Here is a 115,343-nt window from a genome sequence, read left to right on the forward strand (position 1 = left end):
CTCGCGTTTTCACTTGCCAGCGACTCGGCACATGCCCTGAATATCGAGACGAAAAGATATTCGCTGATGAGCTTCTGCAACGTCGTGATACTGTCTCCTATAACCTCTGGAAGGTTTCCCGATGGCCAGGGGCGTTCGGCAAGGTTGTCCCGCCACTTTTCGTCCAAAGGGAGCAACCGCTGGCTGACCTGTGTATACAAGGATCCAGAGGCAGGCCGGTTATAAAAGAGGTACAGTTCCGCGCCTTCATCGAGACTGTGGCGCTCCCCTGCCTCCATGAGAATTTTCCCGACGAACGGTGTTATGGCTTCAACGGTATTTGGTACGGCGAATTGTCCCACCAGTTGCATCCCACTGTCTGCCAGATAGTCATGGACGCGCTCACCAACCGTCCATATCTCCGGTTTGACGGACAGTGCTGAGAATGTCCGCACAGCAAACGTGGCCACCACATCATTAAACTGGCCCACGAGTCCCTGGTCCGAGCCAAACACGACTGCACTGATCGCATGTGCATCTTTTGCTTTTGCCGGTGTCCCTTCAGCACGCAGCGAAAGATTTCCTTTCTCCCGGAAGCATGCCCCCAGCCCGAGCTCCACAGTGCGATGGTAGTCGCTTAACGCACGCACAGATTTTTCATATTGACCTATGCTTGAAGCAGCTACAGCTTTCATGGTCCGGACAACAGATTGCAGGTCCCCTGCTCCGCTGATCTGCCGTCCGAGACTCGCTATGGTATCACTCATCACACATCCGAAGGTTTCGTCCCTGTCTTTTGGGGCAGGCGCGGCTTTTTTCTCGTGTCACTATCATAAGGGAACCTCTGTTATGGGAATATCAAACAGCAACAAAAACCGATGACATCCGTTGTGATATGAGACTATTTCAAGGTACCCTTGTAAAAGACGGCACCGCGAAAATATTTTTTTGGCGATTACGAATGGATAAACAGGATGTAAAATTGATCTCGTTGTAGAAACATCCGTTATGCTGAAGACGCCCAAATTGGTCGTCTCTACAAAGACCTTTTGCTTTTTTTCCTGCCTCCTTCCTCCTGCCTCCCTTTTTTCCCCATAAATACAACACCATGTTGTCACCACGGGGATAACAGCGGGATTGCATTCGGATCTGCACAACCAATACCCGTAAAATAAATTTCCAACATTGTTTGGCTTTATTGTCTTTTTCTGTCTCCCGTCTCCCGTCTCCCGTCTCCCCTTTTTACCCAACAGACTGAAAACGTGCGCAAGACTCGCGGGCGACACGAATAATTGATTCACGATCCTCTTTACTCATCTTATTCCCGGCCTCCAGACGATCAAGTATATCCTGGGGAATATCCACCGCTGCTTCCTGAACGGCCTGTTCCGCTTCCAGCATCCTGTCAAGTGGAACGCTGTCGAATATTTTCGCGGTCAACGCCAGCAGGACTGTAATCTGCGTTGGCATGGATAATGGTTCAGATTCCGGCTGCCTGAGACAGGCGCGAATCCGCTTTCCGTGTTCAATTCTGATACGGGTAGCCTCATCAAGACGGGCGCCGAACCGGGAAAAGGTCTCAAGTTCTTCAAACTGTGCATAGGCGAGCTTGAGGTCGCCCGCCACTGACCGATAGGCTGCGCGCTGCGCCTTGCCGCCAACCCGCGAAACAGATTTGCCGACATCAACCGCTGGCAGTACACCGAGTTCGAACAAGGCAGGTGAGAGGTAAATCTGTCCATCGGTGATGGAAATCAGATTGGTTGGGATGTAGGCCGAAATGTTTTGTGCTTCAGTCTCGATAATGGGCAGAGCGGTAAGCGAACCGCCTCCGAGTTCCTGGCGCAGATGCGTTGCCCGCTCCAGCAGCCGGGAATGGATGTAAAAAATATCGCCAGGAAAGGCTTCACGGCCGGGAGGACGACGCAGCAACAGCGACAGTTCACGATAGGCGCGTGCGTGATGGGTGAGATCATCGTAAACGATCAGCACATCTCGACCTGCCTCCATAAAAAACTCGGCAATACTGGTCGCAGCATACGGCGCAATATATGAAAGACCAGGCGGATCATTTCCCTCTGTAACAACCAGAACTGTGTACTCCATGGCGCCTTTCTGCCGCAGGGTTGCCAGGACTTTGGCAATGGTCGCTCCCCGCTGGCCAATGGAGCAGTAGACGCAGAGCACATCCTTGCCGCGCTGATTTAAGATGGTGTCGATGGCAATGGTGGTCTTGCCCGTCTGGCGGTCTCCGAGAATCAACTCTCGCTGCCCCCTGCCAACAGGAATGAGCGCATCAATGACCTTGAGACCAGTCTGCAGCGGTTCCGTGACGGGTGCGCGATCCATGATGGCCGCAGCACGACGTTCTATGGGCAGACGATGACTCACGGCAACCGAACCGTTATCATCAAGAGGCCGACCAAGCGGGTCAATCACCCGTCCCAGCAGTCCTTCACCGACGCCAACGTCCATCACCCGGCCGGTACGCTGTACTTCATCGCCAGCATGCAGATGCGAGTATTCGCCAAAGAGAACAACGCCAATTTCGCTGGCGTCCACGTTGAAAGCAACACCGAGAACATCCCCTGGAAATATCACCAGTTCATCGGAACCCACTCCGGGCAGGCCTGACACTTTGGCGATGCCGGTGGCGACGCTGATAATCGTCCCTGTCTCCCGCAGCCGCAGTTGCGGAGAAAAAATTTCCCGCGCCTCGTGCATCCCGGTAAAGGTGGTGTCGAAAAGATTCTCAAGATTGTCAGTTGCCATCGTCATGGACTCGTTCTTTCCTGTATGGGTTGCTCATCATTCGTTTTGGGTTGCTTCTTTTCCTGCAGGAGTTCATCCACAGCCTCTTCCAGGGACATCAGGTAATCCTCAATGGACCACGCAATCTTCCGGCCATCGCTGGCAAGTTCTATGCCGCTGATGATGTCGGGTGAGGTCTCGAAACGGATGCGGATTTCAGCTGAAAAGGTCTCGTTGAGGGCCTTTTGCAGTATTGCCTGCTGTTCGGGAGGTAACTCAAAACGGCTGCGTACGACTGCCGGATCAGACGATTTTGCAAGAGATGCGGCCAGTTCTGTTTTTACCTGCTCATCCATCTCCTTTAAGCGACGAGTAAACACCTCGACCATCTGTTCTTCGAGGCTGGTCGTAGCAAGATCTGCCAGGGTTTTACGCGTGATGGCAAAAACCTCATGCCGGGTTCGGCGGCTGACAGCCTCCTGCAAAGAAGAGGCTTCGTTTTGTAATGCCTTCTGTCGTTTTACCCGCAATTCCTCAGCATCGTGCCGCGCCTCGTCGAAGAGTCGCTGACGCTCGGTATGCGCCTCCTCTGCCGCCTCACTGAGCAGTGTTGCCCGTTGCCGGTCGAAGTCTTCATTCTTCGTCTGGAAGTCGTCACGTTCCTTCTGCGCTTCAGCCGCTTTCGCATCGGCGCTCGCAAGTTCCCTGGCTATCCGCTTCTCCCTGGCATCAATGGCATTGATCACAGGTTTATAGAGAAAGCGTTTCAGCAACCACACCAGAATGAAGAAATTGACGATCTGTGCTCCAACGGTGAACCAGTCGATTAACATGGTTTTATTGGCCCGCAGTTTGAGATATTGCGTGGTTCCAGAATGGATTGGCGAAGATAAGGATCATCGAGACCACGAAACAGTAGATGGCTGTGGATTCGATCATCGCCAGGCCGACAAATAAGGTTCGGGTAATGGTCGCGGAGGCATCCGGCTGCTGGGCCAGTGAACTGAGCGCTGTGGCGACCGCTCTGCCTTCCGCAAAGGCAGGCCCCATGGTGCCAAATCCAGTGGTGATACCAGCGATGACGATTGATGCCACCGCGATAATAGTCATGTTGTCATACATAGAGCCTCCTTATTGTGATGTTTATTCCTGCAGTGTGGCTGGTTTTGTTACACGCACCTGCGTAGCCGCCGCAATGTATACAGCGGCGAGGATACTGAAGATATATGCCTGTACCATGCCGGTAAGCAAGCCGAGCACTGTCATCAGAATCGGAAAGAAGAAAGGCGTAATCGTCAGCAGGATAGCGATAATCATAGTGCCGCTCATCATGTTGCCGAACAGGCGGATGGCAAGAGCAAGGGTACGTGAAATCTCACTGATAATATTAAACGGCAGCATGATCGGTGTGGGCGCCATATAGGAGTGCAGATACTCAGACAGCCCCTGCCCTGCAATGCCGTAAAATGGTACCGCCACAAAGACACAGAGGGAGAGTGCCACAGTCGTCGAGAGCGAGCCGGTGGGAGGTTCGTAGCCTGGAAAGATGGTGCAGAGACTGGCCGCAGCGACGAACAAAAAAATCGTGCCAAGAAAACCGAGGTAGGTGCGTGGCTGGCTCAGGCCCACCTCACCGAGCTGTTTTTCAATGCCGGTAACAATAATCTCCAGCATATTCTGCCAGCGTGTCCGTGTCAGGTCGGTAGAAAGATGCCGGGTGATCAGTTTTGCGCCGACGGCAAGCAGGAATATCAATCCCCAGGTGAACACGATGGTTGCGTTGAGTTTCACAAAACCGTATTGCCAGAAAATGATTTCATCAGGACTCAGTCGCATGGTCGGTCTCCCTGGCTGGCAGGATATGCTGTTTTTTCTGCAGGCCGGTATAGCGGGTGATGATGATTCGTGCAATGATGAATCCAGTCAGACAGAAGAGTAACTTTTTCAAGTCATCACGGGCAATAATATACAAACCAGCGAGGACAACAGTCGTCCGCAGCACCAGGCTGCCAAGAAGCCACAGGGTCGGCCGATTCGATGAAAGAACCTTCTGCACAGTCCACCACAGGCCGCCGAAAAACAGTATCCCGAGAACAAAACCCGCCAAAGTTACAAGAAACAGTGTCAAAACCTCATTCATCCGTGTCCTCCTGGTCTTTCTGTATTTCACTGTCTTCTTTTGCCACCCAGTGCCAGGCATTCAGACAGCCAATTCCCAGACCGGCAACCAGCAGCATCAACGTCCATGAATAGCTTCCCGTGTGCCTCGCATCCAGCCAGATGCCAAGCGCCGTACCGAGCAGGGTCGGAACCACCACCGACCAGCCAACGAGCCCCATCATCCCCAGACCAAACCAGACGTTCCGGGTGGTCTTTCGCTGCGCCCGAAGCTTGTTCCTGGCCTTCCTGCCAATCTCCTCGCAGAGCGGCGTCTCCGGCGTCACGGGATGTTTTTCGGTTTGATCATCCATGTTGAAACTCTACAAAGCGACGGATGAAACCACTTTCTATTTTCGCCAGCTCAGAACGAATGCTCTGCTCCCGTTCGTGCAAAGCGAGAAACTCTTTCTCAACTGCTGCACGCAGTTGCCCGAGATCTGTTCCGCCGATGGCATTGCGTACTGAAACAGATACTTGTGGTCCCACTTTCGCCAGGACACCTTCATCGACAGCCACGTACACTTCGCCCTCTTCTTCGTTTTCGTAGATCAATATTCCGGGTACCAGAGACGCGATGCAGTCGAGTCTCTGGGGCAGAAACCCATACGAGCCAGCCTGGGTTTCGGCCACGATGCGCGTAATACCGGTTTTCTCAGTGAAGACCTGAAATGGCAGGAGAATTTTAAGCGTCATGAGTGACGGCCGCATTTTCGACCTCCTTTTCCGGGTCCGGGCTTTTTTCCCTGACCTCATCAATAGTTCCAATCATGTAAAACGCACTTTCAGGGTAGTCGTTCAATGTATCATTTAAGATTTGCTCACAACCGTCTAAAGCATCTTCGAGGGAAACGAGCTTCCCTGTCAGGCCGGTGAACTGCTCGGTCGTGAAAAATGGCTGGGTGAGAAAACGCTCCAGCCGACGGGCACGGGCGACAACTTTGCGATCCTCAGATGAGAGTTGCTCAAGGCCAAGCATGGCGATGATGTCTTTGAGTTGCGCGTATTGGGCAAGGGTTTTCCTGATTTCCCGTGCCAGGCGATAATGTCGACCTCCGATAATGCCGGGGGTGGCCATCTTGGAACTGGATTGCAGCGGATCGATGGCAGGATACAGCCCTTCGGCTGCCCGCTTGCGTGAAAGCACGATGGATGACGAGAGGTGTGAAAAGGTGTGAACTGCCGCCGGATCGGTCAGATCATCTGCCGGCACATAGACCGCCTGGATGGATGTAATGGCCCCTGCGTCGGTATTGGCGATACGCTCCTCAAGATGAGAAAGCTCCGTACCCATGGTCGGCTGATATCCCAGACGAGAGGGCATTTGTCCCATGAGACCTGAGACTTCCATACCGGCCTGAATAAACCGAAAGATGTTATCGATGAGCAGGAGCACGTCACGCTGCTCATCGTCTCTGAAATATTCAGCCATGGTCAGGGCCGCGTGGCCTACCCGAAAGCGGCTGCCCGGTGGTTCGTTCATTTGCCCGAAGATCATCACCATATTTGGCAAAACGCCTGCATCCCGCATCTCGCGGTACAGCTCCTCACCTTCGCGGCATCGTTCGCCGATTCCGCAAAAGATGCTGACCCCTTCCTCGTGTCCGATCATGTTATGAATCATTTCAGTCAGCAAAACAGTCTTGCCAACACCCGCTCCACCGAAAAGACCGGCCTTGCCGCCACGTTCCAGTGGCACCAGAACATCAATGACCTTTATTCCTGTTGCAAAAATCTCGGATTTGGAAGAGCGCTGTGCCAGTGTCGGGGGATTGCGATGAACTGTGCGCCACACGATATCGGTTGGTGCCGGCTGCCGGTCTATAGGATTTCCAAAGACATCGAACATCCGCGAAAGAATTCCCTTGCCGACCGGAGCTTTCAAAGGCCCGCCCGTATCCTCAACCGCATCTCCGCGGGCAAGTCCCTGAGTGGGGGTCAGCGCAATCCCACGGACGCGATGTACATCAAGTTGAGCAAGGACCTCTATAATAATCGCCCCGCCATTGGCGTGCAGCAGTGAATAAATGGGAGGCAAATGTGCATCGAAATGGATATCGACTACACTTCCTCGAACCAGAAGAACCTTCCCTCTATTGGCAATACCTGCTGTATTTTTCATAGTGCCGCCACGATTTTCACCGCATACCTTCATAAAAAGATTGCTGACAGCAGTCGTCACATCCCTGAACTGGTATAATAAACGCAGAATCTCTGCAGGCAGCTGAAGAGAAAGACCTCTTTGAAAAAAATCAAGAATCAGGTGTATTCTGAAAAAAGTTACCAGTTTGTTTTCAAAGAATATAAATAGTAACTGCCAGCAATTGAACCTTATAGAAATACACTATATCAAAATACGTCAGAAAAAAGAAGGATATCATAATTATAGAGGAAAAGATTTCGGTTACTCTTCAGCCTGCTGTTTCTCGTGAAATACTCCGTAACACCACGCTGATAAGCTCTCAATATAAAAAGCTTAAAAGCCATGTCAGAAAATCGAAATTCGTCAATCTTACGAATAAGATCAAGGAGTTGCACTGTGTATGCCTGCGAAATGAATGGAACTTGGAACAGAGCGCTGATCATTTACATGATGATGGGCAGTATCACTTTATCATAACGGCACAACATCCCGAAAACGTTAGAGAAAACGTTATGGATCAGCTCACGGTCATAGTGGTATCCCCAGTCGTGCAGATATTGATCACCTGCCAGCTGAAGTCAGCGGCCGAGAATGTATTGGCAACGGAGAAGCAGGCGCACTCCCAGGCAAAAAGGGTAAAAGTGCTCTTCAATGCATCTTGCAGCACCCTTACCAGGGAAAAAGGGAAAATATGTTAAAGAGGAGATTGCTGGCATCACCATGAAACAAGTTGTTGAAACGATAGACAAAATTAACAGCAGATCAGAAAAATATCTGAATTTTTAAATACTTATGAAACATTTAAAAAACGAACAGAAGTGTCTGTCAGAAAAGTAATGGGTTCCTCACTTATCGCTTGAATTCAGGTTTGGGCCAAGGTACTGTGAATAGAAGATAAACTTTGGATTTTTATTAAATTTATTCAATAAACAAACCCGCATGCTCTGTGATTCATCGTTGCCCCGGACAATCGAACCGGACAGCCGAACCGGACAGGAAAGATTTCTGTTCGGTATCCCCTGGAAGTATCTCTTTTTTCATCCGATTCATTACTCCACCAGCCTTTGCAACCAGAGTATTTATGCAGTTTACTCTCATAATGCTGGCTCAACAGAGAATCATCCGGGTATCTTGAAACAGCCTGTATATGTTCATATTCAAGGTACCCTGTAATGAAAAATATGGGCGATTATTCAGAGTCCTCATCAGTTGACTGCAGAGGCAATGCGCTTATTATACAAATTCATGGGTGGAGTATTTAACGAACTCCACATTGGTCATAGTTTTAATCGCTATGGACCTGACATAGGTTGCTTCTTAAAGTGACAGCTCTGAGGCGCAATTATAACTTGAATTGGGGGGATGAAAATGAACCAGATAAAAAACTTTGCTGAAATACATTTAAAAGACATAGCTCTGGTTGGTGGTAAAAATGCTTCGCTTGGTGAAATGTTTTCAGAACTCTCATCCAAAGGAATTAAAGTACCTGATGGTTTTGCCGTTACAAGTGATGGTTACTGGTCTTTTCTCAATGAAAATAATCTTATCCCGAAGCTCACCGATATCCTCTCCAGACTCGACATTAAAAAATTTTCCAACCTTAACGAAATTGGTTCAAAAGTCAGGCATCTTTTACTTGATTCTTCTTTTCCAAAAGAACTGGAAGATGAAATAAAATTGGCCTGCAAACAATTAGAAAAACGTTCTGGAAATCCTCTTTCTCTCGCAGTTCGCAGCAGCGCAACAGCTGAAGACCTGCCTAATGCAAGTTTTGCAGGGCAACAGGAATCGTATCTGAATGTGCAGGGAGAGGAAAATTTAATTGTCGCCTGTCACCGCTGCTATGCCTCCCTTTTTACAGATAGAGCCATAAAATACAGAGTTGATAATGGCTTTGATCATATCAAAGTGGCTTTGTCCATCGGAGTTCAAATAATGGTTCGCTCCGATAAAGCATCTGCAGGGGTAACCTTTACACTGGACCCTGACACGGGATTTGATAAAGTGGTTCTTGTTTCCGGTGCCTGGGGACTGGGTGAAAATGTAGTCCAGGGAAGTGTAAATACAGACGAATTTCTGGTCTACAAATCATTTGTCGGAAAGGTCAAGCAACCAATCATTTCGAGAAAGTTGGGCAGCAAAGAAAAAACAATGGTGTATGCCGAAAAAAACATGTCTGAGATTTTGCAACCTGAAGATGCCATTATTAACTTGGATACATCTCCGGAACGCATGCAGCAGTTCATTCTTAATGATGAAGAAGTTGTGCAATTGACAACGTGGGCCATGATCATCCAGGAACACTATAAAAGACACATGGATATTGAATGGGCAAAAGATGGTAACACCAATCAAATATATATTGTACAGGCACGCCCCGAAACAGTGCACAGCCAAAATAAACATAAGAATGTATTCAAGGAATACGAAATAAAAGACAAGGGGAAATTAATTTGCAAAGGAATTGGCCTGGGAAACAGTATAACGTCAGGTATTGCACGAATACTCGCGTCTCCCAAAGATATTGATAAACTGAATGATGGAGAAATCTTGGTTACAGGAAGAACGGACCCCGACTGGGATCCTATTCTCAAAAAAGCAGCGGGCATTGTTACCAATCAGGGTGGAAGGACGTCACATGCAGCTATTGTAGCCCGGGAAGTAGGCGCAGTAGGTATTGTTGGAACAGGGAATGCGACTACAGCCATTAAGGATGGGCAACTTATTACCATTTCTACTGCTGAAGGCGACACCGGCTATGTTTATGAGGGCAGGGGGACATGGGATGAGCATGAGATTGACACAGCAAAAATTAAAATGCCAAAAGCTCAAATCATGCTCATTCTTGCCCGCCCAGATCAGGCTTTCCGATATTCCATGTTTCCGAATAATGGTGTCGGGCTCATGCGGATGGAATTTATTATTAACAACGTCATAAAAATCCATCCTATGGCGCTGCATCATTTCGATAAATTAACAGATCCATCTGTTAAGAGTGAAATTGAAAAACTGACGCATCATTATCCCGACAAGAAAGACTATTTTATTCATAAACTGGCAGAGGCAACTGCAACCATCGCTGCAGCTTTCTATCCTAAAGATGTAATTGTCAGAATGAGTGATTTTAAATCAAATGAATATGCGAATCTTCTTGGAGGAAAAATATTTGAACCCGTTGAACAAAATCCAATGATTGGATTCAGGGGGGCATCACGTTACTACCATGCTTTATACAAAGATGCTTTCGTGATGGAATGCAAGGCAATGAAAAGAGTGCGTGAAGAAATGGGTTTCACCAATGTAAAACTGATGCTTCCATTCGTGAGAACAGTTAAAGAAGCTACCAGTGTCATTCATATTATGGAAGAAAATGGCCTGGTACGAGGAGAAAACAAGCTTCAATTATATATGATGGTTGAAATCCCAAGTAATGCCCTGCTTGCCGAAGAATTTGCCAAACATTTTGATGGCTTTTCAATTGGCAGTAATGACCTTACTCAGTTAACCCTCGGTGCCGACAGGGATTCAGAATTACTCAGTGAGATTTTCTCTCCGTTTGATCCTGCGGTTATGCAGCTTATCAGTATGGCTATTAAAAAAGCAAACGTTGCTGGTGTGAAGATTGGGTTGTGCGGCCAGGCTCCAAGCGATTATCCGGAATATTCACGATTTCTTGTTGAATGTGGAATTAACTCTATTTCCTTCAACCCGGATGCCTTGATAAAAGGTATTGAAAACATGAATCAGGCGGAAAAGGCATTAGAGAGCTAACCAGAAAAGCCCCCCGGGTAAAATCTTACAGGAACAATAAGAGTAGCTAACACGGCGGATTCAAGCAGTCACAAATTCGTGGACGCTGTTATTCGCCAACAGAAAGGAGGTACTGCAAATGCCAAATAAAGATAAAACTGGACCAAAAGGTCAGGGACCAAAAGACGGTCATGGTAAAGGTATGGGGCAAGGGCCGGGTAAAGGTAAAGGCAAGGGCGATGGCTCTGGTCAAGGTTCGAGGACTGGCGGGAATAAAGGGGGTAAAAATAAGACTTGAGAGATTGCGAATAATCGCATGAACATAAGGTCAGAACTGAACAGGAGAAAGGAAAAGACGAAAGACAGAACAGTCTCATCCCACAACGGATGTCATCGTGTTTTGTTGCCCTGTTTTTTCCTGCCTCCTTTCTCCTTTTTATCTTTGTCTTTTTCCATAACTTTTTGAGAAATTACGGAAAAGAGAGGTGAAAACATGAAAGAAGCTCTATTTTATAAAACTGGAAAAGAAAACAAGGTTATCTGTGAACTGTGCAGCCATCGTTGTCACATAGGTGATGGAAAACGAGGTATATGTGGGGTGCGGGAAAACAGGGGCGGTGTTTTATACAGCCTTGTTTATGGCCGACTGATCGTGGAAAACCTCGATCCCATCGAAAAAAAGCCACTGTTCAACTTTCTCCCTGGCAGCAAAGCGTTCTCTATTTCCACCACAGGTTGTAATTTCCGCTGCCTTCACTGTCAAAACTCCAATATCTCACAATATCCACTTCTTCACAATGGTGAGATCATAGGCGCTGAGTGTACAGCTGAAACCGTCGTTAAAGAAGCCATCCAAACTGGAAGCAAAAGTATCTGTTATACCTATGTAGAGCCAACAATTTTCTATGAATTTGCCTGGGATTGTTCGGTGCTTGCCCATCAGCGACAGCTGAAAAATGTCTTTGTCAGCAACGGCTATATGACCCCGGAAGTTACCCGTCACCTGGCACCGGTCCTCGACGGTATCAATATTGATATTAAGGGGTTTACTGATGATTTTTACAAGACGGTCTGCAATGCCAGGCTGCAACCTGTTCTTGACAACGTGCAACTGATGCATGAACTCGGAGTATGGGTTGAAGTCACTACACTTATCATCCCTGGTCTCAATGATTCAGCGGAAGAATTACGCGATATTGCCAGGTTCATTACATCCGTTTCTCCAACGATTCCCTGGCATGTGACAGCCTTTTATCCTACCTATAAGATGTTGGATCGCCCGCCTACGCCGATTGCCACCCTGCGTAAAGCAAGAGAAATTGGTCTTGAGCAGGGGCTGCACTATGTCTATGAGGGCAATATTCGCGGCGAGGGTGGAGAAAACACTTTCTGCCCGAATTGTGGTGCCGAACTGATCAATCGTTTTGGTTTCAGTATCCGGGAAAACACTTTGACTGATGGGTGTTGCAGCAAGTGCGGTCAGCACATTTCTGGAGTTTGGGCATAACACCTTTTACATTTTATATTGGCGGATTCAAAGGCAGGGAACGGGAGAAAGCGGAAAGACAATTTTTTCACCGCGAAGAACACGAAGGAACGCGAAGAAAGACAAAAGGATTTGAGAATAAAGATTCTGTAATGTACAATCGGGAATGCAGAAAAAAAAATGGTGAAGGGAGATAAAGATGATAGATTCAATTTTATTGCGCATTGCGAAAACTGCTATTTTATCCCGGTTTGACAGGAATATAGAGATAGACAGAAATAAACTCCTGACAGATTATCCTTTTTTACAATTAGAGGCTGCTTCATTTGTAACACTCAATTACAATCACCAGCTCAGAGGATGTATTGGGTCAATTATTGCGCAGAGAAAATTACTTGATGATATTATTCAAAATGCTGAATCAGCGGCATTTAATGATTACAGATTTAAACCTCTCAGCAAAGATGAGTTGCAAAATTTGCATATTGAGGTTTCAATTTTAACTCCGCCTGAAGAACTCAGCTATACTGATTTCGACAACTTGCGTGATAAAATAAGACCTGATATTGATGGATTAATTTTAAAGTATGGTCAGAACCAGGGGACTTTTTTACCACAAGTTTGGGAAACGTTGAAAACACCAAAAGAATTTTTAGATCATCTCAGTTATAAAGCAGGTCTAAGCCCCTCTGTCTATGAGAAACACCCAACAATTTATCGCTATGAAGTTAAAGCGATAGAAAATTATTTTGACGCAATAGCACCACTATAAAAAAACCAGAGGAGTGTCATCATGATCAGAAAAGAGATCGCATCCGGCACATTTTATCCTGATAATATTGACGAATTAGGTAAATATTTTGATCATTTTAATACAATTTTCAACGAACAATTTTCAGCGAATGATATTCAAAGTAGAGCTGTAATCGTTCCTCATGCCGGTTATATCTATTCAGGGATTACCGCTAATGCGGCCTATAGGATATTACAAAACAGCAATGCAAAAAATTTTGTTGTTATTGGTCCTTCACATAAAATTGCATTTAATGGAATAAGTCTTTGTGAATTTGAATCTTACAGAACGCCATTAGGAAATATTGACAGCGCTGCTGTTCTTATAAAAAAACTTAAAACTAAATTCGAAATAAACTGTGTTCTCCAGGCTCATGCTGAGCATAGTACAGAGGTACAATTCCCATTTATAAAACATTATTTAAAAGATGTAAATATCGCAGAGATTGTCTATGGAAAAGAAGATCCACGACATCTTTCTCAAATCATAGATTATATTTTGGAAGATAAAGAGAATGGAGTTATTATCAGCACTGATTTAAGCCATTTTCATAATCTTCGTGACGCTGAGAAATTAGATAATATTTGCCTCAAAGCTATTGAATTACTTGATATAGACACGTTGCATAGCGGATGCGAAGCATGTGGAATGATTGGCGTTGAGGCAATTTTGTTAAGTGCAAAGAAAGGAAATTTAAAAGCACATCTGTTGGATTATAGAACCAGCGCAGAGGCAAGTGGTGATGAATCAAGAGTCGTTGGCTATGTGAGTGCATATTTGAGTTAGAATTCTAATATCGAAATTAAAACGGAGAGGACGGGAGACGGGGAAACAGGAGATGGGAGACAGGGAAAAGCAAAAGACGGAACAGCGAAAAACTTTAAGAAGTTACGCTTTTATAAAAAATGCCCTTTTTCACATGATTAGACCATTTCTATTAAGTTATGCTCGTTTTACATCCTGTTTATCCATTCGTAATAGCCAAAAAAGATTTCCACGCAGTTGCGTTATCTGGTTAATACAAAATGTAAATGGTATTACAGTTGAGGAAATTCCATGTAAAACTGATAAATGATTGTAATTACGTCAAAAGGGAGGTGATCACAATATAAACACGAAAAAATTGCCTGTACGACAGGATTCCTCAGGAATCTCAACTGAAAAAGACAATTCAATGTTTAAAAGGAGAAGATGATGAAAAAAAACATTTTTATGATCACGAGTTGTATCATGATGCTCTCAATATCTTCTGTTGCCTACAGTGCGCCAGGTCCGTATATGAGTGTAAATGTTGGTGTCGCGATCCTAAATGATTCTGATGTAACTGATTCTACAGAACCAGGTCTGACAATGGATATGGAATCAGACTCCGGTTTGGCACTTGGTGTAGCTGTTGGTTATGCTGTTGCTGGCAACATGAGATTTGAGGGGGAATTTGCATATCAGGAAAACGATCTGGATAATGTCAGTTTTTATGGTATAGGTACTGATTTAACCGGTGATACAGCGAGCTATGCTTTTCTTTTAAATGGCTACTATGATTTCAAAAATACAAGTGCCTTTACTCCATTTATAAGTGGTGGTGTTGGCATGGTACAGGTCGAAATAAATAATATGAATTTCCCAGGATCAGATGATCCCGATGTAAGTGATGATGACACTGTATTTGCCTATCAGTTTGGAGCGGGTGTGGCTTATGCTGTAAATGAACAAATCAGTATTGATGTCAAATATCGCTATTTTGGAACTTCTGATCCGGAATTTGAGACCACAGAAGTAGAATATTCCAGCAATAATATTTATGCCGGTGTAAGGATTGCTTTTTAACCAGATATTTCAGCAGGTGAATGATTTCAGGAGCAAAACCTTTCTCGCCCATGAAATTGCGGAAATCAGCACGACAGTGGTTCCAGCAATGCTTTTGTAGAGACAAGGCATGCCTTGTCTAATGACATTGCGACGGGATTTATGAAATTAACGATTACTGCGAATGCAACGGCGGGATTGCATTATTATTTGCGGAAATCAGCACAACGCGATGAGTCCAGCCATGATGTAGACAAGGTGACGGCTATCGTAATGAAAATGGTAACTGTCACGGAATACGAAAAATAAGAATGAACTAAAAAATCGGCACTCCTCAAAAGGAATGCCGATTTTTTTTAAGTTTTTTTGCCTTTATTCGAATGTTTAGAGCTTTTATACCATTTCCATTTTGTATTGATTCATCACCATTGATGGAAAATCGGCACGGCGGTGGTTTCCCGCGATGTTGTTCTGTAGACAAGGCATGCCTTGTCTCTACGGTGGCGGCCATCAGCGAAATGGCAAGCATTACCGATAACCCGCTGCCATATCATTACCATGGGGTGATAACGGTGACACTACACATCCTTGGTGAAAAATCGCTACAACAGTGATTCCAGCAATGGTGTTGTAGAGACAAGGCATGCCTTGTCTACACTGTGACGGGAAACGTAACGATAACAGTGGAATTACACAACCATTGGTGGGCTAAACTGGTAGTAATTCCCGGAATTATTAAGAGCAGATACAACCGCGATTGAGCCCCCAAATAAGGTCATAACTTAATAGGAATGGTATTACCCCATTCACCCCTCTATATCCCGACTCCAGGAGAGGGCCATCATCGTCTTTGGAAATCCAATGGTAGAGATCAGCAGAAGCAGGGCATGATCAATCTCTTTTCGATTCGCACCTGCTTCAAAAGCCCGGCGGGTGTGAGAATGAACACTTCCCTCAGAGGCAATGGCGGCGGCGGCGGCAAGCTGGATAAGCTGGCTTTCTTTTGCTCCCAGTGGACCAGCTTCCCGTACAGTCTTCCCAAGGTTTTTCACCACACGCTGAATCTCGGGATACTCTCTGCCCAGATCGTTATAAATTCCTTTTGTCGTCATTTTTTTTCCTTGATATTATTTTGAGATTAACCGCAGCAGCTGCAGGGCAAAAAAAAGAGAAAAGACGCCTTCCGTCTCCTCCCCTTTTTCTGATTATACTTTCCTCAACCCTTCTACATCAACAGTTCCAGTCCGGAAAAGAAATAACCAATTTCAAAGGCAGCCGTCTCCGGTGCATCAGAACCATGGGTAGCATTTTCTCCAAGGTTTGCACCGAAATCCCTGCGCAGCGTTCCTTCTGCCGCATCGGCCGGGTTGGTGGCCCCCATCAGATCACGCCATTTTTTGATGGCACCTTCTGCCTCAAGGACCATGACAATGCAGGGTCCACTGGACATAAAGTCAGTCAGCTCGCCGAAAAAGGGTCTTTCTTTATGGACAGCATAAAATCCCTCAGCCTCAACCTTGCTCATGTAAAGCTTCTTGATGCCGACAACGGTAAATCCCTCGGCATAAATGCGGGCAAGAATCTTACCGGCGTTGTGGTCTATGAAGGCGTTTGGCTTAATGATTGCAAAAGTACGTTCTTGAGTCATGAGAGTTCCCTGTTAAGAATAATTGGTTGAGTTAAGCGTAGAAAAACAGTGAAAGCAGGGTACAGCTGAGCACTGTCCCCAGTAGAAAAACAAACATACTGTACAGCACCAGACTATTGGCCCGCAAAATATCTTTAGCCTCAATTTCACGGGTGGGATCTCCAAGAGTCGGCTTATAGACCGATTTCCCGAAATAGACAGCCTCTCCCCCGAGTTGAATCCCCAGGGCACCGGCCATTGCTGCTTCCGGATGACCGGCGTTGGGGCTGGCATGTTCTCGGCGGTCACGCAGGAAAATACGCCAGCAGTGTCCAGTATCCAGCCCTGCCAGAGGACAGGCTGCAACAATACAGAGTCCGCTCAGTCTCGCTGGCAGATAATTCAGGACATCGTCGAGTCGGGCGGCAAAAAAACCGAAATACAGATATTTCTTGTTTTTATAGCCAAACATGGAGTCCATGGTGTTGGTTGCCTTATAGAGCATGGCACCAATTGCGGCGGCGGCCACCGGTGAAAGGGAATCGGGTGAGATGGGGAGAAGCCCCTGCAGTAATACGGCGAATGCACTGAAGAACAGCGGAGCGATGATACCGTCGGATGCACTCTCCGCCACGGACTCCACTGACGCGCGAATTACTCCCCCCCGGTTAAGGGTGTTTGTGTCCCGCCCTACAATCAATCCAACCCGCCGCCGCGCTTCTTCCAGATCACAGGAAGGAATCAGAGCAAGATAAACGTTTTTTGAATGCCGCAACAAATCCCGCGTCGCAATAGAGGTGTAGAGCAGAAAAACGGCAAAGAGCACTTCCACCGCTGGATGGATGGTTCGAGCAAGACTCAGCAGCCCCCACAGGATGATAAAGACACCGCCCAGGACAGACAGCACCGTGACTGTTCCGGCCAGGGTCTCCCGCTGCGGCAGCCAGCGGCGCCAGCGATTTTCACAAAAGGTACACAGCCAGCCGATGAGCCGCACTGGATGGGTGTACCACCTCGGATCACCCAGCAACAGGTCAAGCAGCACGGCCGCGACGAGACAGATGATATATTCTCCCATCACAGCTCCAGCAGACGATAGATTGCGTTCATATCAAGATTCTCACGCATGCTTGTGGCAAGGCGATCAAAAGCCGCCTCAAGATTCCACGGTGCGAGAATCCGCCCAGCCGGTTCCAGTCCCTTCTTCTCCCGCAGGTGATCTATGAACCAGCGGCGAAACTCGTCACTGTCAAAGATTCCATGGAGGTAACTTCCCCACACACCGTTGCCAGGGGCCGCCTGTCCACAGTGTGAGCCGTCCTCAAATTCAAGGAGTGATGCAGAAGTGCCGGAGGAAACACCGTGATGAATTTCATAGCCGAAGACCGGCTTGCCGGAAGGCAGATGCCGACCGCTTTTCCTTTTAAGATTCTTCTCTTTCTCAATCACCGTAACCATGTCAAGAAAGGCAAAGCCCTTCACCTCACCGAGGGTCGATTCCAGCTTCAGCGGATCACAGATAGCCCGACCGAGAAACTGGTAGCCGCCGCAGATCCCAATAATTTCACACCCACCCTCCCGCAGGCGGTTCACCGCTCCGGCGAAACCGCTCTCCTGAAGATAGTGCAGATCATGAAGCACATTTTTTGTTCCCGCGAGGATAACAGCATCCGGACTGCCCAGCTCGTCAGGGGTATCCACAATTCGCAGATTAACGTCCGGTTCCTCAAGGAACGGCTCTACATCTGTAAAGTTGGAGATATGGGGCAGATTGATCACCGCAATCTCCACGGTGTCTCCGCTTTTCTCCTCCTGCATCTCGTTAAAGGAGCCCTTTTTAAAGCTGACCGAATCCTCCTCGGGCAGGCCGAGGTGATTAAGCCAGGGGACGACACCGAGCACCGGTCGTCCGGTATACTCAGCAACGTAGTCATGGGCCGAGCCGAGCAGAGAGGCATCCCCGCGAAATTTATTGACCACAAAACCAGCCATCAGCCGTCGTTCCCACTCGGCAAGGGTTTCCATAATGCCAATAAAGGAGGCGTACACCCCGCCGCGGTCAATATCTCCGACCAGCAACACCGGGGCAGCAGCATACTGTGCCATGCGCATGTTGACGATATCGTCATGCTTGAGGTTGATTTCCCCCGGCGAACCGGCACCTTCGAGGACGATAACATCATGCTCACCAGCAAGGGAATCATAGATTGACTGCACCCGTGGCCACAGCTGAGCCTTGTAGCGGCTGTATTCCTTCACGGCCATATTACCCACGGGTTTCCCGGCAACAATCACCTGACTGCCGGTATCACTGTTGGGTTTGAGCAGCACTGGATTCATGCGGCAGTCGGGATCGAGACGCGCGGCCTGCGCCTGCACCACCTGAGCCCGTCCCATCTCATCCCCCTGCAGGGTGACAAAACTGTTCAGTGACATGTTTTGTGCCTTGAAAGGTGCCACCGAGATACCGTCGTTAAAGAGAATCCGGCAGAGCCCGGCGGTGAGGATCGACTTGCCGGCATCAGAACAGGTTCCCTGGAACATAATTGACGTTGCGCGCTTTCTGCCTTGAGATTTGGACGCACTCTTTCCTTTACTGCCGAAATAGCTGTGAAAAAGTTCGACAAGTCGAGCGTTCTCCCGTGCCGTACGTACGGCAATGCGAAAGCAGCTTTCGGCGTGATCAAGCAGACGATAGTTGTCACAACGGCGGATGAGAAGGCCCTTTTCTGCACAGAAATCAGCCAGTTCGGCGACGGTTCCGTGTTCCAGGCGGCAGAAGAGATAGTTGGCAGTAGAGGGAAAAACCTTTAACGGCAGTGGCGACAGCTCTGCACAGAGCGCTTCACGTAATTCTCGGCAGACTGTGCGGGACCGTTGCTGATACTCCCCGTCGCCAAGAGCGTGAATGGCAAAGGCGACAGCCAGAGAGTTCACACTCCATGGCGGCACATTACGGCGAATTTCTTCCGCAATGTCCTGCGGAAAAAGACCATAGCCGATACGCAGCCCGGGGACACCGTAAAACTTGGTCATTGAGTTGAGGCTGCAGATATTCTCCGCTGAGGCACCGAGGGTATGATGTTCTTCCTGAAAATCGAGGAAAGCCTCATCAAGGAGGAAAAGAGATTCCGGGTGACGTGCGGCAAGCTCCCTGACTGCCCCGAGATCAGGCATGCATCCCGTGGGATTGTTGGGGGTACCGAGAAGGAGCAGGTCACCTGGCTGAAGAAGTTCTTCCAGCACCGAAAAATCGGGCATAAAATTCTTCTCTTCGGCAAGGCCCACGAGATGAATATCCAGCCCGGCCTGCTCAGCGGTGCGGTAGTAATCCACATAGGAAGGAACCGGCAATACAAGACGACGGCACCTCCCGCGAATGGACTGCATGAAGAAGTGCAACAGCTCGGAGGTCCCGTTGCCGACCACCGCACACTCCCTCGAAACACCGGTGTATGTGGAGAGAGCAGTACACAGTTCCGTGTACTCCGGGTCAGGATAGTGAAACACTCCTTCCAGCTCACGGCTCATCAGTGGCCGCAGCCACTCAGGCGAACCGAGCGGATTGATATTTGCGCTGAAGTCAATTACCTCGGCACCGTTTACCCGTTTTGCCCGATGGATATTTCCGCCGTGTTCAAAATCTCTCATTATACAACGCCTCAGTAGAGAAAGGAGACGGTCAGAGCCGTCATTAGTTCGGCCAGCTCACACTGCGCTCCGAGAATATCACCGGTGGCCCCGCCGAGAATCAGGATACTTTTCCGGCGCAGAAAGGCGAAACCGAGCAGTATTCCGGCAAGCACAAGAAGTCCATGACTGCCATAGACCATACAGAGCAGCACGGTAAGCAAAACCAGCGCGATAACAGCGTGCCGCTGCATGTCATCACCGTAAAAAAGTGCCCCCATACCGCCTTCCTTCCGAGCGTAGTGCATAGTCCCCATGGAAAAAAGCAACGCACAGCGTCCGGCAAAGGGCATGAAAAAAAGAGCTGCGGGCAGGCCTTCGGCTGGAAGAGAAAGAAGTGCAGCGAATTTACCAAGCAGGAGAAAAATGAGCGCCGCCACGCCCATGGCCCCGACCCGACTGTCCTTCATAATTTCCAGGCTGCGCTCACGGCTGCGTGCCGAGAGAAGACCATCGGCACTGTCGGCAACGCCGTCAAGATGCAGGGCGCTGGAGACAAAGGCGAGATAACACAGCAGAATCACTGCCGTTACTGCAGGAGACGCAAAAGAGGCAACGCCCCACGCAAGCAGGGCCCCGATACCGCCAAGCAGAATACCGAGGAAAGTAAACCAGCCGACACTGCGTCGAAAACGACTGCTGTCCTCCTCCTGCCGCCACGGAAGTGGAAAGATGGTAAGAAAACGCAGCGCCGCACAGAAGTTGGCGGCCGCCTCCTTCACTGAAAAGGACATTACTTGTCAGCTCCACTTACGGCCGCTTCCTCAAAGGTCGCCATCTGGTTGAGAATGGCGAGGCCACCTTCAACGAGATTCATCGCCATCGCCGCGCCGGATCCCTCACCGAGGCGTAATTTGAGATCAAGCAGCGGTTTGTTGCAGCCGAGAAACTTCAGCATCTCGGCGTGCCCTGGCTCCACTGACCCATGGGAGAAGATCATGTAGTCTTTGGTAAAAGGTTCGATAACGGCGGCAATCATTGCCCCCGCAGTAGAGATGAAACCATCTACCACTACTGGTTTATGCTGGGATGCCGCACCAATAATCAGTCCGGCGATACCACCGATCTCAAAACCGCCAACCTTGCTGAGCACATCAAGAGCATCTTTCTTTCTCGGGCTATTTATGGCAATGGCCCGCTCCACTATGCGGATTTTATGTGCAAGCTGCTCATCGTCCAGCCCGGAGCCCCTGCCGCAGAATTTCGCAGCGGGTCTGCCGGTAAGCACTGTGGCAATGGCCGAAGAGGCTGTGGTGTTGCCAATACCCAGTTCTCCAGTGCCGAAAATATCGTAGTCACTGTTTTCTTCTGCCACCGCGATGCCATTTTCCACTGATTTCTGAGCCATGGTTCGGCTCATGGCCGGTCCGGCAACCATATTATCCGTTCCGTTGCCAACCTTTTTGTTTATAAGTTTTCCACTCTTTTCCACTTCGGTCATATCGCCTGCAATACCAAAATCATATACTTTAACATCGGTGCGGGACTGTGAAGCAAGGGCATTCACCCCGGCACCACCGTTGATCACATTCAATGCCATCTGTACCGTAACTTCAGCGGGATACTTGCTCACGCCTTCGGCAGCTACTCCGTGGTCAGCGGCCATGCAGGCGATCAACTTTTTATTGATCTGCGCTCTGGGATTATCCATCATGCCAGCGATGTCAACGGCAAGATCAAGCAGGTCTCCGAGAGCCCAGTGTGGCATGGTGAGCTGCTCAATATGGGCAATGGCAGCTTTGCGGGCGGCATTGCTCTGCGGGTAAATCTTTATCAACGTTTTTTCAAGAACACTCATTACATTTTTCTCCACATTTAAAGTATTTGATACGGCAAAGATATATTGAAAACACTGTTTTATTCATATTCAAGGCACAGGAGAAAATTTACCCGCTTCTCTAATTGATATCGGAGCCTGGCGTTTATCTGTAATACCAATCACATTTTTTACTGACCAGCCTCCCTTCCCCCCTCTTTTAATACAAGAGGGATGCCGCAACTGACCAGCACCACTTCATCGGCGGCCCTGCCAAGCGTCTGGTTGGCAGTCCCGACAAGGTCGCGGTAGAGACGGGCCAGCCTGTTATCCGGCACAATTCCCAGTCCCACCTCATTGGTAACCACAAAAAAACGGTGTGGAGAAGAAAGCATCTCCGCAATAAACGCCTCTGCAGCCACGCGAATTATGCTGTCGGTTGTTTCAAGGTGAGCGGCTTCGGCGGTAAAGAGGATGTTATTTACCCACAGCGTAATGCAGTCAAGCAAAACGACGCCCGGCTCGACGGGAAGACGTTCGCGCACAACCTGAGAAATGTCATGTTCCTCCTCAAAGGTCTGCCACCCCCGCCCTGCCCGTTCTTCCTTGTGACGTGTCACCCGGCAATTCATCTCTTCATCAAGAGAGGGGCAGGTGGCAATAAAGAAGCGCTTTTTACTTACGGCTTCGGCACGCTCCAGCGCGTAACTGCTTTTCCCACTCCGCGCACCACCGGTTATAAGGGTAATTTTTCCCATGACTGCCTGCATATATTTAAGAATTCAGGGCAATTCGCAGTTGAAGCGAGTCAACACTCCGCCCTGCGAATGAAGTCGGATCTCACAAAAACGCCCAGGTTGAACATCGAAAAGCAGATAATTTTCCACGGACAGATTCAGCAGCAGACAGAGCAGGATGCGAATGACTCCGCCATGGGCAATGACAAAGATATCGTCATCTGAAACCTGCAGAATTTCTTTGCAGTGTGCTACCCGGCGGTGAAAGTCGAGCAACCGTTCTCCGCCCGGAAAGGTGAAACTGCTCCAATTCTCCAGCCAGCGATGAACAATTTCCGGTTCTTCAGCGGAGATTTCGGAAAAGCTGCGTTTTTCCCATCGGCCAAAATCAATTTCCCGCAGATCATCAAGCAGTTCTCCTTCCCTGTCAAGATCAAGCAGAGAGAGTGTCTGGCGGCAGCGACGCATGGGGCTGAGAAGGATTCGACTGAAACCGTCCACATCAACTCTCCCGGCAAGCGCCGCAATCTGCGCAGCGCCTTCCGCACTCAATTCAACATCACTTGAGCCGACCCAGCGCCCGGTGAGTCCGGTATCACCGTGGCGCATAAAGAGGATCTTCCGTCCTGCATCCTTCATGACAGGGATTCGAGAATATCGCGGGCAAAATCCAGCGAGGGATCAAGAGTCAAGGCGAGAGTAAGATATTCCTTTGCATCATCAATGCGCCCGAGCCGCTGGCTGTTGACGCCTATATTGGCGTAGTCCATGGCTGAGGAAGGATCGAGCTCCACGGCACGTTTGAACTGTGCAATCGCCTGCTCAAATTCACCGAGTTTAAAGCAGCAGACACCCATGGTGTTATAGATATCCGGTCTCTGTTCGTCATATTTCAATCCCTTCTCCAGCACTGCCAGCGCCTCAGTGTAGTGTTCGAGATCACGCAGACAGAGTCCGAGATAGGAGTATATATAGGGAAGATCTTCCTCTTCGGGATGCATTTTCAGGGCGTTCTCGAAAAAGGGCAACGCCATCTGCCCCAGTCCCATGTTGTACAGGTTGCGGCCGCGATAAAATTCCACATAGTAGGCGTCCGGCAGCATCTCTTTCAGCTCAAGGAGTCGTTCATCCAGTATTTCAGGATCCTGAATAAGATCTACGGCAAGGCGGGCAGCAAAGAGTCCGGCATTTTGCAGACGCGATCGTTCGCGGAAGTGAGCACCGGGAGCAAGGGTGTAGGTCGCCGGCAACTGCAGTCCTTCATGGGTAATATCAAGCATAAAGATATCCATGCCAATTTTTTTCAGCACTGCGACGGTGCGGTCAACCTCGATTTTGATGTCGTGATCAGCCAGATTTGCCATGTCGTCAACGCTGATGCTCAAGGGCGAATCGGTGAGCCAGGCAACCTCGTCCATACTGGTCGGCTTGGGCAGACCTGAAGCGATATAGTTGGCAGAGGTCTCAAAGTCTCCGCCAAGCTGTGCCACTTCGGTGAGGGTACGGATCATCGCTTTCTGCGGGTCTGGAGCGGTACCGGCGGTATAAACGATCTCGCTGCTTTCGGGGAATGTTGTCCGGTCAATGGCAAGAGCCGCCACTGTAGGAATACCTGTATCGAGAGTGAAATCAAGGAGATGAATCTCAATGCCGTTCTCAGCAAATTTGTGGAGAAGATCCAGCGCCACCGGATCAGTAATGCTCTTCATGTCAATCTTCGGTACGGGAAGCTTTTCATACGTTACCCGTGAACAGACGTGGCGCTCGATAATTTCACACAGCCCCTGCTGTGCGGACTCCTCGAGAGTGTTCCCTGCTGCAGAGCCGTTATACTCGTTGATGGTGTAAAACCATGAGAAGGGAACAAGAACATTTTCGTTGCGGGTGAGGCTGGTCGCCTGACACCAGAGCATCGGCAGACCGGCAAGCAGTTTATGAAGCTGCCCGGGGCTGGTCTTTTCATCATGCACCGACTGCAAAAGATATGTGATCGGCAACACCGGGTACCCCTGCTCCTCCATGGCGGCGTAATCACCGATGAGGAAGTTTTCAGGATTGGCCTTGAAGGAGAAGAAAGAGAAGCGTTCGGTGAGTTCCATACAGGCTGAGGTCTCCGCCTGTACGGGACCTGCTCCCTTGCCCATGGTCTTCTTCGCGCCGATAATCTCCTGCGCGTCGTCCCCGCAGACACCGAAATAAACTGGAATCCCGAGACGTCCGGTATCAATACGTTTTACTTCGCTGAGAATTTTCAGATCGAGCGCCTGGACGCGACTGTAAAAGGTTTCGAGGGTTTCAGCGGGAGTTCTGGCCTTGTCGAGATCAGCGGTGAACGTTTTCGGGCAACTCTGCAACTCAATTTTTTTGAGGATCATATCACTGTTTGTAGTGGAAGTAAGGAGAAGTTTTGAGGGAAATTCTTCCCTGTCGGAGAAGAATTCTCATCACCTGAAAGAGGAGAGATCAGCACTGCCTGCGCCCTCTCTCAAGATGGACGTGCATTGAAGAAAAAAACATATCGCCCTCACACCCGCAAGCGAAAAGACTGCCTGGTTCCCTCCGCTGTGTCCGTATTGAAGTCTGATTGCTCCGGGACAGAACGTCAAGGCATCGAAAAATCCGTCATTTTTGCAGGTTGGTCACCAGGGAGTGTTTCAGCTGCGGGGAAAATTATATCTGCCCTGCAGGGTACCTTGAAACAGCTTGTGTTTCGCTGGCCATCCAGTCTTTGGCGTTCCTTCGTGTTCCTTCGCGGTAAAAAAATTGTCTTGCCGCCTCAAAGTCTCCACAGATGGTTCACCGGGCCACTCCCCTTTCCCAGATTAAGTCCCGCCGCCAGAGCGCCTGACAGATATTCCTTTGCTTTTTCTATGCTTTCTCCAAGGGACATCCCGTCCGCGAGATTACAGGCAATTGCCGAGGAGAGTGTGCAACCCGTCCCGTGGGTGTTCTCTGTAAGGATGCGCTCAGCTTTAAACCAGTATGTGTCACCCTTTTCAAACAGGAGATCGTTGGCGTCACTGACAGAATGCCCCCCTTTAAGGAGCACCGCCCCACCGATTTCCTGGGAAATACGCCGAGCGGCGGTCACCATATCCTCTTCATTGTGAATCTTCATCTGACTGAGTACTTCAGCTTCCGGGATATTTGGCGTAATAACATTTCCAAGCGGTAACAGTGTAGAGATGAGACTCTGCCTGGCATCATCGGAAAGCAGCGCGGAGCCGCTGGTGGAAACCATTACCGGATCAATCACAACATTCTCGGCATCGTATTCAACGAGTTTTTCGGCAATGGCTTCAATAATTCGCCCATTTGAGACCATGCCAATCTTCACTGCATCGGGCCGAATGTCATTGAATATACAGTCAAGCTGCTGTTCAACAAATTCAGGCGTTGCTTCCATGATGGCAAAAACGCCAGTGGTGTTTTGCGCGGTGAGAGCCGTGACGGCGCTCATAGCATACATCCTGTGGGCAGTTATTGTTTTTATATCTGCCTGAATCCCGGCACCACCACTGCAGTCGGAACCCGCTATGGTCAATATTTTTTTCATCATTTTCCCTCCGGCTTTCCTGAACACATCCTTTCAGAGGAGGCGCGAAGCTCCCGGCATTCCTTCTCGATATCATCACTGGCAAAAATTGCGCTGACCAGTGCAACACCAGCGACGCCCGTACCGGCAAGTTCCATGATATTGTGTTTATAAATTCCGCCAATAGCGACAACAGGAATGGCAACAGCTGCGCAGATTGCTTTCAACGTCGCGTGATCCAGCAGGTCCGCATCGGGCTTTGTTGATGTGGCAAACACCGCACCGACACCGAGATAATCGGCCCCGCTTTTTTCGGCCTCAACTGCCTGTTCAAGGGTTTGAGTGGAGACACCGAGCATCATGGACTCACCGATTTTGCTGCGGACATTTGAGGCTACCATATCCTCCTGGCCTACATGAATCCCATCGGCCCCGCACTGAATTGCAATATCAACATTATCGTTAATAAAAAAGGGAACACTGTATTTTTTGCAGATCTCTTTAATCTCCAGAGCCTCGGCAAGAAAAGCCTTTTCATCCATCGTTTTTTCACGAAGCTGCACACAGGTAACACCCCCCTTCAGGGATTCTTCAACCTGCATGGCCAATGTCTGCTCTTTCACCCAGGCGCGGTCGGTTACTGCATACAGACGCATATACTGCTCAACAGATTTCATATTGTGCACCACTTTCAAGAGTCTTGCCACCAAGAGTATAAATGGCATCAATCAGATAAATTTTAAAGGTCGCGTTGCCGTCTCTACCACTCATCCGCGCGTATGCCTTCTCGCCACACAGCCCCATGGCACAGACCGAAGCGAGCGTGGCTTCCAGGACATTGTTGGGATTGGCGGCGACATACGCTGCCGTCATTGCACTGAGCATGCAGCCTGTACCGGTGATTTTTGACAGCATCGAATGACCGTTATGAACGGCATACGTGGTGGTACCGTCTGTAACAATGTCGACAGCGCCGGTTATCACGATGATCGCTCCGGTCTCTCTGGCAAAGGCTTTCGCAGAATCCACGGCGGCGACACGCGTCGCATCGGTGATCAGATCGGCGAGATCTGCATCAACCCCCTTTGTGGCACCGCTCCCGGAAGCGAGAGTCTTTATCTCAGAGATATTTCCTTTTATAACCGTGAATTGCACCTCATTCATCAGCATGAGGGCCGTCTCCGTACGCAGGGTCGATGCTCCCGCTCCAACGGGGTCGAGGATAACGGGAAGGCCAAGCACATTTGCCTTCTTACCCGCAGCCGACATGGAGGAAATCGTGCTGTGATTCAGCGTACCGATATTGATATTAAGCCCGCTGCTGATGGCGACTATCTCTTCGACCTCACGAATATCATCCGCCATAACGGGAGAACTGCCGCAGGCAAGAAGGACGTTGGCACAATCATTTACCGTCACGTAATTTGTAATATTGTGAATAAGCGGTGTTCTCGCCCGCACATTGTCCAGACATTCTTTCAGCATGATTCCTCTCTTATTATACGAATTTTCATTTCTTTCCTGGCTACTTTCGTTCCAGCAATCAATCCGACCGAGGGGATGAGTACAATACGTGCAACACCGTGAGATGAAAAAAAGTGCGCTGCCGGTACAGTTACGTCACCACAAACTGACCGGAAGTTGCCATGCACAGGTCCCCGCACCAGCTGCCAGGAAAGAAAGGTACCAGATCATGGCCTTTCTTCAAACAGGAAGATCTCTGACGGAGATTGCTGGTACACTGAATCCTGATTATACTCCCGATCAGACGAACGCTGTTCTCCAATATCACCCCCCCTTTTCGCTCTTGAGAGTGATCGACGTCAAGAGGGCACCTTGAAACGGCCTGCATTCGTTGGTATTCGAGGTACCCATAAGATCAGTTTTACATCCTGTTTATCCATTCGTAATCGCCAAAGAAGGATTTCTCTTATGATCTACACAGCATACACATTACATCCTGAATTTATTGAAGAGTTATCGAAACGAATCCATCTGTTGATTGAATCAACGGTGCCAACGACAATTGTTGGCAGCATCTTCCAGAATATTCCCTTAATTCCCTCCCAGCTCCTTATTTCGCAGATCATCGATACCGCTATATGGTCAAGCTTTGCCACCGACGAAGGGAATACTGTAACCATATCGATCATCCTCAGCCCGGCAGAAGACTCCTTCAATACGTTTATCTTCGACAAGCCAATCAGCTTCGATGTCAATAACCTCGTAAAATTAGGTGCGGCGCTTGAAAATCCACGGGCTGATATTTCTGTCTGGCCCAACGAAGAAAATAAATTGGTTGTCTGGGGGTTTAGAACACGTTCTGTCGGCACCCTTCTCCCCAGCCTGTGTGTAGAAGTCATGGTGCCGGGGGGGGTGCTGATAACTTTTGGCGGAAAAAGCCTTGCAGTACTGTTTGGCAATAAGGCGTATTTTATTGATCACTCTTTTTTGATAAAAACAATCCTTCCCAAGCTCTCAGCACTCAAAGATCAACAGAGCGACAGGATACTGTGTTTGATGCGTTATATGTCACTCTTAAACACAGCCAGACAGATGCGGGCACATGGCAGAGGGGGAACTCTGCTTGTGGTACCTGAGAACAGCGAATGGCAACGTTCCATTGATACCCCTGTCCCCTATACCGGCGGGGCAGACTTTCTTGAAAGTGATTACGATGTGACCAAAAAACCTTCATTAACCAGCATTGTTAAAAATTTCTTCGGCACATCATCCCAGAGTAAAACAATTACTGAAAGGGAGAATCTTGAACGTCTGGGCCGCCAGTTGGATCAGCAGTGTAAACATATTGCCAGACTGACTGCTGTAGATGGAGCACTGGTCATGTCTTTTGACCGGTTTGTTTATTGCTTTGGTGCAAAGATAATCCCCGCCCCAAACCAGACTCCCCCGGCAAACATACGCGTATATAAACCTGTAGAAGAAGACAATGGCACAACGGTAAACTTCATGGATCTGGGAGGGACCAGACACCAGTCAGCGGCCCATTTTGCCAATGATCAACCAGGGGCCGTTGCCGTTGTTGTATCCCAGGATGGTCATGTCTCCTTTATATCCTCTGATCCAGAAACCAGCGATCTCATTGTTATTCAACATGCAGAACTGGCTGTTATTCCTGAAGGACTGGGAGCCGCTCTCTGGAGTTATGCCCTCTTTGCAGAGATGAATCTGCTGTAATACCATTTTTTAGGGAACCTTGAATAATCAGTCTTTCGCCTATCTTCTTCGTTATTGGTGAATTCAAAGACAGGGGGTCGGGAAAAGGGAGACAGGAGACGGGAGACGGGAGACGGGAGACGGGAAAAACCAGAAGAGAATGCCCTGTGGTTGAATTCGATCTGTTCTAATGCTCCTCGTAAACCACGGAAGACACGGAAAGCACGGAATATTAGAGCGTAAAAAGCTCAACCCCGACTTTCGAATGACTCCCAAAGTTGATGAATAATTCTGGTGCATTGTACGGCTTAATGCGTTGTCCCTGTTTGTGAAAATTCGTGTCCATTCGTGGTTACAAACTACAAAAGAAAACGGGTGAATATGGGACATTTTGTCTCCACAATTCACCCGTTTTTCCATACCACTCAGGAAAAATTTACTTTTCCTCTTTCATCCGAATCTGAAAGAAATCTTACTTGATGAGAAAGTCATCCATCGATTTTCCCATGTCAAGCTGCTCTATGAAAACATTGGGCTTCCGTCCCTGACCAGTCCAGGTAATATGTTTACCGGCGTCAGTATAGATTTCATATTTAGGCGGACGCGGGGCACGTTTCCCCTTCCGCCCGTTCCCGGATACTCCACCCGAGATTTCATCAACGGAAATCTCGGCGCGAGCCATTATTTCTTTTATTGCCTCAATATCGGCGAGTTTTTCTTCATTTTCTCTTTTTTGTTCCTCTATTTCCTCATATCGATCTGCAATAATGAGTTCGAGTTTCTCTTTAATTTCCTCAAGTTGTTCAATATCGAGAGATTTAACAGCACTTTTCAAACGGCGGGCATGGGTAATGATTTTCACAAATTCCTGCATTGAGTTCTCCTCTTTCTGAATGTTAAGCGGGTTAAGTCAAGCAAATTATATTTTGATTGACTCTGCCAATAATATAAACAGATCAGAAAATTTCAAGGTTATTTTTTACAAAAGAGAAGTATTGCTGAATTAAAAGAATAAGTGCAATACGTTTTCCCGTGAATTTTTCCATTGGTGTCAGCCCTTTTACGATCTTTCCCGGTGTCAAATCCAACAACAGAACTCCGTTTTCCTTTTCCTCTTGAGACAGAATTACCATATCATTTTTTTTATCCCAGGTATAAATTTTTATATCGGAGTCTAACGCCTGCCTCCGAGGATATTTTTTTTACTGTAACGAAGAAGATGGGCGAAAGACTGATTATTCAAGGTACCCTTAAAACGATTCAGTGTATCAGAAATCTCAGTCTGAGATCTTCCTGTTTGAAGAAAGGCTATAATCTGGTACCTTTCTACAAGAGTGCTCTCGTAGAAAAGATTCTCAGGAAAAATAACAGATGCCCCTTCTCTCACTACATGAATTCATCCTTGTTCTGTCGACCCTGGTGTTGATCCTCGTCTATCACGGATACCTCTATTTCAAGGTCCGGCGGCATCCATTGCGAACCGCCATCGGCATTACCAATCATGCGCGCCAGATGTGGGTGAAGGGTGTCATGCAGAACAAGCACGATATCCTCGCCGTCCAGACCATGCGCAACCAGGTGATGGCTGCCTCACTGCTGGCATCGACGGCGATTCTGCTGAGTCTTGGTGCCCTCAATTCCGCCTTTCGCCCGGATATGTTCAACGAAGTCTCCCATGCGTTCAATTTGTATGGAATACAAACTGAGGGGCTGTGGATGTTCAAGTTCATGTTGCTGGGCATCCTCTTCTTTCTCACTTTTTTCAATTTTTCCCTGGCCATCCGCTACTACAACCATGTCTCCTTTATGATCAACACCAATGTCCAGGATGACCCTGCCGTCTCCGCCCCTGCCGTAACCTACGTCCTCAATCAGGGGGCACTGCATTACACCTTTGGCATGCGGGGTTTCTACCTGTCCGTCCCCCTGGCCCTCTGGCTCTTTGGCCCAATCTGGATGCTCGAAGGCTGCCTGACCCTCATACTGGTTTTATCTCGTCTGGACCGTGAAGCGTGAAGTGACTGGTACACTCCACAAGGGAACACAGGACCCATTCTGCCCATAAAACAGAGACGTCGCTGGATGTTTAATACCGTTTACATTTTGTATTGGCGGATTCAAAGGCAGGGACGGAAAAAGGGAGACGGGAGACAGGAAAAAGCAAAAGGTTTTTGTAGAGACGCCCAATTTGGGCGTCTCTACGATGTCGGCGATTTATCTTACGGGCATTGATTGTACAAATCCGGATACAATTCTACCGCGATCACCCCGTGGTGGTAATATGGCGTTGTCTTTGTGAAAAGGATGTCCTTGTAGAGACGCCCAATTTGGGCGTCTTCAGCACAACAGGTGGCTCATCTCACAACAGACGTTTCTGCAATGAAATTAATTTACACTATGCTGCTGTCTGTACAGTGTAAACCACCGGCAATGAGGATTTCAAAATGCTGAAACTCGAAGACATCAAAAAAGACGCTCAGATTCGCGGTATTCAAGCCGAAGAAATTGTCCGTATTGTACAGATCGAACCTGTCGGTGAAGCAGCACTGACTGTCTATTACAAAGACAGCCAGGGCAAGCTTGGTGAACAGATGCTGTTTCGTTCTGATGAAGCCCGTCTGGAACTCGCAAAGGCCGGTCGTCCGTGGGCGTTTGATGCACCCGGAGCCGAATTTAAACTGGGCCTTGAAGCGTATCGTATTTCCCAGGCAGCCCTGTTTGATCCGATGATGGCCGTGCATACCTCGAATGTTGAACCTCTGCCCCACCAGATTTCCGCTGTTTACGAAGCCATGTTGCCCAGGCAACCACTCCGTTTCGTCCTGGCAGATGACCCTGGAGCCGGAAAAACCATCATGGCCGGGCTGCTCATCCGTGAGCTGCTGATGCGGGCAGACGCCAAACGTATCTTGATCGTTTCCCCTGGTTCTCTTACGGAACAATGGCAGGACGAACTTATTGAAAAGTTTAGTGTGCAATTTGAAATCTTCAGTCGGGAGAAACAGGAACAATGCGCATCTGGCAATTATTTTGATGAAGTGGACCAGCTTATTTGCCGTCTTGACCAGCTTTCTCGCAGCGAGGAGCTTCAAGAGAAATTGAAGAACACAGAGTGGGACCTGATCATCGTTGATGAGGCCCATAAGCTTTCTGCACATTATTATGGCAGCAAGGTAAAAGAGACAAAACGCTTTAAACTTGGCAGGCTTCTTGGCTCCATCACCCGCCATTTCCTGCTGATGACAGCAACCCCCCATAATGGGAAAGAGGAAGATTTTCAAATCTGGCTGTCCCTGTTAGATGCTGACCGCTTTTACGGTAAGTTTCGTGAAGGCGCACATAAGGTGGATGTGTCGGATATGATGCGGCGCATGGTCAAAGAGGAGCTGTTCAAGTTTGACGGCACAAAGTTATTTCCGGAAAGAAAAGCCTACACTGCCAATTATCAGCTCTCCCCCCTTGAAGCGTCCCTTTACGAACAGGTAACAACCTATGTTCGTGAAGAGATGAACCGGGCCGACAAACTCAATGGCAAGAAAAAGAATACAATCGGTTTTGCATTAACCCAGCTGCAGCGTCGTCTGGCATCAAGTCCTGAAGCGATATTCCAATCACTGAAACGTCGCCACAAGCGTCTGGAAGCCCGTCTTCAAGAAACCCGGGTGATAGCCCGGGGACAGGCTGTGCAAGGTGATGGTGTTGCTGAAACTGTCGGTGAATACAATGTCAAGAAGACAATAGAACTGCCGGAAAACTTTAATGAACTGGATGAAGAACTCAGTGCAGAAGAGTACGAGATGTTTACTGAACAGGTGGTTGATCAGGCAACTGCCGCTGAGACCATCCCGGAACTGGAAGCGGAAATTTGCAGCCTGAAAGATCTTGAACGACAGGCGCTTGTGGTTGTTCAATCCGGAAATGATAAAAAGTGGGAAGAGCTGTCCTGCCTGCTGCAGGACAAACCTGAAATGTTTACCGCAAGTGGCAGCCGTCGCAAGCTGATTATCTTTACTGAGCACAAGGACACGCTGAACTATCTGGCATGCCGCATTAAAGACATGCTGGGGAATCCCAATGCGGTACGCATTATATACGGTGGCACCAACCGTGATGAACGCAGAAAAATTCAGGAAGAGTTTCGCAATGAACCTGAAGTAGTCGTTCTTGTTGCCACGGATGCTGCTGGCGAAGGTGTTAACCTGCAAAATGCCAACCTCATGGTCAACTACGACCTGCCATGGAACCCCAATCGGCTGGAACAGCGTTTTGGTAGAATCCACCGTATCGGTCAGACCGAAGTCTGTCACCTGTGGAACATTGTGGCGAATGAAACCCGGGAAGGCGATGTGTTTCAAAAGCTTTTCAACAAGATAGAGATAGAAAGAGGAGCTCTGGGCGGTAAAGTCTTCGATGTATTGGGAGAAGCTTTTGATAATGTCTCCCTCAAGGATCTGCTGGTTGAAGCCATTCGTTACGGTGAAGATCCGGAGGTCAAAGCCAAAATGCATGAGGTCATCGAAGGTGCACTGGATTCCGACCACTTGAGGGAAATTCTTAAGCGCAATGCTTTAGTTGAACAACAGATGGGACTGGAGGAACTCTACGCAGTCAAGGAAGAGATGGAAAAAGCCGAGGCGCGTAAACTGCAGCCTTATTTTATCCGTGCCTTTTTTGCTGAGGCGTTTCAAAGCCTGGGAGGTGACATGCGATTGCGTGAAGCCAATCGATTTGAAATACGCCATATACCTGCCGCCATCCGGGAACGGGACCGGGTGATTGGAGAAACCCGTACGCCTGTACTGAAAAAATACGAGCGCATCTGTTTTGAAAAAGATGCCATTCGACAACCTGGCAAACCCATGGCGGATATGATTCATCCCGGCCACCCGCTCATGCATGCAACTATAGATCTGGTACTGCAGGCGCACAGACAGAAACTCAAGCAAGGTGCGGTCATGGTTGATCCCAATGATGACGGTATGGATCCCAAAGTGCTGTTTATGGTGGATCATACAGTCCGCGAGGCATCCATCGGGCAGGCAGACAAAGGCAGGCACATCGCTTCGCGTCGTTTGCAGTTCGTGGAAATTGATGAAAAAGGGAAAACTTTTAATGCGGGCTGGGCACCCCACCTTGATCTGCAACCCATTGACAAGTACGACTTAAAGCTTGCAGGCGATATTTTACAGGCCCCCTGGCTCAATAATAATCTGGAAGCCTTGGCCCTTAACCATGCCTCCCGGCAATTGGCACCCGAACACTACAATGAAGTGAAAAAACGTCGGGAACAACAGGCAGATAAAATCCTGGCTGCAGTAAATGAGCGCCTGATAAAAGAGATCAACTATTGGTCAGATCGCTACATCAAACTACAAGATGATGTAAACGCAGGTAAACAGCCTCGCATGCAGCCGGAAATAGCCCGTCGTCGTGTGGATGATCTCAGCGCACGACTGGAACAGCGCAAAGTTGAGCTTACGGCATCAAAAAATGTGGTCTCAAGTACGCCCGTTGTAATTGGGGGTGCACTGATCATCCCCCAGGGTCTTCTGGCTTATCGTAAAGGAGAGACTTCGTGTGTACCCAATGCCGCCGCCCACGCCCATATCGAGAGTGTGGCCATGAATGCGGTCATGGAGAGAGAAAAAAGATTTGGTCATGATGTTAAAGATGTCGGAGCCCAAAAGTGTGGGTGGGACGTTACGTCCAGACCACGAGTACATGCTGATGGTTCCATGAAGCCGGACCGGCATATAGAAGTGAAGGGTCGCGCCAAAGGACAAAGCACTATCACCGTAAGCCGCAATGAAATCATCTACGGCTTGAACCAGGCAGACAAATTTATCCTGGCCATTGTGATTGTGGATGGAGATACCTTCGAAGGTCCGTTCTATGTCAGAAACCCTTTTACGATGGAGCCAGATTTTGGCGTAGCCAGCATCAATTACGATTTAAAGGAGCTGCTCTCAAAGGCAGTTGAACCCGAACAGACAATATAAGGGACCCATAAGGTTGATAATGAGTAGTATCAAAAGCCCGAAGAAACTGATTGAAGTGGCCCTTCCCCTGGATGATATCAATGCTGCAGCTTCACGTGAAAAATCCATTCGCCACGGTCACCCCTCCACCCTGCATCTGTGGTGGGCAAGGCGTCCTCTGGCTGCGGCCCGGGCGGTTCTTTTTGCACAGATGGTCAACGATCCTGGCGGTGAGCGAGGGTGGACTGGCACCAAAAGCAAAGCCCAGGCAGCCAAAGAAAGGGAAGAACTCTTCGATATTATCCGTGATCTGGTGAAGTGGGAAAACACCAACAACGAATCAGTGCTCAACCGTGCCCGGGAAGCCATTAAAAAAAGCTGGCGTGAAACCTGTGAACTGAACAAGGGAAAACCTGGATTTGATCCTGAAAAGCTGCCTGCCTTTCACGATCCCTTTGCCGGTGGAGGGGCTATTCCCCTGGAGGCTCAGCGCCTGGGGTTGGAAAGTTATGCCAGTGATCTCAACCCTGTGGCGGTAATGATCAATAAAGCCATGATTGAAATTCCACCCAGGTTTGCAGGACAGGCCCCTGTGGGATCAGTGCCTCCAGGGCAAAATCAGCTGGATTTAATGGAAGATTGGAGTGGGGCCCGGGGGCTTGCTGAGGATGTGCGGCGTTATGGGCACTGGGTGAGAGAACAAGCCTTTGAACGTATCGGTCATTTATACCCGAAGGTCAAAGTGACGGCTGAAATGGCGGTCGATCGGGAAGATTTAAAACAGTATGTGGATAAAGAGTTGACGGTGATTGCCTGGTTGTGGGCAAGGACGGTGAAAAGCCCGAACCCGGCTTTCAGCCATATCGATGTACCCTTGGTTTCAAGTTTCGTTCTTTCGAGTAAAAAAGGGAAGGAAGCCTGGGTTGATCCTCTCGTGGATGGGGAGAATTATCAGTTTGTTATTCGAACAGGTGCTATTCCAAAAGACGCCAAAAATGGCACCAAGTTAGGTCGTGGTGCAAATTTCAACTGTCTTTTATCTAATACCCCTATTAATCCTAAGTACATTTATGCAGAAGCCCAAGACGGTCGTTTAAATCAGCGCTTGATGGCAATTGTGGCTGAGGGTAAAAAAGGCCGAGTTTATTTGCCCTCTTCATCAGAAATGGAAGTTGTTGCTAACTCTGCAAGACCAAAATGGGCACCTACAGCATTGATGCCTGAAAATCCACGTTGGTTTTCTCCGCCCATGTATGGAATGAAGAGTTATGGAGATCTCTTTACCCCCCGCCAACTGGTAGCCCTCACCACCTTCTCCGATTTGGTGCTGGAAGCACGCAATAAAGCGATTGAAGATGCCAAAGCACAAGGGTTTTCCGACGATGGGATTGGGATTGATGCAGGCGGAACTGGCGCAACGGCCTATGGGGATGCTCTGGCTGTTTATTTGGCATTTATTATTGAGCAAGTTGCTAATCATAGTTCTACAATTTGCGGATGGAATTCAGCCAATGCGCAAATGAGAAGTGTATTTTCACGACAAGCGATTCCAATGACTTGGGACTTTGCGGAAAGCAATATTTTTTCTTCGTCTTCTGGAAGTTTTAATAATTTATTTGTTCGTATGATTAAAGGATTTTCTGCCTTGGGTGGGGGACTTCCCGGTGTTACTTTACAAAAAAATGCTACAACGCAGAATTTGAGTAGAAATAATGTTATATCAACGGACCCGCCGTATTATGATAACATTGGATATGCTGATTTATCTGATTTTTTTTATGTCTGGATGCGTCGTTCTTTGAAAAATATATACCCCAACCTGTTTTCAACCATGGCAGTGCCAAAAGCCGAGGAACTGATTGCCACACCCTATCGACACGAAAATAAAAAAGCTGCCGAAGCATTTTTTCTGGATGGTATGACAAAAGCTATTCACAATATGGCAGAAAAAGGTCATCCTGCTTTTCCCGTTTCTATTTATTATGCTTTTAAACAATCTGAAACAAAACAATCGACTACGTCAAACACAGGATGGAGCACTTTTTTGGAAGCTGTTATTGTAGCGGGTTTTTCAATCGTCGGTACTTGGCCTATGAGGACAGAAAAACCGGGCCGAATGATAGGTCTTGGAACAAACGCACTGGCTTCATCCATTGTCCTTGTCTGCAACAAAAGGAAACACGATGCAGACTCCATCTCCCGTCGCCAATTCCAAAAAGAACTCCGTGAAAAAATGCCCGAAGCATTGGAATCCATGATAGGCGGCAGTGAAGGAGTTTCCCCCATTGCCCCGGTGGATTTGGCGCAATCCGCCATCGGCCCCGGCATGGCCATATTTTCCAAATACAAAGCAGTGCTCAATCAGGACGGCAGCAAGATGAGTGTGCACGACGCCTTGATTATGATCAACCGGGCTATTACCGATCACCTGAACCCGGACAGCGGTAACTTTGATGCCGACACTCTGTTCTGCGACGACTGGTTCAGCCAGTACGGGTGGAGCGAGGGACCGTTCGGGGAAGCCAATGTCCTTGCCCGGGCTAAAGGATCAACCGTGAATGGCGTGGCAGATGCCGGTGTCATCATGTCCGGTGGCGGTAAGGTGCGGCTCTTGAAATGGAGTGAATATCCCGTTGACTGGGACCCCCAGACTGACAACCGTGCACCGGTATGGGAGGCCTGTCACCAGATGATCCGGATGCTGAATCAGCAGGGAGAATCAGAAGCTGGGACCTTGCTCGCCCGTATGCCGGAGCGGGGGGAAGTCATCAGACAGCTTGCGTACCATCTTTATACCCTGTGTGAACGGAAGAAGTGGGCAGAAGAGGCCCGGGCCTATAATGAATTGATTGGTTCATGGCGGGCCATTGTTACAGCATCCCTTGCTGTCGGGTATCGTGGTGAACAGCTTAAATTAGAATTTTAATTTCGGGAGAAAATATGCTCAAGAAGATAAAAATCAAAAACATGACTGTTTTCCCAGAAGCTGTGCTGAATTTTTCTCCAGGGTTGAACGTAATCATAGGTGAAAATGGTTCCGGTAAATCCCACCTTTTAAAAACAGCGTATTCTGTTATTGCTGCAAGTGCCGAAGAAGGTAGAAAGCCCAACGCTGGAGAGCCCACCAAGGCCTTACTCCAGAAAAAATATGCAGAAAAACTGATCAATGTATTGCGGCCGGAAAGCCTGGGAAGACTTGCCCGCAGAAAACAGGGCAGGGAAAGGTGTGAGCTTGAATTTTCTTTTGCCGAATCCGATTTAGACAGCAGTTTCGGGTTTGCCACATCCAGCAAATCAGAGGTTCAAATCGATAAACTGCCCTTAATCTGGGAAAAAACGTTGCCGGTTTTTCTGCCAACACGAGAATTGTTAACCCTCTATCCGGGGTTTATTCCAATCTACGAAAGTCATTACCTGGAATTTGAAGAAACCTATCGTGATACCTGTCTGCTATTGGGTGCTCCCGCACTTAAAGGCCCACGGGCGAAAAAAGCAGCGGCACTTTTGAAACCCCTTGAAGATGCAACGGGTGGTAAAGTTGTTTTGGAGAATACCGGACGCTTTTATCTCACCATCCCCGGCCAGGGTAAGATGGAAATTTCCCTTGTTGCAGAAGGGTTACGAAAACTTGCCATGCTCGCCCGCCTCATCGGGACGGGCTCTTTGCTGGACAAAAGTTATTTGTTCTGGGATGAGCCTGAAGCAAACTTGAACCCCAGAATAGTCAAGCTGGTGGCAAGGGTTATTCTTAGTCTCTGTAAAAACGGCATCCAGGTCTTTATTGCTACGCATTCCCTGTTTTTATTGCGTGAGCTTGAAATCATTTCCCTGGACAAGGCTTTTAAAAAAGTTAAACACCGCTATTTTGCATTAACCCTGAAAGATTGCGGTGTGGATGTTGAACAGGGTGATTCTGTTCAAGACCTTCAGTCCATTGTAATGCTCGACGAGGAGCTTGCCCAGTCTGATCGCTATATGGAAGCGGGAGAGTTAAATGCAGGAAATTGATGAAGGAAGTATCAGCAAATATGATATGAACTGGACGGTAAAAGGAATTTCAATATGAGCTTAAAACCATGGCGTGAAATTGCACGGCCCCACAAGGATGTATTGGAAGGCACCTTTAAACAGTCTGAGTTTGCAGCAGACATTTCACAGGTTGCCTCAGGGACAGCCCCCGCTGAATATCAGGATGCGGAAAAGTTTTTTTCTCGAACTTTTATTACTGAAGGAATGCGATTGCTGTTGATTTCCGTTGTCCGGCGTCTCACCTGCCAGGGTGGAGATCCGGTGATTCAACTCCAAACTGCATTTGGTGGCGGGAAGACCCATACCATGCTGGCTGTCATGCACCTGGCGCTGCAAAAAGTCAGCCCGGACAAGATGGAAGGCATCCCGCCACTCCTGGATGCGGCGGGTATTCACGACATGCCCAGGGCAAAAGTTGCCGTCATTGATGGAATTAAACTGTCCCCCAGCCAGCCTCAAAAATATGGAGCAATAACCGCCAATACACTGTGGGGTGAACTTGCCTGGCAGCTGTTGGGTGAGGAGGGTTACACCATGGTGGCCCAAAGTGATAGCGATGGTACCTCCCCTGGTAAGGAGGTCCTTCGCCAATTGCTCGAAAAATCTGCACCCTGTGTCGTCCTGATTGATGAGCTCCTGGCGTTTATCCGTCAGTTGGAGGTGGGACAACAATTTAAAGCCGGTACGTTTGACAGCAATATCTCTTTTATCCAGGCCTTGACCGAAGCAATGAAACTGGTGCCCAACGCTCTTTTACTGGCGTCATTACCGGAATCGGAACTGGAAGTAGGCGGTGCAATGGGACAACGCACCCTGAACTCTTTGGAAAAGTATTTTGCCAGGGTAGAGTCTGTCTGGAAACCGGTGGCAAGTACCGAGGCCTTTGAAATTGTTCGCCGCCGCCTGTTTGAGTATGCCGGGGATTCTTCCGAAGTGGAAGAAATCAGCCGTACGTTTTTTGATTATTACCGAGCCAACAGCAATAAATTTCCAGCTGAAACCCAATCCAACGACTACTTTGAACGTTTGTGCCGGTCCTATCCCATACATCCCGAAGTTTTCGATCGTTTATATGAAGACTGGTCCACTCTGGATAAATTTCAACGGACCCGGGGCGTACTGCAATACATGGCCATTGTCATCCATCATCTTTGGAATTCAGATAACCGGGACGCCATGATCATGCCCGGTTCCATTGATCTTAACGACAGTAATGTTCGCAACAAGAGCATTCACTACCTGCCTCAGGGTTGGGAACCGGTTATCGAAAAAGAAGTGGATGGCCCACGTTCAGAGCCTGCGAGTATTGATGGTCATGACACCCGTTTCGGAAGTGTTCAGGCTGCCCGGAGGGCAATGCGAACCATTTTTCTGGGCAGTGCGCCAACCGTGTCCTCGCAAATGGTTAAGGGAATTCTGATTGAACATATCTTGCTGGGATGTGCACAGCCACAACAGACGGTGGGTGTGTTTGAGGATGTTCTCAAGAGATTGCGCGACAAGCTTCAATATTTGTACTCCGATGAAAGTCGATTCTGGCTGGATACCAAGCCCAACCTGCGTCGTGAAATGGAAAGCCGCAAGCAGCAGATCAATGATCAAGAGCAATTAACACCGCTGCTCAAAGAACGTGTCGGGCGTTTATTGGCCGGGAATCACTGTTTTGCCGGAGTTCATGTCTTCACCTCCTCTGTGGATATCCCGGACGATTATGGCAAGGGTCCACGACTGGTGATTCTGCCCCCTGACATGTTCAGTGCCTTGAGTAAAGGGGATTCAACCAATGCAACCAATGCAGCCGAAGAGATCCTCCGCCATCGAGGTGAACAGCCCAGGCAGAAACAAAACAGGTTGATTTTCTTTGCCGCAGATTTTGATGTGCTCAGCCGGCTCAAGGATTATACCCGCACATTAATTGCGTGGAAAGAGATCCTGTCTGATATTGATAATGGCAAGCTGAACCTGGATCTGTTTCAGATTAACCAGGCGAAGAAACAAAGAGATGTTTCCGAACAAAGTTTACAGCAAATTATACGAGAAGCATACAAATGGATACTCTGCCCTGTTGAAGATATTGTTCATGGTAAACCACAATTATCATGGGAGGCCGTTGCTGTCTCAACATCCTCACAGAATTTAGCAGTAGAAATTGAGAGCAGATTAAAAGAAGAAGAGTGGCTGATTACCGAATGGAGTCCGATTCATTTACGAAATCTTCTCAACCAGTGGTATTTCAAAGATGGTGTCACAGAGGTAAATGTGCTTAAGGTCTGGCAGGACAGTTGCAATTATTTATATCTGCCCCGCCTGTCAAATGAGCATGTTTACAGAAGTGTTATAGAACAAGGTCTCCAGAGCGAGGATTATTTTGGCTTTGCTTCAGGAAAAGAGGGAGACAATTTTCTGGGGTTTGCATTTGGAAGCGCTGCAATTGCAGGCGTGGATGACTCTTCTCTTTTCATTGAACGTGAAGCAGCTGCTGAGTATAGAAACCGCACCAAAACTGCCCTTTCGCTTCAGACACAGGGGCAGGATAAGAGTGTCACCGATGGAGGGAATATCGGGACCGGGTGGCAGGCAAAACCATCAGTCGATCCTCTTGTTATAGAAGAATCTCCAGCAGCAACTATCAGAAGACAGTTCTATGGGAATATCAATCTTGATCCGGTTAAATCAAAAATGGATTTTGCGACGATCGTTGATGAGGTCGTAGAGCGGTTCATCACAAAACTTGGAGTCAATGTTACCATCTCGGTTGAAATCCAGGCCAGGTCTCCAGATGGTTTTGATGAAGCACTGCAACGGACTATTAAAGAAAACTGTAGTGTGTTGAAGTTCGGCAGTGCGGAGTTTGAGGAATAATACTATTCCTATTAAGTTATGCCTCATTTGGGGGCCCAATCGCGGTTGTATCTGCTCTTAATAATTCCGGGAATTACTACCAGTTTAACCCACCAATGGTTGTGTAATTCCACTGTTATCGTTACGTTTCCCGTCACAGTGTAGACAGAACAACATCGCGGGAAACCACCGCCGTGCCGATTTTCCATCAATGGTGATGAATCAATACAAAATGGAAATGGTATTATATGCCTGAACAATTGAAAGGATAAAGAGACATGAAAATAAAACCTGACCCTAACGACAAAACACCGTCAGCCAATACTCTGCAAATCGCAGAGCCAGCTGAAGTTAATCGTCGCATCGCTGCGGGTGATACGTTTGTTGTTAATGTAGTAACCGCATGGTGCCCGGACTGCACCGAAAGGCAAAAGCTGCATATCGTTGACTTTGCGCAGAAAATGAAATCCCATGGCATAGATGTACTTCAGGTTACTGTCCAATTGCAAAGGGGATGTTTCAGGAGTGCCGAGCATGAACAAATGACCACCCTGTTTGGTGGACACGGTTATCCAAGAACCGTGTTCATTAACCATGGAGATGTGGTAGATCAAAATAACGTTGAGATTATCACTGAAGAGACCTTGTCAGAGCTGGCTGTAAAATTTCTTCAAATAAGAGATGAATCGTCAGGATTACATAAGGAAGAAACAACGGTATTATAAAGAATTTGCAGTCAAGAGTTGATCGCCATTTTTTACTGATATTATTCGTGTTTATCCGTGTCCATTCGTGGTTTCTTTTGTCTTTTGTAACCACGAATGGACACGAATTTTCACTAATACCAATTACATTTTTACTGACCCCAAAAACACAACAGAACAAACAGGATGATAAATTAATTTCATTGCAGAAACGTCTGTTGTAAGATGAGTCACTTGTTGTGCTGAAGACGCCCAAATTGGGCGTCTCTACGGAGCCTTTTGCTTTTTCCTGCCTCCTGCCTCCTGCCTCCCGTCTCCCGTCTCCTGTCTCCCATCCCCCCTGCCTTTGAATCCGCCAATACAAAATGTAAAAGGCATAAGGTTCCCATAACTTAAGAGGAATGGCCTTATTCGTGTTTATTCGTGTCCATTCGTGGTTCCTTTTGCAGTTTGTAACCACAATGAGAAGACAAAAACGGATCACGCTTCAGGGGAAAGATGTTCGTCCAGAATGTTTCTGATGGTTGCAGCCAGAGTGGCGCCTGAGATCGGTTTGTGCAGCAATATTCTGGCGCCGAGATCAGTCGCCGTTCGGCCAATAAGTTTGCTGCTGAATCCCGTACACAGGATGATGGGAATGTCCGGCCGGATTTCGAGGAGTCGTGCAGTCAATGTGTCTCCAGACATCCCGGGCATGGTTATGTCGGATATAACCAGATCGAAGGCGTCGGGGGCAGCCTTGAGAGTGTCCAATGCCTCGAGGCTGGAATTCATGGGCGTGACTGTGTAGCCGAATTGTTTGAGTAAATGGTGGTATGCGGATGTGATGTCGGGTTCGTCATCCACGAAAAGAATCCGTTCAGTACCTTTCTTTAGAGATGCGAGCTGTTGTAATTCTTCCGTATCCAGTTCTTCTGTTGCCGGCAGGAAGATGGTAAAGATACTTCCACGGCGTGGTTCACTCTGGACCTGGATCGTGCCCCCGTGGTTTTCGACGATGCTGTGGGTGAGGGCAAGCCCCAGTCCCGTTCCAGAGCCCTGTTTTTTTGTAGTAAAGTAGGGTTCGAAGATAGAGTCCATGATCTCCGGCGGGATGCCCTGGCCCGTGTCCGATACCGTAATCCGAACGTAGTTTCCGGGTGTTAGTCCAATGATGAGTGGATCTCCGGGAGTGTCAATGGATATATCATCCAGAGTGAACTGCAGGATACCACCGTCTTCCTCCATGGCCTGGGAGGCATTGGTGAACAGATTCATGATGATCTGGTGTATGCGGGTCGCATTGCCCATGACCAGGTACTCACTGTTGATATCCGATCTGATCTCGATGGTCGAGGGAATGGACGAGCGCATCAGCTTGAGCACTTCACTGGCCAGAGGTGCTATCTGGAGGGGATAGATTTCTTCCTCGGTCTTACGGGCAAAAACCAGAATCTGACGGACCAGGTTTTTGGCTCGGATCCCTGCATTGTAGACCACTTCCAGATGTTTTTTCAAGGTCGGGTCCAACCCAGTCCTCTGCAGGCTCAGTTCCGTATATCCAAGGATGGAGGTCAGAATATTGTTGAAATCATGAGCGATACCGCCTGCAAGCGTCCCGATAGCCTCCATTTTTTGTGACTGCATGAGTTGCTTGCGCAATTTCTCTTTTTCTTCTTTTTCCTGCATGACATCGGTGATATCCCTGCATTCCACGACAACGCCATGGATGGTTTCCCGATCCGTGTAGGGCAGACAGGATATATCCATATATCTCCTTCCCTGGTCTGGATATTCAATCCATTGCTGTCGTCTGAACGACGTGCCCTGCAAACAGAGGTCAATATCCTTTCTTGTGATAGGATGAGGATCGTTTGTTTCGGTACCATCATGCACACTTATACCGATGAATTCCCTGGCATCTTTTTTTCTGTAGGCAGTAAAGGTATTGTTAATGATGCGATATCTGTGATCCTTGTCGATCAGGAGCATGATATCGTTGGAAAGCGACACCAGGTTTTTGTACGCCTGCAGATTTTCTTCCATGGTTTTTCGTTCGGTAACATCCGAAATGACGACTACGACCCCGTATTCCTTCAGAGGAATGGGGGCTGCCCTGACATTCAGCCAATAAATGCTGCCATCGGGACTCAGGTGCATGACATCCTGATTGGTAACGATCCTGTTTTCCCGCAATGCCACAACCGCAGTGTACTCTTCCGGAGGGACCGGGGTACCGTCAGGGCTCAGGATTCTCCATTTTTCATCCCCCAGGGTTCGCGACATGTATTCCTCGCGTGAAAGTCCGACAAGGTTCTCGCAATAGCGGTTGAGTTCCAGAATTTTTCCCTGTGGATCGCTGACGATGATTCCCATGGGAATGGTGGCAAAGAGCACCTTGTATTTCTCGAGACTTTTTTTGAGTTCGCGTTCCTGTTCATGGAGATAGTCCTCCCGTATTTGCAGTTTCCGGGAAAGCATCTGTATTGATCTGCCTATGGAAACCATTTCGCTGCCACCCTTCAGGGCAAGCTCCTCTCCATAATCACCCTGTGCAATCGTCTGGATATACCCGAGCAGATTCTTGAGTGGGAGTGAAAGATAATAGCGCAGGATAAACAATGTTGCCAGAATGGAGAGAACCATGATCGGAAAAATGAGGAACACTGCTGTCAGCATGGTACGCAGCCATATCGGCCCGGCATCGAACGGAGAGAACTGAATGGCCAGCGAACCCACCTGCCTGCCCTGGTAGACGATCTTTCTGTTTAGCGTGATGTTTTCCCTGACCAGGGTATCACCTCTCGAAGATATGGGATTCGATGATTCATCGAGTAGCCTGATGGACTGGACATGGTCCAGTTCAATGGCCACCCCTGCAAGAGAGTTTATGGCTGAGGCATCGTATCTCCACACGTTCAAGGCCAATTTGCTGGCAAAAAAATCGGCCTCTTTATTGATCATCTCCGTATAGTGGCTTTTTTCCGTTTCAACGAGAAAATATGAAGAGCAAACGGCAACCAGGGATCCTAAAGAGAATATCAGTATCGAAAGCCATCTGGCCAGAGTTCTGCTTATGGGGTGCAAAGTCGGGTTTCCTTAACGGGTATTTATCGGATGTTTGTCCGCAAACGGTCGAGAGTTCCGTCTTCCTTCATCGAGTGCAGTGCGTTTTCAAATGCAGGGATTACGTTCTGGTGTTTCTTGTGCATATAAGGGAACAATGGGGTTTTCGAGACAACGAATGCCGGGACGATGTCATGCAGCCGATTGTCATTGGGGTATTGGTTCTGAAGTCTCTTCAGAAGGTGTTTACTGACGACACCGGGGCCTGCAAAATAGGCGACTATCCTTTTACTGCCCAGCATTTTGAATGCCTGTTCCGGAGAATTCAGGGGAACCTTGTTTATTTCAGGAAGCTCAGCCAGTACAACGGATGCTTTTTTGCTTCCACGCATATAGCCCACAAGGAGGCTGGTATTCCGGGCCGTTCCGATAAGGTTCTGAAGGTTTCGAAACCTCGGCATCTCTTTCCTGTTCATAAAAATAATATGTTCGACGCTATAAAGAGAAACCTTTATCTGAACGAGATTCTCATATCCGGATGATTCCAGCCCGGCGACTCGTGCGGCTACACCGCTGTAATACCCCTTGTTTCCGTCTTTGAGACATCTCTTTTTGGGAATTTCGACAATACGACAGGGGATATGCGATCGTTTGCCGATTTCTTCGAAAACCTCGATCAGGTAGCTGGTGAAAACGGATTCGTTGGTCGGAGTGGCAAAGACCAATACTTCGGATTGCCGCCCCGGATTTTTTACTGATCCGGCCACACTGATTCCGGGCTCGATTATCAGCAGACAAAGGATGAGGCACCAGGTAACTGGAGTCGACACGCGGGGAGTGGGAATCCTCGAAGACATGTACTTCGTACCGAAAAGTACAACCTGAATCCTGCTTTTCATTGGTTCTCTTCACAGCTGTTGTTATGGGGTATGGATGACTGTCCGTACAGAAAGGTTAAGAGTTCCAAGGTGAAGAAACGCTCTTTGCCCCATGCCTGGATGGTTGCGATTTCCGACATACGATGCTGTCATTGCAAGGAGAAATCTGTCCTGCAATGAATGAAAATACTTAGTACAGTATTGAGTTTCTGTCTCATCTTGTCAATCGGTTTTGCATCTTCAGATAAAGAAGCAGGGGCGCTGAATTGCTGGGCAAGTGTTGGATTATATTTCAGGGTGACAGTCTTTAAGCCCTTTTCCGAATTTACCGCTTTAGATTATAAAATCTTTATTCTCAAATGCTTTTCCCTTTCTCCTGCCTCCTTTTTCCTTTCCCCCCTGCCGTTGCATCCACCAATACAAAATGCAAATGGGATTATAGCAAATTTCACGTAAAATTGATCTCTTATACCATTCCTATTAAGTTATGCCTCATTTGGGGGCTCAATCGCGGTTGTATCTGCTCTTAATAATTCCGGAAATTACTACCAGTTTAGCCCACCAATGGTTGTGTAATTCCACTGTTATCGTTACGTTTCCCGTCACAGTGTAGACAAGGCATACCTTGTCTCTACAACACCATTGCTGGAATCACTGTTGTAGCGATTTTTCACCAAGGATGTGTAGTGTCACCGTTATCACCCCATGGTAATGATATGGCAGCGGGTTATCGGTAATGCTTGCCATTTCGCTGATGGCCGCCACCGTAGAGACAAGGCATGCCTTGTCTACAGAACAACATCGCGGGAAACCACCGCCGTGCCGATTTTCCATCAATGGTGATGAATCAATACAAAATGGAAATGGTATTAAAGCAATTTAGTGCACCAGAAATCTCAGCCTGCGATCTTCCTGTTTGAAGAAAGGCCATGATCTGGTATCTTTCTACAAGAGAGTGTTGCTGGCAGTGAGTGCTGGAACCTGTGCATGCTTACGGATCAGTCTCGACGTAGAGTCATTTAAAAAAAGAATCGAAACTTCTCGTTTCGGAGTCGGATAATATTTTTTTTTGGAAGACTGCAGCAGTCTTTCTGGTCAATGACTGCTTATATTTCAGGCGAATTTTGAATTATCTGGGGGGTGTCAGGTTTCTTATTATTCTGTTGGTATTTGTAATATTAGGAAACCAGATACTAAATTATTATGGGTTCCTTGAATAATCTTGTATTTCGTTCATATTCAAGGCACAGGAGAAAATTTACCGGAGCTATATGTTTGATATTGCGAGGATAAATTTTTGACTGTAACGAAGAAGATGGGCGAAAGACTGATTATTCAAGGTTCCCTTATGTTCTTATACCTTTTGAGATATCAGATATGAAAATACATTTTACAAAGAAAGAGTTTCGTACACTCATTAAGTTGATGCAAATATCCGATTGGATTATGTATGCTCATAAGACTCAATCAGAAATAACTAAATCAGCAGAGATACAGTTAATACAAAAAATATATTCTTACTCGAAGGAAATGGGATGTGAGGATTTAATTGAATATTCAAAAGGACTAAACATATTCGTAGAAACGCATGAGGCAGAATTCAATTCTGAAGCGAATACTGTTATAACAGAATACAATGAAGAAAACTTTTGGGAAGAACTTATTGACAGGCTTTCCAATAGAGATATCCTGCATAAATATACTAAAGAGGAATTTTCTCGCCTTTCAGATGAGGAGAAAATTAATACAGACTTTGACTCAGAAACTCCCTGGGTTGAAGAGTTTAAAAAATATGGAATAAAAAGAATAGGTATAGTTAAAAAATAATAAGTCCATTAAGGATCGCCAGCGAAAGGCGCAGCGCATTGAGTGTCCATTATGGCGGCGTTATGACATTATCAAAAAGGAAGAATCAATGAAATTTTTACATTTTATTATGGTTTGTCTATTTTTTGTAATGATGAATAATTCCTTGTATGCTGAAGATACAATTCCTTCTACCGAGGGAGGAGGATCTGGTCATGAACAGACGAAAGCTGCCCAGAAAGAAACGTATGATGCCCATCGTTCATACACTCGATATCATTTTGAGAATGACGAAATGGACTTTGCTTTTCAATGGCTTTTGGGGAGTATTTCAAACGGCGGTGCCGAAATCGGAGAGGCGTTCTATGTTGCAGGAAATATTAAAGATGGTGATCCTGCAAGTTGGCAAAGAGAATGGGAAAAGATGGCAATACGGAAGGAAAATCGCGCGAAATCCGCTCTCGGGAAAGGTCATAAAATCGCGGCTCGTGATAATTATCTCAAAGCGTCAAACTATTATCGTACGGCGCTTGTCTCAATGTTGCCTGACAATCCAAAGTTCAACGGTATTGCCAAAAATATTCGCGCCTGTATGAAAAAAGCTGGCAAATTGTTCAATCCCCAAATGATCTATTTTGAAGTCCCATTTGAAAAGACAGTCCTTCCCGGTTATTTCCGCCCTGTTGTGAAAGACGGCAAACCCCGAAAGACTCTCTTGATGATTGGTGGTGGAGAAACATTTATCGAAGATAATGTCTTTTACATTGAGCCACAGGCGATCAAAAACGGATACAATTTCATTACGGTAGATATTCCCGGCCAGGGGATGCTTCCTGCTGAAGGACAATTCTTTAGAAAAGATACAGAAACTCAAATTAAGGCGATTTTGGATGTTATTCTGAAGTTTTCCGAAGTCGACCCTGAAAAGCTTGCCGTTTACGGCATCAGCAATGGCGGCTACTTCGTGCCACGTGCAGCAACTGTCGAAAAACGGATTAAGGCAATTGTCATCAGCAGTGCTGTTGTGGACAATTATCGCATGTTTAAAGAAATGCCTTTTTCCAAAGAGACACAGGAACAGATTGACCAATGGCCATCTTTTAAAAAGGCGGTAACGTCTGCTGTAACATGGCGTTGGGGTCTTGATCCTGAGAATGTCAAAGGACAGGCTGAAGCCACCAGAGACTTCCAGTTTGATCCAGCAGAAGTGACTTGTCCGGTTTTAGACATCGTTGGAGCTGGAGAATATGTAAATAAGGAAACGGAACGCCAACAGAAAGAATTCATGGACAAGGCAGGAACAAAAAACAAAACCCTGGTGATTACTCCAGAAAATGAAGGGGCTTCTTCTCATTGCATAGGAGAAAACCGAACCTTGATGGCCGGAATAGTTTTCAGCTGGCTTGATAACCTTTTTGAGCAGAAAGATAAATAGCATAAGGGTGCCTTGAATAACCAGTCTTTTACTTATATTCTCCGTTGGAGTTAAATTTATCATTGGAGGTAGGCGCAGGACTCCGATATCATTCACACTGGTGATAAAGAGTAAACCGGTATAAGTATCTTCACGAAAATAATTTCTAAGGTAGCTCTCCAATCGTTTGTTGACCGTAGAAAATCTACTTTTACACAAAAAAATGGACAAAACGATTAATAAAATGAAAGCAAAAACTCAAGTGAAAAGTTCTCTTTCTACCGAATATCATGTTCAAAGCAGAGTTCAAAACAGCCCTGAGTCAACCGCATTAAAGCCCACAAAAGCGGAATCACCACAGGGATCTGCTAATGAGAATATATCTGTTGTTGTTGAAAGGATTCTGAATAAAGATTCCTCTATGTTAAAAAAAGGAACGGTACAACCCGTCGGTACAAATAAATTTAGCGCCTGGCAGATGACCTGTGATGAAGGAGGGCTCAGCTATGAACAATCCTCGCCTAATCCCTTAAGTTATCTGACAACAGGAATTACATCCAATCTACTCACTCAGTTGCAACGTGGCATTGAGATACTCAATCTGGATATTGACAGCCTGAAGGTTGAAGTTAAGGTTTTTTTTAGATTTCACGCACCAATGTCTACTCAGTGGGCTGGGTTTACGGATAAGGTGATTGCTAATATTTTAATAGAGAGCAAAGAGCCTGCTGAAAAAATATCTGAGCTAAAAGAATTAGCGCTTCGCTCCTGGGTTGCGGGGGCTGCTTTAGCTCATAAGACTGACATTGAGCCTGAACTTGTCATCAATGGACATCATTGGGATAACAAGGGTTCTATGAATGGGAGTGTCCCTGACGACGTTTCTGTCGATAATAATCTGACGCTTACCGCCAAAGGCTCTATGCTGGAGCCTGAGACAATTGAAGTTGGGAAGGATGTCGGTATAGGCCCAACGTCACTTTTTAAGAAAGATATTAGGTTTGCTGTGGTGGCAACTGCGGAGTCAGCTCACGATTCACAAAGTCCCTGTCTACAAAAGATAAAAGTCAGAGCTATTCAGAAAAACTATACACCCTGGGTGCTCTATGCAGACGACAGCTATGGTTATGACGGATTAGATAAAGCGCCTTCATCCTTGGATTATCTCACCGCAGGAACCGCTTTTTGTCTGGCATCCCAGCTGGATTTAAACTTTAATTTTTTTAGGATTATAAACAAAAGTTTTTCTAAACATCAGATTGAAGACTATCGTGTGGAACAGCAAATCAACTATAGAATGGAGAATTTTATGACTCCAGAGATGGCGGGTTATGCGGACAAAGTTATTACAAAAATTGTATTGAAGGGACACGTCTCTGAAGAAAATTCAAATAAATTTTTTAATCAGTCTCTACAAATGTGTTTCGCAGGTGAGGCCTTTAAAGATGAAATAGAGATCGTATCAACGATCTACCTTAACGGCGAGATTCAATAATGCTGTATTCTCATGTCGAAAACAGAAAGTATTGGCCTCTATTTATACCCAACCTGCTCACAAAACGCCCGTTCAGAGGCAAACTATGCTAAGCTTACTTTGCGTTACACAGCCTGGTCGTTAAATTTTTTAAAGAGTACTCGAAATTGGAGATAAATATAATGAAGTCCGTAATTTTCTGTGGAAATGAAGTATACCCTTCAAAAGTAGTTTGCATAGGAAGAAATTATGCGGAACACATCGAAGAACTGAATAATGAAATCCCTGCTGAGCAAGTTATTTTTCTCAAACCAAATTCCGCAATATCAAATGAGCTTTGTTTTAACCAGAAGGATGCTGTTCATTTTGAAGGTGAAATAACTTTTTTGGTACAATCAGGAAAGCTTGCAGGTATTGGTTTTGGTCTGGATCTTACGAAGAGGGAGGTTCAATCAAAATTAAAGAAAAAAGGATTACCATGGGAAAGAGCAAAAGCATTTGACCAATCTGCCGTATTCAGCGAATTTGTTACGTTTGATGGCGATTGTCGAGATCTCAGAATGGAGCTTTATATTAATGAGATACTGGTTCAAAGAGGTGACTGTGACGTAATGTTGAATACGCCAGATGAAATATTAAAAGAAGCAAAGAGTTTTCTTTCTTTTGAAGATGGTGATCTGTTAATGACGGGAACCCCCAAAGGAGTTGGAGCTCTCAAGATCGGAGATACATTCCAGGGTAAAATATTTCATAAAGGGCAATTGCAGGTTGAAAGCTCCTGGACAGTAAGATAAGCAGAAGGTTCCCAGAACACATCGATGATGTTGACCCTTTCCGGGGGCGTATACCTCAAGCGTTAAGAGATAAAAAAATCATGAAATCAAGTAAAAATGATGGAATAGTGTATTCCACAGATTCTGGCAAAACCTGTCCCAAATGCGGGCATCCAGTCAAAAATTGTGCTTGCAGCAAGCGTGGACCTGCTGTTCCAAATGATGGGGTTGTAAGAATATGTAAAGAAACAAAAGGCCGGAAAGGCTCAGGGGTATCCGTTATTACAGGTGTTCCTCTTAACGAAAAAGAATTAAAAATCCTTGCGAAGAAACTTAAGCAGAAATGTGGGACTGGTGGAACTGTAAAATCCGGAAAAATTGAGATTCAGGGTGATCATAGAGACATCCTGAAACAGGAAATATCAAAACTTGGGTATACAGTAAAACTATCAGGTGGATAAATTACGAAAATGCGCCTGCAAAATATCGCTGTTTCAATGCGTTACAAAAAAACCAGGAAGAGCTGACAGCATGTCATTTTCTTATCGATAGTTTTTATCGATAAGTAGCTATACTTTATATCCAAAAAATCGATTTGTTACCCCCTGTGGGGCGTGCTATATAGAGTCGTTTCGAATTCTTTCTGGTTTATTTGAAGCGGGGTTTTTTTGGGAACATACATTGTAAAGCGCGTGATTCATTCGTTACCATTACTTGTAATGGTCATCATCTTCTCCTTTTTCGTCATACATATCATGCCGGGCGATCCGGTCAGGACCCTGCTCGGAGATCGGGCACCCGCTGAGCAGGTCGCCAGCATGACGAAAAGCCTGGGCCTTGATCAGCCGCTGGTCATACAATTCACAGTCTGGCTGAAAAACCTCCTCCATTGTGATTTCGGAACCTCCATCTCCCTGGGAGAACCCGCATTTTCACTGATTTTACAACGCGTAGAGCCCACATTTCTTCTGGGAATTCTCGGAACCCTGATCAGCGTTATGGTGGGCATCCCCCTTGGCATCCTTTCCGTCCAGCATCACGGGAAATGGACTGAGAATCTGTTCACCCTGCCCGCCCTTGTTTCGATTTCTGTCCCGGCTTTCTGGACCGCAATCCTCATGATCCAGCTTCTCGCGGTCAAAATTCATCTGTTTCCTGTTGCGGGCTATCATGTTATCGCCAAATACGGCCTCTCGAAGGCGCTTTACGATTTGCTGCTTCCCGGGCTGATTCTGGGCATCATGTATTGCGGTCAGATTGCGCGTATGACCAAGGTCTCAACCCTTGAAATAATGCGTCAGGATTACCTGCTGACGGCTCGGGCAGCTGGCATCAGCGAAGGAAAGATACTCTATTATTATGCGCTGAAAAATTCTCTGGCCTCAATCATCGTCGTTATTGGCTACAGTTTTGCCAGTATGCTTGCCGGAGCCGTGGTCATAGAACAAATATTCAATATCCCAGGTCTCGGGAATCTTACAATCACCTCAATACTCAACAGAGATTATCCTGTTATTCAGGGCACTCTGATATTTGTCACAGTCATTTTCATCATAATAAATATGCTTACGGACATTCTGTGCGCATACGTCAATCCCAAAATCAAACATGAAATCGAATAGTGCATACTCTTCTTAAGATAAGGGAAAAAACAAACGCATATATTCTCACGGGTATCGCGCTTTTGACCATCGTTTTCATGTTCAGCACCATTGGCCCTCTCGTCTCCGCCTTTGATCCCCTGCTCACAGCGCCGGCCATGCGGCTGACGGCTCCGGGCAGTGTTCACTGGATGGGGACTGACGATGTGGGGCGGGATGTTTTTATTCGAGTTATCTACGGCATCAAAATATCCTTGATAATTGGCGTTGTCGTCGCCCTTATAAGCGGGATTACGGGTACCATTGCGGGTGTGAGTGCCGCCTATTACCCCATCACCTCAAAAGTCATCATGCGCATCGTCGACGGCATCATGGCCTTCCCCACGATTATCCTCGCCATCGTGCTTGCCGGGATTCTGGGAGCAGGCATGAGGAATATCATCATTGCCCTGTCCATTTCGTATTTTCCGATGATCGCCCGGGTTGTACGGAATGCAACTGCTGAAGTTCTCGCAACCGAATATGTTGAATCAGCTGAAGTCCTCGGTAAATCAAATACCTACATCATCTTTCGCTATATACTCCCCAATATTGCATCTCCGCTGATCGTACAGATCACCTACACCTTTGCCATGGCCATTTTGAATGAATCAATCCTGAGTTTCCTCGGAGTCGGGATACAAATTCCCACGCCGAGCCTGGGGGGAATGGTCAGCGATGGCCGAAACTATATCAGTACAGCTCCCTGGATCATCACTTTCCCGGGACTGGTGATTTCATGGATAGTCCTTTCACTGGATCTCCTGGGCGACGGGTTGAGAGAAATGCTGGACCCCAGGCGCAGGCGTGCCAGCTGATTTCCAAAAAAACATGATATTCCCCCAGAATGCGGACAAAACAACAGAGATTGAGATGCAAGACCTTTTGAGAATAGAAAACCTGAGTGTTGTGGCAACAGACAAAAAACGCACAACTCAAATTGTCAGTGAAGTTTCCTTTACTGTCCGCAACGGCGAAACCATGGGGATTATCGGGGAATCAGGATGTGGAAAGAGCATTACCGCAATGAGCATCCTGAAGCTGACAGAACCCAACATACATATCGACAAGGGGCACATATACTGGGGAAATATCTGTCTGAGTGAACTTTCAGAGAGCAGATTGCGAAAAATATGCGGAAAAGAAATCGGCATGATATTTCAGGAACCCATGACGTCTCTCAATCCAGTTTTTACAATTAAACAGCAACTTTCCGCACCCATCAGATTGCATCTTGGCCTGAGTAAACCAGATATTCATCAGCGCTGTATAAGGCTTATGGAGGATGTGGGCATCAAAGATCCTGAAAAAACACTCAAATCATATCCCCACGAACTTTCAGGCGGTATGTGCCAGAGAGTGGCCATCGCCATCGCAATATCCTGTGACCCTCAACTTCTGATCGCGGACGAGCCCACAACGGCCCTTGATGTCACAATACAGGCACAGATCCTGGGAATCCTCAAAAACCTGATCCGTACAAATCAGATGGCGCTTCTCATCATCTCCCATGATATGGGTGTCATTGCGTCCTTATCCGAAAACATAACGGTTATGTACGGTGGAGAAATTGTTGAGCAGAATACGAGGGACAATATCATAAAGCAGTCTTCCCATCCCTATACGAAAAAGCTGATACGCTCGGCTGAAGAACTCTATGACGGTGCCGACGAACTGACCCTTGTCAGGGGCAATGTCCCCCGACCGGGAGAAAACCGTACAGGATGCAGATTTGCCCCGCGATGTGATCTCAGTACACAAAGATGCCATGCAGAACACCCCCCGCTGGTACAGAAAGAACGTGGAAAAGGAACTGTAAGATGTTGGAACTGCAGATGAGAGAACAAAATTCACACCCAAAGCCCCCTCTTTTACTCGAAATAAAAAATATCTGTAAAAGTTTTGTTTCGAAAAATTCTGTAATCAAGGCGGTAGACCGTGTCTCCTTCAATATACATAAAGGTGAGACCTATGCCCTTGTCGGCGAATCCGGCTGTGGCAAGACAACAACCGGGCGGATGATTCTCCGTCTGCTGGATGTCGACAAAGGGCAAATCCTTTTTGAAGGCATTCCCATAAGCGGGCTGACAAAACGGCAATTACGCAAAAAGCGGCACACTATTCAGATTATTTTTCAGAATCCTTACGGTTCTCTGAATCCAAGGATGAAAATCAGCACACTTCTGGCAGAGGCCATTGTAAGCAGGGCCGAAAAACCTTCTCATATCCGGGCGGAAGCGGAGAGATTGCTGCAGAGCGTCGGCCTGGGAAAGGAGAATCTGGATAAATATCCCCATGAATTTTCAGGCGGACAGCGACAAAGGATCTGTATTGCCAGAGCCATTGCCACACATCCAAAGCTGATCATCTGTGATGAGCCGGTCTCGGCACTTGATCTGCTCGTTCAGGCCCAAATTCTGTGTCTCTTACAGAAACTTCAGAAAGAGTATGGGTTTTCTTATCTGTTTATTTCGCATGATCTGTCGGTTGTCCGCTATATGAGCGACAGGATCGGCGTGATGTACAACGGGAGAATTGTTGAGGAGGGTACGCGCGACGAAATATTTAAGAATCCGCAGCACAGCTATACGAGACTTTTATTTGCATCATTACCCACACTGAAAAATGCAGACGCGTTCGCTGCAGCACATATTCAAAAAGATACGGAGACCTGTCAGAAGGTGCTTCGTCAGGGAAAAGAACACTCGAACCAAAAGGTAGAAGTAAGCCCGACACATTATTTGCTTGCAGATCAGTAGCATGGAACCTTGCATCTGAACGAAATACAGGATGTTTCAAGATACCCGCATATTTACCCTCATCTCATGACAAAAAGGAGAACCCATGAGAAAACGAAAATCCACCCTGCTGTTTATTCTGCTCGTTGCGGCCTTTGTTGTTGCCGGTTGCAAGAGCAACGCTGAACAGCCCGAAAAATCAAATCAGGCAGCAGAGCAGGCTCCTGTTGTCTCCAGCGAACCACAATCCGGTGGAGAAATTACTATTGCCCTGCAAAAGGCCCCTGACAATCTTGATACAGATTTTGGTACACAGTGGGAAGCCACCCAGGTCATGAATCACGTGTATGAGGGACTCTTTGAAACAGACGGAAACGGCCAGGCCCAGCCGTATCTCGCCGAGTCCTGCACTCTTTCCAGTGATGCGAAACAGTATGATATCAAACTCAGAAAAGGCGTAAAATTCTCAGACGGCCATGAAATGAAGGCTGAAGATGTAAAAGCCTCCATTGACCGCTGGCTGCGCAAGAATCAGGCAGGCCACATTGTCAAAGATAAAGTCGAAAGCGTCGATATCATAAATGATTATGAAATAAGGATTACCCTCAACCAGATCTATGCGCCTATTCTCAGCATCATGGCGTCTCAGGTCTCCGGCCAGAGGATGTATGTGCGGGAAAAGAAAATTCTCGACACATTCGGGGATAATATCATTACCGAATATATCGGAACCGGTCCGTATAGTATTGAGGAATACGTCGCCAGTCAGAAGGCAGTCCTTGTAAAAAATGACAACTATACACCTGCGCAGGGAAAAATTTCCGGCCTTACCGGCGAGAGGATTCCCTATCTCGACAAAATCACCATGGATTTTGTTCCGGAAGAAAGCGTGCGTGTGGCCGGGCTGCAAAGCGGCCAGTACGATTTCATAGACGAGGTCTCTACAGACCAGTACACCACGCTCTCCGAATATCCCGGAATCAAGCCGGTCATCTGCAATGATGGTACCATCAGTGTTATCGCCTTCAATTGTGCAAAACCACCCTTTGACAACAAACGTATGCGGCAGGCCGTAACCTGCGCCATTGATAATGCAGCGCTGGCCCAGGCGCAAATTGGCGATAAAAAATTCTGGAGTGTTGAAGACGGCAGCTGGTTCAAAAAAGGGAATATCTGGCATGACCCTGAGGCTGGCAAAGACATGTACAATGTGCACGATGTGGCCAGAGCAAAAAAACTGGTAGAGGAGTCTGGATATAACGGAGAAACAATCAGCATCGTTGGCGACAAATCAAACATGTATGAAAGTAACGCGGCACTTGTTCTGCAAAACGAGCTTCAAGCCATTGGACTCAATGTCTCCGTTGACCTCTATGACGAGGCAACCGCTTTTGATTACGAGACAACGGGCAAATGGCATATCCGGGTCAGCAGATGGAGCGATATGACCCCCGATCCCCAGAACTTCCAGCCGTGGACAGGTACCAACGGGTGGATTACCGGCTGGAACGATAAGGCATCCCACGAAATGGACGCACTGTTCGAGAGGATGGCAGTCGAGACAGATCAGCAGGCACGGTATGAAATTGTCAAAGAATTTTATGCTAAATTCTGGGAAGAAGTCCCGTATATAAAGAGCTTCAATGATGTCCGTCTTTATGGCATTAGCGAGCGGGTACAAGGCTTTAAGGCTTATGGACAGCCTTTTTTCTGGAACACGTGGGTAGACAGTTCAGCCAGATAAGACCAGCAGGGGGAAGGGAGACAGGAAAAAGTAAAAGGTCTTTGTAGAGACGCCCAATTTGGGCGTCTTCAGCACAACGGACGTTTTTACAATGAGATCAATTTTACATCCTGTTTAGCCATTCGTAATCGCCCCAAAAGATGTCAACGCAGTTGCCTTCTCTGGTCAGTAAAAAATGTAAAAGTATTACACAAGAACAACAGAACAACTCAATCCAGGGTGTTACCCATGAAGAATACCAATGTATGGAAAATGACAACAGCACTCGGCCTGCAACACAGAATTGCAGGGGTGCATTTTCTCGACTTTCAGGAAGACTATAACAACTGCAAAGCCAGTCCTGGATCACAAAAAGGGTCTTACTGCTATCAAGTCCGACAGGCACTGGACGGCAAACATTTCAAGGCAGATAAGAATCTCGTAACCTGCGAATATGCCCGTGCAGCCCTTGGTCTGGAGAAACCGGATATTTCCATGCGCGAAGGCAGAAGCTTTGACTATTGCGGACTTTCTGAAAGTCGGACGATTGGGAAAAATATTGCTGATGCAATGATGTACATTGATCAGGATATTTACGGTGTTGAACTCGGCCCTCTTGAAGAGATGGAACACGCCGATCTTGTTATCATGGTGGATTATGCGCAGACTATCATGCGAATAATGCAGGGATACGCCTACAAATACGGAGCACCACAACATCTCAGCTTTTATGGCAACCAGGCCATGTGTTCCGACATGACATCAAAGGTTTTTCATACAAACGATATCAATATCTCACTGATGTGCAACGGCACAAGGCGGTGCGGAAAATACGACAAAGGGGAGATTGCTGTTGCCCTGCCGATCAATATGTTCGACCCCCTTGCCGATGGCATCATTGAGACACTCAATGCGGTTCAACTTGTCACGGAAAAAAAGAGAATCATAGAAACCCTGAAGCATACCGACAGACCTGATGATGAAGAAAACAGTGCTGCGGACAAGGCGGACCCGCAAGGCCCCGCCCAGGAGGGTAGAACCAATGACAAACCGGATCATACGGGTACGTCGGGAAAGAGAAACAGCCTGGGTCTCGAAATAGATACGCAGTACAACTACGGCAAGGGATTGCTGGAATACGACCATCACGTTTTGGATCTTCGCAAAAAAGGCGACAGCAGTTTGTAAGCAACACGGTGGTTATCTCTTAACGACAATCAGCCCGCCTCCTTAGATATTTTTTTAACCATTTTACTTTTGCTTAAATTCCATTGAGTAAATTCCGATTATTAAACATAATGTTGGTGTTGACCTTACGCCGTATTTAGCGCAAGCAAGGATAGCTTGGTTGTAATAAATACGGCGCAAGATGTTCGACGAAGTAAATACGAGTTATAACAAGTTTTCATGAAGTGTTTCTTTCATGGCCTTGATAATTATTTCTGCAGCATTGATACCCTTGGAAACCTCTTTGAAACTTTTGTGAACACCCCCAGAATGTGCGACTTTATGCCTTGCTTTAACAATATCTCCAAAAAGTGTTACTTCAGGCTCAAAACCCTTCAATTTTTCATTGAATTTATTTTTCATCTCATCGCCGAATTGAGCCATAAACCCTACAAGAGACTTTTTTTCAAAAGATCTTAAAATTTTTTATTTCTTTAGATTCAATAGTTTCAACAGATATCTCCAACTCATCATATACAGACTGTTGTAACTCTGCACACAGACAAATGAGAGCATATTGCGCTAGATAAGATTCTATGGGACTGCCTTCGAGATTGTTATTCGAGATAAGCTTTTGGGCATCATCTAGCACGGTCTTCGTTCTTGCAAAATGCATAACGGATCCCTCACCCAATAAGAATTTCCTCGGCCTTGACAAAACGCCCTTCTACCGATTTTGTATCGCTCGTACTTTCGTAAACATTTTCTTTAAAGTTTTCATTATATTTTAAAATTTCAAATCTTTCTTTAAAATCATCGGGAATACTTTCAAATTCAGTCCTAAGAATTACAGCCATGATGCAATCTATTGCCGCATAATTAAGCCGTCCCTTGAGATGAAAAGGCTTGTCTCCCAAATGTTCAAAGACAAAGGCACATACTTTTTCAAAAGCATTTATTAATGGCTGTACATCGTCAGCAATAGTTCTGGAATTATCCTTCATAAACTCAGTTAAAAAAGATTTCATAGGCTTTTCATACTCTTCTTTTCGTGCAGCAAGAGCAAGAATTCTTAAAACAAGTTCAACATCTTTAAACCGTAAATCCATTTTTTCTTTTCCAAATATTTTTCTCCAGTTACTATTTTTATTTAATTCCTCAAGTTTGTTTGCAAAAATTCCTGAATATACACACCTGCGAACTTCCATTGGATTTAATTTTTTACCACCAGTGTTTAAACGTTCAAAAATATGATAAATGCTCGTATCATCTGCAGGATCAAGCTGTTGAATAATAGTTGCACGCAAAATAGAATCTTCTAATGCTCTTTTATCTGCATCTGTTAAGTCTTCAAAAGAACTATTATCCCATGGTTTTTCAACATTACTCAGCCGAAATATTTTTTCTTTGAAAAATCCTTTCAAAAAAAATATTGCACTCAGTATTCTTTGCTGACCATCAACAACCAAAAATTTATTATCTTCCCTTCTTTTATAAAGAAAGACCCCGGGAACTGGTAATCCCAAAAGAAAGGATTCAATCAACTTACTTGCATCACTCTTATTCCAAACAAACTGTCTTTGAAAGTCTGGAATGATTAGATCACCCTTTTCCCATTTACGATAGTATTCAGCCAGCGACATATCGGAAGGATAATTCGAGATCTCATACGTAATCTTCTTTTTATTTTTATTATTTGAATCTGTCACTTTGTCATCTCCCTATTTTTCTCGTTCTTGAAAATCATTCAAAATTTCATCTATACCCGCTCCCATCCCCCTGTTTTTACTTCCCAATCCTTCAGATTATAAAATTCATTAATCCAAAAAAGAATTGGAAGTTGTTTGGTAGCGGTAAGATCCGGTTGATACTTAGGCGTGTGAAGGGAATACCAGTCATCAGCAGCGCTGCCCCGCCGCTGAATCCCAAGCAATATCAGGCCTGTATACATCCCCTTATGCCTTTTGTCATTGCGTCGATGACAAGCTTGTCGATAATATCTGGCATGAACCTTGATGGTGACACCGCTTCTCGTTTGAACCCGAACGGTCTCAAATCCTTCGCTTTTCATTCGTCCTGGCAAATGATTAAGCAGTTCTTTTTCCTGGATCTGACATTCAGAACAATCCAGATTTATCTGAAATTTTTTTTAATAACAAAGCTGCCAATTGGTTTGTATAACTCAGAATTTCCAATTCCACCGCTTCTACGTCCTCTGGGCTTCTTAGTCTCCGTTTGTCTTCGTCAAGTTCTTTCAAGCAAACATAAACCTCTTCAACTGTTTCACAATCGCCAGCCTTTTTCATTCCCATGACCATCCTCTCTGGTTTATAAATGAGTTGTACTTGATGAAGATACCATTTTTAGACATCACAAGTAAGCTTTTCTTAAACCGGGAAAATGGGAATGCGCCCGGGAACATGTACGCAGTAAATTTTGGGATTTTTACATCGAGAATATGGAGGATTTATATCGTTCCCTGTTGGTGTACAATCCGGTTCCACTGCAATACTGACAGTATAATCGGACTGATATAAAAATTGAGATCCCTGCTCGAAAAATATCGACAGGGGCAAATGGATTAGTGTGTCAAAAAGACGTTATAAATACGGCTGGTTCCCACCCGATTTGCATATTGTTGCTCAAAAACCACATTATACTGTTTGGTTTTGTGCTGAATTCACGGCTGATGGTACGAAAATCAATTTCAGGCCGTTTTTTAGCTCGGACCGGGAATAGCTGAACAAATGAAAATACCAATGGCAGATTCAGAAGATTCTGGCCAAAAAAATTTAATATGCCGACTCTTTCTCAAGAGGAAAGAGACAACGGAGTTCTGTTGTTGGATTTGCCACCGAGAAAGGTCTTAAAAGGGCTAACCCCGCTGGAAGTATTCACTGGCAAACGCCTGCACTTATTACTTGAATTCCGCTTCTCTTCTCCTTTTTTTTGTGATGTATAACGCCCGCATAATAGACGCGATATTGCGAGCGTCCTAATTGACGCGTTTGTTATGAATTTTTAGTACTGCTTCAGAGCTTCCAAATACAGTACGATATGATTTATTAATTATTTTTTTGTTTAATTTTTTAACGTCATCCAGTCCAATTGAGTACGCCAAGTGATTATAATCTTCTGAGTTATTAATCATATATGCGTATTTAGGCGATAGAGGGATATAGAAATCAGCACTTTCCGGCTCCTTTCTCTCTGGAATCAACGCCAAAGAGGAATGTACATTAATGACAGGATGATCACTGGTTATGAATGGGTGGCCAGTATTATTAGTAATGAATATATGATTATCCCTATCTTTTGACTCGTATAAACTATACCCGATACTTGTGCCAAACATGAAGCTCAAAAACCACCAATTTTTTTCAAAGAGAGCTAAAAGTTCTTTGAGTTCTTTGTGTTCAACACCAATATCTGGATTCACTCTAACAGCCCCTATCGACTTTTCTTTAAAAGATTTTATTCTCGACATTTGATGGCCGACATATGAACAAAATGCCATCATATTATTTTTTGACTTTAGGCATTCCGAATCGCCTTGTGCCAACTTTGAGATTACTTCAACTGCAGTGCCTTCAATAAAAGAATGCAAATTCTCTAAACTATTGTGTTCCATTGCCTTCTGAACAGACAAAAGCTCCTCTGGAGCATTCTTTACCTTAGAAATAAAACCCGAAAAATTTGATAGCTTTATAAAATCATCTAGGTATGACATATGAATTTCTTGAAGAAACTGTGGCGATTTCACCAAAATTCTCTTTATAAACTCTATATCCTTTTGATTCAGCGTACTTATCTTGTAGAAGTCTGTTTCTTTTGCAAGCCCTTTGACGCTATCACACGCGATTTTTCCTGTCTTTGATATATAGAAAATATTATTACCTGTCGCCCAGCTCTTCAGATAATAACTCCAAACATAATGATGATTTCTTTTAATCTGCTTATGCTTTTCCATAAAATATGGCACTCTCTATCTTATCGTAGTTACTTGACTGATTATTTCTTCATTTCTGGGTCGAGTAGGACATCAAACTCCACACCTGAGATAACGACATCTACGGGAATCGGACCAAACTATCAGTCTGCATTACTGCCATTTAAGTCAATAAAATAGCTATTATCGAGCCTTAGAGTACTCTTTTTACCCTCAAAAAGTGTATTGTAAGAAGCTGAAGCCTCCTTCAATACGGTCTCTAATTCCTTAGAAGGTCCTTTTTAGGGGGGAAGGGCGCATTCCCATTTTCCCGGTCAATAAGAGATGTCCGCTAAAACTCACTAAATAAACAAAAAATCAAATAGTTATACAGCAAATCATTCCAGTATGATTTTTAAGATGAACTCTCATTACGCCTCAACCAGATGAAATTTTCAGACATAAATTAGCTAAAACCCTCAATTTTGCTAGGTTTAGCCTGCCCGGAAAATGGGAATGGCGTGCCTCTTAATTGATCTAATACCATTCCTACTAAGTTCTAACCCTATTTAAGGAGACCCAATCCCGGCTACAGATGCTATTAATAATTCCGGGAATTGCTACCATTTTATTCCATGCGTCACAAGAGGCATCGACTATGTGTTCATAAGAATCATAGACTCGATTAGATAACCATTTTTGTTTCAGCCATTGCCAAATTTGTTCTACTGGATTTAATTCTGGTGAGTAAGGAGGCAACTTTAACAGAGTTACATTATCAAGGTTTAAATATTCCTGATGCCATCCAGCGCCATCTACTATTAACAACGCGTGGTGACCTTCAGGTACATTTTTTGAAATTTCTTCCAGATGGAGCTTCATCGCTGCCATATTAGCACAAGGAAGAACTAATCCTACGGCTTGATCTCGACTTGGACACACGGCACCAAAAATATAAGCATGTTTGAATTGTTGTTGGCGAATAGCTCGAGGGCGACTTCCTGTTGGAGCCCAAACCCTGGTAATATCGCCTTGCTGCCCCACTCGAGTCTCATCTTGAAACCAAATATCGACAGTGGAAAGATCAACACTGGCAGGCAAAGCTTCACTGATCAACTCAACAATTTTTTTTTAAAGTTTTCCTGAGCCTCTTCGTCTTGCTTGGGATGTTTGGAGCGGCTGCTGATCCATGACAACTCAAGGTAATGAAGGAGTCGATATACTCCAGCTAAACTATAATTAACGTTCCATTTATCCTTAATAATATCTCGAATTTCGTAGCCTGTCAGGCGACCACCTTCACGTTGTTTTTGTCTTTCAAGTATGTACTTTTTAAATTCTTCATGTTGATCTTTTGGAAGCTTAAAATTTGCTCCTGTTTTAGGTAAGTCATTTAATCCAGAGATGCCATATTTTTTAAATCTTTTATAAGTAAGCTTCACAGTGGAAGGACTTGTTTTCAAAGACTTGGCTGTTTGTTCTTGTGTTTTTCCGTCTTTTAAATGAGCAAGAATCAAAAGACGAATACGAGTCCTTGGTTTCGTTTCTCTGTGGGAGAGGCCTACAAAATCGTAATCCTGTAGGTTGTATTTTATTGTTGTCATAAGAAATGTATAATACATTTGTTATTCTTGGTCAATACAAAATGGAAATGGTATAACTTGCTTATTTTGTGGTATTTTTCACAATAATCTCTCTTCTGGGCTGATATTGTTGCTTTTTATGTTTATGAGTAACAGACTCATGGTAGCCGGAAAAATGGAAGTGCGCCCGGGGGGAAAAGGGGCTTCTAAGAACAAAAAAGCTGGAATTTTCTAGCTTACTTTAACAATAAAACGGTTAGTTACCACGGTCCGACCCTATTGTCTCTGTCATGTCACTCGAATTCAGGAAAATTCATCATGGACCTTTTTTGCACTCAATTTTATTCCATCAGGGCCCAGAATGATAAGCTGTTTTTTATAGAGGGCACCAATTGCTTTTTTAAAAACCTTTTTACTTACCCCAAACACGTCGTAGATATCTTCAGGCCGACTTTTATCGGTGACGGGAACCATACCACCGGACTTGTTTATCTTTTTGAGAATGGTCCGACAAACATCATCAACTCCACTGTAACCTGTTTGTTGAAGTCGCAAGTCGATTTTGGAATCTTCACGTATCTTTTTTATGTATCCCTTCTGACGGCGACCTATTTCAATTTTTTGAAATATTTCATTCTCGTAGATTATGCCTGTATGTAAATTGTTAACAACCGCACTATATCCCAGCTCTGATTTGGCATAGATGATAATATTAACCTCGTCACCCTCTTCGTATTTATGAGGTTTTTTATTAAGGTATTTTTCGATCTTTGATGAGCCTGTAATGCGATTGCTTCTTTCACTCAGGAAGACAAATACAACATAGGATTTCCCTTCCTTCATATCTTCCTGTTGTTCGCTTTTGGGCACGAACAAATCGTCATCAAGGCCCCATTGCAAAAAGGCTCCGGCCTCTGTCGCATCCACCACTCTCAACCTGGCGACTTCACCAACGAGTGCATAAGGTTTTTGTGTCGTTGCCAACAGGCGCTGTTGCCTGTCTACATAAACAAAGACATCAATTTCATCACCTGCATTATACTTTTGGGAAGAATAACGGTCCATTAAGAGAATATCCCCTAATTCGCCACCATCAAGCTGAATTCCCTCTGACTGTATTTCTTTGATCGAAAGCCTGTTTATTTTGCCTGTCTGTATCATGTTATCTTCTCTCAACTTACATTAAATTTCTATTGCATTCCGCTGGAGCCATTCCACCGTTCTCGTTACGTTTACCGTCACCGTGTAGACAAGGCATGCCTTGTCTCTACAACACCATTGCGTAATCACTGTTGTGTCGATTTTTCACCAGTGGTGATGAAATTTTACAGGTATCACCATTAATACCATTTACATTTTTATTAACCAGAGGATGCGAATAAAGATAGAACAACAACAATTCTCTGTTTAGAGCTTTCCTTTGGCAAAAAGTTTTTCGCTGTTCCGTCTTTTGCTTTTCCCTGTCTCCTTTCTCCTGTCTCCCGTCCCCCTGCCTTTACATCCTGCTTATCCCCCCTCACACCCAAACCCTCTGCTGCGCTGCTGATCAAATGTAACTGATGCTGACAATATCCAGGCGCTGTTGAAAGATTTTAAGGAAATCCTTTTCTTTCAGGGTTCCTTCCACTTGTGCAATGCGGCTGTTGTTTTCCCCGTCTTCTTCAATTGGGATATCCATATCAATGATCAGGGTGAGGGTGAGACGTTCGGGCGGCAGGGATGCCTCCGCTGCCTGGGGCCATTCAATCACACAGACACCTCCGGCAAAAAAATATTCGGAAAAGCCCTGCTCTTCAACCTCAGCACTGTCTCCGAGGCGGTAGAAATCGAAATGGTAAAGAGGCGCCCGCCCCTCGTATTCCTGAAGAATGGCAAAGGAGGGGCTGGTCACATAGTTGTCTTCTTCCACTCCAAGGCCAAGGGCGAGGGCCTGGGTGAGGGTCGTCTTGCCTGCCCCGAGGTCCCCTTCGAGACAAATGATGTCTCCGGCCACAGCCAGCTCTCCGAGAATTCTGCCGAGGAGTTGTGTCTCCTGCAGGTTTTTCAATTTCAGTCGCATATCTTTCCCCCATTCTTACAGGCACCCTGCCTCTGAACGCTCTAAACGAAATACACGTTGTTTCAAGGTACCCTTATTTCGCGGCCCCCTGCAGGGCTGCCCAGAAGGCCCCCTGCAGTCGATTTTTTATTCTGGATTCCCTGGCACAGACACCCACCTGATACGGTTCGGGGGGATGTGCCACCTCCAGCCGCAGCAGATCCTGTTTCAAACTGCTCTCCGTAAGCACCGGCTCCGGAACTACACCGGCACCACAGCCCAGTGCCACCATCGACAGAATTCCTTCATTTCCTGCTACCCGGGCGTAGATATCAGGGCGAATGCCCTGCCGCCGGAGCCATTCGTCCACCCTTTCTCGAGCCACCCCGCTCTGTCCGAGTATCAGAGGAATCTTTTCCCAGGGAAGCGGATCCGCAGAGCCAACCTCCTCAGAAAATGCCCAGGTCGCTTTTGGAACAACAAAAACCAGTTTTACCTCCGCGAGATGATGGAAAACCAGCCCCTCCGGGACACTCGCAGGCAGTGCCGAAACCCCGAAATCCACATCCCCCGCCATAACCTTCTCCACGGCACTGCCTGCGTCTCCGGTCTGCAGGCGAATCCGCACCACCGGCGCGGCAGCGCGAAAAGCGGCAAGGGCATTGGGAAGCATGCTCAGGCTTGCCGTCACGGAGCAATAGATGGAAATCTCTCCATGGAGGACCGTCTCTTCACGTTCGAGTTCCTCCGCAAAGCCGCGCCACAGTTCCAGTTCAGAACGGGCATAGCGGCGGAAAAGTTTACCCGCGTCGGTGAGCCGGACAGTGCGGTTGTCACGGTCAAACAGCCGATGTCCCACGACCTCTTCGAGTCGTTGAATCTGTCTGCTCAGAGCAGAGGGACTGATATTGCATACCCGGCTGGTCGCCCCAAAATGGAGGACGTCGGCAAGTTGCAGAAAGATTCTAAGGGAAGCGTGATCCATAAAATTTACCAGGATAATGGGAGGGCATTCCCCCGTCACGTTGCAGTTTACACAATACAGTATTGCCGAAATAACGATTTACGCAACGCTTTTTTACTAATAGTATAGGGCTGGTAACAGTACTTTTTATCGATAGAATTACAGGGAGCACTGACCTTCACCATTCAATCTCAGACAGGAGCAGTTCAATGGGAAAAACCATAGCAGAAAAGATCTTCGATGCACATCTGCGGGAGCAGGTTTCCGCAGAAAACATGGTGCTCGACCTCGATGTGGTCTTGTGTCACGAGATCACGACCCCCATCGCCATCATGGACCTGATAGAAAAAGGCATGGACAAGGTTTTTGATCCAACGAAGATCAAGGCAGTTATCGACCATGTCACCCCCGCCAAAGACTCCAAAACCGCCATGCAGGGAAAAATCATGCGTGAGTGGGCAAAACGGCACAAAATCAAAGATTTTTTTGATATTGGCGCCAATGGCGTCTGCCACGCCCTTTTCCCCGAAAAAGGTTTTATCCGCCCCGGTTACACCGTTATCATGGGTGATTCTCATACCTGTACCCACGGGGCCTTCGGTGCCTTCGCCGCCGGTATCGGCACCACTGACCTCGAAGTTGGGATGTACAAGGGTGTCTGTTCTTTCCGCGCCCCGAAAACCATAAAAATCGAGGTTGAAGGCGAACTTGGCACACGGGTTGCCGCAAAAGACGTCATCCTCAGTATCATTAAACAGCTCACCGTTAATGGCGCCACCGACCGGGTGATTGAGTTCAGCGGCCCCACCATCGACACGATGAATATGGCCGAGCGCATGACCCTCTGCAACATGGCAGTCGAGGCAGGCGGGACCTGTGGTATCTGTCAGCCGGACCGCACTACTGCAGAATACCTCTGGCCCTTCATCCAGGACGACTATGCAACTCTTGATGCTGCCGTTGAAGATTTTCAACGCTGGTGCAGTGACGCCGACGCGGAATACGCGAAGGTCATCAAAATTAACGTCGCTGACCTGACCCCGATGGTCACCCATGGTTATAAGCCGGATCAGGTGAAACCCGTCGCTGAGATGGCAGGGACAAAAGTTGACCAGGTCTATATCGGCTCCTGTACCAACGGACGCATTGAAGACCTGCGCGCCGCCGCCGAAATTCTGAAAGGGAAAAAGATTGCCGAGGGCATTCGCGCCATCGTCACCCCTGCAACCCCGCTCACCTATACCATGGCGCTGAAAGAGGGCCTGATCGCCATTTTCATGGATGCCGGGTTCTGCGTCCTCAATCCCACCTGTGGCGCCTGCCTCGGCATGAGTGCCGGTGTACTGGCTGAGGGTGAGGTATGTGCCTCCACCACCAACCGCAACTTCAACGGACGCATGGGTAAAGGTGGCATGGTTCACCTGATGAGCCCGTGGACAGCGGCCGCCACGGCCGTGAAAGGCGTTATCACCGATCCCCGCGAAATCTAAAAAAGAGGAATACCATGAGACAATTTGGCGGTCCGGCCATCCTGCTGGACAGAAACGATATCAATACCGACGAGATCATCCCCGCGAAATACCTCACGGAGATAACCAAAATTGCACTGCGCCCCCATCTTCTTGAAGATTTACTGGTCGACGGCAAGCCCTTTGATCATGAAAGTGAGGCAATGAGGAAGGCGAAGGTTGTAGTGGCCCGGGAAAACTTCGGCTGCGGCAGCTCCCGTGAGCATGCCGTGTGGGCCTTTGAGGTGAATGACAAGGACGTTATTGTCGCCTCAAGCTTTGCCAGAATCTTTCGCCAGAACATGTTTAACTGCGGTATTCTCGCCGTAGAACTGAAGCCTGAAGAGATTGATCAGCTCTTTGCCATGAAAGGCGATATGACCATCTCCATCAATCTTGAGAAAAGCCTGCTGCTGGCCGAAACGGCGAGTGAGAAGAAAGAATTTTCCTTTGCAATGAACAGCTTTGACCGTCAGCTCGTAGAGGCAGGCGGCTGGCTGGCCTATGCGGACAGCAAGTATTGAGGTTCCCAAAGCGGGGCATAAAGTCCCGCTTCACCGCTGAGCAGATAAAAAAGGGAAAAAGGAGACAGGAGACAGGAGAAAGGAGACAGGAAAAAGCACGGCAACAAAACTCGATAACATCCGTTGTGGGATGAGACGGCTTAAGGTGCTCTTGTGAAAGACGGAACGACACAAGATTTTTGCCAACAAAAAAATGCTCTAACCAAGTGAAAAAAGACATTTTATAGAGAGAATCTTCCGCGTATTTAGCATGTTTCTCTGGCCATCCAGTCTTTGTCTTACTGTCTTTTGCTTTTCCCTGTCTCCCGTCTCCCGTCTCCTTTCTCCCGTCTCCCTTTTCCAGTCCTTCTAAAGGCCAGCCTCCCGCAAATTCTCAATCAATGCCACCTGCTCTTCCGTCAACTCCTTCGGCACAGCCACGGAGAGTGTGACAATAAGATCTCCCCGCGGTCCCTGCGGTCCCGAGGGAAGGCCATAATGAGGTATACGCAGTTTGCTTTCGCCCACCGTGCCAGGCTTGATGGTAATATTAAACTTCTTTCCCTCAAGGGTCTCCACTTCCACCTTGTTGCCCAGACAGGCATCGGAGAAGGAAACCTCTTTCTGCACCACGAGGTCATCATTTTTACGGGTGAACTTGTCACAGGGAACCACTTCCACTTTGAGAAAGAGATCCCCCGGCGCACCACCATTAGGCGAGGCATGCCCTTTTCCAGCAAGGCGCAATTTTTTCCCCTCTTCGATTCCTTTGGGGATCTTCACCGAGACATTGTGGGGAGCCCCGTTTTTGCTCAGAGAGATGGTTTTCTCCGCGCCGTTGAGCACTTCAGCAAGGGTTACACTGATCTGACAGTTCATATCGTGGCCTTTCTGCGGGGCCGGACGACTGCTGTAACCTCCACCGCCCTGATTAAAGAAAGAACCAAAACCGCCTCCCCCGCCTTTGTTGGAGCAGTGTACGTTCTGCCGTCCACCACCGAAGCCAAACTGATTAAGGATATCTTCCATATTGGAACCGCGAAAGATATCTTCCTGCGAGTATCGTCGGTGGAAATCCTCCGAACCATAGGTGTCATACTGCTTCTTTTTCTCCGTATCAGAGAGTACCGCATAGGCGGCGGAAATTCCTTTAAACTTCTCCTCTGCAGCTTTGTTCCCACTGGTCTTGTCCGGGTGGTACTTCATGGCAAGTTTACGATAGGCCTTTTTTATCTCGGCTGCGGGGGCACTTTTCTCTACACCAAGCACCTTGTAATAGTCTTCCATTGATATCTCTCTGTAGATTCTCCAAAAACAAAAATAGTAATATGGGTACCTTGAATAACCAGTCTTTCGCCCATCTTCTTCGTTACAGTCAATGTCCTCCTGTGCCTCGAATATGAATGAAATACAAGTTGTTTCAAGGCACCCACATGCCGAAGAAAATAGGAATTATGCGCGGCACCGTCAACGGAAGGATAAAAAAAACCGCCCTCCGGCCTGGAGAACGGCTTAAGAATGTAAAGCTGTCAGGGCATTCAAAGAACCCTGCAGTTAAAACGGAACATCATCACCGGTACCGCTGTTACCAGAGTCTCCACCGAAACCGCCGTTGTCAAAGCCGCCGCTGCCACCGCCGAAGCCTCCATTATCGCTATTGGAACCACTTGTAAATGGTTTCTGCGATGCGGACGAATCATTGAAGCCACTACCTTTATCACCACCACCACCACCACCACTGCTCCGCGGGCTCAGGCTCTGCAGATTTTCCGAAATTATCTCGGTGGTGTAACGGTCATTACCGTTCTTGTCCTGCCACTTCCGGGTCTGCAGGCGTCCTTCGACGTAGATTTTTGACCCTTTTGAGAGGTAGTTACTGCAAAACTCGGCGGTCTTCGCCCAGGCAACCACACTGTGCCATTCGGTTTCTTCAATATATTGGCCCGACGCCTGATCTTTTCTGCGACGACTGGTGGCAACCCGCAGGGACGCCACCGCAGTCCCGGAATTGGTATAGCGCAACTCAGGGTTTGCCCCAAGATTACCGATAAGAATTACTTTGTTGACCATGCTCTTACTCCTGTAAAGAATTAACCCGGAAATCCGGTTTGAAATTTAAGGGAACAGAGTAATAAATTCTGCTCAACCCTGCACTGAAATATCCAGCATTTTTCGCAGCCCACCATGCTCTTCCGGTGCGAATCCCATGACTTCACGCCATATTTCTTCACTTTCCATGCAGAAGTAAATGCATGTGCGCTCCGCAGCTCTCTCTTTGAGCAGGCCGTAGATATGCTGGTAGAGACGCACTCGTTTTGGACGAAAATAGCGGCTCTTGTTATCCAGTCCGTTGATAAACTCGTTGTAGTAGATTTTCGAGTTGGGAAACCGATGAATGCCGATCTCTTTCAGTTTGGGTATATAGCGCAGAGCACCGAGAGAGATCCAGGCAATCGACTCTGCGGGAACCATGCTGTAGAGACGTCGAATAGTCTCGGCATATCCCTCCTCCCAGCCTTCATGTTCAATGATGGGATCGAAGTGGAAGGCGAGATGATAGCCGAGGGAGGCACACTGTGCGGCAGCTTCAAGACGCTCATCAAGAGTCGCGGAGCGGATCTCCTCAGTCTCCATGATCGTCGGGCTGTTCAGCGACCAGGCGACCACTGTACGGCCGCCGTGGTCAAGATCAATCAGGTTGTCGATTACCGCACTTTTGGTTTTCAGTTCCAGCACGGCGTTGTCGCAATCACGAAAGAAAGGAACCAGTTTACGGCTGAGGGCGGTAAAACGGTCGAGGGCCAGGGAATCAGTAAACTCCCCGGTACCGATACGGAAAAATTGTGAGGGGTTGTTCCCCAGCCCCTCCCGTAATTCGTCAAACATCTTCTCTACGTTGACGAAATGGAGAATCCACGGCGTGTTGAGATACGCCTGAAGGATGCAGTAGACACAGTCCATGGGACAGCCAGCGCCGCAGCCCAGCACCTGATATTTGCAGCACTGATACTCCCGGGTGCCAGGGCAGGGCTTGAAAAACTGCCCGCGATTGGCAGTAAGAAAAAGCTGCCGCTTCCCGGCGGTAAGGTTACGCACATACTCCGCGTCGAGATCATTGGGCTTGCCCCGCTCCGGCACTATATGCACCGGCAGGCCAGCCCGCTCTATTATTTCCTTTGTATATGGCAGATCAGCCACTGACTCCTCAACAAAAATCTCCTGCACATATTTTGATGGATCTTTCCAGGTCATTATTCTCCTTTTCTGCAATTGTAAGACAGTGCGACCAGTTCGGCCTTGAGTCCGGCACACTCAACAAACAGTGCCGCACCCTCTTCTTCCCGGCCGTGTTTGCAACACCCGCCCGCATAAATTGTAATTTTTCGTATTAATTCCGCAAGGGCGAGACGACGTCTCGGGGGCGCCATTGTGCCGGCAAGCAGTTTCCGCAGACTTTTGATCCGCAGTGCATCCATTCCCACCCGATACTCAAATGAGACCTGATCTTCACGTCCACCCTCTTTAACAGTCAACACCTCATCCACCAGTAGAAACTGGTGATGCAGTGCTATACGCAGCCACATATCATAATCCTCACAGCAACGCAGACTTTCATCAAAAAGGCCAATCTGGTTAAAAAGATCCCGCCGCACCATTAAGGTGGACATGCCCACCGCACACACCTGCAGGCAGTGAGCAAAAATATCACCATGACGCGGGATATGGATCTTTTTCTGGTTAAGATGTTCCCCCCGCCGCAACCATCGCTCTCTGGTGTGAGATATAAGAAAATCACTTGCGCTGAGGGCGGCATACTGTTTCTCAAGCTTGCGTTTTTGCCAGTGATCATCTGAATCGAGAAAGGCGATATATTTCTCCGTCGCCGCAGCGATCCCTGCGTTGCGTGCGGTGGACGGGCCCTGATGTGCAGTGGAGAGGAGACGAAGACGCGGCTCTTTCGCCGAAAGCCCGGCAAGCATTTCAGACGTCCCGTCCACAGAGCCGTCGTCCACGACAACCAGTTCGGCACAGGGCCAACTCTGGCGAAACACCGAATCCACTGCCCTTTTCAGCATAATCCTGCGATTGAATGTGGGGATAATGACGGTGACTGGAAGAAAATTCATTGTGGAATTACCTGGAATTGGCGGGGGTACTGCGTTATATTGTTTTTTCTCATTATACTAACATTTTTTTCTTCCATAAAGATTTTCAGAGAACCTTCACGGTTTTCTCGATACTTTCGTTTCACAATTTGGGATGACCACAGAAATTCTCATCAACGCCGCAGACTACGAGGTGCGTCTTGCCCTTGTAGAAGACGGCAACCTCGCTGAATTCCACATGCAGCGGCCTACAGAGCGCGGAATTATGGGTAATGTCTACAAGGGCCGCGTCGTGCGCGTGCTCCCTGGCATGCAGGCGTCCTTTGTCGATATAGGCATTGAACGTACTGGATTTCTCTATGTCGATGATGTCTGCGTTGCCTTCAACTCCGACGAATTCGCCCCCTGCGTCACCGACTGCGCCAGCACCAGCGTACGCGAAAAGCCTCTGCGCATAGAGGACCTGCTCACCCAGGGCCAGGAAATTCTTGTGCAGGTGAGCAAGGACCCCATCGGCACCAAGGGAGCCCGTCTTACCTGTCATGTCAGCCTGCCCTGCCGCAGCCTGGTCTTCCTGCCTCAAACCAGCCACATCGGTGTCTCACGCAAGATTGAGGGGGAGACTGTCCGGGAGGAAATCAAGAACAGAATTGAAGCTATTCGTCCCGCAGGAACCGGCTTTATTGCACGTACTCTTGCGGAGTTCGCCTCCAATGAAGAACTTGAAGCCGACATGGAATACCTGTTGCTCTCCTGGCAGGAAATACTCGACAAAGCCCATAAACAAACGGCCCCCTCGCTGCTCCACAAAGATATCGATATTATTCTCCGTTCCGTCCGCGACTACTTCACCAGTGGTGTAGACAGACTGCTTATTGATGACCGTACAGCGTGGCTGGCACTGCTTGAACATGTGGAGACTTTTGCTCCCAAACTGCGCGACCGCATCCAGCTCTACACCGATCCGGTGCCACTGTTTGAAGCACACAACATTGAGGTGGAGATATCCCGTGCCATTGATAAAAAGGTGTGGCTGCGTTCCGGTGGATATATCATCATTGAATCGACTGAAGCGTTGACCGTTATTGACGTGAACACCGGCAGGTTTGTTGGCAAAAATGACTTCAACGATACTATTTTGAGAACCAATATGGAGGCCGCGACTGAAATCGCCTGGCAGCTCCGACTCCGCAATATCGGTGGTATTGTCATCATCGATTTTATTGATATGGAAAGTGCAGAGCACCGTGAGGCACTCTTTGCCACCTTCCAGGATGCGGTTAAAAACGATAAGAGCAAAATCAACATTCTCAAACTCTCGGAGTTCGGCCTTATACAGATGACCCGCAAACGGAGCAGTGAAAACCTTCACCAGCTCATGTGCGAGCCCTGTCAATACTGTAATGGCGAAGGAATGCTGAAATCACGGAGAACCATCTGTTACGAAATCTTTCGTCAGCTCAAACGCGAGAGCGAAAATCATCTGGGAAAGCAGGCAGAACTGCGGGTTCACCCCGATATTGCAAAACTTCTTTCTACAAATGAAGCAAAAAATTTTGCAGGGGTGGAACAACAGATAGACCGAAAGGTTGAGATTATCCCAACGGATGATCTGCATCTTGAAAACTACACTATTAACTGGTCGAAGTCCTCGACCTGATCTCAGGAAATTCTGGCAGAGCGACGACGAATTCGCCCTGTCAAAAATGCCCGCAAATCTTTAACGACTCTGGAATTATGCGTAGAAAATATTCAACTCGATTTGGAACCCAGCGCCGAAAAGGAGGAATTCTTCTGCCTCTGCTCATTCTGCTCACCGTCGCAGGCGGAATTGCCTGGTTTCTTTTTTTTGAGACCGAAAGTCCTGATGCCAAACTCTCTGTAAAAAGCAAATATCTCGGCACGGATTCCACCATTTCTATCGATGTCGTTGATAATGAGAGCGGAGTAAAAAGCGTTGAACTCAAGGCCTTTCAAGGCGACAGCGAACAAGTTCTCTACAATAAAGAATATCCACGTACCGGGTATCACAACCCTGTCGGACCGAGGGAACACGCTGTACGTTTTCAGGTGGACAGTAAAAAACTTGGCTTCAACGAAGGTCCGGTTACTCTGCAGCTCACGGTACTTGATTTTTCCCTGAACGGCTGGTTTCAGGGCAATCAGACGGTCGTTACCAGAGACCTTATCATTGACACCGAGGCCCCGAAAATTCAGATTCTGCATGTAGAAAACTCCATCTCTCCTGGTCAGAGTGGTATCGCAGTCTTCAAGGTATCCGATCTTGAAAGTACCTCGGGAGTGCAGTTGAACGATAATTTCTTCACAGCGTATCCGGTAACCAAAAATTCCAAAGATACCTTCATCACCTATTTCGCCCTGCCCTATAACGCGGTTAACATTCGGGAAATGAGTATTACCACCACTGACCTTGCCGGGAATACGACCCGGGTACCCTTTGCAACCAGATTCAAGGCTGTGAGCAAGCAGAAGGATACCATCAATATCTCCGACAGCTTCCTGAATCGTAAAATCCCCGAGTTTCAGCAGTATTATCCGGAGATGGAGGGCAGTTACCTCGATCGTTATATCTATATCAACAACACTATCCGCAAGCAGAATGCCAGGAAAATCAAAGAGATCTGTACCATGCCGGTTCCGGACAAGCTCTGGACAGGAGATTTTCTGCGCATGCACGGTACCAATAAAGCAAACTTCGCAGATTATCGCTCCTATGTCTATGACAAGCAAGTCATTGACCATCAGGTTCACCTCGGTATTGATATTGCCTCAGTAAAACGTGATAATGTCAAAGCTGCCAACACCGGCAGGGTGAAATGGGCTGATTACCTTGGAATTTATGGCTATATGGTTATACTTGACCATGGCCAGGGAGTGTACAGTCTCTACTCACACCTCAGTCAGATCAACGTTCGCCCTGGGGACACTCTTCAGAAAGGAACGCTGATCGGTCTCACTGGAGCCACCGGCATGGCCGGGGGCGACCACCTTCACTTCTCCATGCTGATAAATGGAATTTTCGTCAACCCGCGGGAATGGTGGGATAAAAACTGGGTGGAAAATAATGTTGAGGGACCGCTGAGAGAACTGCGTTTCATTCCCGCCAGGACAGAAAAGTAACAGGGCGCCTTGAAACACCCTGTATTTCGTCCATTAAGGGACCCAATAAACGGAAAAGGTTACGCTTTCCAGCGTAACCTTTTGCATGCCTGTAAAAATCTTCTCCGGGTTCTCAGGTGAAGTCCTCAAAATCGTAATCAGGTTTGCCGCAGATAACACAACGCAATTCGAGATCATCACGATCAAAAATATACTTCCAGCCCCGCTTTTCCAGTTCTTCCTTCTGTTCTTTGGCGCAGTTGACACACACCCACTTGTCTCCCTCTTCAGTTTCATACAAATGCATTGTTCCTCCTTCAGCGTATGGTATTGTTAGATATATTCACAGGGTTGTGAAAAACCCCATTGTTTAGAACATGATACACTTTTTCAATAAAAAACTGTAAAATAACAAACGTGCTGTATGGGCTTGATATCCTCTTTCCCAAAATTTACAGAGCCCCCGAAGAGGGCTTCATACACTGTCAATCCGCTGATATTAATGCTCCCTGCGAGATATCCTGGATACCCGAATGCCAAATATCCCCAAACTTCTCTACGCCTATCTTGCCAGAGAGATGCTGGCCCCATTTTTTGCAAGTTTCATTATCATGAACTGCGTCTTTTTTCTGGTCAAATTCATTCCCTTTCTCAACTTTGTCCTTGATCTCAACATCTCTTTTGGAGACTTTATCCGTCTCTTCTCCTATCTCTTCCCCAACATATTTCTTTATACCATCCCAATGGCGGCCATGCTCGGGGTGACGATAGGTTTTGCACGACTTTCAAGCGATACAGAAATTCTCGCCCTTAAGGCAAGCGGGGTCAGCATGTATCAGATCATCCCGCCGGTACTGCTTGTTACCGCAATAATCGCTCTCCTCACAAGTTACTTCTCCATTAAGCTCATTCCCCTGAGTGAAATGGCGATGAAACAACTCACCTATACGCTGATGAAGGAGAAAATCACCAAGGGGATAAAACCCCAGACATTCACCGAGGCCCTCGGAGATGTAGTAGTCTATGTTGATGGCATCGATAAAAATACAGACCAGTGGGACAAGGTGTGGGTTTCCGACATGCGGCACGTTCGCCTGCCCACCGTCACCATGGCCACCAGCGGCAATATGACCTCCAACATTAATGACATGAATGTCTCCATTAATCTAAACAACGGCAGTCTGCACCGCTCCGAGCAGATGAATGCACAGATTGTGGAGTTCAAACACTACCAGATCAATATCCCACTGAACTCGCCGAACAGCAAGGCAACACAAACCAAACAGAAGAATATTCTCGGGATGTCAGAGCTTCTTGCAGCATGGAGGACGGCCCCTGTTGACAATGATCATAACCTCAAAGAAAAGCGAAAGTTATTCATTGAGTTTAATAAACGCCTTGTACTGCCAGCTGGCTGTCTGCTCATTAGTCTACTTGGACTTCCTCTCGGACTGCAGGCAAAACCGGGGAAAAAAGCTGTGGGAATTCAAGCAGGTCTGGCGATTTTCGTTATCTATTATATCCTTTTCTCTACGGGGCGTTCTCTTGCTGAGGAAGGGACACTGCCAGTGATTATTGCCATGTGGGCACCAAATACCTTTTTCTTCCTGCTCACCGTTTTCTGGATCTACCGGGTAGCAGCTGAGAAATCACTGGTGCCGATGCCGGTCTCCAACCTGTATTTTGCACTCAAACAATTCGAGATCCATTGCATGGAGGAAATTCGCTATCGTTTTTTCCCGCACTCGGACCCGGAATCGGCAAAAGAGGCTGAGAAGCAGAGAAAACTGCGGAAAATTCGAAACCGCGATCTGGTATCCGGAAATCCGAAGACCAAAGAATTTCACTATATTACGTGCAAACATTTTCTCGATGATGACTGCACACTGAAGTTCAAAGATCATAAAGTTGCCAGACGTTCTGGTTTCAGCCCCTGTCCCAAATGCAGGGAACTTGAGAAACAGAAAAAAACAAAATCCTGAAAAGACCTCCGGGATACAAAAGAAAGGAGAAAAAATGAAATTATCTTTAGTCAGTGAAATGCGTGAACTTGAACGTATAACCATGGAAGATTATGGTATTCCCTCCCTGATTCTAATGGAAAATGCAGGCCTTGGAACAGTCTCCATGGCAGAAAAAATGCTCGGGTCCTGCAAAGACTGTTTCTGTCCAATCTTTATCGGCCCCGGCAACAACGGCGGAGACGGTCTGGTCATAGGGCGTCAGCTGCATCAGCGTGGCTGCCAGCCTCTTTTCTTCTTTCTGCAGCCCCTCGAAAAATTCAAGGGTGATGCCCTGGAAAACCTCAAGATCGTTGAAAAGATGCACCTGCCCTTCCACATTATCGACAACACAGAGCAGGTAGGTACCATTCAAGAGATCATCAGGCAGTATGAGTCAGGCGACCTTCGCTGCTATGCCGTTATTGATGCCATCTTCGGGATCGGTCTCATGCGGGATATCGAGGGGTATATTGCTGACATCATCAGATGCATAAACTCGCTGAAACTGCGCGGGCCGGCACCTGTCATTGCTGTTGATACTCCGTCCGGGCTTGATACTGATACCGGCAAGATTCGCGGAGTCTCAGTGCGGGCGGATTATACCGCGACCTATGGCTGTGCCAAACCGGGGCACGTTCTCTTTGGCAACAATGCCTGGACCGGTCATCTCGAAGTCATTGATGTCTGTATTCCCCGGGAAGTCGTATCTCACGTCAAAATCAATACGGAACTGGCGGACATGGAGGTACTGAAAGAAAATTGCACCCGACTGCGTCGCCAGAGTGCATCCCACAAGGGAACCAACGGGCACACCTTTATTCTGGCTGGCAGCACAGGTTCCACGGGAGCTGCTGTCCTTGCCGGACGCGGTGCCCTGCGTGCAGGGACCGGATTACTGACTCTGGGCTCCATTGCCGAAAACAACATGATTCTGCAATCTGCTGTCCCTGAAGCCATGACCATGCTCCTGCATGGGAATCCCTCTCATCTCAGTATCAAAGACTGGCCGCAGATCAAAGAAAACCTTGACCGCTTTTCCTGCATAGTCACAGGCCCCGGAGCAGGTCAGCATGCCGATACCGCTGAACTGGTTCTGAAAATCTATCACGAAGCACACCTGCCGGTAGTGATTGATGCGGATGCTCTCAATATTCTTGCTGCCCACCGCAAAGTGCTGGGCACGCCGTCCGGTCCCCGCATCTTTACGCCACACCCCGGTGAAATGGGACGTCTTCTCGGGAAATCAACTGCGGAGATCGTCCAGGATCCGCTCGGTGCTGCAAAACAGGGATGTCTTCTTTTTCAGAATGACGAATATGAAACCGTCATGCTGCTTAAAGGAAGCGGAACCATCGTTTGTAACAGTGAGGGGCGCTGCTTCATAAACACTACGGGAAATCCTGGTATGGGCACCGGCGGCATGGGAGACGTCCTCAGCGGCATTATCGGCGCATTTATCTCTCAGGGAATGGACCCCTTTCCGGCAACGACTACAGCAGCGTATTTGCACGGTAAAGCGGCAGATATTCTCTTTGAGCAGAAGGGTCCGGGGTTTTATGCATCAGAAGTCACTGACAAACTGCCGGAAGCGAGACACACTCTTCTGCAGCATCTCTATGGAACAGATGTACTGGTATCTTAATAATTCGTGTTTATCCGTGTCCATTCGTTGTTCCTTCTGCAGTTTGTAACCACGAATGGACACGAATTTTCACGAACAGGAACAACACAGTAAACGAAAACGTTTGTATCCGAAGTTAAGCCGTACAGTGTACCAGGATTATTATGAATAAGATTGGCTACCACGGAAAACACGGAAGGACACGGAAAACATCAATTATCTTAAAGTAACAAATTTAAAACCAGGATATTAATCAACTTTGGTAGTCATCCGAAAGTCGATATTGAGTATTTTGCGCTCTAATACCATTTACATTTTGTATTAACCAGAGAACGCAATAAAGAGAGAACAACAGCAATTCTCTCTTTAATTTTAAAATCTTTTTTAAATTTTTTTGCCTTTATTCGCATGATTAGAGCTTTTATTCGTTGGCAAAAAGTTTTTCGCTGTTCCGTCTTTTGCTTTTCCCTGTCTCCCGTCTCCTTTCTCCTTTCTCCTGTTTCCCGTTCCCCTGCCTTTACATTCGCCAATAGAAAGTGAAAATGGCATTGAGTAATACCATTTCTATTTTGTATTGATTCATCACCATTGATGGAAAATCGGCACGGCAGTGGTTTTCCACAATGTTGTTGTGTAGACAAGGCATGCCTTGTCTCTACGGTGGCGGCAATCAGCGAAATGGCAACCATCACCGATAACCCGTGAAACAATACATGCCATATCATTACCACGGGGTGATAACGGTGACATTACACATCCCTGGTGAAAAATCGCTACAACAGTGATTCCAGCAATGTTTTTGTAGAGACAAGGCATGCCTTGTCTACACTGTGACGGGAAACGTAACGATAACAGTGGAATTACACAACCATTGGTGGGCTAAACTGGTAGTAATTCCCGGAATTATTAAGAGCAGGTATAACCGCGATTGAGCCCCCAAATGAGGCATAACTTAATAGGAATGGTATAAGGTCACAACTTAAGAGGAATAGTATGATTTACCATTGAACAGGAGCAATACCGTTCTGCAGCAGGGCGGCATTGCACTTCACAAAGATGTCAGAGCCAAGAAATCCGCGATAGGCCGAGAGGGGGGATGGATGAGATGTCGTGAGAATTGTATGAATGGAGGGATCTATCAGTCGCGCCTTCTTTTGCGCAAAACCACCCCAGAGAAGAAAGACAACAGGATGCTTTTTTTGTGAAATGATGGAGATTAATTCATCCGTAAGAGCAAGCCAGCCGAGCTTTCTGTGGGAGTTCGGCTTTTTCTTTTCTACAGTAAGGGTGGCATTGAGCAGCAGCACACCCTGCTCTGCCCAGCGACTGAGATCACTTGAGAAAGAGTTTTTTCGTTCGTCGTAAAGAGAGCGGTTTATCTCTTTAAAAATATTACGCAGGGAAGGTGGTACAGGAAAACCGTTACGGACGGAGAAAGCCAGTCCGTGGGCCGCACAACCGAGTCCCGGATATTCGTTGAAATAAGGATCCTGCCCGAGAATAACGACTTTCACTGTAGAAAGCGGTGTAAGGCGCAGAGCATTAAAGACATCATCACGAAGAGGAAAAACAGGATGTAATGCAGTCTGCTTATACGCCTCATCAAGCAGTCGCAGATGTTCCCCGCTGTGCATCATCGGTGAAGCTTCCACCCACTCAGCAAGCCCATCCGCAGAAGAGAACTTTTTCATGCAGCGCTGCCCACATCGCGGTGCAGAGAGTGAAGAGACTCAATTATCCGGGCAGTGGAAAGCTGTTGCAGTTCAAGGTCAGATCCGATTGATTCCGACACACCTCCGGTCAGTTCTGGAAAAAGACACTCCTCACTGAGCAGAAGTTTCACCCGATCGGGAGATTTGGCAAAAGTTTTCAATCCATCCCCCACAGTCATCTTCCGGCCAGAAAGAAAATAAACAGAGGTATTGTCTTTAAACGTATCTGCAGCGGAGGCCAGCAAAATATCGAGAGGGGGTGCCTCTGTCATGGTGGTATTCTTCTGCAGCATGGCTTGGGTCAAGTTTGAGATAAAGCTCATATTATCATTGCAGGAGAGCAGATAACAGGTTCCCGAATCAATACTCATACCCTCATCCGCACGCAATACGCGTATACTGCAGATGGAATCGAGGTATTCAACAAAACTCTTTAAGTGATTGTCATGCCCGCTCTCAACAAAACAGATAATGGAACCAGTAAAACTGTTGTCCAGGGAAGGCAGTATGGAGAGGAGATTGGAGAAAGAACCACAGCCGCCAATAAGAAAACTGACGAACAGCTCCTGGTGCACCTGCTCCCCGGCAGGAAGCGTATAGGTAATCTGGTCTCCACAGGATGAGCAGGTAAAATACTGCACAGACTTTCCAGGATCTATATCGACAATCTGACGATGACCACACTCTTCGCAGAAAAGCACCCACTGTTTTGTTTGCGGACCAGGGGTATCATATTCTTCCGGGACCAACCTGGCAGCAAAGGGATCTCGGGCAAGAAGTACCATGTTCCCCGCTTTTTCCACCTTTTCCACCAGCAATTGCTTCTGCACGGAGAGATTGCTGCGCTGAAAGATAAAGTCTTTGTTAAAGAAATATACTGCACCGTTTTTCAAGGTATCAAAACAACGGGCTGTCCCCTCTTCTGTCAGGCTGGAAAACATGATTGTCGGGGTGGGACAATGGATCATGAAATGTTGCAAAGCAGTCATTCCATTCATAAGTGGCATCTCAAGATCCAGCAGGATGACATCCGGCTTCACTCGGAGGAGCATTTCAAGGGCCTCAATTCCATTGGAAGCCTCGCCTGCGATCTCAATGTTATCGCAATCTTCAAAGATATCCCCAAGGAATCTTCTGAATACGAGGGAATCATCAACTATCAAAATTTTAAGCATAACATCTCTTCAACTTTCTTTTTAATGTTTCTCCGTCAATTCAGATACAACCCGTTTTCCCTGATGTAGGCAAGAACACGTCCGGCGAGAAATGACGAACTCAGTTCCTTTCCGCTTCCACCATCATGAACAGCCTCTTTTATATCACTTGAACTGATGAAGGGTGGTTCACATCTGAGCATGAAAATATCTTTCTTCTGCGGATGACTCCAGTTCTTGTCGTTTTGCGTATAACCAAGCGTAGATATAAGTTTTTCCATCCGCGTATTATCATATCCCGTTCGAGGTGAAATAACGATACTTACCCGTTTGAAAATCTCATTATATTCTTCCCAACCGGTTATTTCGAGAAATGCATCAACCCCAAGAATAAAGAAAAATTCATCTTCTTCACGCTGCTGCAGGACACGCAGGGTATTGCAGGTATACGAAGGAGGAGGCAGCTCGCTTTCCAGTGTACTGATGACGAGTCTGTCAATCCGTGGATCATCTGTCCGGGAAGCCAGCGCCAGTCGAATCATGGCAAGGCGATGTTTCCAGCTGGTCGTTGTGCGTAATGTCTTATGCGGCGGGGTGGCAGCAGGCATTATCAACACTCTGTCGAGATTCAGTTCCGTCAGGGCCGCGAAAGCCACCGAAAGGTGACCGTTATGAAAGGGATCAAAGGTTCCCCCGTAGATGCCGCTGCGCCGACGTACACGCTGAGAATCGTCTGTCACCTTATTGCCGAACCTGACCTGTGCCCATGACAATGAATTTACGGGTTGTCAATTCCTCCAGCCCCATGGGTCCGTATGAATGAAGTTTGGTGGTGCTGATTCCTATCTCGGCACCGAGGCCAAGCTCTCCGCCATCGTTGAAGCGGGTAGACGCATTAACCATTACAGCCGAGGCATCGATCTCCGAGAGGAAACGCTGCGCCATCTCATAATCTTCAGTCATAATGGCCTCGGTATGGTGTGAACCATATCGGTCAATATACGCCCTTGCCTCATCGTAATCAGCAACCACTTTGATACTGATTATCAGGGCGAGAAACTCTTTTCCCCAGTCAGACTCCACTGCTGGTACAATCTTTTTGGAAAGCGTGCAGCTCTTCCTGCAGCCCCGGATCTCAACTCCGGCCTCAGCAAGCTTTTCAGCAATGCGGGGAACAAAACCGGCAGCCACCTTTTCGTGAATAAGCAGTCCTTCAAGGGTGTTGCAGGTCCCGGGACGCTGGGTCTTGGCGTTAAGGATGACTGGAATTGTTTTATCAATATCTGCTGCCTTGTCGACATAGAGATGACAGACACCCTTATAGTGTTTGAGAACTGGAATTCGCGAATTTTCCATAACGTTACGGATCAACCCTTCACCTCCCCGGGGAATCACCAGATCAATATTATCCTCTTCATGGAGCAGGCGGGTGATAACGCTGCGGTCGGTGACGCCGACCACCTGTACAGCATCCCCGTTTATTCCCTGTTCCTCAAGAGCCCGCTTCAAGAGAGTGGCCAGGGCTCTGTTGGAATGAATTGCCTCAGAACCTCCCCGCAGGATTACGCCATTCCCCGTCTTCAGGCAGAGAGCGGCGGCATCCACAGTGACATTGGGACGGGATTCATAAATCATCATAATAACACCGAGGGGGATGCGCATTCGACCGACCAGCATGCCATTAGGCCGCCGTGTCATCTGATCAATGGAACCGACGGGGTCTTTGAGATTGACCAGCTCATGCAGTCCCTTCACCATAGAGGCGATGACATCATCAGAAAGCTCAAGCCGGTTGAGCATGGCATCGCTCATATCGGCGGCACGACCAGCCACAAGATCCTTCTGATTCTCCTGCTGCAGCCACGGTTTTTCCTGTTCCAGCAACTGAGCAATCTGCAGTAATGCTGCATTTTTCCGTGTAGTAGAAAGTGTCGCAAGTTCCCGGGAAGCTTTTTTTGCCCGGGGAGCAATTTGATCAACCTGAATATCCATGGAATCCTCCAGAAAATACTGCTGATAAGATCGAATATGACCGAAATACAAGGTCCCTAAAGCAGAACAAGATTATCACGATGCATTACCTCTACACGATGATCGTCATCAAGGATGTCTCGAATCTCCGCACTGCGCCGCCCCTTAATTTTCCTCACCGTTGCGGAATTGTAGCCGGTAAGACCAACGGCAAAGACGTTACCACTCTGATCTGCACACTGCACGGCATCTCCTTCAGAAAAATCGCCCGTCACATTAAGAATTCCCGAAGGCAGCAGAGATTTTCCGTGTTCACTGAGGGCTCTGCACGCTCCGGCGTCAAGGGTCAGGCATCCCTGCGGTTTCAAGACCCAGGCAATCCAGCGCTTGCGGCTCTGCATCTTTTCACTGTTGGGCATGAAAAAGGTACCGATCTCTTCCCCTTTAAAAATCCTCTGCAGCACATCCACCTCTTTCCCCGAAGCAATTATCGAACTGCCCCCGCCAGTCGCCACGGTCTGTGCCGCACGAACCTTGGTTATCATTCCTCCGGTACCCACTGTACTTTTACTGCTGCCGCACATTGCAAAAATTTTTGGAGTTACCTCGTGAACAAGCCGAACCGGTTCCGCCTCCGGATGAAGTGATGGATTACTGTCAAAGAGACCGGCAACGTCAGTGAGACTGATATAAAGATCCGCCTCAAGCAGGTTGCAGATAAGAGCAGCAAGATTGTCATTATCACTGAATTTCAGTTCGCGGGTAGAAACAGTGTCGTTTTCATTGAGGATGGGAATGATTCCATTCTCAAGCAGGGTATGGATGGTATTGCGGACGTTGAGGTAGCGACTGCGGCTGGCAAGGTCAGAGTGAGTGAGGAGAATCTGGGCAATAATTTTGCCGTGAAGAGCAAAGGCTTCAGAGTAGTCATGCATCAGACCAGACTGTCCGACAGCGGCAAGGGCCTGTTTCTGACGCATGGAGAGAGGTTTTGACCCCGCAAAACGCATTTTACGGTTTCCGGCGGAAACAGCACCAGAGGTGACAAAAATTACCTCCCGGCCAGAATCCTGCAGAGAGGCAATGCCATGAGCCAGTCCCTTGATAACCTTCATATCAAGGCCGTCCTCGGCAGTGAGGACGGCACTGCCCGCCTTCACCACCACCCGTTTCGCGGCATTGAGAAGCGGTTGACGACGGGAGTAATTCTCTTCGTTGTCCATTCCTTACCTTTTTATCATTCAGAGAGGTTCAAATCTGTCGGTGGATTTTCCTCTTTCTGTTTTTTCTGCTCTGCCAGTCGTTTGCTTTCAAGAGTTGTACAGAGCAATTCCTTTAATTCTTCCAGACCCTCGCCTGTTTTTCCGGAGACCAGCAGTACGTTCAGGTTGAGAGGCTTGAAATAGCGCAGCAACTCCTCCTCAATCTCAGGAATCATTTGATCTTTCTTATTCAATACCAGTATCCGGGTACGTTCAGCAAGCTCATCTTTATAGAGTGCCAGCTCCCGAGAGATAATCTCATAATTTTCAATCGCCTTCTCATCGGACATGTCAAGAACATGCAGAAGGATGCTGGTGCGTTCCACATGCCGCAAAAATGTATCACCAAGACCCACGCCAAGGTGAGCTCCCTCGACAAGACCGGGGATATCCGCAATGATACAGGACGGATAATATTTGTAGTGCAGAACCCCGAGTTGAGGTTCAAGGGTCGTGAAAGGATAGGGAGCGATTTTCGGGTTGGCAGCGCTGAGTTTTGACAGGAGTGTCGATTTCCCGGCGTTGGGCAGCCCGACAAGACCGACGTCGGCAAGGAGTTTCAGCTCTATTCGCAGCCACTGCTCATCGCCGGGAGCTCCATTGGTTGACTGACGCGGGGTGCGGTTTGTTCCACTGGAAAAGTGAGGGTTGCCAAGTCCCCCTGCTCCACCATGGCCAATGACAAAACGGGCACCATCTTCAGAAAGGTCAACAATCACCTCACCCGTTTCATCATCCTTGATAATAGAACCGACCGGCACTTTCACAAGGCAGTCTTTTCCACCCCTTCCGTGCATATCACTCCCTTTGCCATGTGCTCCCCGGTCCGCCTTGAAGTGGGACTTGAATTTAAAATCAAGCAAAGAGTTCAGAGCTGAGGTGGCAACAAGGATAACGTCGCCACCCCGGCCACCGTCACCACCGTTGGGGCCTCCCCTGGGGACGAACTTCTCCCTGCGGAAACTGACACAGCCGTTTCCACCATCGCCCGCTTTTACATAAAATTTTGCTTCATCAATAAACGACATGACCAACACCCGAAGGAAAAATAAAAAAGCCCGGCCATCAAAAGTGATGACCGGGCAATACACTCACAAAGTATAAAAACTCTTCAGAGCTGAATAAATCGGCAATTACGCAGCAGGATAAACACTGACACGCTTTTTCTTTTTACCGAAATCCTCAAAGGTCACGACCCCATCAACAAGAGCGAACAAAGTGTAGTCCCTGCCACAGCCAACGTTGGTACCCGGATGAATTTTAGTTCCGAGCTGACGAACCAGAATATTTCCAGATTTAACAACCTGACCACCAAAACGTTTTACTCCACGCCGCTGGCTGGCACTGTCGCGACCGTTTCTTGAACTTCCGCCTGCTTTCTTATGAGCCATAACTTACTCCTTCTTCCCGTCGACCAGCAGTCGACGCACGATTTATCTTGTGGGTATCTTGAATAACCAGTCTTTCGTCCATCTTCTTCGTTACAGTCAAAAATTTATCCTCGGAATATATCTCATATACCTGCGGTAAATTTCCTCCTGTGCCTCGAATATGAACGAAATACAAGATTTTTCAAGGTACCCTTGTCTCTTTACAGAGAAATATTTTCAATTTTCAATGCGGTATAAGACTGTCTGTGGCCCTGCTTGAGGCGATAGCCTTTCCGTTTCTTTTTCTTGAAAACAATAATTTTCTTATCGCGTCCCTGCTCAGCAATTTTCGCAGTAACTTTCGCATTTTCAACAACAGGCTTCCCTACAGTAACATTTTCACCGTCAGCGACGAGAAGAACATCGGCAAGATCAACAGAGTCACCAATATTGCCTTCAAGCTTTTCAACACGAAGTTGATCGCCACAGGCAACCTGATACTGTTTTCCACCGGTACGAATTATCGCATACATATTTAGACCTCATTTAAGTAACAGATCAGCGCTTTTTTCATTAAGCACAGTAAATAAATTCGAGAACCAAGAATAAGAACAAAAACACACATTTCTGTCAAGATAAATTCGTGAAATACTGAAAAAACAGAAAAAAACGTTCTTTGCTGGCACCTCTGTCGAGGGGTCAATTCCCGCTCTCAAGGCGTTCCTGTTCTCGTTTATGGCGGATGGCGCAGGCCTTCTCAAATGCAGTTTTTTTACCGTGCCTGTTTATTGAGACAGATGTTTTACCCTGTTTCCCGAGCGGAGTCACCCAGCTTACCTCATAACGGGCAAGCTTTTCATTCAACCGCACACCGACAACTCCGGTACCGGAGTTGCTCACGGTAACGATATGCTTGTTGGTCCGGGTTTTACCGAGATTTTTCTCTGTCTTATTCCGCCAGCTGATTGCGGAGAGAAGGCTTGAATTGCGACCGCCACACTTTCGATCTGAAAAGAACTTTGAGTAGGTTTTCCCCACGAACCGCACTCTTACGTACCAGCCATGGGTCCTCTTGGAATCCTGATCTATTCGTGCAATATCTTTATGCTTTTCTTTTACCCTTCTGTGCACTTTATTTTCTTTATTATTGCGCTTTCCCTCTAAAAAAACCTTAAGTTGTTGTTCCACGCTTGTCCTCCCCTCCTTTTTATTATACCTTCGTGCTTCAAATCAAAATTGTTTCCCCGATACCCCGGAGTGGTTCTCCCGTCCCCCGGAGTGGATTCAGTTTACAGATCGAATGGCACTCAAAGCCTCTGCCGGAATAAGGCTTCGCAAATTATAGTGAGGTTTTCAGTCATGTTTTTCCGTCATCGGATGAACATGCAATATCAAATTTATGCCTGTGGTAAACCTCCTCCTTTCCCTCGAAAATGAACGAATGCAGACTGTTTCAAGGTACCCATGCGCCGTATCGCCGCTTCATGCCGATACGTCTGGAACAAAGCGTTCACATTACAAAGAGCCAATCATACCGCTGGTAAAAAATTCATCAATCATTTTACAATGCGCAAAGAGCTTTCTGATTGGGGAAAAGCAAAAATAAAGAACGCCTCATCAAGGCGCCCTTTATCACATTGAAGCACTCATATCAGGATAAACCTGTAATTACAAAATGTTACAACTTCAGGAAAATTCATGCACAATACCGACATCTCTACATTAATTACGACAATTAACCGCCTTCGAGACGAGAAAGGCTGCCCGTGGGACCGCAAACAGACCACCCGGTCACTGGCAAAATACGTAAAGGCGGAAACAAAAGAACTGATCGAAGCCATCGAAAACCAGGATGCAGAAAACACCTGTGAAGAACTGGGCGATGTCTTTTATCTGATTCTAATGCTGAGCAGCATCGGCGAAGATGCGGGGAAATTTACCTTTGCCGACGTAGTCCAGGGAATTAACGAAAAGCTGATTCGTCGTCATCCCCATGTTTTTGCCGGTACACCCTGGGAGAGCGAAGAGGATCTCGCTCGCCAGTGGGAGGAGATCAAAGCAATGGAAAAGTCTGCGAAGCAAAAAAACAAAGTATGAAGTAAATTTTTTACAGGTTGACTTCACGCCTTTTTTTTCGTAAAATTATTTGCTTTGTTTTCTAAGGTCGTCGTCCAATGGGATGGGTGATGATTTTTGTTGCCTTTCCCTGACAACCTGTAACACCGCGATGGCCTCAGCCATCGCATCCTTCTTACTCTCTGCGATCAGGCATGAGAGCCACCAATGCGGAATCTCCGCAAAAATACATGAGTCCACGAGGAGGAAATCATGCGCAGATATGAAACCGTCTTCATCATTCGGCCGAACGCCGGTGAAGAAGAAATTAATCGTATTGTAAATTATGTCGCAGAGATCATTAAAGCTGACGGCGGAACAATTATTGAAACCAACAGGTGGGGGCTGAAAAAGCTCGCTTACCCTATCAAAAAAGAGATCATGGGGTATTACATCCTCTGTGATTTTGCCTCTGTTCCCGCCAGCGTTGCTGAAATTGAACGTCGGTACCGCATTGATGACGCTGTCATAAAATTCATGACACTGAAAATCGCTGACGATATCAACGCAGAAGATGCTCTTCAGGCCGTTAATGCAGTAAATGATCGTGTTGCTTCGGAAGAAGCCGCACGTCAGGAAGCTGAAACTGAAACTGAAACTGAAACTGCCGAAAGTGAAAAAGAGAGCGAAGAGAAAAGCGCAGAATAACGTTCTGTAATGCTTTCCTTATATATATTTTGTTATATATTTTGTTCAGGAGATAATATATCATGGCCCCAAGACCCCAGAAAAAACTTTTTTCCCGTAGAAAATCCTGCCGGTTCTGTTCTGATTCTGATCTGGTGATCAATTACAAAGAAGTAAAAACTCTGCGCAATTTTGTTTCCGAGCGCGGAAAGATTATTCCCCGGCGCATTGTCGGCACCTGCGCTACCCATCAGCGTCAGCTCTGTGAAGCAATCAAGCAGGCCCGCCACATTGCGCTCCTGCCCTACTCCGGCAACCCCCAGGGCTGAAAAAAAAATTAAAGGATTGGCAGGCTGATCTGATTCTCCTTCGAAGTGATATGTACTTGCCCGGAGAAAAAACAGACAGGCTTTATAATCCCCATAAATTTGACGTAACTGCCCCTGGCAGTTTATGTGATAAGGAGTGTATAAGATGAAACTTATCTTGAAAGAAACCATAGGTTCCCTCGGGTTCCAAGGTGATGTCGTTACGGTAAAACCCGGTTATGGTCGTAACTATCTGTTGCCCCAGGGCAAGGCCGTTGCCGCCACTGAAAGAACTCTCAGAGAACTGGAAGAAAACCGTGCCGTATTTGCTGCCAAGCGTGCGGAAGAGCAGAAAATTGCTGAAGCAATTGCTGCCAAAATTGAAGGTCTGGAGGTCATTATCGAGCAACTCGCAAGTGTCGATGAGCGACTTTTTGGTTCTGTAACCGCCAATGATATTTGTGCAAAACTTGCAGAAATGGAAGTGAAACTGGATAAACACCAGGTTCTCCTCAATGACCCGCTGAAAACCCTTGGGGCAATAAAAGTTACCATCAAGGTCGGCTTTAATGTCAATGCTGAGATAACGGTTAATGTCGTGCCGCTTCAGGCAAACTGATTTTTACCCGCAGTTCTCCGCCGATTACGGCAATATAAAACACACCTGAAAGTTTTACTTCAGGTGTGTTTTTGTTTGTGCTCGATTTTCTTTCATCGGGTATAGTTACACCATGCTGCAGGCAGAATCCTTCATAAGGTTCCCATAATACACCCTCGCCCACCTGCTCTGAACCCAATCACAGTGAAGAATTCCGGACCACAATATGACAGATTCACAAAACCCCGAAGCAACCTTTCAAGGTCGTATTCCTCCCCAGAACATTGAAGCTGAAATGGCAGTGCTGGGTTCAATCCTTATTCAGGAAGATTTGTTGCACCGGGTTATTGATAAATTACGGGCAGAAGATTTCTTTCGCAAAGATCATGCACTTATTTACGAATCTATCCTTGAACTCTTCAATAAGAATCTGCCATGTGACCTCGTCAATGTGAAGAATCATCTCGCCTCCAGTAATCAGCTTGAGAGGGCAGGCGGAGCGTCTTATCTCAGTATGCTGACAACGGTTGTTCCACTCACCTCCAACATTGCCAGTTACGCCCTTATTATTCGTGAAAAATCGATCTTGCGCCACCTCATCCGTGCCAATACCGACATCGCCACCCGCTGCTATGAGGCACAGCATGATATCGACCTGCTGCTGGATGATGCTGAGCAGGCGATCTTTGATATCGCCGATAACAAAAGCAGTCAGGGCTTTACAGCAGCAAAGCATATTGTACCCGGGGTATTCGACGCCATCACCGCCCTTTCCAAAAATAACGAATCAATCACCGGCGTACCGACGGGATATTTTCAGCTCGACAAGATGACTTCCGGACTGCAGCCCTCTGACCTTATCATCGTGGCGGCCCGCCCCTCAATGGGAAAGACCTCTTTTGCCATGAATATTGCAGAGCATGCTGCACTCACTGAAGGTGTCGGTGTTGCGGTATTCAGTCTTGAGATGTCCAAAGAGCAGCTCGTTACCCGGATGCTCAGCTCAGTGGGGCACATAGATTCGCAGCGTATCCGCAAAGGGAATCTGCAAAAGAGCGACTGGCCTGATCTTACACGGGCTGTTGCCTCCCTCAGTGAGGCCCCGATCTATATTGACGACACCCCTGCCCTTTCCGTTCTGGAGATGCGCGCGAAAATACGTCGTCTGGCCTCACAGTACAAGATAGGCCTCGTGGTGGTGGACTACCTTCAGTTGATGCAGGGTCGCTCTACTGAAAACCGCACCCAGGAAATCAGTGAAATTTCACGGTCCCTCAAGGCGCTCGCCAAGGAATACGCCGTGCCGGTAGTCGCCCTTTCTCAGCTTAACCGGAGTCTGGAGAGCCGTACCGATAAACGTCCGATGATGAGTGACCTGCGCGAATCCGGAGCTATTGAGCAGGACGCGGATGTCATCCTTTTCATTTATCGCGACGAGGTCTATAACAAAACCGACGATAATCCGAACCGGGGTCTCGCGGAGATCATTATTGGCAAACAGCGAAACGGGCCGACCGGAATTTCTACCCTCGCCTTCGTCAAGGAGTGCACTCGTTTTGAAAATTACAGTAACCTTGATGTTCCAGAAGAACTTGAGGAAGAATGAACCCTTTCGGCCTGTCTGGCAACGGAATCAGAGATTTATGGGTGCCTTATACCGGTTACCACCTTTGGTAAATTTTAATTGAATTCATGGAGACACAATATGAGCGAGATCCCAAACAGATACGATTTCAAGGCCATTGAACAAAAGTGGCAGAACCAATGGGAAAAACAGCAGACCTACAAGGTGGAAATTGACAGTGACAGGAAAAAATACTATGTGCTGGAGATGTTCCCCTATCCTTCTGGACGCATTCACATGGGCCATGTTCGCAACTACTCCATCGGTGATGTGATTGCCCGCTACAAACGCATGCAGGGTTTCAACGTTCTCCATCCCATGGGCTGGGACGCCTTTGGTCTGCCAGCGGAAAATGCTGCACAGAAAAACAACACTCATCCCGCCGACTGGACCTATTCCAACATCGACTACATGCGCGGCCAGCTCAAGCAGCTTGGTCTCTCCTATGACTGGTCTCGTGAAATAGCAACCTGCAATCCCAAATATTACAAATGGGAACAGCAGTTTTTCATTGAAATGTACAACAGGGGACTGGTTTACGAAAAAAGAACCACCGTCAACTGGTGCAATCACTGTCAGACAGTCCTCGCCAACGAACAGGTTATCGACGGTGCCTGCTGGCGATGTGATCAGCCCGTGGTTCCCCGCAAGATGAACAGCTGGTTTTTCAAGATCACAGACTACGCGGAGGAGCTGCTCAAAGACCTCGATCAGCTTGACGGATGGCCTGAAAAAGTAGTTACCATGCAGCGCAACTGGATCGGCAAATCTCAGGGTCTCACCTGCGATTTTAAAGTAGAGGGAATGGATGAGACCATCTCTATTTTCACCACCCGTCCGGACACTATTTTCGGGGTGACCTTCATGTCGCTGGCGGTTGAGCATCCGCTCATTGAGAAACTGATCGGCGGTACCGAACGTGAAGCCGGGGTGAAGGCCTTTATTGAGGAGATTCAGCTCGAAAAACAGCGCCAGTCTTTGAATGAAGAACCTGAGAAAAAAGGAATTTTCACCGGCCAATACTGCATCAACCCCTTCAATGGAACGAAGGTCCCCATATATCTCGCAAACTTTGTTCTCCTTGAATACGGAACAGGTGCGGTAATGGCAGTTCCAGCTCATGATAAACGTGATTTTGAATTTGCCAGAAAATATAACATTGAGATTAAACCGGTTGTCATCCCGGAAGGTGTTGAGCTCAACCCTGCCGAGATGAATGAGGCATCGACGGTTCCCGGCAATCTCTTCAACTCCGGTGACTTTACAGGTCTGTCTTCCCGTGACGCTCAGAAAGCAATTATCGAATATTCTGAGAAAAAAGGTTTTGGTTCCGCTCATACCACCTGGCGGCTGCGCGACTGGGGAATTTCCCGGCAGCGCTACTGGGGGGCACCAATACCAATGATCCACTGCGAGAAATGTGGTGTTGTGCCGGTTCCCTTTGATCAGCTGCCGGTTACCCTGCCTGAGGACACTGACCACAGCAAGACCTGTGTTCCGCTGCATCAGCGTCCGGATTTTATTGCCACCACCTGTCCAAAATGCGGCGGCCCGGCGAAACGCGAAACGGACACCATGGACACCTTTATGGAGTCCTCCTGGTATTTTTCCCGTTATGCCAGTCCGCGCAATGCTACGTCCCCTCTGGACGAGGAGCAGACATCTTACTGGCTGCCGGTAGATCAGTATATCGGCGGCGTGGAACACGCCATCCTCCATCTGCTCTACTCGCGCTTCTTCACCAAGGTACTGCGCGATCTTGGTTACCTGAAAAATATCGACGAACCCTTCAAAAATTTGCTCACCCAGGGAATGGTGATCAAAGACGGCTCCAAAATGAGTAAATCGAAGGGCAATGTCGTTGATCCCCACGAACTCATCAATGAATATGGCGCAGACACAGTCCGTCTCTTCAGCCTCTTCGCTGCTCCGCCGGAACGCGATCTTGAGTGGAGCAGTAAAGGTGTAGACGGCGCCTCCCGCTTCCTCAATCGGGTTTTCCGTCTCATCTCTGGCAATCTTGAACTTTTGTCAGCGGGGACGGCGATCATACCGCAGGAATTAAACGATTCCGAGCGGGACCTCCACCGCAAGACCCACCAGACAATAAAAAAGGTTACCGAAAGTATTGAGCAGAATTTTCACTTCAATACCGCTGTTTCAGCAATGATGGAGCTGTTCAACACCCTCAACAGCACCCTCGGGGACCAGAAAAAAGAGGATATTGCGGCAGCTGTAGCTGGCGAGGCAATTTCTTCCCTGCTGGTGCTTCTCTCCCCCATGGTTCCTCACTTCACCGCTGAGATGTGGGAGGTAATCGGTCGAGAAGGTTCTATTGAAAACCAGCCCTGGCCGCAATTTGACAGAGAAGCCGCCAAAGAAGACCTGCTTACCATTGTTATTCAGGTAAACGGCAAGGTTCGCTCCCGTCTTGAGGTCAACCCTGATATCGATGACGAAACCCTTAAAGAGAAGGCACTGTGTGACAGCAACACGATGAAATTCATTGATGGTAAACCCGTCAGAAAGACCATCGTGGTGAAGAAGAAACTTGTCAATATTGTTGTTTGAGGCTACTCTTTGCTGAATTATTCAGTACAATTGTTTTCCTGTTACGATTATTTTTTCACTACTATTCAAGGAGTTTGATGTGAAAATCTGTGTAAAAATCATCCCTGCCCTGATAGCAGTTCTGCTTCTCACCATGTTTTCAGGTTGTGGCTACCACAATCCCAACGTCTACACCGGTTCTGACAAGGTGATCTACGTTCCTGACTGGAAAAACCGCACCAGCAAGCTCAACCTGGACTCGGATCTCTACCGTAAACTCACCGAGTGGTTCCAATATTCGAACTCTCTCTCCCTGACCAGGGACAAGGCCGGTGCAGATCTTATTCTCGCCGGAGAGATAATCTCCATTGACCTGCCTTCCCTCGCCTACAATGCGGCAAACGTAGCCGAAGAGGTAAAGGTAAAATTGCGAATTCGCTACATCCTCAAGGATCTCCAAACCAACAAAATTCTCCTTGAAATCCCGAATCAGCAGTGGACAGAGGAGTACACCGTCAACAGCTCTTCCAGCACGAATGAAACCAGTGAAGATGAAGCCCTTGACACCATTATAGATGATATCTGCAAACGCATCTATCAACGGACCATTGCCATGGTATCACAACTGTAGGATACCCTGTAATTCACAGCGCGATACAGCACTGTTTCCGGGGGATGCGTCAAGCGACGCATCCCCCTTTTTTTACCGCATTTACAACCATGCTTACCATCGGCAATATTTCCTTTACATCTCCTTTCATTCTTGCGCCTCTCGCGGGTTATACAGACTTGCCCTTTCGGCTGCTCTGTCGCTCTTTTGGTGCGGGGTACTGTGTTACAGAGATGATCAGCAGTCACGGTCTGCACTACCGGCAACCCAATACTCTGCGCATGCTGCGCACCGTGCAGGAAGAGAATCCCTTCGTCATTCAGTTGTTCGGAGCGGAAGTTGACTGTATGGGAGAGGCGGCGAAGATCGCCTGTGAGTTTGGCCCGCAGATGCTCGACATCAATATGGGCTGTCCAGTAAAAAAGGTGACGAAAAAAGGGGCAGGGGCAGCACTGATGCGCACCCCGGAGCTGGCTGGCAGGATTGTGCAGGCAGTGGTGAAGAACTCGTCCGTACCGGTTACCGTCAAGATGAGACTCGGTCCCGACCGTGAAAATAGAAACGTTCTTTCTTTTGCCCGCATGGCCGAAGAGAACGGGGCCGCCGCAGTAATTGTCCATGGGCGCACCATGGCACAGGGATTCTCTGGAGATATCGACCCCGGTTATATAAAAGCAGTGAAAGATGCCCTGAGCATTCCCGTACTCGGCAACGGTGATATTCACTGCCTTGAAGACGGTCGCCAGATGATGCGCGAAACTGGCTGTGACGGTGTCATGATTGGCCGTGCAGCCCTCGGTCGTCCGTGGATCTTCAGCGATGTTCCGGAACCGCAAAGTGTGGGCGAGGTGAAAGCTGTAGCTCTGCGCCACCTGCAGCTCATGGAGAAGTATCTTCCGGCGGAAAAAGTACTTGGATATGTGAAGAATCAGATGAGCCGTTATTTCAAGGGACTGCACGGCTGTGCGGCATGGCGACGCGACATCTTTTCTGCGCAGAGCACGGCGGATATCCATGTTGTTCTTCAAAGGACTACCGATTCCCACGATGCAGAGAAGATCAGGGAACCTTGAAACAGCCTGCATTCTTTCATATTCGAGGTGCAGGAGGAAATTTACCGCAGGGATATCAATATTTCATAGCATTTACATCTTATACCATTCCTATTAAGTTGTGACCGTACTAAATGCCATTTTCACTTTCTATTGGCGAATTCAAAGGCAGGGGGATGGGGACAGGAGAAAGGAGACGGGAGACAGGGAAAAGCAAAAGACGGAACAGCGAAAAACTTTTTGCCAACGAATAAAAGCTCTAATCATGCGAATAAAGGCAAAAAACTTTAAGAAGTTACGCTTTTATAAAAAATGCCCTTTTTCGCATGATTAGACCATTTCTATTAAGTTATGCTCTTTTTACATCCTGTTTATTCATTCGTAATCACAAAAAAAGATGTCCACGCAGTCGCGCTCTCTGGTCAATACAAATGTAAATGGTATTATTACTGAAAAAACTATAAGAGAATGCCCTTGTAGTTGAATTCGGTCTGTTATTTGCTTTGAGGTAATTGATGTTTTCCGTGTCCTTCCGTGTTTTCCGTGGTAGCCAATTTTATTCATAATAATACTGGTGCACTGTACGGCTTAACTTCGGATGCAAACGTTTTCGTTTAATGCGTTGTCCCTGTTCGTGAAAATTCGTGTCCATTCGTGGTTACAAAATGCAAAAGGAATCACGACTGGACACGGATAAACACGAATTATTACTCATTCGTCATCGCCAAAAAAGATGTCTACGCAGTTGCGTTCTCTGGTCAATACAAAATGTGATTGATTTCATGGTAATCAGTTGGTTTGTTTTTGCCTTCCTTCGCGTTCCTTAGCGTTCTTCGCGGTGAAAAAGCTGTACCGTCTTTTACTTTTCCAGATCTTTGATTTTCTCCTGCAGATCAAAGCATCTTTTCTTAAACGCCTTCGGCATTGACGTATCCCCGAGGGCACGATTCAAGCTCGCCTTTGCCATTTTCATATTACCAGCATAAAGCTGGCTGGAGGCAAGGTAATAGTTGGCAATGCCGTTATTCCCCTGCCTCGCTTCAATCTGCCCCATCTCAAAGAGCAGTTTCGGATATCCCGGATTGACTCGCTGTACCTCTTTATAACAGTGCAGTGCATCCTGAACACGTCCCATTTGCTGATACAGCCTGCCAAGCGCCCAGCTCGCATAAAGACTGGCTGCATCATCACGATGGACCTTCTCCAGCAAAGGAAGTGCCTCGTTCAGTTTCCCGGCCTCTGTAAGAATAACGCCCTTGTCCACTTTGAGTATCCGCTTCCTCGGATAGACTGTAATTACCTCATCAATCAACTTCAGCGCATTGTCAAAATTCATTTCTTCACAGGCCAGTCGTGCAAGACCGTACGTCGCCATGGCCCGTGTCTGCTCTGTGGCATCCCGACGGGCGAGACGATTGCCGAAATAATTCCGCAGAGTATCCGGGTCTTCAGTCAGCACAAGAAGACGGTATTTAAAACGAAGGAAGGCAAAGTTGTCGATAACACGGGTATCTTCAGGGATACCGTCGCTGTCGATAAACGACGCCACAGTATTCATCCGTTCTTCGGGATTGGGATGTGTGAGCAGATACTGCGGCAGTTTCTCGCTGCGATAGCGGGCAATGCGACGCATAATGGCGAGCATCTGCACCTCCGCCTGCGGATTGCGCTTCATCTTGCAAAGCCAGTGGTAGGCAAGGGCATCCGCCTCCTGTTCATGGACTCGACTGTAGTGCAGATTAACGGTCTGCCCGGTGGCCAGCGCTCCGGTTATCAAAGCAGGCGCGGCATCCCCGCCAACGGCAATGCCAAGGATGGCGAGGGCCAGTGCCGCTCCCGTGCTGTACGCCCCTTCCTTCTGTCCGCTGGCAATGTGACGTTTAACGCTGTGTCCGATTTCATGAGCAAGAACAGCAACCAGTTCATTTTCACTCTCCATCTTCGTAATAAGTCCGGAATAGAAGAATATCATGCCCGAAGGCGCGGAAAAGGCGTTGAATTCACTGCTTTTAATGACATAAAAATGATATTTGAAATATTGTATTCCGGCGACGGAGAGGACATCATCTCCGAGCGAAGTGATATACTGGCTGATATCGGGTTCTTCGAGCAGCGGAAAGGCCTGGCGAACCTGATACACAAGCTTCTCTCCCACTTCTCTCTCTTCTTTAATGGAAAAAGAGGCGGCGGGCAATGCAGAGCCACTGAGCAGCGCAACGGTACAGAGTGTTGCGACCGTTTTCTTTAAAGACAATGATCCCTGAGCCATGGAAGAGTCCTCCGTAAGCCTTCTTCTGTGCTGACCAGCTCACGGTAACCGAGGTCACGTTCAGCGGCCGCGTGGGAAAACCAGTGGGAGCGGGCGAGCTGTTCGGCGACAAAACGGGTCATCCCCGGCTCCCGCTGCAGCCCGAAACGATTCAAGAGAGTACAACCAGCCTCAAGCACTGCACCAATGCGGCTGGCGGAGGCAAAGGAGATATGCCTCTCTACCGGCGGTATATCAAGAGCAATAAAGAGATCATTGAGCCATCCCCAGAGATTGACAGGCTCTTTTTGACCGATGAAATAAGCATGGCCATTCGCCACAGAACCCTTTCCGTCAAGGAGTTTCGCTCCGGCACAGAGATGCATTTCGGCGACATTGTCGATATAGCTGATATCCACAAGATTACTGCCGTCGCCAACAATACGCAGTCCCCTGCCCTTCCCGGCGGCAATCAGTCGTGGCAGGAGATGGGGATCTCCCGGCCCCCAGATAAGATGAGGGCGAACAGCGCAGACCGGGATACGGTCAGCCTCCGCAAGGATACGTTTTTCTGCATAACTTTTTGTTTTAGCATAGTTGCAGAGGAAATGCTCCGCATGGGGAAGTTCTTCCCCTGCGCCGAGAATATCTTCTCCATTGAAAACCACCGATGGCGTAGAGGTATACACAAGGGGCAGTTCATGCTCCAGGCAGGCATTGAGCACACATTCCGCCCCAAGAACATTGGGATGGAAATATACCTCACGCGTTCCGAACACTCCAGCCTTCGCAGCGGTGTGAAAAACCAGACCAACCCCTTCCACCGCAGAGTGAACCGCGTCTGAGTCGGCAATATCACCAGTCACAAGGCGTACGCCCCGTTTGGCGAGATCCTCATATCTGTGCCGTCCAAGCACCGTTACGGCGGTTCCCGCTTTAAGGAGACGGTCAACAACAGCCCGTCCCACGAAACCACCACCGCCGGTGACCAGAACCCGGTCTACCTGTGCGGATATATTTTCTGCTGCGCCCATAGAGCAAGTTTCTCTCGAAAAATTTTAGCATTATGACGGATATCCACCGGAAAATCGGGATAGACAAGAAAATGGTGAATTTCCTTTGTTAATGGACTGGCCGATGCGAGAGCTTCAACCTCACAAAGTTCCTTTTCTCCCGCATGCACATCCTTATGGTACTCCACTATCAACACCGGTTCAACGCGCTCTTCAGGGGAGACAACGCCCACCAGCGCAGAGCGGTAAACAGCCGAATGCTGATTGACAATTGCTTCACAGGGAATGCTGAACCATGTAGTGTCGGGCTGTCCCTCTTTTTCATGACGCACGACGCGATGGGCCCGCCGCCCGCAGAACCAGAGAAGACCTGCTTCGTCAAGGTATCCCGTGTCACCCATGCGATGCCAGAAAGACCCCTTTTCTCCAGAAATCTTTGCGAGGCGGGTCTCCTCTGCGTTGTTCATATACCCGCGGGTCACAACCTCACCCTGAACGATAATCTCACCGATCTCCCCCACAGTACAGGGCACAGTGTCAGAGATCTCAGCAACAGGCTGATCAGAGATGGCAACAATACGGATGGATATCCCCGGCAAAGGTCTGCCTACGCAGATACCATATCCTTTACAGCTTTTCTCTGCCGAACTCTCAAGAATTTCATCTCCTTCAATAGAGACAATGGGCAGGCTTTCCGTTGCACCATAGGGAGTAATAACCTCTGCTCCCTCCGGCAATATTTCTTTCATTCGCCGAATCAATTCCGGGGCAACCGGTGCGCCGGCCATTAACACCTTGCGCAGAGAATCAAGCCGTACTCCGTGATCAAGACACCAGCGTGAAACCACATTCCAGATAGCCGGGGAACCAAAGGAGTACGTCACTCCATATTTTTGGATGCTCTCAGTAAATTTAACCGGATCAACCTGTGCCGGTCTGGTTGGATCCATGTCGGGAATGACGGCACAGGCACCAAGGGCCGTGGAAAACAGTGCAAAGAGAGGAAACGCCGGCTGGTCTATGTCCTGAGGACCAATCTTATAATAGTCACGGATCATGCGCAGCTGGGCGGCAAAGATGGAGTGCTCATAGCGGACTCCTTTTGGCGGACCGGTGGAACCGGTGGTGAAGATAATGGCTGCGAGATCATCGGCACCGGGTTGATAGACCGGAAAATTTTCAGCAGCAGTTTCACGCATTCCACGGCGGATATCAATCCCTGGAAAACCGAAAAGGGAGGGGCCCAGGCAAAAAAACTTCTCCACGGAGGCAAAAGTTCTGCGGGCCATACGGGCAAAGTAACAGGCCAGGGGGACACCGATAAGATATTGCGGTGCGACTCTTTCAATACAGCGCAGCAGATTTTTATATCCCATCCCCGGGTCAATTAAAACGATGGGGGTACCAATTTTAAACAGCGCAATCGTAATACAGATAAAATCGATGCCGGGAGTAACCATCAAACTTACCACCTGCCCGTGAATCAGACCCGCCTCACGGAAAGAGACAGCAAAGGCGTCAGCCCGCCGGTCAAGCTCGCCAAAAGAAATGGATTCTCCACTTCCAGCATCAACAATGGCCGTACGTCCGCTGTTCTCACTGGCAGCCCGAACAAAAGCGTCGGCAATATTATGGATCATACCTCTCTCCTGAAAAATTCAGCAATACGCGGAATAACCTCTTCTCGTGCATCTTCCAGCACATAGTGCCCCGCGTCTTCATAACAGTGATGTTCAGCCTCAGGGAAAAGCGTACACCAGCGCTGGTAAAAGGCCATATTAAAACAGAAATCCCGTCCACCCCAGAGAATAAGCATGCGTCCCGCACCAGAAAACTGAGGAAGAGCCTTTTCTATCTCCATCAGCTTCGCCATACTGACATCTCCTTCTTTCATTGGGATATCTTGAACAAAGCGATGGACAGCAATCCGGTTGTGCCAGTTATTGTACGGCTTGAGGTACGCACGTTTCACCTCGGGGCTCAGTGGTCTGGTCACCGCCATAAAGGTGGCAGGCCAGGCAAAGCCGTTCATTCCACGTACCAGAATTTCACCAAAGAAAGGAATGCGACAGACAGCAATACGTCTCGGCATCCAGTGGAACCGAAAGGCAGCAGTATTGAGAATAACTACTTTGTCAACCTGTTGCGGTCGTCCTGCCGCCAGTCCCATGCCGATTGCCCCGCCCCAGTCATGCACGACAAGCGAGAATCGCTCCAGGCCGAGAGAATCCAGCAGAGACTCGAGGTTGGAAATGTGGCTGGCGAGGGTGTAGTCATACTTTTGTGGTTTACTCGACAGACCACAGCCAAGGTGATCCACAGCGATCACCCTATGGGTTAAACGCAATTCCGCCACAACGTTTCTATAGTAATAGGACCAAGTGGGATTTCCATGAACAAGCACTACTGCGGGACCTTCACCTTCATCGAGATAGTGCAGACGTCCGGCTGGCAGTTGATGATAATGAGATGCAAAAGGGTATTCAGGTAACACAGCAACTCCCTGGGAAAAAAGAATATCGAATAATCGCCATCTTCTTTGTTACAGTCAAAAATTTTTCCTCCAATAAAGCGAGGAACGAGACGTCGAGATATCAAACGTACAGGCGGTAAATTTCCGCCTGTATCTCGAATATGAACGAAATAAAAACTGTTTCAAAGTACCCGGCAGTTAATAAAAATAAATTCAGGGCAAAAAAAAAAATGTTTAAAATTGAGTAAATTCATTCTGTAATGATTGTAGAATTTTTACACTTATTCCAGATGAATATCCAGCAGGAATAAGACCTGCAGGAACAAAATGACAAATTATGCGCTCCTCTGCGGAGTTGGAACAGATGAAATCCCCCTGCAAACGCAAGAGAAAGAACGAGTATTTTCTCTTGCGTTCGCACCCCGAGTATGATAAACATACCTTCAGTGTTACATTTTACGAAGTGCATCTCTTTGAGATAATTCTGAAGGAGGGTACTGGACTCTGCTAAGGTAGAAGGGTAAAATTGTGACAGTTTTTTAAGTCCGGCCGGAAGTGAGATCTTAATTCAACAGGATTCACATCAGCAAGGCAGGAAATTTTTTTATTGGTTCACAATGTGAACCCGATTACCAACAGGAGTTGTATCATGGCAGAAGGAACAGTTAAGTGGTTTAATGACGCTAAAGGTTTTGGCTTTATCGAGCAAGATGGTGGACAAGACGTATTCGTACATTACTCTGCTATCCAGGGCGACGGCTTCAAATCTCTCGAAGAAGGTTGTCGAGTAACTTTTGAAATCGTTGATGGCCCGAAAGGCCCCGCTGCTGACAAGGTCCAAAAAATCTGAGCCTGGTTATCCCGCGATTTCATAAAAAGCTCCTGTAGAGTATTTACTCTGCAGGGGTTTTTTTTTCTCATTTTTCTGACATCCACCCATACGGTGTTTTTGAAATTCAGGACTCTCGAAGACATAAGGGAGAAAGGAGGCAGGAAAAAGCAGGGCAACAAAACCTGATGACGTTCATTGTGGGATGAAACGGCTTAACCAGAGAACACAGCTTTAAAGTTTTTCGCTGTTCCGTCTTTTGCTTTTCCCTGTCTCCCGTCTCCCGTCTCCTTTCTCCCTTTTCCCGCCCCTGCCTTTGAATGCGTCAATACAAAATGTAAAAGGTGTTACATAACCGTCAATGGCAGATACCTCGGTTGCCAGCGCATTCGTTCGATCAGTCGTACAAGCCGGGATTCATCATTGTTATGGGTAAAATCAGAGAAGGCGCAGGGCCGGGAAACCCCCATCTTCACAGCACACAGAGCTACAGCACAGGCAACGTGCAGAGATGCTTCCTGAATTTTGGATATATCCGGGGTGAGCCTTCCCTCACCAATCTCAGCCGGTCCCATCATAGTGGAAAGTGCCTCTGCAGCAACATCGAAAAATTCCGGCAGAATCTCTCTGGCACCTGAAGCGAGAACCCCCAGTGCAACTCCCGGACAAATCATTGCACTGTTGCACTGACTCGCGCCACTGCATTCGAGATCATCAACCTCATTGCAGGAGTGCCCTATGGAGAGAAGGAAACCCTCCTCCACCCATTTACAGACATTCTGACAAAAGATATCCGGAACGGAAATGTGTTGAAAGAGAAGCAATACTATTGGTCTCGGTGTGTTCTGTTTCAGTGCTGCAGCAATTTTCTCAGAGAAAAAGTAGTTTTGCCCCGAAGTCGCAATGAGTGTTGTAATTCCAGCCTGTTCAACCACCTTTGCAGCATCGTTGAAACTGACATCTCCCATCCACGGATATTTTTTCAGAGATTTGGCGTATGGAACTTTGTAGTATGGCACGCTCTGATTTTTTACCAGCATCTCCTTTTTCCCAATGATAAAGATTTGTTCGCATGCCTCTTTATCCTGCAGCCCGGCCTGTATAAGGGAGCGGCGGAGTTGATCAGCTATACCGATTGCACTGGGTCCACCACCATGAATGAGAAACTTCTGATTGATCAGCTTTTCTTTTTTTACTTTCATGGCCGAGAGAATATTCGCAAGAGCAATTGCCCCGGAGCCCCTCAGATCATCATTAAAACTGAGAATTTCATCGCAGAATGCGTTTTGAATAGAGATTGCATTAGGGGTGGAAAAGTCCTCCCACTGACAGACTGCGCTGGGGAGAACACTGCGAAATGCCCTGACAAAACGACCAATAAAAGAGAGATATTCTTCTCCTTCGAGTCTCGGCTGGCACCAGCCAAGATACTGTTCATCGGCAAGCAGCTCTTCGTTGTCTGTTCCGACATCAAGAGTAACCGGAAGACAGTGCCACGGGGCTATTCCCGCGCCCTGTGTATAAATCATCAATTTGCCAAGACAGACTGCAATTCCTCCCGCCCCCTGATCACCAAGGCCAAGAACCCCCTGGTTATCTGTCACCACGGCAAGGCGGATATCACGGTGGTCGAAACGACGCAGGAGGTCTTCCGCTTGATTAATATTTCCCGGGTGAAGATGGAGACCATGGGCCTGGCGGAACATGGAGGAGTAGTTCTGCACGGCGATTCCCACCGTGGGCGTATATATTATTTTAATCCAGGAGGGAATGTCACTGGCGATAAGTGCATGGGCAAGGGTGACGTTACGACCAAACAATGCACGGATAAAAATATATTTCTCAAGGTCACTCTGTTTCTGCGCCACCTTCATCCTGCTGCCGGTAAGCTGCTGTTCAAGAGTTCGATGACCGGGAGGCAGAGAACCTTCAAGCTGAAGCATCTTTCTCTCAGCAGAGGTAAAAGCCGTTCCCTTGTTGATGTAATTTGTTGCCCGGGCAGACCGACCGTCAGCATACACAACTATTTCTCTGGTATTACCATACTCATCATACTTCAAGCGAAACAGGCTGCTTATCATCGTAGCTCCTTAAACATGGCTGAAATTGAGATTTTTTGAAGTGCCGAAACCCCGGGCAGTGAATGATGGTAAAGTATACATTTGTCTTCATACAACCTGAAACACATTGACAATGCTCCTCTGTACTTCCATAATGCGGATATGGAAACATGGCAGAAAGCAATACAGGAAAGCATTACCAGACCGCAGAATCTCCCGGAGCATCTACGACCATCAGAGATGGATAATACCGCATTGGCTGAGGTAATTGCAAACTTTCCAATGAGGATTAACAGCTGGTATCTTGCAAAAATCAAAGCAATTGATGACCCCTTGTGGAAACAGGCAGTTCCAGATGTCCAGGAACGTGCAGAATCTCCCTGCCTGGAAGACCCGCTGCAGGAAGAGCGACTCAGCCCCGTCCCCTGCCTCGTACATAAATTCCCCAATCGTGTACTTTTTCTCGTCTCTTCGCAGTGTGCAATGTACTGCCGGTTTTGCACGAGGAAACGGAAGGTTGGTCACCCTGAAATGAGCGTAAGCCGAAACGAACTGGATGCCGCTTTTCGGTATATTGAGGCTCACAGGGAAATTCGCGATGTGCTCATTTCCGGTGGAGACCCGCTGCTCCTCAGCGACGATCGGCTGGATGATATTCTGGCACGTCTCTCCCGCATTGACCATGTCAAAATGATCCGTATCGGCAGTCGCACCCTTTCAACCCTGCCACTGCGAATTACCGGACACCTCGTAGATGTGTTGAAAAAATATCCTCCACTTTATATAAATACTCACTTCAATCACCCTGCCGAAATTACTCCCGAGGCAGCCGAAGCCTGTGCCCGACTCGCCGATGCAGGAATTCCACTGGGCTGTCAGACTGTTCTGCTGCGGGGCATCAATGACTCCACAGAAACGATAACCTCGCTGATGCACTCCCTTCTTGAAATGCGGGTGCGGCCGTACTACCTTTTTCAGGGCGACATCACTCGCGGTACCGACCATTTCCGCACCAGTATCGATACCGGTCTTTCCATCATGCACGACCTCTCCCAGAGTCTCTCCGGCATGGCTCTTCCAGCTTTCACTTTCGATCTGCCAGATGGCAGTGGTAAGATTGCCCTTACCCCCGATGCCATCGTGAAACGTGAGGGATCCATCCTCTTTCTGAGGAACAATTTTGGTGAAATTGTTCCCTGTCCGGACGGGTCCGCCAGCAGCTGAAGATGAAGGACGGAAAAAAGGAAGAAAGCAGGATGTAAAATTGATCGCGATGGTGATAACGGTGGCATTCACATCATTGGTGAAATATCGGTACAACAGTGATTTCGGCGATGATGTAGAGACAAGGCATGCCTTGTCTACACGGTGACGATAAACGTAACGATAACGGTGGAATGAATTGTAACGCATGGGATAAACTGGTAGCAATTATCTGTTTAATTTTAAAATCTCTTTTTAAATTTTTTTGCCTTTATTCGAATTTTTAGAGCTTTTATTCGTTGGCAAAAAGTTTTTCGCTGTTCCGTCTTTTGCTTTTCCCTGTCTCCTGTCTCCCGTCTCCTGCCTCCTTTTTCTCCTTTACATCATGTTTTCCGGATCGATATCCACCGAAATTTCCGTTCCGCCCTGTAGAATTTCCTTTTCCACAATCAATACCTGCCGACTCAGCCGATGAATCAGCGCCGGGGTCTGCCCGCGTACAAGAATCTGATAGCGATAGTTGTCCCGCACCTTGTCAATCGGCGAGGGTGCGGGACCGAGAATTTCAATCTCCATCGCTTCTTCCTTTGCCCACTGACGACAGAAACGTGCCAGGGCAACGCTGTCCAGCCTCACCTTATCTTCGACCCGTCCTTTCAAACGGAAGAGTACAAGGCGGACAAAGGGGGGAAATGCGGGATTCCGCCGCAATTTATATTCGTAGTCGAAAAAATCAACATACTGCTGCCGGGTGGCGTACTGGATCGCGTAGTGTTCCGGCCGCAGGGTCTGGATGACCACCTCGCCGGGCAATACCCCACGCCCTGCCCGCCCGGTCACCTGAGTGATGAGCTGAAAACTCTTTTCCGCCGCCTTGTAATCCGGCATGCTCATGCCGCCGTCAGCCCACACCGCACCCACCAGGGTTACTGCAGGAAAATGGTGTCCTTTGGCGATCATCTGTGTACCGATGAGAATATCAATGCGGCGCTCATGCATATCGTTGAGCAGTTTGTGAAACTGCCGGCGGTCTCCGGCGATATCGGAATCAATACGGCGCACCACCGCATCGGGAAAAAATTTCAGCGTCTCTTCCTCTACCCGTTCTGTCCCAAATCCGGCAGGGAGCAGTTCCGTGGAACGGCACTGGCTGCAGACTATTTTTCCCGGCTGCCAGGCAGTGCTGTTACCACAATAGTGACAGATGAGACGACTATTGTGCTTATGCAGGGTCATGCTGACGTTACAGTGAGGACACTGCACCGGCGTCCCGCATTGACTGCAGAGAAGTGCCGAGGAAAAGCCCCGGCGATTCATCAGCAGTATGGTCTGGTGACCGTCCGCAAGGTTCTGCTCCATTTTCTTCAGTAGTGTTTCCGAAAGGATACGACTGCGCTGGAGCTGATGGCGGGCATTGAGATCCACCAGCACGACCTTCGGGAGATGACTTTCACCAATGCGTTCATCCATGGAGAGCAGAGTAAACTTGCCCCCGCGTCCGTGAGCGAAACTGGTCACGGAAGGGGTGGCTGAACCGAGTATGACCGTGCTTTTCTGCTGCAGACCGCGCACGACGGCGAGGTCCCGACCGTTGTAGCAAAAGCTGTCATCCTGTTTGTAGCTGCCGTCGTGTTCCTCATCAACGATGATCAGTCCAGGATCCTTCACCGGCGCAAAGATCGCCGAACGTGCACCTATAACGATTTTTGCCTCACCGCTCAGCGCAAGACTGTATTGATCAAGTTTCTGCGGCCCACTCAGGCCGGAGTGCTGCAGCACCACCTGATCGCCGAACCGGGCAACAAACTGTCCTTCAAGCTGGGTGACAAGGGAAATTTCAGGAACGAGAACGATAACATCCCGGCCCTCCGCCAGTGTCGTCTCCGCCGCCCGCATATAGACTTCAGTCTTCCCGGAACCGGTGATCCCGTGGAGCAGGAAGGTCTCATAGCGATGCGCCTTTATGGCCGGTTTGATTTTTTCCAGCACCTCCTGCTGCTGTGGGCTGAGAAGTTCGGGACGGGTATAACGCAGACTGAAATCCGCCACCATGCCGCCGAAGGGATCACGGAAGATACGGCGGGTATGCTGCAGGATGCTCCCCTGTTCAAGCAGCTGCGCGAGAGGTTTTGAGGCTCCGGAATAGACTCGGCGCAACTCCCTTCCTGGAAGCTCGGCGAGCTCGTTCTCTGCACAGAGGGTGGCAAGTGTATAAAGAGTACGTGTCTGCGCCACGCTGAAATCCTGATTCAGCTCAATTTCTATCTTCCTGCGAAACGCTTTAAGTATCTCCGCTATCACACTCTCTTTCTGTTCCTTGAGAAAACATGCAGAAAGTTTCTGCAGTTCCGGTGACAGGGAGAAACACTCCTCCATCCTGCGACCAGTGCGCTCGCGAATAATGGTTTCCACACTCTGCAACAGTCCCTCTTCACAAAGCCGGGCAAGTATCTTTGCTGTGCCCTTCTTCCGTAAAAGCGCGCTGCTTTCAGCCGTTGACAGCTCTTTTTTTTCAACAAATACCTTTAACCAGCCACCCTCCTCCAGTGGCAGTTCGGAGGGATCACAGAGACGCACCAGCCTGCGGCCTCCCTTCACCGTAGTACCGCCCGGCAGTGCCGCCTTGATCACCTGGCCGATAGGGTAGAGATAGTATCTGGCAACCCAGCGGAAAAGCGGTACCATCCCCTCATGAAAAAAAGGTTCGTAATCAAGCAGCTGCAGGACATTCCGCAGGCGGATCTTTTTTCCGCCGGTTTCTTTGACGGCCTCGCCCGGCCCAAGAATATAACCGGTCACCCGCTGCCGTCCGAGCGGCACAAAGACCCTGCGCCCGATAAGCGGAGCAGCATCTGCAGCCGTGAGTTCATCAGACAGCACATAGGTGAGAGTCTGGAAAAGCGGTGCAGTGACGGCAATTTCGAGGAGTTGTGACATAAAGAAAAGAAATAGAAAATGGCAATACAGCGTTATTTAGAGTAGAAAGTGACGGGGCAGGACATCCCGACTTGAAAATACGCCCCCCCGTCAGTTACAGTCCCCCTACACTACCCCGGTCCCGAAAATCTGAAAACGAATTTCTCTGTGAAACAATGAATCTAAATTACCCGGCAGAACTTCCCGTCAGCGCGGAGAGAGAACACATCCTCGACGCCATCCGTAACAACCAGGTTGTTATAATTGCAGGAGAAACAGGATCCGGCAAGACAACCCAGCTGCCAAAGATGTGCCTTGAGGCAGACCCGGAAACCCGGGGAATGATCGGCTGCACTCAGCCCCGCCGGATTGCCGCAACCTCTGTGGCAGTCCGCGTGAAGGAAGAACTTGGCCCGCTGCAGAAACTTGTGGGCAGTAAGATTCGTTTTCATGACCGCACCACAAAAGAGACGAAGATCAAATTCATGACGGACGGGGTACTGCTTGCTGAATCCCGCAGGGACAAAATGTTTCGCCGTTACAGCACGATTATCATCGACGAGGCACACGAACGCAGTCTCAATATTGATTTTCTTCTCGGGTTTCTCCACCAGCTGATCACAAAGCGCAGAGATCTCAAGCTGCTCATAACCTCGGCAACTATCGATACCGGAGCATTTTCCAGGCATTTTGGCAATGCGCCGATTATCAACGTTACCGGGCGGGACTGGCCCGTGGAAATCAAATATCGTCCTCTGCCCGAGGAGCAGAAGGACGACAGCGAGGGCGGCGTAGAACACTGCGTCAGTGCCGTGGAGGAGATCTTCCATGCCCGTCCTGAGGGAGATATTCTCATCTTCCTGCCCACCGAGCGTGATATCCGCGAATGCTGCCGCCTGCTTGAAGGGACATACCCCGGTGCCACCGTCCTGCCGCTTTTCGGCCGTCTCGCCTCGGGGGAGCAGAGCCGTATCTTCAAAGCAGCACGCGGCATCAAGATTATTGTCGCCACCAACGTTGCCGAGACCTCCCTCACCGTACCGGGAATCCGTTACGTTATTGACAGTGGCACAGCCCGTATCTCGCAGTACAACGTCCGAGCCAAGACCACCAGCCTGCCGATCAGCCGCATCTCTCAGGCAAGCGCCAATCAGCGTGCGGGCCGGGCAGGCCGCATCGGTCCAGGCACCTGCCTGCGTCTCTACAGCGAGGAGGATTTCAACAACCGTGCGGAATTTACCGTACCGGAGATCAAACGTTCCAACCTCGCCGAAGTCATCCTGCAGATGACCTCTCTTGAACTCGGAGTCCCGCAGGAGTTTCCCTTCATTGATCCGCCTCATGCTTCCGCCATTCGCGAGGGGTACAACCTGCTTAAGGAACTCGGCGCGATCAGCGGACAGGGAAAACTCACGAAACGCGGTCGAATCATGGCCGACCTGCCGGTTGATCCCTGCATTTCCCGGGTTCTGCTCGAGGCAAAAGAACTGAACTGTATCCGGGAAACCACCATTATCTGCTCCGTGCTGGCCATTCAGGATCCGCGTATCCGCCCGACTGAGGAGGAGCAGGTCGCTGATGAAAGACATCGCGTCTTCCGTAATGAGAAATCCGATTTTCTCACCCTCCTCAACATCTGGGACAGCTGCTTTGCGGATGATGAACGGCGGAGCTGGAACACTCTGAAAAAGTTTTGCAAAGCCAATTATCTCAGCTTTCAACGGATGCGGGAATGGTTTGACCTGCGCGAACAGCTGGAACGTATTCTCTCTCGACTCGACGGTTTTACCCCCAATACCGAGGCCGCCGGATTTGAGGCAATTCACAAATCTCTTTTTACCGGATTTCTTCGTAATATCGCAAAGAAAAAAGAAGAACCTAAAAACGCTTCGCACAAAAGTGGGAATGCAATCAAGAGCTCCCCCCGTCGCAATAAAATGCAGATCTATCAGGGCGGGCAGAATAAAGAGTTACTCATTTTTCCCGGTTCCGGTCTGGCAAAAAAGCCGCCTGAGTGGATTCTGGCCGCCACCTTTCTTGAGACCTCCCGCCTCTACGCCCTCACCGTAGCCGCCATCGAACCGGAGTGGATAGAAGCTGCCGCCGGCCACCTCTGCACCTTCTCCTGGTCTTCCCCGTTTTGGCAGAAACGCAGTGGTCAGGTACGTGCCACAGAGACTGTCTCCCTTTTCGGACTGATTCTGAACGCAGGCCGTCGAGTCAATTTTCCGCGTCGCAACCGCAGGAACATTCCCGAGGCACGGCAGATTTTTATTCAGCAGGGTCTGGTTACCGGAGAAATAAATGGCAACTATGCCTTTCTCACCAATAACCTTGAGCTGGTGCACAAATGGGAACAGTCTGAAGCGAGACTGCGTACCCGCAACCTCGTTGCCGATGAACAGACCCTTTTCCGTTTCTACGATGAACGACTGCCGGAAGATATCTATGACCAGCACCAGCTCAACCGCTTTTTGAAGCAGGAGAAGAGCCGCAGCGAACTGCTTACCATGACCGAGGAAGATGTCCTGCTGCGCGATTTTGCCGAGAAAGAGCTCTATGACTTCCCGGAAACCCGTACCATCGGCGGACTCACTCTCCGCCTCGAATACAACTTTGAACCGGGCTCAGAGAGCGATGGCGTCACCTTTCGCCTGCCCCTGCAATTTGCCCTCAACCTCGATGAACGTCCCTTTGCATGGCTCGTTCCCGGCCTGCTTGAGGAAAAGCTGACCTGGTATCTGAAATCTCTGGTAAAAAGCCTGCGTCGCCGCCTTGTTCCAATCCAGGAAAGTGTTGATATCATTCTCGACGAGATTGAATTCGGCCGGGGTGACCTCCTTGCTTCCATTGAATCGGCTATTCTCAAACAGCATCGCATGAGTATCCACCGCAGTGACTGGAAAGAGGATCTGCCAGATCACCTCCGGCCGCGTTATCTCATTTTTGATGACCAGGACAAAACTGTGGCGGCAGGCCGCGACCTGCCTGTGCTGGTAGAAAAAGCCCGACTCCATCTCGTAAAGCATCCACAGAAGCAGCAGAGTGCCCCTGCCAGTGTGAAAAGCGGCAGTGCCCAGCAGGAAAGCTTTGAACTGCTCAATCGCTGGCGGGAAGGCGAATACCGGGAGTGGAACTTTGCCGGTCTGCCGGAGAAAATACCAAGCTTCACTGCGGCAGGTGAAATCTCAGGTTTCCTTTTCCCGGCACTTAAGCCGGAAGTTCAGAAGGGTTGTGTTTCCATTGTCTTTGAAAAGGAACAGCAACAGGCACGGTGCATAAATCGCAACGGCGTGCTTTCTCTCTTTTCCCTGCAGTTCCGTGAGCCTCTCAAATCCCTCAAACGCTTTATTACTACCGCCCTCTCCGGCCCCTCAACGATCTTTCTCACCACTCTCAAAATGGGCCGAGCTGAACTGGCAGAGCTGGTGCTGATGCAGACATTGAATCGTATTTACGGCGATACAGAGACGGGGATTCCCGGAAAAGAAGAGTTTGAAAAACGAATTGAGCAGGCAAAGGAGGCAGGTTTCTACAAGATCGGTCAGCTCTATCTTGATCTGTTCATGACTGCCCTGCGTAAACGACGGGAGGTGAATGAACAGCTTTCAGACCTGTTTGTCAAGGCGGGGAAAAAGGGACACAAACTCCCGGGGCGGATGAAGAAAGAGTTTGAAATGGAACTGCAGGACATCTTTCCAGCGACGCTGCTTCTCTCTACGAAAATGATAGATTACAGTCTTGTTACGCGAAATCTGCAGTATCTTTCGATACGACTTGAGAGGTTTTATACAAATCCTCAGAAGGACGCAATGAAAGCGGAACAGGCAGAAGAGTATTGCAGACGTCTTGAGCAGCCCGCAGCACACTCTCCACGCACAGTGGAAGCAGCCGAAGCACTTTACCGCTATCGTGAAATGCTGACGGAGTTCAAAATCTCCATCTTTTCCCCGGAATTAAAAAAACGCATGCCAGTCTCCAGTAAAAAGCTGGAGGCACAGTGGCAGGAGTTTTTGAAAAAGTAAGGGAAAAGGCGGGAAGACTGCTCTTTGTGCACAAAAAAAATTTCATTGTCGGCCTGCCGGGCCTTCAACGTCGGATTTCTGGTCCTCAACGACGACAGAATGCCGTAGAATCGTCACTGCCCCGGTGATTTATACCATTTACATTTTGTAACCACGAATGGACACGAATTTTCACGAACAGGGACAACGCATTAAACGAAAACGTTTGTATCCGAAGTTAAGCCGTAAAAATTTTTTCGCTGTTCCGTCTTTTGCTTTTCCCTGTCTCCCGTCTCCTTTCTCCTGTCCCCATCCCCCTGCCTTTGAATTCGCCAATAGAAAGTGAAAATGGCATTTAGTACGGTCACAATTGAATAGGAATGGTATTATTCCCAGGTTTTTTTCAAAAAAACGACATCACGGAAAAAGTCGATAGTTTTGCGCTGCCGTTCGGCCATTTTCAACTGGCTTGGAATCAGACTGGAACTACTGATCTGCAACACCGACATCTTGTACTCAATGTTGCTGGCAAGCCGGTTATCCACATACCAGGCATAGGTCATTCCCATTAACAGCCCCGGCGGGGTAAATCTTTCATTTATATTGATCAGTCGATAGTAATGTCCCGGTTCACCTGGTACCCGGGACATTCGCGCAAGATGAAAGAAGGTCT

The 115,343-nt window shown here is 47.8% G+C and carries 99 protein-coding genes and 1 pseudogene (2 of these 100 cut by a window edge); 43 read left to right on the plus strand and 57 right to left on the minus strand.

Annotated elements, in window-relative coordinates:
• The 10 genes from JWG39_RS03910 to JWG39_RS16690 form a co-directional block, all read right to left on the minus strand.
• Positions 1 to 746, minus strand: partial view of a F0F1 ATP synthase subunit gamma gene (locus JWG39_RS03910; protein ID WP_205218055.1) — the 5' portion only. 154 nt of this gene lie to the left of the window's left edge; 746 of the gene's 900 nt are visible here — the first part of the coding sequence; it begins with the start codon at positions 744 to 746; its stop codon lies off the left edge, out of view.
• A gap of 475 nt (positions 747 to 1,221) precedes the next feature.
• Positions 1,222 to 2,757 (minus strand): alternate F1F0 ATPase, F1 subunit alpha, encoded by a 1,536-nt coding sequence (locus JWG39_RS03915; RefSeq protein WP_205218056.1) that lies wholly within the window; start codon positions 2,755 to 2,757, stop codon positions 1,222 to 1,224.
• A complete protein-coding gene (locus tag JWG39_RS03920) occupies positions 2,754 to 3,563 on the minus strand; it encodes a F0F1 ATP synthase subunit delta (RefSeq protein WP_205218057.1) in 810 nt (269 codons plus the stop codon). The genes JWG39_RS03915 and JWG39_RS03920 overlap by 4 nt, the downstream gene beginning before the upstream one ends.
• A gap of 4 nt (positions 3,564 to 3,567) precedes the next feature.
• Positions 3,568 to 3,852, minus strand: a complete 285-nt coding sequence (locus JWG39_RS03925) for a F0F1 ATP synthase subunit C (protein WP_205218058.1) — start codon at positions 3,850 to 3,852, stop codon at positions 3,568 to 3,570.
• Between the two features lie 21 nt (positions 3,853 to 3,873).
• Positions 3,874 to 4,566, minus strand: a complete 693-nt coding sequence (locus tag JWG39_RS03930) for a F0F1 ATP synthase subunit A (RefSeq protein ID WP_205218059.1) — start codon at positions 4,564 to 4,566, stop codon at positions 3,874 to 3,876.
• Positions 4,550 to 4,870: an N-ATPase subunit AtpR gene (locus JWG39_RS03935; RefSeq protein ID WP_205218060.1), complete on the minus strand. Its 321-nt coding sequence runs from the start codon at positions 4,868 to 4,870 to the stop codon at positions 4,550 to 4,552. Before JWG39_RS03935 ends, JWG39_RS03930 begins: the two co-directional genes overlap by 17 nt.
• Entirely contained in the window at positions 4,863 to 5,201 is a 339-nt protein-coding gene (locus JWG39_RS03940; RefSeq protein ID WP_205218061.1) for an AtpZ/AtpI family protein, read from the minus strand. Before JWG39_RS03940 ends, JWG39_RS03935 begins: the two co-directional genes overlap by 8 nt.
• On the minus strand, positions 5,194 to 5,598 hold the full coding sequence (locus JWG39_RS03945; protein WP_205218062.1) for a F0F1 ATP synthase subunit epsilon: 405 nt from the start codon (positions 5,596 to 5,598) through the stop codon (positions 5,194 to 5,196). Before JWG39_RS03945 ends, JWG39_RS03940 begins: the two co-directional genes overlap by 8 nt.
• Positions 5,573 to 7,042, minus strand: a complete 1,470-nt coding sequence (gene atpD, locus JWG39_RS03950) for a F0F1 ATP synthase subunit beta (protein WP_275888954.1) — start codon at positions 7,040 to 7,042, stop codon at positions 5,573 to 5,575. Before atpD ends, JWG39_RS03945 begins: the two co-directional genes overlap by 26 nt.
• A gap of 505 nt (positions 7,043 to 7,547) precedes the next feature.
• The gene (locus JWG39_RS16690) at positions 7,548 to 7,682 is read right to left on the minus strand and encodes a hypothetical protein (protein ID WP_275888955.1); all 135 of its coding nucleotides are present in this window, start codon (positions 7,680 to 7,682) and stop codon (positions 7,548 to 7,550) included.
• Positions 7,683 to 8,398: 716 nt separating this feature from the next.
• Here JWG39_RS16690 and ppsA point away from each other — a divergent pair.
• The 7 genes from ppsA (at position 8,399) to JWG39_RS03985 (ending at position 15,479) form a co-directional block, all read left to right on the plus strand.
• On the plus strand, positions 8,399 to 10,801 hold the full coding sequence (gene ppsA / locus JWG39_RS03955) for a phosphoenolpyruvate synthase (protein ID WP_205218063.1): 2,403 nt from the start codon (positions 8,399 to 8,401) through the stop codon (positions 10,799 to 10,801).
• A 118-nt stretch (positions 10,802 to 10,919) separates the two neighbouring features.
• Entirely contained in the window at positions 10,920 to 11,078 is a 159-nt protein-coding gene (locus JWG39_RS03960; RefSeq protein ID WP_205218064.1) for a hypothetical protein, read from the plus strand.
• Positions 11,079 to 11,273: 195 nt separating this feature from the next.
• Complete coding sequence (gene amrS / locus JWG39_RS03965) at positions 11,274 to 12,287, plus strand: AmmeMemoRadiSam system radical SAM enzyme (protein WP_205218065.1); 1,014 nt, start codon at positions 11,274 to 11,276, stop codon at positions 12,285 to 12,287.
• Positions 12,288 to 12,465: 178 nt separating this feature from the next.
• On the plus strand, positions 12,466 to 13,038 hold the full coding sequence (gene amrA, locus JWG39_RS03970) for an AmmeMemoRadiSam system protein A (protein ID WP_205218066.1): 573 nt from the start codon (positions 12,466 to 12,468) through the stop codon (positions 13,036 to 13,038).
• A 21-nt stretch (positions 13,039 to 13,059) separates the two neighbouring features.
• Positions 13,060 to 13,845, plus strand: coding sequence for an AmmeMemoRadiSam system protein B (gene amrB, locus JWG39_RS03975; RefSeq protein ID WP_205218067.1), 786 nt, complete (start codon positions 13,060 to 13,062; stop codon positions 13,843 to 13,845).
• Positions 13,846 to 14,250: 405 nt separating this feature from the next.
• Entirely contained in the window at positions 14,251 to 14,886 is a 636-nt protein-coding gene (locus JWG39_RS03980) for an outer membrane protein (RefSeq protein WP_205218068.1), read from the plus strand.
• A gap of 410 nt (positions 14,887 to 15,296) precedes the next feature.
• The gene (locus JWG39_RS03985) at positions 15,297 to 15,479 is read left to right on the plus strand and encodes a hypothetical protein (protein ID WP_205218069.1); all 183 of its coding nucleotides are present in this window, start codon (positions 15,297 to 15,299) and stop codon (positions 15,477 to 15,479) included.
• Between the two features lie 192 nt (positions 15,480 to 15,671).
• On the opposite strand, the gene JWG39_RS03990 is transcribed toward JWG39_RS03985, so the two are convergent.
• The 12 genes from JWG39_RS03990 to thiM form a co-directional block, all read right to left on the minus strand.
• Entirely contained in the window at positions 15,672 to 15,977 is a 306-nt protein-coding gene (locus JWG39_RS03990) for a carboxymuconolactone decarboxylase family protein (RefSeq protein WP_205218070.1), read from the minus strand.
• Between the two features lie 113 nt (positions 15,978 to 16,090).
• On the minus strand, positions 16,091 to 16,513 hold the full coding sequence (gene ndk / locus JWG39_RS03995; RefSeq protein WP_205218071.1) for a nucleoside-diphosphate kinase: 423 nt from the start codon (positions 16,511 to 16,513) through the stop codon (positions 16,091 to 16,093).
• Positions 16,514 to 16,544: 31 nt separating this feature from the next.
• A complete protein-coding gene (gene cbiB, locus JWG39_RS04000) occupies positions 16,545 to 17,570 on the minus strand; it encodes an adenosylcobinamide-phosphate synthase CbiB (protein WP_205218072.1) in 1,026 nt (341 codons plus the stop codon).
• Positions 17,570 to 20,143, minus strand: a complete 2,574-nt coding sequence (locus JWG39_RS04005) for a cobyric acid synthase (RefSeq protein ID WP_205218073.1) — start codon at positions 20,141 to 20,143, stop codon at positions 17,570 to 17,572. The genes cbiB and JWG39_RS04005 overlap by 1 nt, the downstream gene beginning before the upstream one ends.
• Before the next feature lie 11 nt (positions 20,144 to 20,154).
• Entirely contained in the window at positions 20,155 to 20,916 is a 762-nt protein-coding gene (cobS, locus tag JWG39_RS04010) for an adenosylcobinamide-GDP ribazoletransferase (protein WP_205218074.1), read from the minus strand.
• Entirely contained in the window at positions 20,916 to 21,980 is a 1,065-nt protein-coding gene (cobT, locus tag JWG39_RS04015) for a nicotinate-nucleotide--dimethylbenzimidazole phosphoribosyltransferase (protein WP_205218075.1), read from the minus strand. The genes cobS and cobT overlap by 1 nt, the downstream gene beginning before the upstream one ends.
• Positions 21,981 to 22,129: 149 nt before the next feature.
• The gene (gene cobU, locus JWG39_RS04020) at positions 22,130 to 22,696 is read right to left on the minus strand and encodes a bifunctional adenosylcobinamide kinase/adenosylcobinamide-phosphate guanylyltransferase (RefSeq protein WP_205218076.1); all 567 of its coding nucleotides are present in this window, start codon (positions 22,694 to 22,696) and stop codon (positions 22,130 to 22,132) included.
• Between the two features lie 24 nt (positions 22,697 to 22,720).
• Positions 22,721 to 23,314: a histidine phosphatase family protein gene (locus JWG39_RS04025; protein ID WP_205218077.1), complete on the minus strand. Its 594-nt coding sequence runs from the start codon at positions 23,312 to 23,314 to the stop codon at positions 22,721 to 22,723.
• Positions 23,311 to 25,050 (minus strand): YcaO-like family protein, encoded by a 1,740-nt coding sequence (locus tag JWG39_RS04030; protein WP_205218078.1) that lies wholly within the window; start codon positions 25,048 to 25,050, stop codon positions 23,311 to 23,313. The genes JWG39_RS04025 and JWG39_RS04030 overlap by 4 nt, the downstream gene beginning before the upstream one ends.
• 401 nt (positions 25,051 to 25,451) lie before the next feature.
• A complete protein-coding gene (thiD, locus tag JWG39_RS04035) occupies positions 25,452 to 26,231 on the minus strand; it encodes a bifunctional hydroxymethylpyrimidine kinase/phosphomethylpyrimidine kinase (protein ID WP_369130564.1) in 780 nt (259 codons plus the stop codon).
• Positions 26,231 to 26,887, minus strand: a complete 657-nt coding sequence (thiE, locus tag JWG39_RS04040) for a thiamine phosphate synthase (protein ID WP_205218080.1) — start codon at positions 26,885 to 26,887, stop codon at positions 26,231 to 26,233. Before thiE ends, thiD begins: the two co-directional genes overlap by 1 nt.
• Positions 26,874 to 27,695: a hydroxyethylthiazole kinase gene (gene thiM / locus JWG39_RS04045; protein WP_205218081.1), complete on the minus strand. Its 822-nt coding sequence runs from the start codon at positions 27,693 to 27,695 to the stop codon at positions 26,874 to 26,876. The genes thiE and thiM overlap by 14 nt, the downstream gene beginning before the upstream one ends.
• A gap of 447 nt (positions 27,696 to 28,142) precedes the next feature.
• Between thiM and JWG39_RS04050 the strand changes: the two genes are divergently transcribed.
• Positions 28,143 to 29,408 carry a putative sensor domain DACNV-containing protein gene (locus JWG39_RS04050; protein ID WP_205218082.1) on the plus strand — a complete coding sequence of 422 codons (1,266 nt, stop codon included), beginning with the start codon at positions 28,143 to 28,145 and terminating at the stop codon, positions 29,406 to 29,408.
• 451 nt (positions 29,409 to 29,859) lie between these two features.
• Here the strand turns inward: JWG39_RS04050 and JWG39_RS04055 are convergent, their stop codons facing one another.
• Complete coding sequence (locus JWG39_RS04055; RefSeq protein WP_205218083.1) at positions 29,860 to 30,261, minus strand: H-NS histone family protein; 402 nt, start codon at positions 30,259 to 30,261, stop codon at positions 29,860 to 29,862.
• A 497-nt stretch (positions 30,262 to 30,758) separates the two neighbouring features.
• On the opposite strand from JWG39_RS04055, the gene JWG39_RS04060 reads away from it, so the two are divergent.
• From JWG39_RS04060 to JWG39_RS04085, 6 genes are all read left to right on the plus strand, one after another.
• On the plus strand, positions 30,759 to 31,403 hold the full coding sequence (locus JWG39_RS04060) for a DUF599 domain-containing protein (protein WP_205218084.1): 645 nt from the start codon (positions 30,759 to 30,761) through the stop codon (positions 31,401 to 31,403).
• A gap of 428 nt (positions 31,404 to 31,831) precedes the next feature.
• Entirely contained in the window at positions 31,832 to 35,386 is a 3,555-nt protein-coding gene (locus JWG39_RS04065) for a helicase-related protein (protein ID WP_205218085.1), read from the plus strand.
• A gap of 19 nt (positions 35,387 to 35,405) precedes the next feature.
• The gene (locus JWG39_RS04070; protein ID WP_205218086.1) at positions 35,406 to 38,291 is read left to right on the plus strand and encodes a DUF1156 domain-containing protein; all 2,886 of its coding nucleotides are present in this window, start codon (positions 35,406 to 35,408) and stop codon (positions 38,289 to 38,291) included.
• A gap of 14 nt (positions 38,292 to 38,305) precedes the next feature.
• Complete coding sequence (locus JWG39_RS04075) at positions 38,306 to 39,373, plus strand: AAA family ATPase (protein WP_205218087.1); 1,068 nt, start codon at positions 38,306 to 38,308, stop codon at positions 39,371 to 39,373.
• 54 nt (positions 39,374 to 39,427) lie between these two features.
• Positions 39,428 to 42,256 (plus strand): ATP-binding protein, encoded by a 2,829-nt coding sequence (locus tag JWG39_RS04080; protein WP_205218088.1) that lies wholly within the window; start codon positions 39,428 to 39,430, stop codon positions 42,254 to 42,256.
• A 257-nt stretch (positions 42,257 to 42,513) separates the two neighbouring features.
• A complete protein-coding gene (locus JWG39_RS04085; RefSeq protein WP_205218089.1) occupies positions 42,514 to 42,960 on the plus strand; it encodes a TlpA family protein disulfide reductase in 447 nt (148 codons plus the stop codon).
• A 459-nt stretch (positions 42,961 to 43,419) separates the two neighbouring features.
• Here JWG39_RS04085 and JWG39_RS04090 read toward each other — a convergent pair whose 3' ends face one another.
• The 3 genes from JWG39_RS04090 to JWG39_RS04100 all read right to left on the minus strand — a co-directional run bounded on the left by JWG39_RS04090 (position 43,420) and on the right by JWG39_RS04100 (position 47,696).
• Positions 43,420 to 45,882 (minus strand): hybrid sensor histidine kinase/response regulator, encoded by a 2,463-nt coding sequence (locus tag JWG39_RS04090; protein WP_205218090.1) that lies wholly within the window; start codon positions 45,880 to 45,882, stop codon positions 43,420 to 43,422.
• 146 nt (positions 45,883 to 46,028) lie between these two features.
• Positions 46,029 to 46,883, minus strand: coding sequence for a substrate-binding periplasmic protein (locus tag JWG39_RS04095; protein WP_205218091.1), 855 nt, complete (start codon positions 46,881 to 46,883; stop codon positions 46,029 to 46,031).
• Between the two features lie 630 nt (positions 46,884 to 47,513).
• On the minus strand, positions 47,514 to 47,696 hold the full coding sequence (locus JWG39_RS04100) for a hypothetical protein (protein WP_205218069.1): 183 nt from the start codon (positions 47,694 to 47,696) through the stop codon (positions 47,514 to 47,516).
• A gap of 543 nt (positions 47,697 to 48,239) precedes the next feature.
• Here JWG39_RS04100 and JWG39_RS04105 point away from each other — a divergent pair.
• From JWG39_RS04105 to JWG39_RS04155, 11 genes are all read left to right on the plus strand, one after another.
• A complete protein-coding gene (locus JWG39_RS04105; RefSeq protein ID WP_205218092.1) occupies positions 48,240 to 48,689 on the plus strand; it encodes a hypothetical protein in 450 nt (149 codons plus the stop codon).
• Between the two features lie 88 nt (positions 48,690 to 48,777).
• Complete coding sequence (locus JWG39_RS04110; protein WP_240191976.1) at positions 48,778 to 50,103, plus strand: alpha/beta hydrolase family protein; 1,326 nt, start codon at positions 48,778 to 48,780, stop codon at positions 50,101 to 50,103.
• Between the two features lie 223 nt (positions 50,104 to 50,326).
• Positions 50,327 to 51,577 (plus strand): OsmC family protein, encoded by a 1,251-nt coding sequence (locus tag JWG39_RS04115; protein ID WP_205218093.1) that lies wholly within the window; start codon positions 50,327 to 50,329, stop codon positions 51,575 to 51,577.
• A 161-nt stretch (positions 51,578 to 51,738) separates the two neighbouring features.
• Positions 51,739 to 52,350 carry a fumarylacetoacetate hydrolase family protein gene (locus JWG39_RS04120; RefSeq protein ID WP_205218094.1) on the plus strand — a complete coding sequence of 204 codons (612 nt, stop codon included), beginning with the start codon at positions 51,739 to 51,741 and terminating at the stop codon, positions 52,348 to 52,350.
• Positions 52,351 to 52,430: 80 nt separating this feature from the next.
• Complete coding sequence (locus JWG39_RS04125; protein WP_205218095.1) at positions 52,431 to 52,790, plus strand: translation initiation factor Sui1; 360 nt, start codon at positions 52,431 to 52,433, stop codon at positions 52,788 to 52,790.
• 207 nt (positions 52,791 to 52,997) lie between these two features.
• Positions 52,998 to 53,951 (plus strand): ABC transporter permease, encoded by a 954-nt coding sequence (locus JWG39_RS04130; RefSeq protein ID WP_205218096.1) that lies wholly within the window; start codon positions 52,998 to 53,000, stop codon positions 53,949 to 53,951.
• Positions 53,951 to 54,787 carry an ABC transporter permease subunit gene (locus JWG39_RS16440; RefSeq protein ID WP_205218097.1) on the plus strand — a complete coding sequence of 279 codons (837 nt, stop codon included), beginning with the start codon at positions 53,951 to 53,953 and terminating at the stop codon, positions 54,785 to 54,787. Before JWG39_RS04130 ends, JWG39_RS16440 begins: the two co-directional genes overlap by 1 nt.
• 55 nt (positions 54,788 to 54,842) lie before the next feature.
• Positions 54,843 to 55,808 (plus strand): ABC transporter ATP-binding protein, encoded by a 966-nt coding sequence (locus JWG39_RS04140; RefSeq protein ID WP_205218098.1) that lies wholly within the window; start codon positions 54,843 to 54,845, stop codon positions 55,806 to 55,808.
• Entirely contained in the window at positions 55,790 to 56,728 is a 939-nt protein-coding gene (locus tag JWG39_RS04145; RefSeq protein ID WP_240191977.1) for an ATP-binding cassette domain-containing protein, read from the plus strand. Before JWG39_RS04140 ends, JWG39_RS04145 begins: the two co-directional genes overlap by 19 nt.
• An 85-nt stretch (positions 56,729 to 56,813) precedes the next feature.
• On the plus strand, positions 56,814 to 58,451 hold the full coding sequence (locus JWG39_RS04150; protein ID WP_205218099.1) for an ABC transporter substrate-binding protein: 1,638 nt from the start codon (positions 56,814 to 56,816) through the stop codon (positions 58,449 to 58,451).
• Between the two features lie 228 nt (positions 58,452 to 58,679).
• Entirely contained in the window at positions 58,680 to 59,618 is a 939-nt protein-coding gene (locus JWG39_RS04155) for a DUF169 domain-containing protein (protein ID WP_205218100.1), read from the plus strand.
• Between the two features lie 204 nt (positions 59,619 to 59,822).
• On the opposite strand, the gene JWG39_RS04160 is transcribed toward JWG39_RS04155, so the two are convergent.
• From JWG39_RS04160 to JWG39_RS04175, 4 genes are all read right to left on the minus strand, one after another.
• Entirely contained in the window at positions 59,823 to 60,080 is a 258-nt protein-coding gene (locus JWG39_RS04160) for a HEPN domain-containing protein (RefSeq protein ID WP_338032175.1), read from the minus strand.
• A gap of 203 nt (positions 60,081 to 60,283) precedes the next feature.
• Positions 60,284 to 61,306 (minus strand): GmrSD restriction endonuclease domain-containing protein, encoded by a 1,023-nt coding sequence (locus JWG39_RS04165; protein WP_205218102.1) that lies wholly within the window; start codon positions 61,304 to 61,306, stop codon positions 60,284 to 60,286.
• A 50-nt stretch (positions 61,307 to 61,356) separates the two neighbouring features.
• A complete protein-coding gene (locus JWG39_RS04170; RefSeq protein WP_205218103.1) occupies positions 61,357 to 61,668 on the minus strand; it encodes a hypothetical protein in 312 nt (103 codons plus the stop codon).
• 46 nt (positions 61,669 to 61,714) lie between these two features.
• Complete coding sequence (locus JWG39_RS04175) at positions 61,715 to 61,909, minus strand: hypothetical protein (RefSeq protein ID WP_240191978.1); 195 nt, start codon at positions 61,907 to 61,909, stop codon at positions 61,715 to 61,717.
• 431 nt (positions 61,910 to 62,340) lie between these two features.
• On the opposite strand from JWG39_RS04175, the pseudogene JWG39_RS17350 reads away from it, so the two are divergent.
• Positions 62,341 to 62,559: pseudogene (locus tag JWG39_RS17350) on the plus strand (hypothetical protein); the annotation flags it as partial.
• A 33-nt stretch (positions 62,560 to 62,592) separates the two neighbouring features.
• On the opposite strand, the gene JWG39_RS04180 reads toward JWG39_RS17350, so the two are convergent.
• From JWG39_RS04180 to ilvY, 6 genes are all read right to left on the minus strand, one after another.
• Complete coding sequence (locus JWG39_RS04180) at positions 62,593 to 63,567, minus strand: DUF4238 domain-containing protein (protein ID WP_205218104.1); 975 nt, start codon at positions 63,565 to 63,567, stop codon at positions 62,593 to 62,595.
• Positions 63,568 to 64,077: 510 nt separating this feature from the next.
• Positions 64,078 to 64,641: an IS630 family transposase gene (locus tag JWG39_RS04185; protein ID WP_205218105.1), complete on the minus strand. Its 564-nt coding sequence runs from the start codon at positions 64,639 to 64,641 to the stop codon at positions 64,078 to 64,080.
• Positions 64,638 to 65,147: a helix-turn-helix domain-containing protein gene (locus JWG39_RS04190; RefSeq protein WP_205218106.1), complete on the minus strand. Its 510-nt coding sequence runs from the start codon at positions 65,145 to 65,147 to the stop codon at positions 64,638 to 64,640. Before JWG39_RS04190 ends, JWG39_RS04185 begins: the two co-directional genes overlap by 4 nt.
• Positions 65,148 to 65,411: 264 nt before the next feature.
• Entirely contained in the window at positions 65,412 to 66,269 is an 858-nt protein-coding gene (locus tag JWG39_RS04195; protein WP_205218107.1) for a CvfB family protein, read from the minus strand.
• 385 nt (positions 66,270 to 66,654) lie between these two features.
• The gene (gene tsaE / locus JWG39_RS04200; RefSeq protein ID WP_205218108.1) at positions 66,655 to 67,167 is read right to left on the minus strand and encodes a tRNA (adenosine(37)-N6)-threonylcarbamoyltransferase complex ATPase subunit type 1 TsaE; all 513 of its coding nucleotides are present in this window, start codon (positions 67,165 to 67,167) and stop codon (positions 66,655 to 66,657) included.
• Between the two features lie 73 nt (positions 67,168 to 67,240).
• Entirely contained in the window at positions 67,241 to 68,131 is an 891-nt protein-coding gene (gene ilvY, locus JWG39_RS04205) for an HTH-type transcriptional activator IlvY (RefSeq protein WP_205218109.1), read from the minus strand.
• A gap of 188 nt (positions 68,132 to 68,319) precedes the next feature.
• Here ilvY and JWG39_RS04210 point away from each other — a divergent pair, with 188 nt between their 5' ends.
• The gene (locus JWG39_RS04210; protein ID WP_205218110.1) at positions 68,320 to 69,600 is read left to right on the plus strand and encodes a 3-isopropylmalate dehydratase large subunit; all 1,281 of its coding nucleotides are present in this window, start codon (positions 68,320 to 68,322) and stop codon (positions 69,598 to 69,600) included.
• 14 nt (positions 69,601 to 69,614) lie between these two features.
• Positions 69,615 to 70,142 carry a 3-isopropylmalate dehydratase small subunit gene (locus JWG39_RS04215; RefSeq protein ID WP_205218112.1) on the plus strand — a complete coding sequence of 176 codons (528 nt, stop codon included), beginning with the start codon at positions 69,615 to 69,617 and terminating at the stop codon, positions 70,140 to 70,142.
• Positions 70,143 to 70,490: 348 nt separating this feature from the next.
• Here JWG39_RS04215 and JWG39_RS04220 read toward each other — a convergent pair whose 3' ends face one another.
• The 4 genes from JWG39_RS04220 to JWG39_RS04235 all read right to left on the minus strand — a co-directional run bounded on the left by JWG39_RS04220 (position 70,491) and on the right by JWG39_RS04235 (position 74,248).
• Positions 70,491 to 71,408, minus strand: a complete 918-nt coding sequence (locus tag JWG39_RS04220; protein WP_205218113.1) for a DnaJ C-terminal domain-containing protein — start codon at positions 71,406 to 71,408, stop codon at positions 70,491 to 70,493.
• Positions 71,409 to 71,675: 267 nt separating this feature from the next.
• Positions 71,676 to 72,191: a single-stranded DNA-binding protein gene (locus JWG39_RS04225; RefSeq protein ID WP_205218114.1), complete on the minus strand. Its 516-nt coding sequence runs from the start codon at positions 72,189 to 72,191 to the stop codon at positions 71,676 to 71,678.
• 72 nt (positions 72,192 to 72,263) lie between these two features.
• The gene (locus JWG39_RS04230) at positions 72,264 to 73,373 is read right to left on the minus strand and encodes an SPL family radical SAM protein (RefSeq protein WP_205218116.1); all 1,110 of its coding nucleotides are present in this window, start codon (positions 73,371 to 73,373) and stop codon (positions 72,264 to 72,266) included.
• Positions 73,373 to 74,248 carry a glycosyltransferase family 2 protein gene (locus JWG39_RS04235; protein ID WP_205218117.1) on the minus strand — a complete coding sequence of 292 codons (876 nt, stop codon included), beginning with the start codon at positions 74,246 to 74,248 and terminating at the stop codon, positions 73,373 to 73,375. Before JWG39_RS04235 ends, JWG39_RS04230 begins: the two co-directional genes overlap by 1 nt.
• Before the next feature lie 133 nt (positions 74,249 to 74,381).
• On the opposite strand from JWG39_RS04235, the gene JWG39_RS04240 reads away from it, so the two are divergent.
• Together JWG39_RS04240 and JWG39_RS04245 are read left to right on the plus strand one after the other, a co-directional pair.
• Complete coding sequence (locus tag JWG39_RS04240; protein ID WP_205218118.1) at positions 74,382 to 75,887, plus strand: Rne/Rng family ribonuclease; 1,506 nt, start codon at positions 74,382 to 74,384, stop codon at positions 75,885 to 75,887.
• Positions 75,888 to 75,964: 77 nt separating this feature from the next.
• Positions 75,965 to 77,368: a M23 family metallopeptidase gene (locus tag JWG39_RS04245; RefSeq protein WP_205218119.1), complete on the plus strand. Its 1,404-nt coding sequence runs from the start codon at positions 75,965 to 75,967 to the stop codon at positions 77,366 to 77,368.
• 112 nt (positions 77,369 to 77,480) lie between these two features.
• Here the strand turns inward: JWG39_RS04245 and JWG39_RS04250 are convergent, their stop codons facing one another.
• Complete coding sequence (locus JWG39_RS04250; protein WP_205218120.1) at positions 77,481 to 77,654, minus strand: hypothetical protein; 174 nt, start codon at positions 77,652 to 77,654, stop codon at positions 77,481 to 77,483.
• Between the two features lie 226 nt (positions 77,655 to 77,880).
• Here JWG39_RS04250 and lptF point away from each other — a divergent pair, with 226 nt between their 5' ends.
• Both lptF and JWG39_RS04260 read left to right on the plus strand, forming a co-directional pair.
• Positions 77,881 to 79,329, plus strand: coding sequence for an LPS export ABC transporter permease LptF (gene lptF / locus JWG39_RS04255; RefSeq protein ID WP_205218122.1), 1,449 nt, complete (start codon positions 77,881 to 77,883; stop codon positions 79,327 to 79,329).
• A 34-nt stretch (positions 79,330 to 79,363) separates the two neighbouring features.
• The gene (locus JWG39_RS04260; RefSeq protein WP_205218124.1) at positions 79,364 to 80,992 is read left to right on the plus strand and encodes an NAD(P)H-hydrate dehydratase; all 1,629 of its coding nucleotides are present in this window, start codon (positions 79,364 to 79,366) and stop codon (positions 80,990 to 80,992) included.
• Positions 80,993 to 81,969: 977 nt separating this feature from the next.
• Here JWG39_RS04260 and ung read toward each other — a convergent pair.
• From ung to JWG39_RS16910, 9 genes are all read right to left on the minus strand, one after another.
• Positions 81,970 to 82,662, minus strand: a complete 693-nt coding sequence (gene ung / locus JWG39_RS04265) for a uracil-DNA glycosylase (RefSeq protein ID WP_205218126.1) — start codon at positions 82,660 to 82,662, stop codon at positions 81,970 to 81,972.
• Entirely contained in the window at positions 82,659 to 83,858 is a 1,200-nt protein-coding gene (locus JWG39_RS04270; protein ID WP_205218127.1) for a response regulator, read from the minus strand. The genes ung and JWG39_RS04270 overlap by 4 nt, the downstream gene beginning before the upstream one ends.
• A 35-nt stretch (positions 83,859 to 83,893) precedes the next feature.
• Complete coding sequence (nadD, locus tag JWG39_RS04275; protein WP_205218128.1) at positions 83,894 to 84,577, minus strand: nicotinate (nicotinamide) nucleotide adenylyltransferase; 684 nt, start codon at positions 84,575 to 84,577, stop codon at positions 83,894 to 83,896.
• Between the two features lies 1 nt (position 84,578).
• Positions 84,579 to 85,829, minus strand: a complete 1,251-nt coding sequence (locus tag JWG39_RS04280; RefSeq protein WP_205218129.1) for a glutamate-5-semialdehyde dehydrogenase — start codon at positions 85,827 to 85,829, stop codon at positions 84,579 to 84,581.
• Between the two features lie 56 nt (positions 85,830 to 85,885).
• Positions 85,886 to 87,031 carry a glutamate 5-kinase gene (gene proB, locus JWG39_RS04285; RefSeq protein WP_205218131.1) on the minus strand — a complete coding sequence of 382 codons (1,146 nt, stop codon included), beginning with the start codon at positions 87,029 to 87,031 and terminating at the stop codon, positions 85,886 to 85,888.
• A 14-nt stretch (positions 87,032 to 87,045) separates the two neighbouring features.
• A complete protein-coding gene (gene obgE, locus JWG39_RS04290; protein WP_205218133.1) occupies positions 87,046 to 88,098 on the minus strand; it encodes a GTPase ObgE in 1,053 nt (350 codons plus the stop codon).
• A 105-nt stretch (positions 88,099 to 88,203) separates the two neighbouring features.
• Positions 88,204 to 88,461, minus strand: a complete 258-nt coding sequence (gene rpmA, locus JWG39_RS04295; RefSeq protein ID WP_205218135.1) for a 50S ribosomal protein L27 — start codon at positions 88,459 to 88,461, stop codon at positions 88,204 to 88,206.
• A 200-nt stretch (positions 88,462 to 88,661) separates the two neighbouring features.
• A complete protein-coding gene (rplU, locus tag JWG39_RS04300; protein ID WP_205218136.1) occupies positions 88,662 to 88,973 on the minus strand; it encodes a 50S ribosomal protein L21 in 312 nt (103 codons plus the stop codon).
• A gap of 166 nt (positions 88,974 to 89,139) precedes the next feature.
• Positions 89,140 to 89,628, minus strand: coding sequence for an AP2 domain-containing protein (locus JWG39_RS16910; protein ID WP_338032173.1), 489 nt, complete (start codon positions 89,626 to 89,628; stop codon positions 89,140 to 89,142).
• A gap of 510 nt (positions 89,629 to 90,138) precedes the next feature.
• Between JWG39_RS16910 and JWG39_RS04310 the strand changes: the two genes are divergently transcribed.
• From JWG39_RS04310 to dusB, 8 genes are all read left to right on the plus strand, one after another.
• Entirely contained in the window at positions 90,139 to 90,537 is a 399-nt protein-coding gene (locus tag JWG39_RS04310) for a MazG nucleotide pyrophosphohydrolase domain-containing protein (RefSeq protein WP_205218137.1), read from the plus strand.
• A gap of 231 nt (positions 90,538 to 90,768) precedes the next feature.
• Positions 90,769 to 91,203, plus strand: a complete 435-nt coding sequence (rpsF, locus tag JWG39_RS04315) for a 30S ribosomal protein S6 (RefSeq protein WP_205218139.1) — start codon at positions 90,769 to 90,771, stop codon at positions 91,201 to 91,203.
• A 62-nt stretch (positions 91,204 to 91,265) separates the two neighbouring features.
• Entirely contained in the window at positions 91,266 to 91,511 is a 246-nt protein-coding gene (rpsR, locus tag JWG39_RS04320; RefSeq protein WP_205218140.1) for a 30S ribosomal protein S18, read from the plus strand.
• Between the two features lie 145 nt (positions 91,512 to 91,656).
• Positions 91,657 to 92,109: a 50S ribosomal protein L9 gene (gene rplI, locus JWG39_RS04325; RefSeq protein WP_205218141.1), complete on the plus strand. Its 453-nt coding sequence runs from the start codon at positions 91,657 to 91,659 to the stop codon at positions 92,107 to 92,109.
• Positions 92,110 to 92,314: 205 nt separating this feature from the next.
• Positions 92,315 to 93,694: a replicative DNA helicase gene (gene dnaB, locus JWG39_RS04330; RefSeq protein ID WP_205218142.1), complete on the plus strand. Its 1,380-nt coding sequence runs from the start codon at positions 92,315 to 92,317 to the stop codon at positions 93,692 to 93,694.
• Between the two features lie 99 nt (positions 93,695 to 93,793).
• A complete protein-coding gene (gene leuS / locus JWG39_RS04335; protein ID WP_205218143.1) occupies positions 93,794 to 96,283 on the plus strand; it encodes a leucine--tRNA ligase in 2,490 nt (829 codons plus the stop codon).
• Between the two features lie 79 nt (positions 96,284 to 96,362).
• Positions 96,363 to 96,893 (plus strand): LPS assembly lipoprotein LptE, encoded by a 531-nt coding sequence (gene lptE / locus JWG39_RS04340; protein ID WP_205218144.1) that lies wholly within the window; start codon positions 96,363 to 96,365, stop codon positions 96,891 to 96,893.
• Between the two features lie 44 nt (positions 96,894 to 96,937).
• Complete coding sequence (gene dusB / locus JWG39_RS04345) at positions 96,938 to 97,945, plus strand: tRNA dihydrouridine synthase DusB (protein WP_240191980.1); 1,008 nt, start codon at positions 96,938 to 96,940, stop codon at positions 97,943 to 97,945.
• Between the two features lie 838 nt (positions 97,946 to 98,783).
• On the opposite strand, the gene JWG39_RS04350 is transcribed toward dusB, so the two are convergent.
• From JWG39_RS04350 to JWG39_RS04365, 4 genes are read right to left on the minus strand one after another with little or no spacing between them, the layout of a single operon-like run.
• Complete coding sequence (locus JWG39_RS04350) at positions 98,784 to 100,193, minus strand: beta-barrel assembly-enhancing protease (protein ID WP_205218145.1); 1,410 nt, start codon at positions 100,191 to 100,193, stop codon at positions 98,784 to 98,786.
• Positions 100,169 to 101,206: an NAD-dependent epimerase/dehydratase family protein gene (locus JWG39_RS04355; RefSeq protein ID WP_205218146.1), complete on the minus strand. Its 1,038-nt coding sequence runs from the start codon at positions 101,204 to 101,206 to the stop codon at positions 100,169 to 100,171. The genes JWG39_RS04350 and JWG39_RS04355 overlap by 25 nt, the downstream gene beginning before the upstream one ends.
• Positions 101,173 to 102,825, minus strand: coding sequence for a fatty acid CoA ligase family protein (locus JWG39_RS04360; protein ID WP_205218147.1), 1,653 nt, complete (start codon positions 102,823 to 102,825; stop codon positions 101,173 to 101,175). Before JWG39_RS04360 ends, JWG39_RS04355 begins: the two co-directional genes overlap by 34 nt.
• A complete protein-coding gene (locus JWG39_RS04365) occupies positions 102,822 to 103,679 on the minus strand; it encodes an alpha/beta fold hydrolase (protein WP_205218148.1) in 858 nt (285 codons plus the stop codon). Before JWG39_RS04365 ends, JWG39_RS04360 begins: the two co-directional genes overlap by 4 nt.
• 628 nt (positions 103,680 to 104,307) lie before the next feature.
• Here JWG39_RS04365 and JWG39_RS04370 point away from each other — a divergent pair.
• Positions 104,308 to 104,508: a cold-shock protein gene (locus tag JWG39_RS04370; protein ID WP_205218149.1), complete on the plus strand. Its 201-nt coding sequence runs from the start codon at positions 104,308 to 104,310 to the stop codon at positions 104,506 to 104,508.
• A 326-nt stretch (positions 104,509 to 104,834) separates the two neighbouring features.
• Here JWG39_RS04370 and maeA read toward each other — a convergent pair whose 3' ends face one another.
• Positions 104,835 to 106,568 carry an oxaloacetate-decarboxylating malate dehydrogenase gene (gene maeA / locus JWG39_RS04375; RefSeq protein ID WP_205218150.1) on the minus strand — a complete coding sequence of 578 codons (1,734 nt, stop codon included), beginning with the start codon at positions 106,566 to 106,568 and terminating at the stop codon, positions 104,835 to 104,837.
• Positions 106,569 to 106,709: 141 nt separating this feature from the next.
• On the opposite strand from maeA, the gene JWG39_RS04380 reads away from it, so the two are divergent.
• Positions 106,710 to 107,771 carry a KamA family radical SAM protein gene (locus JWG39_RS04380; RefSeq protein ID WP_205218151.1) on the plus strand — a complete coding sequence of 354 codons (1,062 nt, stop codon included), beginning with the start codon at positions 106,710 to 106,712 and terminating at the stop codon, positions 107,769 to 107,771.
• 357 nt (positions 107,772 to 108,128) lie between these two features.
• On the opposite strand, the gene priA is transcribed toward JWG39_RS04380, so the two are convergent.
• Entirely contained in the window at positions 108,129 to 110,687 is a 2,559-nt protein-coding gene (gene priA / locus JWG39_RS04385; protein WP_205218152.1) for a replication restart helicase PriA, read from the minus strand.
• 155 nt (positions 110,688 to 110,842) lie between these two features.
• On the opposite strand from priA, the gene hrpA reads away from it, so the two are divergent.
• The gene (hrpA, locus tag JWG39_RS04390; RefSeq protein ID WP_205218153.1) at positions 110,843 to 114,691 is read left to right on the plus strand and encodes an ATP-dependent RNA helicase HrpA; all 3,849 of its coding nucleotides are present in this window, start codon (positions 110,843 to 110,845) and stop codon (positions 114,689 to 114,691) included.
• A 365-nt stretch (positions 114,692 to 115,056) separates the two neighbouring features.
• Here hrpA and JWG39_RS04395 read toward each other — a convergent pair whose 3' ends face one another.
• Positions 115,057 to 115,343 carry the 3' portion of a gluconeogenesis factor YvcK family protein gene (locus JWG39_RS04395; RefSeq protein ID WP_205218154.1) on the minus strand. The gene runs 1,984 nt beyond the window's last position, so the window shows 287 of its 2,271 coding nt (coding positions 1,985–2,271); its start codon lies off the right edge, out of view; its stop codon occupies positions 115,057 to 115,059.

This window comes from Desulforhopalus vacuolatus (genome assembly GCF_016918505.1).
GTDB lineage: Bacteria > Desulfobacterota > Desulfobulbia > Desulfobulbales > Desulfocapsaceae > Desulforhopalus > Desulforhopalus vacuolatus.

Bases quoted from the DNA above. Each gene is read 5' to 3' on its own strand.
- priA (WP_205218152.1), bottom strand. From the start codon at position 110,687: ATGTCACAACTCCTCGAAATTGCCGTCACTGCACCGCTTTTCCAGACT.
- JWG39_RS04070 (WP_205218086.1), top strand. From the start codon at position 35,406: ATGAGTAGTATCAAAAGCCCGAAGAAACTGATTGAAGTGGCCCTTCCC.
- dnaB (WP_205218142.1), top strand. From the start codon at position 92,315: ATGACAGATTCACAAAACCCCGAAGCAACCTTTCAAGGTCGTATTCCT.
- rplU (WP_205218136.1), bottom strand. From the start codon at position 88,973: ATGTATGCGATAATTCGTACCGGTGGAAAACAGTATCAGGTTGCCTGT.
- rpsF (WP_205218139.1), top strand. From the start codon at position 90,769: ATGCGCAGATATGAAACCGTCTTCATCATTCGGCCGAACGCCGGTGAA.
- JWG39_RS03985 (WP_205218069.1), top strand. From the start codon at position 15,297: ATGGAAAATCGGCACGGCGGTGGTTTCCCGCGATGTTGTTCTGTAGAC.
- JWG39_RS04065 (WP_205218085.1), top strand. From the start codon at position 31,832: ATGCTGAAACTCGAAGACATCAAAAAAGACGCTCAGATTCGCGGTATT.
- JWG39_RS04125 (WP_205218095.1), top strand. From the start codon at position 52,431: ATGAAATCAAGTAAAAATGATGGAATAGTGTATTCCACAGATTCTGGC.
- JWG39_RS04060 (WP_205218084.1), top strand. From the start codon at position 30,759: ATGCCCCTTCTCTCACTACATGAATTCATCCTTGTTCTGTCGACCCTG.
- JWG39_RS03940 (WP_205218061.1), bottom strand. From the start codon at position 5,201: ATGGATGATCAAACCGAAAAACATCCCGTGACGCCGGAGACGCCGCTC.
- JWG39_RS04150 (WP_205218099.1), top strand. From the start codon at position 56,814: ATGAGAAAACGAAAATCCACCCTGCTGTTTATTCTGCTCGTTGCGGCC.
- JWG39_RS04170 (WP_205218103.1), bottom strand. From the start codon at position 61,668: ATGAAAAGCGAAGGATTTGAGACCGTTCGGGTTCAAACGAGAAGCGGT.
- JWG39_RS04230 (WP_205218116.1), bottom strand. From the start codon at position 73,373: ATGACCTGGAAAGATCCATCAAAATATGTGCAGGAGATTTTTGTTGAG.
- JWG39_RS03930 (WP_205218059.1), bottom strand. From the start codon at position 4,566: ATGCGACTGAGTCCTGATGAAATCATTTTCTGGCAATACGGTTTTGTG.
- JWG39_RS03990 (WP_205218070.1), bottom strand. From the start codon at position 15,977: ATGACGACAAAAGGAATTTATAACGATCTGGGCAGAGAGTATCCCGAG.
- maeA (WP_205218150.1), bottom strand. From the start codon at position 106,568: ATGATAAGCAGCCTGTTTCGCTTGAAGTATGATGAGTATGGTAATACC.
- atpD (WP_275888954.1), bottom strand. From the start codon at position 7,042: ATGAAGGTATGCGGTGAAAATCGTGGCGGCACTATGAAAAATACAGCA.
- JWG39_RS03945 (WP_205218062.1), bottom strand. From the start codon at position 5,598: ATGCGGCCGTCACTCATGACGCTTAAAATTCTCCTGCCATTTCAGGTC.
- amrS (WP_205218065.1), top strand. From the start codon at position 11,274: ATGAAAGAAGCTCTATTTTATAAAACTGGAAAAGAAAACAAGGTTATC.
- cobS (WP_205218074.1), bottom strand. From the start codon at position 20,916: ATGTCCTTTTCAGTGAAGGAGGCGGCCGCCAACTTCTGTGCGGCGCTG.
- rplI (WP_205218141.1), top strand. From the start codon at position 91,657: ATGAAACTTATCTTGAAAGAAACCATAGGTTCCCTCGGGTTCCAAGGT.
- JWG39_RS04120 (WP_205218094.1), top strand. From the start codon at position 51,739: ATGAAGTCCGTAATTTTCTGTGGAAATGAAGTATACCCTTCAAAAGTA.
- JWG39_RS04050 (WP_205218082.1), top strand. From the start codon at position 28,143: ATGATCTACACAGCATACACATTACATCCTGAATTTATTGAAGAGTTA.
- JWG39_RS04025 (WP_205218077.1), bottom strand. From the start codon at position 23,314: ATGAAGGATGCAGGACGGAAGATCCTCTTTATGCGCCACGGTGATACC.
- cobT (WP_205218075.1), bottom strand. From the start codon at position 21,980: ATGAGTGTTCTTGAAAAAACGTTGATAAAGATTTACCCGCAGAGCAAT.
- hrpA (WP_205218153.1), top strand. From the start codon at position 110,843: ATGAATCTAAATTACCCGGCAGAACTTCCCGTCAGCGCGGAGAGAGAA.
- JWG39_RS04145 (WP_240191977.1), top strand. From the start codon at position 55,790: ATGTTGGAACTGCAGATGAGAGAACAAAATTCACACCCAAAGCCCCCT.
- JWG39_RS04105 (WP_205218092.1), top strand. From the start codon at position 48,240: ATGAAAATACATTTTACAAAGAAAGAGTTTCGTACACTCATTAAGTTG.
- amrB (WP_205218067.1), top strand. From the start codon at position 13,060: ATGATCAGAAAAGAGATCGCATCCGGCACATTTTATCCTGATAATATT.
- JWG39_RS04215 (WP_205218112.1), top strand. From the start codon at position 69,615: ATGAGACAATTTGGCGGTCCGGCCATCCTGCTGGACAGAAACGATATC.
- JWG39_RS04190 (WP_205218106.1), bottom strand. From the start codon at position 65,147: ATGTATTATACATTTCTTATGACAACAATAAAATACAACCTACAGGAT.
- tsaE (WP_205218108.1), bottom strand. From the start codon at position 67,167: ATGCGACTGAAATTGAAAAACCTGCAGGAGACACAACTCCTCGGCAGA.
- JWG39_RS04005 (WP_205218073.1), bottom strand. From the start codon at position 20,143: ATGAGAGATTTTGAACACGGCGGAAATATCCATCGGGCAAAACGGGTA.
- JWG39_RS04280 (WP_205218129.1), bottom strand. From the start codon at position 85,829: ATGGATATTCAGGTTGATCAAATTGCTCCCCGGGCAAAAAAAGCTTCC.
- JWG39_RS04080 (WP_205218088.1), top strand. From the start codon at position 39,428: ATGAGCTTAAAACCATGGCGTGAAATTGCACGGCCCCACAAGGATGTA.
- JWG39_RS04195 (WP_205218107.1), bottom strand. From the start codon at position 66,269: ATGATACAGACAGGCAAAATAAACAGGCTTTCGATCAAAGAAATACAG.
- JWG39_RS04260 (WP_205218124.1), top strand. From the start codon at position 79,364: ATGAAATTATCTTTAGTCAGTGAAATGCGTGAACTTGAACGTATAACC.
- JWG39_RS03920 (WP_205218057.1), bottom strand. From the start codon at position 3,563: ATGTTAATCGACTGGTTCACCGTTGGAGCACAGATCGTCAATTTCTTC.
- JWG39_RS04310 (WP_205218137.1), top strand. From the start codon at position 90,139: ATGCACAATACCGACATCTCTACATTAATTACGACAATTAACCGCCTT.
- JWG39_RS03925 (WP_205218058.1), bottom strand. From the start codon at position 3,852: ATGTATGACAACATGACTATTATCGCGGTGGCATCAATCGTCATCGCT.
- JWG39_RS04245 (WP_205218119.1), top strand. From the start codon at position 75,965: ATGCGTAGAAAATATTCAACTCGATTTGGAACCCAGCGCCGAAAAGGA.
- JWG39_RS04240 (WP_205218118.1), top strand. From the start codon at position 74,382: ATGACCACAGAAATTCTCATCAACGCCGCAGACTACGAGGTGCGTCTT.
- JWG39_RS04220 (WP_205218113.1), bottom strand. From the start codon at position 71,408: ATGGAAGACTATTACAAGGTGCTTGGTGTAGAGAAAAGTGCCCCCGCA.
- JWG39_RS03935 (WP_205218060.1), bottom strand. From the start codon at position 4,870: ATGAATGAGGTTTTGACACTGTTTCTTGTAACTTTGGCGGGTTTTGTT.
- JWG39_RS04175 (WP_240191978.1), bottom strand. From the start codon at position 61,909: ATGGGAATGAAAAAGGCTGGCGATTGTGAAACAGTTGAAGAGGTTTAT.
- cbiB (WP_205218072.1), bottom strand. From the start codon at position 17,570: ATGGGAGAATATATCATCTGTCTCGTCGCGGCCGTGCTGCTTGACCTG.
- lptF (WP_205218122.1), top strand. From the start codon at position 77,881: ATGCCAAATATCCCCAAACTTCTCTACGCCTATCTTGCCAGAGAGATG.
- JWG39_RS04270 (WP_205218127.1), bottom strand. From the start codon at position 83,858: ATGCTTAAAATTTTGATAGTTGATGATTCCCTCGTATTCAGAAGATTC.
- cobU (WP_205218076.1), bottom strand. From the start codon at position 22,696: ATGGGAAAAATTACCCTTATAACCGGTGGTGCGCGGAGTGGGAAAAGC.
- JWG39_RS04370 (WP_205218149.1), top strand. From the start codon at position 104,308: ATGGCAGAAGGAACAGTTAAGTGGTTTAATGACGCTAAAGGTTTTGGC.
- JWG39_RS04210 (WP_205218110.1), top strand. From the start codon at position 68,320: ATGGGAAAAACCATAGCAGAAAAGATCTTCGATGCACATCTGCGGGAG.
- JWG39_RS04110 (WP_240191976.1), top strand. From the start codon at position 48,778: ATGAAATTTTTACATTTTATTATGGTTTGTCTATTTTTTGTAATGATG.
- JWG39_RS04155 (WP_205218100.1), top strand. From the start codon at position 58,680: ATGAAGAATACCAATGTATGGAAAATGACAACAGCACTCGGCCTGCAA.
- leuS (WP_205218143.1), top strand. From the start codon at position 93,794: ATGAGCGAGATCCCAAACAGATACGATTTCAAGGCCATTGAACAAAAG.
- JWG39_RS04180 (WP_205218104.1), bottom strand. From the start codon at position 63,567: ATGGAAAAGCATAAGCAGATTAAAAGAAATCATCATTATGTTTGGAGT.
- ppsA (WP_205218063.1), top strand. From the start codon at position 8,399: ATGAACCAGATAAAAAACTTTGCTGAAATACATTTAAAAGACATAGCT.
- JWG39_RS04250 (WP_205218120.1), bottom strand. From the start codon at position 77,654: ATGCATTTGTATGAAACTGAAGAGGGAGACAAGTGGGTGTGTGTCAAC.
- JWG39_RS04085 (WP_205218089.1), top strand. From the start codon at position 42,514: ATGAAAATAAAACCTGACCCTAACGACAAAACACCGTCAGCCAATACT.
- JWG39_RS04350 (WP_205218145.1), bottom strand. From the start codon at position 100,193: ATGGCTCAGGGATCATTGTCTTTAAAGAAAACGGTCGCAACACTCTGT.
- JWG39_RS04360 (WP_205218147.1), bottom strand. From the start codon at position 102,825: ATGATCCATAATATTGCCGACGCTTTTGTTCGGGCTGCCAGTGAGAAC.
- JWG39_RS04055 (WP_205218083.1), bottom strand. From the start codon at position 30,261: ATGCAGGAATTTGTGAAAATCATTACCCATGCCCGCCGTTTGAAAAGT.
- thiE (WP_205218080.1), bottom strand. From the start codon at position 26,887: ATGAAATCTGTTGAGCAGTATATGCGTCTGTATGCAGTAACCGACCGC.
- JWG39_RS04140 (WP_205218098.1), top strand. From the start codon at position 54,843: ATGCAAGACCTTTTGAGAATAGAAAACCTGAGTGTTGTGGCAACAGAC.
- JWG39_RS04380 (WP_205218151.1), top strand. From the start codon at position 106,710: ATGGAAACATGGCAGAAAGCAATACAGGAAAGCATTACCAGACCGCAG.
- JWG39_RS04115 (WP_205218093.1), top strand. From the start codon at position 50,327: ATGAAAGCAAAAACTCAAGTGAAAAGTTCTCTTTCTACCGAATATCAT.
- proB (WP_205218131.1), bottom strand. From the start codon at position 87,031: ATGGACAACGAAGAGAATTACTCCCGTCGTCAACCGCTTCTCAATGCC.
- JWG39_RS04030 (WP_205218078.1), bottom strand. From the start codon at position 25,050: ATGATCCTCAAAAAAATTGAGTTGCAGAGTTGCCCGAAAACGTTCACC.
- JWG39_RS04355 (WP_205218146.1), bottom strand. From the start codon at position 101,206: ATGGGCGCAGCAGAAAATATATCCGCACAGGTAGACCGGGTTCTGGTC.
- JWG39_RS04075 (WP_205218087.1), top strand. From the start codon at position 38,306: ATGCTCAAGAAGATAAAAATCAAAAACATGACTGTTTTCCCAGAAGCT.
- JWG39_RS04090 (WP_205218090.1), bottom strand. From the start codon at position 45,882: ATGATCAATAAAGAGGCCGATTTTTTTGCCAGCAAATTGGCCTTGAAC.
- JWG39_RS04095 (WP_205218091.1), bottom strand. From the start codon at position 46,883: ATGAAAAGCAGGATTCAGGTTGTACTTTTCGGTACGAAGTACATGTCT.
- JWG39_RS04225 (WP_205218114.1), bottom strand. From the start codon at position 72,191: ATGGTCAACAAAGTAATTCTTATCGGTAATCTTGGGGCAAACCCTGAG.
- JWG39_RS03980 (WP_205218068.1), top strand. From the start codon at position 14,251: ATGATGAAAAAAAACATTTTTATGATCACGAGTTGTATCATGATGCTC.
- thiM (WP_205218081.1), bottom strand. From the start codon at position 27,695: ATGCTGAAAGAATGTCTGGACAATGTGCGGGCGAGAACACCGCTTATT.
- JWG39_RS03960 (WP_205218064.1), top strand. From the start codon at position 10,920: ATGCCAAATAAAGATAAAACTGGACCAAAAGGTCAGGGACCAAAAGAC.
- obgE (WP_205218133.1), bottom strand. From the start codon at position 88,098: ATGTCGTTTATTGATGAAGCAAAATTTTATGTAAAAGCGGGCGATGGT.
- JWG39_RS03915 (WP_205218056.1), bottom strand. From the start codon at position 2,757: ATGACGATGGCAACTGACAATCTTGAGAATCTTTTCGACACCACCTTT.
- thiD (WP_369130564.1), bottom strand. From the start codon at position 26,231: ATGAAAAAAATATTGACCATAGCGGGTTCCGACTGCAGTGGTGGTGCC.
- ndk (WP_205218071.1), bottom strand. From the start codon at position 16,513: ATGACTCAAGAACGTACTTTTGCAATCATTAAGCCAAACGCCTTCATA.
- JWG39_RS04100 (WP_205218069.1), bottom strand. From the start codon at position 47,696: ATGGAAAATCGGCACGGCGGTGGTTTCCCGCGATGTTGTTCTGTAGAC.
- ung (WP_205218126.1), bottom strand. From the start codon at position 82,662: ATGAAAAAGTTCTCTTCTGCGGATGGGCTTGCTGAGTGGGTGGAAGCT.
- dusB (WP_240191980.1), top strand. From the start codon at position 96,938: ATGCGTCAAGCGACGCATCCCCCTTTTTTTACCGCATTTACAACCATG.
- ilvY (WP_205218109.1), bottom strand. From the start codon at position 68,131: ATGGATCACGCTTCCCTTAGAATCTTTCTGCAACTTGCCGACGTCCTC.
- amrA (WP_205218066.1), top strand. From the start codon at position 12,466: ATGATAGATTCAATTTTATTGCGCATTGCGAAAACTGCTATTTTATCC.
- rpmA (WP_205218135.1), bottom strand. From the start codon at position 88,461: ATGGCTCATAAGAAAGCAGGCGGAAGTTCAAGAAACGGTCGCGACAGT.
- rpsR (WP_205218140.1), top strand. From the start codon at position 91,266: ATGGCCCCAAGACCCCAGAAAAAACTTTTTTCCCGTAGAAAATCCTGC.
- JWG39_RS04235 (WP_205218117.1), bottom strand. From the start codon at position 74,248: ATGAATTTTCTTCCAGTCACCGTCATTATCCCCACATTCAATCGCAGG.